General features: G+C 69.3%; 99 protein-coding genes, 2 tRNA genes, 1 pseudogene and 1 riboswitch (1 of these 103 only partly in view). Of the genes and pseudogenes, 56 read left to right on the forward strand and 46 right to left on the reverse strand.

Annotation, left to right across the window (positions count from 1 at the left end; all coding sequences use genetic code 11):
• From ACFWBB_RS03095 to ACFWBB_RS03105, 3 genes are all read left to right on the forward strand, one after another.
• Positions 1-266: the 3' portion of an aminopeptidase P family protein gene (locus tag ACFWBB_RS03095; RefSeq protein ID WP_385266176.1), read on the forward strand. 1228 nt of this gene lie to the left of the window's left edge; 266 of the gene's 1494 nt are visible here — the last part of the coding sequence; its start codon lies off the left edge, out of view; it ends in the stop codon at positions 264-266.
• 136 nt (positions 267-402) lie between these two features.
• On the forward strand, positions 403-1779 hold the full coding sequence (locus tag ACFWBB_RS03100) for a PLP-dependent aminotransferase family protein (protein WP_385266179.1): 1377 nt from the start codon (positions 403-405) through the stop codon (positions 1777-1779).
• 134 nt (positions 1780-1913) lie between these two features.
• Positions 1914-3179: an MFS transporter gene (locus ACFWBB_RS03105; RefSeq protein ID WP_385266182.1), complete on the forward strand. Its 1266-nt coding sequence runs from the start codon at positions 1914-1916 to the stop codon at positions 3177-3179.
• A gap of 439 nt (positions 3180-3618) precedes the next feature.
• Here the strand turns inward: ACFWBB_RS03105 and ACFWBB_RS03110 are convergent, their stop codons facing one another.
• The 3 genes from ACFWBB_RS03110 to ACFWBB_RS03120 all read right to left on the reverse strand — a co-directional run bounded on the left by ACFWBB_RS03110 (position 3619) and on the right by ACFWBB_RS03120 (position 6037).
• Positions 3619-4452 (reverse strand): triphosphoribosyl-dephospho-CoA synthase, encoded by an 834-nt coding sequence (locus ACFWBB_RS03110; protein ID WP_385266185.1) that lies wholly within the window; start codon positions 4450-4452, stop codon positions 3619-3621.
• A gap of 9 nt (positions 4453-4461) precedes the next feature.
• Positions 4462-5406, reverse strand: a complete 945-nt coding sequence (locus tag ACFWBB_RS03115) for an intradiol ring-cleavage dioxygenase (protein ID WP_385266188.1) — start codon at positions 5404-5406, stop codon at positions 4462-4464.
• 169 nt (positions 5407-5575) lie between these two features.
• Positions 5576-6037: an ATP-binding protein gene (locus ACFWBB_RS03120; protein ID WP_385266191.1), complete on the reverse strand. Its 462-nt coding sequence runs from the start codon at positions 6035-6037 to the stop codon at positions 5576-5578.
• Between the two features lie 244 nt (positions 6038-6281).
• On the opposite strand from ACFWBB_RS03120, the gene ACFWBB_RS03125 reads away from it, so the two are divergent.
• From ACFWBB_RS03125 to ACFWBB_RS03165, 9 genes are all read left to right on the forward strand, one after another.
• Positions 6282-7148, forward strand: a complete 867-nt coding sequence (locus ACFWBB_RS03125; RefSeq protein ID WP_385266193.1) for a hypothetical protein — start codon at positions 6282-6284, stop codon at positions 7146-7148.
• Between the two features lie 122 nt (positions 7149-7270).
• Entirely contained in the window at positions 7271-8029 is a 759-nt protein-coding gene (locus ACFWBB_RS03130; RefSeq protein WP_385266196.1) for a YcnI family protein, read from the forward strand.
• Positions 8030-8170: 141 nt separating this feature from the next.
• Positions 8171-8821, forward strand: a complete 651-nt coding sequence (locus ACFWBB_RS03135) for an SCO family protein (RefSeq protein WP_385266198.1) — start codon at positions 8171-8173, stop codon at positions 8819-8821.
• 5 nt (positions 8822-8826) lie between these two features.
• Positions 8827-9297, forward strand: coding sequence for a copper chaperone PCu(A)C (locus ACFWBB_RS03140; protein WP_385266438.1), 471 nt, complete (start codon positions 8827-8829; stop codon positions 9295-9297).
• A gap of 13 nt (positions 9298-9310) precedes the next feature.
• Positions 9311-11299 (forward strand): copper resistance CopC/CopD family protein, encoded by a 1989-nt coding sequence (locus ACFWBB_RS03145; RefSeq protein WP_385266200.1) that lies wholly within the window; start codon positions 9311-9313, stop codon positions 11297-11299.
• 8 nt (positions 11300-11307) lie between these two features.
• The gene (gene efeB, locus ACFWBB_RS03150; RefSeq protein WP_385266203.1) at positions 11308-12615 is read left to right on the forward strand and encodes an iron uptake transporter deferrochelatase/peroxidase subunit; all 1308 of its coding nucleotides are present in this window, start codon (positions 11308-11310) and stop codon (positions 12613-12615) included.
• 90 nt (positions 12616-12705) lie between these two features.
• On the forward strand, positions 12706-13638 hold the full coding sequence (gene pheA / locus ACFWBB_RS03155; RefSeq protein WP_385266205.1) for a prephenate dehydratase: 933 nt from the start codon (positions 12706-12708) through the stop codon (positions 13636-13638).
• 573 nt (positions 13639-14211) lie between these two features.
• Positions 14212-15489 (forward strand): serine--tRNA ligase, encoded by a 1278-nt coding sequence (serS, locus tag ACFWBB_RS03160; RefSeq protein ID WP_385266207.1) that lies wholly within the window; start codon positions 14212-14214, stop codon positions 15487-15489.
• The gene (locus tag ACFWBB_RS03165) at positions 15486-16292 is read left to right on the forward strand and encodes an HAD family hydrolase (RefSeq protein ID WP_385266210.1); all 807 of its coding nucleotides are present in this window, start codon (positions 15486-15488) and stop codon (positions 16290-16292) included. Before serS ends, ACFWBB_RS03165 begins: the two co-directional genes overlap by 4 nt.
• A gap of 697 nt (positions 16293-16989) precedes the next feature.
• Here the strand turns inward: ACFWBB_RS03165 and ACFWBB_RS03170 are convergent.
• The 6 genes from ACFWBB_RS03170 to ACFWBB_RS03195 all read right to left on the reverse strand — a co-directional run bounded on the left by ACFWBB_RS03170 (position 16990) and on the right by ACFWBB_RS03195 (position 21208).
• Positions 16990-17074 (reverse strand) — tRNA-Ser (locus ACFWBB_RS03170).
• A 281-nt stretch (positions 17075-17355) separates the two neighbouring features.
• Positions 17356-17598, reverse strand: a complete 243-nt coding sequence (locus tag ACFWBB_RS03175) for a hypothetical protein (RefSeq protein WP_385266212.1) — start codon at positions 17596-17598, stop codon at positions 17356-17358.
• A 95-nt stretch (positions 17599-17693) separates the two neighbouring features.
• Positions 17694-18413 (reverse strand): ABC transporter permease subunit, encoded by a 720-nt coding sequence (locus ACFWBB_RS03180; RefSeq protein WP_385266215.1) that lies wholly within the window; start codon positions 18411-18413, stop codon positions 17694-17696.
• Positions 18414-18424: 11 nt separating this feature from the next.
• Positions 18425-19336, reverse strand: a complete 912-nt coding sequence (locus ACFWBB_RS03185) for an ABC transporter ATP-binding protein (RefSeq protein WP_385266217.1) — start codon at positions 19334-19336, stop codon at positions 18425-18427.
• Positions 19333-20241, reverse strand: coding sequence for an ABC transporter permease (locus tag ACFWBB_RS03190; protein ID WP_385266220.1), 909 nt, complete (start codon positions 20239-20241; stop codon positions 19333-19335). Before ACFWBB_RS03190 ends, ACFWBB_RS03185 begins: the two co-directional genes overlap by 4 nt.
• Positions 20231-21208, reverse strand: a complete 978-nt coding sequence (locus tag ACFWBB_RS03195; protein ID WP_385266441.1) for an ABC transporter ATP-binding protein — start codon at positions 21206-21208, stop codon at positions 20231-20233. The genes ACFWBB_RS03190 and ACFWBB_RS03195 overlap by 11 nt, the downstream gene beginning before the upstream one ends.
• Before the next feature lie 324 nt (positions 21209-21532).
• Between ACFWBB_RS03195 and ACFWBB_RS03200 the strand changes: the two genes are divergently transcribed.
• The 5 genes from ACFWBB_RS03200 (at position 21533) to ACFWBB_RS03220 (ending at position 26559) form a co-directional block, all read left to right on the forward strand.
• A complete protein-coding gene (locus tag ACFWBB_RS03200) occupies positions 21533-23350 on the forward strand; it encodes an SDR family oxidoreductase (RefSeq protein ID WP_385266223.1) in 1818 nt (605 codons plus the stop codon).
• 248 nt (positions 23351-23598) lie between these two features.
• A complete protein-coding gene (locus ACFWBB_RS03205) occupies positions 23599-24162 on the forward strand; it encodes an RNA 2'-phosphotransferase (protein WP_385266226.1) in 564 nt (187 codons plus the stop codon).
• A gap of 50 nt (positions 24163-24212) precedes the next feature.
• Positions 24213-24656, forward strand: coding sequence for a hypothetical protein (locus tag ACFWBB_RS03210; protein WP_385266228.1), 444 nt, complete (start codon positions 24213-24215; stop codon positions 24654-24656).
• 41 nt (positions 24657-24697) lie between these two features.
• Entirely contained in the window at positions 24698-25600 is a 903-nt protein-coding gene (locus tag ACFWBB_RS03215) for an LLM class flavin-dependent oxidoreductase (protein ID WP_385266231.1), read from the forward strand.
• A gap of 71 nt (positions 25601-25671) precedes the next feature.
• Positions 25672-26559: an HAD hydrolase family protein gene (locus ACFWBB_RS03220; RefSeq protein ID WP_385266233.1), complete on the forward strand. Its 888-nt coding sequence runs from the start codon at positions 25672-25674 to the stop codon at positions 26557-26559.
• A 19-nt stretch (positions 26560-26578) separates the two neighbouring features.
• Here ACFWBB_RS03220 and ACFWBB_RS03225 read toward each other — a convergent pair.
• From ACFWBB_RS03225 to hisC, 5 genes and pseudogenes are all read right to left on the reverse strand, one after another.
• A pseudogene (locus ACFWBB_RS03225) lies at positions 26579-27441 on the reverse strand (GyrI-like domain-containing protein).
• A gap of 197 nt (positions 27442-27638) precedes the next feature.
• On the reverse strand, positions 27639-31130 hold the full coding sequence (gene cydD, locus ACFWBB_RS03230) for a thiol reductant ABC exporter subunit CydD (RefSeq protein ID WP_385266236.1): 3492 nt from the start codon (positions 31128-31130) through the stop codon (positions 27639-27641).
• Between the two features lie 93 nt (positions 31131-31223).
• Positions 31224-32228, reverse strand: a complete 1005-nt coding sequence (gene cydB / locus ACFWBB_RS03235; protein ID WP_385266238.1) for a cytochrome d ubiquinol oxidase subunit II — start codon at positions 32226-32228, stop codon at positions 31224-31226.
• 20 nt (positions 32229-32248) lie between these two features.
• A complete protein-coding gene (locus tag ACFWBB_RS03240; protein WP_385266240.1) occupies positions 32249-33757 on the reverse strand; it encodes a cytochrome ubiquinol oxidase subunit I in 1509 nt (502 codons plus the stop codon).
• Positions 33758-33922: 165 nt separating this feature from the next.
• On the reverse strand, positions 33923-35002 hold the full coding sequence (gene hisC / locus ACFWBB_RS03245) for a histidinol-phosphate transaminase (RefSeq protein ID WP_385266242.1): 1080 nt from the start codon (positions 35000-35002) through the stop codon (positions 33923-33925).
• A 414-nt stretch (positions 35003-35416) separates the two neighbouring features.
• On the opposite strand from hisC, the gene ACFWBB_RS03250 reads away from it, so the two are divergent.
• The 3 genes from ACFWBB_RS03250 (at position 35417) to ACFWBB_RS03260 (ending at position 39332) form a co-directional block, all read left to right on the forward strand.
• Complete coding sequence (locus ACFWBB_RS03250) at positions 35417-36529, forward strand: LacI family DNA-binding transcriptional regulator (protein ID WP_385266245.1); 1113 nt, start codon at positions 35417-35419, stop codon at positions 36527-36529.
• Positions 36530-37175: 646 nt separating this feature from the next.
• Positions 37176-38264, forward strand: a complete 1089-nt coding sequence (locus tag ACFWBB_RS03255; RefSeq protein WP_385266247.1) for a metallophosphoesterase — start codon at positions 37176-37178, stop codon at positions 38262-38264.
• A 192-nt stretch (positions 38265-38456) separates the two neighbouring features.
• On the forward strand, positions 38457-39332 hold the full coding sequence (locus tag ACFWBB_RS03260) for a hypothetical protein (protein WP_385266249.1): 876 nt from the start codon (positions 38457-38459) through the stop codon (positions 39330-39332).
• A gap of 176 nt (positions 39333-39508) precedes the next feature.
• Here ACFWBB_RS03260 and ACFWBB_RS03265 read toward each other — a convergent pair whose 3' ends face one another.
• Both ACFWBB_RS03265 and thiC read right to left on the reverse strand, forming a co-directional pair.
• A complete protein-coding gene (locus tag ACFWBB_RS03265; RefSeq protein WP_385266251.1) occupies positions 39509-40990 on the reverse strand; it encodes a VWA domain-containing protein in 1482 nt (493 codons plus the stop codon).
• 185 nt (positions 40991-41175) lie between these two features.
• Positions 41176-43002 (reverse strand): phosphomethylpyrimidine synthase ThiC, encoded by a 1827-nt coding sequence (thiC, locus tag ACFWBB_RS03270; RefSeq protein WP_385266253.1) that lies wholly within the window; start codon positions 43000-43002, stop codon positions 41176-41178.
• Positions 42995-43184: riboswitch (TPP riboswitch) on the reverse strand. It overlaps the preceding gene by 8 nt.
• A 783-nt stretch (positions 43185-43967) precedes the next feature.
• Between thiC and ACFWBB_RS03275 the strand changes: the two genes are divergently transcribed.
• Positions 43968-45344: a YibE/F family protein gene (locus tag ACFWBB_RS03275; protein ID WP_385266256.1), complete on the forward strand. Its 1377-nt coding sequence runs from the start codon at positions 43968-43970 to the stop codon at positions 45342-45344.
• 160 nt (positions 45345-45504) lie between these two features.
• On the opposite strand, the gene ACFWBB_RS03280 is transcribed toward ACFWBB_RS03275, so the two are convergent.
• The 4 genes from ACFWBB_RS03280 to ACFWBB_RS03295 form a co-directional block, all read right to left on the reverse strand.
• The gene (locus tag ACFWBB_RS03280; protein WP_385266258.1) at positions 45505-45951 is read right to left on the reverse strand and encodes an SsgA family sporulation/cell division regulator; all 447 of its coding nucleotides are present in this window, start codon (positions 45949-45951) and stop codon (positions 45505-45507) included.
• A gap of 100 nt (positions 45952-46051) precedes the next feature.
• Entirely contained in the window at positions 46052-46909 is an 858-nt protein-coding gene (locus tag ACFWBB_RS03285; RefSeq protein WP_385266261.1) for an IclR family transcriptional regulator, read from the reverse strand.
• A 204-nt stretch (positions 46910-47113) separates the two neighbouring features.
• Positions 47114-47326 (reverse strand): DUF5326 family protein, encoded by a 213-nt coding sequence (locus ACFWBB_RS03290; protein WP_385266264.1) that lies wholly within the window; start codon positions 47324-47326, stop codon positions 47114-47116.
• Positions 47327-47539: 213 nt separating this feature from the next.
• Positions 47540-47857 carry a cupin domain-containing protein gene (locus tag ACFWBB_RS03295; RefSeq protein ID WP_385266266.1) on the reverse strand — a complete coding sequence of 106 codons (318 nt, stop codon included), beginning with the start codon at positions 47855-47857 and terminating at the stop codon, positions 47540-47542.
• Positions 47858-47915: 58 nt separating this feature from the next.
• On the opposite strand from ACFWBB_RS03295, the gene ACFWBB_RS03300 reads away from it, so the two are divergent.
• The 5 genes from ACFWBB_RS03300 (at position 47916) to ACFWBB_RS03320 (ending at position 51701) form a co-directional block, all read left to right on the forward strand.
• A complete protein-coding gene (locus tag ACFWBB_RS03300; RefSeq protein WP_385266269.1) occupies positions 47916-48293 on the forward strand; it encodes a phage holin family protein in 378 nt (125 codons plus the stop codon).
• A 7-nt stretch (positions 48294-48300) separates the two neighbouring features.
• Positions 48301-48843, forward strand: coding sequence for a low molecular weight protein-tyrosine-phosphatase (locus ACFWBB_RS03305; protein ID WP_385266271.1), 543 nt, complete (start codon positions 48301-48303; stop codon positions 48841-48843).
• Positions 48840-49994, forward strand: a complete 1155-nt coding sequence (locus ACFWBB_RS03310; protein WP_385266273.1) for a cystathionine gamma-lyase — start codon at positions 48840-48842, stop codon at positions 49992-49994. The genes ACFWBB_RS03305 and ACFWBB_RS03310 overlap by 4 nt, the downstream gene beginning before the upstream one ends.
• 229 nt (positions 49995-50223) lie before the next feature.
• Positions 50224-51129, forward strand: a complete 906-nt coding sequence (locus ACFWBB_RS03315) for a LysR family transcriptional regulator (protein WP_385266275.1) — start codon at positions 50224-50226, stop codon at positions 51127-51129.
• Positions 51130-51218: 89 nt separating this feature from the next.
• Positions 51219-51701, forward strand: a complete 483-nt coding sequence (locus ACFWBB_RS03320) for an NUDIX domain-containing protein (RefSeq protein WP_385266277.1) — start codon at positions 51219-51221, stop codon at positions 51699-51701.
• A gap of 69 nt (positions 51702-51770) precedes the next feature.
• Here ACFWBB_RS03320 and ACFWBB_RS03325 read toward each other — a convergent pair whose 3' ends face one another.
• Both ACFWBB_RS03325 and ACFWBB_RS03330 read right to left on the reverse strand, forming a co-directional pair.
• On the reverse strand, positions 51771-53477 hold the full coding sequence (locus ACFWBB_RS03325) for a globin domain-containing protein (RefSeq protein WP_385266279.1): 1707 nt from the start codon (positions 53475-53477) through the stop codon (positions 51771-51773).
• Positions 53478-53899: 422 nt separating this feature from the next.
• Positions 53900-54538, reverse strand: a complete 639-nt coding sequence (locus tag ACFWBB_RS03330) for an HAD family hydrolase (protein ID WP_385266283.1) — start codon at positions 54536-54538, stop codon at positions 53900-53902.
• Between the two features lie 195 nt (positions 54539-54733).
• Here ACFWBB_RS03330 and ACFWBB_RS03335 point away from each other — a divergent pair, with 195 nt between their 5' ends.
• Positions 54734-55600, forward strand: a complete 867-nt coding sequence (locus tag ACFWBB_RS03335; RefSeq protein WP_385266285.1) for a GNAT family N-acetyltransferase — start codon at positions 54734-54736, stop codon at positions 55598-55600.
• A gap of 117 nt (positions 55601-55717) precedes the next feature.
• On the opposite strand, the gene ACFWBB_RS03340 is transcribed toward ACFWBB_RS03335, so the two are convergent.
• Positions 55718-56137: a heme-binding protein gene (locus ACFWBB_RS03340; RefSeq protein ID WP_385266288.1), complete on the reverse strand. Its 420-nt coding sequence runs from the start codon at positions 56135-56137 to the stop codon at positions 55718-55720.
• A gap of 149 nt (positions 56138-56286) precedes the next feature.
• Positions 56287-57513, reverse strand: a complete 1227-nt coding sequence (locus ACFWBB_RS03345) for an MFS transporter (protein ID WP_385266290.1) — start codon at positions 57511-57513, stop codon at positions 56287-56289.
• A 145-nt stretch (positions 57514-57658) separates the two neighbouring features.
• On the opposite strand from ACFWBB_RS03345, the gene ACFWBB_RS03350 reads away from it, so the two are divergent.
• Entirely contained in the window at positions 57659-58132 is a 474-nt protein-coding gene (locus ACFWBB_RS03350) for a MarR family winged helix-turn-helix transcriptional regulator (RefSeq protein WP_385266293.1), read from the forward strand.
• A gap of 10 nt (positions 58133-58142) precedes the next feature.
• A complete protein-coding gene (locus ACFWBB_RS03355; protein WP_385266297.1) occupies positions 58143-58595 on the forward strand; it encodes a GNAT family N-acetyltransferase in 453 nt (150 codons plus the stop codon).
• 60 nt (positions 58596-58655) lie between these two features.
• Here the strand turns inward: ACFWBB_RS03355 and ACFWBB_RS03360 are convergent, their stop codons facing one another.
• The gene (locus ACFWBB_RS03360; RefSeq protein WP_385266300.1) at positions 58656-60041 is read right to left on the reverse strand and encodes a serine hydrolase domain-containing protein; all 1386 of its coding nucleotides are present in this window, start codon (positions 60039-60041) and stop codon (positions 58656-58658) included.
• A 56-nt stretch (positions 60042-60097) separates the two neighbouring features.
• Positions 60098-61576 carry a replicative DNA helicase gene (dnaB, locus tag ACFWBB_RS03365; RefSeq protein WP_328480943.1) on the reverse strand — a complete coding sequence of 493 codons (1479 nt, stop codon included), beginning with the start codon at positions 61574-61576 and terminating at the stop codon, positions 60098-60100.
• Positions 61577-62025: 449 nt separating this feature from the next.
• On the opposite strand from dnaB, the gene ACFWBB_RS03370 reads away from it, so the two are divergent.
• Entirely contained in the window at positions 62026-63372 is a 1347-nt protein-coding gene (locus ACFWBB_RS03370) for an MATE family efflux transporter (protein ID WP_385266303.1), read from the forward strand.
• Between the two features lie 141 nt (positions 63373-63513).
• Here ACFWBB_RS03370 and rplI read toward each other — a convergent pair whose 3' ends face one another.
• The 4 genes from rplI to rpsF form a co-directional block, all read right to left on the reverse strand.
• The gene (rplI, locus tag ACFWBB_RS03375; RefSeq protein WP_189923697.1) at positions 63514-63960 is read right to left on the reverse strand and encodes a 50S ribosomal protein L9; all 447 of its coding nucleotides are present in this window, start codon (positions 63958-63960) and stop codon (positions 63514-63516) included.
• Positions 63961-63978: 18 nt separating this feature from the next.
• Positions 63979-64215: a 30S ribosomal protein S18 gene (rpsR, locus tag ACFWBB_RS03380; protein WP_020130672.1), complete on the reverse strand. Its 237-nt coding sequence runs from the start codon at positions 64213-64215 to the stop codon at positions 63979-63981.
• 82 nt (positions 64216-64297) lie between these two features.
• Positions 64298-64936, reverse strand: a complete 639-nt coding sequence (locus ACFWBB_RS03385; protein ID WP_385266307.1) for a single-stranded DNA-binding protein — start codon at positions 64934-64936, stop codon at positions 64298-64300.
• A gap of 78 nt (positions 64937-65014) precedes the next feature.
• Positions 65015-65305, reverse strand: a complete 291-nt coding sequence (gene rpsF, locus ACFWBB_RS03390) for a 30S ribosomal protein S6 (RefSeq protein ID WP_006604399.1) — start codon at positions 65303-65305, stop codon at positions 65015-65017.
• A 287-nt stretch (positions 65306-65592) separates the two neighbouring features.
• Here rpsF and ACFWBB_RS03395 point away from each other — a divergent pair, with 287 nt between their 5' ends.
• The 3 genes from ACFWBB_RS03395 (at position 65593) to ACFWBB_RS03405 (ending at position 68375) form a co-directional block, all read left to right on the forward strand.
• Entirely contained in the window at positions 65593-65904 is a 312-nt protein-coding gene (locus ACFWBB_RS03395) for a hypothetical protein (RefSeq protein WP_385266309.1), read from the forward strand.
• A gap of 213 nt (positions 65905-66117) precedes the next feature.
• Positions 66118-67239 (forward strand): peptidoglycan bridge formation glycyltransferase FemX, encoded by a 1122-nt coding sequence (gene femX, locus ACFWBB_RS03400; RefSeq protein WP_385266311.1) that lies wholly within the window; start codon positions 66118-66120, stop codon positions 67237-67239.
• Positions 67240-67343: 104 nt separating this feature from the next.
• Positions 67344-68375: an alanine racemase gene (locus tag ACFWBB_RS03405; RefSeq protein ID WP_385266314.1), complete on the forward strand. Its 1032-nt coding sequence runs from the start codon at positions 67344-67346 to the stop codon at positions 68373-68375.
• 116 nt (positions 68376-68491) lie between these two features.
• Here ACFWBB_RS03405 and ACFWBB_RS03410 read toward each other — a convergent pair whose 3' ends face one another.
• Together ACFWBB_RS03410 and ACFWBB_RS03415 are read right to left on the reverse strand one after the other, a co-directional pair.
• Positions 68492-69991 carry a glycosyltransferase family 87 protein gene (locus ACFWBB_RS03410; RefSeq protein ID WP_385266316.1) on the reverse strand — a complete coding sequence of 500 codons (1500 nt, stop codon included), beginning with the start codon at positions 69989-69991 and terminating at the stop codon, positions 68492-68494.
• Between the two features lie 131 nt (positions 69992-70122).
• On the reverse strand, positions 70123-72810 hold the full coding sequence (locus ACFWBB_RS03415) for a transglycosylase domain-containing protein (RefSeq protein WP_385266319.1): 2688 nt from the start codon (positions 72808-72810) through the stop codon (positions 70123-70125).
• Positions 72811-73161: 351 nt separating this feature from the next.
• On the opposite strand from ACFWBB_RS03415, the gene ACFWBB_RS03420 reads away from it, so the two are divergent.
• The 4 genes from ACFWBB_RS03420 (at position 73162) to ACFWBB_RS03435 (ending at position 76978) form a co-directional block, all read left to right on the forward strand.
• Positions 73162-73845 (forward strand): helix-turn-helix transcriptional regulator, encoded by a 684-nt coding sequence (locus tag ACFWBB_RS03420; RefSeq protein ID WP_385266322.1) that lies wholly within the window; start codon positions 73162-73164, stop codon positions 73843-73845.
• A 44-nt stretch (positions 73846-73889) separates the two neighbouring features.
• Positions 73890-74972 (forward strand): inositol-3-phosphate synthase, encoded by a 1083-nt coding sequence (locus ACFWBB_RS03425; RefSeq protein ID WP_385266324.1) that lies wholly within the window; start codon positions 73890-73892, stop codon positions 74970-74972.
• Positions 74973-75068: 96 nt separating this feature from the next.
• Positions 75069-76331 carry an MFS transporter gene (locus ACFWBB_RS03430; RefSeq protein WP_385266327.1) on the forward strand — a complete coding sequence of 421 codons (1263 nt, stop codon included), beginning with the start codon at positions 75069-75071 and terminating at the stop codon, positions 76329-76331.
• Positions 76332-76459: 128 nt separating this feature from the next.
• Positions 76460-76978 carry a hypothetical protein gene (locus ACFWBB_RS03435; RefSeq protein ID WP_385266330.1) on the forward strand — a complete coding sequence of 173 codons (519 nt, stop codon included), beginning with the start codon at positions 76460-76462 and terminating at the stop codon, positions 76976-76978.
• 110 nt (positions 76979-77088) lie between these two features.
• Here the strand turns inward: ACFWBB_RS03435 and ACFWBB_RS03440 are convergent, their stop codons facing one another.
• Positions 77089-78555, reverse strand: coding sequence for a CCA tRNA nucleotidyltransferase (locus tag ACFWBB_RS03440; RefSeq protein ID WP_385266332.1), 1467 nt, complete (start codon positions 78553-78555; stop codon positions 77089-77091).
• A gap of 258 nt (positions 78556-78813) precedes the next feature.
• Between ACFWBB_RS03440 and ACFWBB_RS03445 the strand changes: the two genes are divergently transcribed.
• The 7 genes from ACFWBB_RS03445 (at position 78814) to trxA (ending at position 88595) form a co-directional block, all read left to right on the forward strand.
• Positions 78814-81246, forward strand: a complete 2433-nt coding sequence (locus ACFWBB_RS03445) for a DUF6049 family protein (protein WP_385266335.1) — start codon at positions 78814-78816, stop codon at positions 81244-81246.
• A 44-nt stretch (positions 81247-81290) separates the two neighbouring features.
• Complete coding sequence (gene murJ, locus ACFWBB_RS03450; RefSeq protein ID WP_385266338.1) at positions 81291-83582, forward strand: murein biosynthesis integral membrane protein MurJ; 2292 nt, start codon at positions 81291-81293, stop codon at positions 83580-83582.
• A gap of 138 nt (positions 83583-83720) precedes the next feature.
• Positions 83721-85409 (forward strand): protein kinase family protein, encoded by a 1689-nt coding sequence (locus ACFWBB_RS03455; protein ID WP_385266340.1) that lies wholly within the window; start codon positions 83721-83723, stop codon positions 85407-85409.
• A gap of 20 nt (positions 85410-85429) precedes the next feature.
• Positions 85430-86155 carry an RNA polymerase sigma factor SigM gene (sigM, locus tag ACFWBB_RS03460; RefSeq protein WP_385266343.1) on the forward strand — a complete coding sequence of 242 codons (726 nt, stop codon included), beginning with the start codon at positions 85430-85432 and terminating at the stop codon, positions 86153-86155.
• On the forward strand, positions 86152-87066 hold the full coding sequence (locus tag ACFWBB_RS03465; protein ID WP_385266346.1) for an anti-sigma factor family protein: 915 nt from the start codon (positions 86152-86154) through the stop codon (positions 87064-87066). The genes sigM and ACFWBB_RS03465 overlap by 4 nt, the downstream gene beginning before the upstream one ends.
• A 187-nt stretch (positions 87067-87253) precedes the next feature.
• Positions 87254-88222, forward strand: a complete 969-nt coding sequence (trxB, locus tag ACFWBB_RS03470; protein ID WP_385266349.1) for a thioredoxin-disulfide reductase — start codon at positions 87254-87256, stop codon at positions 88220-88222.
• A gap of 40 nt (positions 88223-88262) precedes the next feature.
• On the forward strand, positions 88263-88595 hold the full coding sequence (gene trxA, locus ACFWBB_RS03475) for a thioredoxin (RefSeq protein WP_385266352.1): 333 nt from the start codon (positions 88263-88265) through the stop codon (positions 88593-88595).
• Positions 88596-88684: 89 nt separating this feature from the next.
• Here the strand turns inward: trxA and ACFWBB_RS03480 are convergent, their stop codons facing one another.
• The 9 genes from ACFWBB_RS03480 to rpmH all read right to left on the reverse strand — a co-directional run bounded on the left by ACFWBB_RS03480 (position 88685) and on the right by rpmH (position 95590).
• Positions 88685-89302 (reverse strand): GNAT family N-acetyltransferase, encoded by a 618-nt coding sequence (locus tag ACFWBB_RS03480; RefSeq protein WP_385266355.1) that lies wholly within the window; start codon positions 89300-89302, stop codon positions 88685-88687.
• 327 nt (positions 89303-89629) lie between these two features.
• Positions 89630-90730: a ParB/RepB/Spo0J family partition protein gene (locus ACFWBB_RS03485; protein WP_385266358.1), complete on the reverse strand. Its 1101-nt coding sequence runs from the start codon at positions 90728-90730 to the stop codon at positions 89630-89632.
• Entirely contained in the window at positions 90727-91800 is a 1074-nt protein-coding gene (locus tag ACFWBB_RS03490) for an AAA family ATPase (RefSeq protein WP_385266444.1), read from the reverse strand. The genes ACFWBB_RS03485 and ACFWBB_RS03490 overlap by 4 nt, the downstream gene beginning before the upstream one ends.
• Before the next feature lie 250 nt (positions 91801-92050).
• Positions 92051-92767, reverse strand: coding sequence for a 16S rRNA (guanine(527)-N(7))-methyltransferase RsmG (gene rsmG / locus ACFWBB_RS03495; protein ID WP_385266360.1), 717 nt, complete (start codon positions 92765-92767; stop codon positions 92051-92053).
• Positions 92768-92885: 118 nt separating this feature from the next.
• Entirely contained in the window at positions 92886-93398 is a 513-nt protein-coding gene (locus ACFWBB_RS03500; protein ID WP_020130649.1) for a R3H domain-containing nucleic acid-binding protein, read from the reverse strand.
• A gap of 15 nt (positions 93399-93413) precedes the next feature.
• On the reverse strand, positions 93414-94700 hold the full coding sequence (yidC, locus tag ACFWBB_RS03505; protein ID WP_385266363.1) for a membrane protein insertase YidC: 1287 nt from the start codon (positions 94698-94700) through the stop codon (positions 93414-93416).
• A gap of 3 nt (positions 94701-94703) precedes the next feature.
• A complete protein-coding gene (gene yidD, locus ACFWBB_RS03510; protein ID WP_385266366.1) occupies positions 94704-95063 on the reverse strand; it encodes a membrane protein insertion efficiency factor YidD in 360 nt (119 codons plus the stop codon).
• A complete protein-coding gene (rnpA, locus tag ACFWBB_RS03515) occupies positions 95060-95431 on the reverse strand; it encodes a ribonuclease P protein component (RefSeq protein ID WP_171398266.1) in 372 nt (123 codons plus the stop codon). The genes yidD and rnpA overlap by 4 nt, the downstream gene beginning before the upstream one ends.
• Positions 95432-95452: 21 nt before the next feature.
• Positions 95453-95590: a 50S ribosomal protein L34 gene (gene rpmH / locus ACFWBB_RS03520; RefSeq protein ID WP_014047156.1), complete on the reverse strand. Its 138-nt coding sequence runs from the start codon at positions 95588-95590 to the stop codon at positions 95453-95455.
• A 377-nt stretch (positions 95591-95967) separates the two neighbouring features.
• On the opposite strand from rpmH, the gene dnaA reads away from it, so the two are divergent.
• The 9 genes from dnaA to ACFWBB_RS03565 all read left to right on the forward strand — a co-directional run bounded on the left by dnaA (position 95968) and on the right by ACFWBB_RS03565 (position 109152).
• On the forward strand, positions 95968-98034 hold the full coding sequence (gene dnaA / locus ACFWBB_RS03525) for a chromosomal replication initiator protein DnaA (RefSeq protein ID WP_385266369.1): 2067 nt from the start codon (positions 95968-95970) through the stop codon (positions 98032-98034).
• A gap of 1101 nt (positions 98035-99135) precedes the next feature.
• A complete protein-coding gene (gene dnaN / locus ACFWBB_RS03530; RefSeq protein ID WP_356260508.1) occupies positions 99136-100266 on the forward strand; it encodes a DNA polymerase III subunit beta in 1131 nt (376 codons plus the stop codon).
• 201 nt (positions 100267-100467) lie between these two features.
• Positions 100468-101343: a phosphogluconate dehydrogenase (NAD(+)-dependent, decarboxylating) gene (gene gnd, locus ACFWBB_RS03535; protein ID WP_385266372.1), complete on the forward strand. Its 876-nt coding sequence runs from the start codon at positions 100468-100470 to the stop codon at positions 101341-101343.
• A 53-nt stretch (positions 101344-101396) separates the two neighbouring features.
• Positions 101397-102518: a DNA replication/repair protein RecF gene (gene recF, locus ACFWBB_RS03540; protein WP_385266374.1), complete on the forward strand. Its 1122-nt coding sequence runs from the start codon at positions 101397-101399 to the stop codon at positions 102516-102518.
• A complete protein-coding gene (locus ACFWBB_RS03545) occupies positions 102515-103051 on the forward strand; it encodes a DUF721 domain-containing protein (protein ID WP_385266376.1) in 537 nt (178 codons plus the stop codon). Before recF ends, ACFWBB_RS03545 begins: the two co-directional genes overlap by 4 nt.
• Positions 103052-103425: 374 nt before the next feature.
• The gene (gene gyrB, locus ACFWBB_RS03550) at positions 103426-105510 is read left to right on the forward strand and encodes a DNA topoisomerase (ATP-hydrolyzing) subunit B (protein ID WP_385266379.1); all 2085 of its coding nucleotides are present in this window, start codon (positions 103426-103428) and stop codon (positions 105508-105510) included.
• A gap of 42 nt (positions 105511-105552) precedes the next feature.
• A complete protein-coding gene (gene gyrA, locus ACFWBB_RS03555) occupies positions 105553-108147 on the forward strand; it encodes a DNA gyrase subunit A (protein ID WP_385266381.1) in 2595 nt (864 codons plus the stop codon).
• A gap of 16 nt (positions 108148-108163) precedes the next feature.
• The gene (locus ACFWBB_RS03560; protein WP_385266384.1) at positions 108164-108952 is read left to right on the forward strand and encodes a DUF3566 domain-containing protein; all 789 of its coding nucleotides are present in this window, start codon (positions 108164-108166) and stop codon (positions 108950-108952) included.
• A 123-nt stretch (positions 108953-109075) separates the two neighbouring features.
• Positions 109076-109152 (forward strand) — tRNA-Ile (locus ACFWBB_RS03565).
• Between the two features lie 333 nt (positions 109153-109485).
• Here ACFWBB_RS03565 and ACFWBB_RS03570 read toward each other — a convergent pair.
• Both ACFWBB_RS03570 and ACFWBB_RS03575 read right to left on the reverse strand, forming a co-directional pair.
• Positions 109486-109971, reverse strand: coding sequence for a hypothetical protein (locus ACFWBB_RS03570; protein WP_385266386.1), 486 nt, complete (start codon positions 109969-109971; stop codon positions 109486-109488).
• 520 nt (positions 109972-110491) lie between these two features.
• Positions 110492-111376, reverse strand: coding sequence for a PepSY domain-containing protein (locus tag ACFWBB_RS03575; RefSeq protein WP_385266446.1), 885 nt, complete (start codon positions 111374-111376; stop codon positions 110492-110494).
• Here ACFWBB_RS03575 and ACFWBB_RS03580 point away from each other — a divergent pair.
• Both ACFWBB_RS03580 and ACFWBB_RS03585 read left to right on the forward strand, forming a co-directional pair.
• Positions 111284-111961 (forward strand): response regulator transcription factor, encoded by a 678-nt coding sequence (locus ACFWBB_RS03580; RefSeq protein ID WP_385266388.1) that lies wholly within the window; start codon positions 111284-111286, stop codon positions 111959-111961. The genes ACFWBB_RS03575 and ACFWBB_RS03580 overlap by 93 nt on opposite strands.
• Before the next feature lie 61 nt (positions 111962-112022).
• Positions 112023-113393: an ATP-binding protein gene (locus ACFWBB_RS03585; protein ID WP_385266391.1), complete on the forward strand. Its 1371-nt coding sequence runs from the start codon at positions 112023-112025 to the stop codon at positions 113391-113393.
• 79 nt (positions 113394-113472) lie between these two features.
• On the opposite strand, the gene ACFWBB_RS03590 is transcribed toward ACFWBB_RS03585, so the two are convergent.
• Together ACFWBB_RS03590 and ACFWBB_RS03595 are read right to left on the reverse strand one after the other, a co-directional pair.
• On the reverse strand, positions 113473-113697 hold the full coding sequence (locus ACFWBB_RS03590) for a hypothetical protein (RefSeq protein WP_385266394.1): 225 nt from the start codon (positions 113695-113697) through the stop codon (positions 113473-113475).
• A gap of 609 nt (positions 113698-114306) precedes the next feature.
• Positions 114307-114678, reverse strand: a complete 372-nt coding sequence (locus ACFWBB_RS03595; RefSeq protein ID WP_385266397.1) for a DUF6344 domain-containing protein — start codon at positions 114676-114678, stop codon at positions 114307-114309.
• A gap of 349 nt (positions 114679-115027) precedes the next feature.
• Here ACFWBB_RS03595 and ACFWBB_RS03600 point away from each other — a divergent pair, with 349 nt between their 5' ends.
• Entirely contained in the window at positions 115028-115156 is a 129-nt protein-coding gene (locus ACFWBB_RS03600) for a DLW-39 family protein (protein WP_365601999.1), read from the forward strand.
• The last annotated feature ends 187 nt before the right edge of the window (positions 115157-115343 follow it).

The following is a 115343-nucleotide window of genomic DNA, read 5'->3' on the forward strand; positions in this document are numbered from 1 at the left end:
TGCTCGGCATGGACGTCCACGACTGCGCCGCCGCGCGCGTGGAGTCGTACGTCGACGGGACGCTGGAGCCGGGCATGGTGCTGACGGTCGAGCCCGGCCTCTACTTCCAGGCCGACGACCTGACGGTGCCCGAGGAGTACCGGGGGATCGGCGTCCGGATCGAGGACGACATCCTCGTCACGCAGGACGGCAACCGGAACCTGTCGGACGGCCTGCCGCGCCGCTCCGACGAGGTCGAGGCCTGGATGGCTTCGCTGAAGGACTGACAACGCCGATCGATGGCCGGGTACCGATGGGTGCCCGGCCATTCACCTGTCCGGGCGGCTCCCGCGCTCCCGCCCCGGAACGACGGCTGTCCAGGTGGGACTCGTATCCAGGGGAAATCATGTCCAGGGGGACCGCGTGAACGACTTCTGGTCCGGTGTCGGCGTCGACCTGCATCTGGAGCCCGACGCCGGCGAGGGGCGGCGGGCCGGGCTGGAGCGGGCTCTGCGGGACGCCGTACGGGAGGGGCGGCTCGCGCCCGGGAGCCGGCTGCCGGCCACCCGGAGGCTCGCGGCCGAGACCGGCATCTCGCGCAACACGGTGAAGGCCGCCTACGACCAGTTGGTCGCCGAGGGCTATCTGACGGCGCGGCAGGGCTCGGGCACCCGGGTCGCGGCGCTGCCGTCCCCCGCCGCCGAACCGCCGGGCACCGCCGCACGCGCGCGTGAGCCGCGTTTCGACCTGCGGCCCGGCAGCCCGGACGTCGGGGCGTTCCCGGCCGCGGCCTGGCTGCGCGCGCTGCGCCGGGCCATCGCGACGGCGCCCTCACTGGCGTACGACTACGGCGACCCGCGCGGCCGCATCGAGCTGCGCACCGCTCTGTCGGGGTATCTGGGACGGGCGCGGGGTGTCATCGCACCGCCGGAGCGGATCGTGATCACCTCCGGGTACGTGCAGGGTCTCGCGCTCCTCACGCGCGTGCTGGGCGGCGCCGGGATCGCGATGGAGGACCCGGGGCTGCCCTTCCACCGCGAGGTCGTACGACGCAACGGCGGGACCGTGACGCCGGTGCCGGTCGACGGGCGTGGGGTGCGCGTCGGGGAACTGGGCGACGCCGGAGCCGTGGTCGTCACGGCCGCGCACCAGTACCCGACCGGAGTGACCCTGCACCCGGGGCGGCGACGGGCGCTGACGGAGTGGGCACGCGCGCGTGACGGGCTGATCGTCGAGGACGACTACGACGGGGAGTTCCGCTACGACCGGCAGCCGGTCGGCGCGCTCCAGGGGATGGCGCCGGAGCAGGTCGTCTACCTGGGCACCGCCTCCAAGACGCTCGGGCCGGCGCTGCGGCTCGGCTGGATGGTGCTGCCGCCGCGGCTGGTGGACGCGGTCGCCGACGCCAAACTGCACAGCGACCACCACACCGAGTCCATCGGGCAGCTCGCGCTCACCGAGCTGATCGACAGCCATGCCTACGACCGTCACGTACGCGCGTGCCGGCTGCGCTACCGCCGCCGCAGGGACCTGCTCCTCGACCGGGTGGGAGCGCAGCGGGGCGTGCGCGGGATCGCGGCCGGGCTGCACGCGCTCGTGGAGGTCGGCGACGAGGCGGAGGTGCTGGCGCGCGCGGAGGCCGAGGGGCTGGCGGTGGGCCGTCTCGGCGAGCACTGGCACGCCACCGGCGACGGCCTCGAAGGACGGTCGCAGGGGCTGGTCGTGGGTTACGGGACACCCCGGGAGCGGGTGTATCCGGAGGCGCTGGAGACGCTGGTGCAGGTGCTGGACGGCAACTGAGCCGCCGGCTCGACCGCCTGCCGGATCCTCCTGGTGGTTACACCGCCTGTGGATTGGACCTGGTGGATTGGGCCACTGAAAAGCTGTCGAAGTGGTTCTGCCGAGCGGTCCACCCGGTCTCTAGCGTCGTGGGTATGACGACGAAGACTCTCCCGAGCAGGACTCCCCCGAGGCAGGGTCCCTCGCGGCGGACTTCACCTCAGCGCCTGCTCGCTCTCGCCCAGTTGGGCAACTCGGTCGGGGACGGCGCGTACTACACGACGTCGGCCCTGTACTTCACCCAGGTGATCGGTCTCGCCCCCGCGCGCGTGGGGCTCGGGCTCACCCTGGGGTGGGCGGTCGGCTCGCTGGCCGGGGTGCCGCTGGGGCGACTGGCCGACCGGCGCGGGGCGCGTGGGACGGCGGTGCTGCTGGCGCTCGCTACCGGGCTCGCGGTGGCGTCCTTCACGCTCGTGCGCGGATTCGTGCCGTTCGTCCTCGTGGCGTGCGGGTACGCCGCCGCGCAGTCGGGGCTCGCGGCGTCCCGCCAGGCCCTGCTGGCCGCGCTGGTGCCCGCCGGGGAGCGGACGGGGCTGCTCGCCCGGCTCCAGGCGACGCTGAACGCGGGTCTGGCGGTCGGCGCCGGGCTCGGCGGGCTCGCGCTGCACTCCGGGACGCGGGCGGCGTATCTCGGGGTGTTCGTGGTCGACGCGGTGAGTTTCCTGGTGTGCGCGCTGCTGCTCGCCGGGCTGCCCCGGGTGGCTCCCGGGGACGTACGCCCGCGCGGGAGCGGCCTGGGGGTGCTGCGGGACCGGCCGTACGCCCTGGTGGCGCTCCTGAACACCGTGCTGCTGTTGCGGATGCCGCTGCTGAGTCTCGTGCTGCCGCTGTGGATCACCGAGCGGACCGGGGCGCCCGCCTGGCTGGTCTCCGCGCTGTTCGTGCTCAACACCGCCGCGGTGACGGTGTTCCAGGTGCGGGCGGCGCGTGGCGTGACGGGACTGGCGAGCGCCACGCGCGCGGTGCGTCGTGCGGGCTGGGTGATGTGCGCCGCGTGCGCGGTGTTCGCACTGTCCGAGGGCGCCTCGCCGTGGGTGGCGGCGGGCGTGCTGGTGCTCGGGTCGGTGCTTCAGGTGGCTGCGGAGATGGGGCAGTCCGCGGGCTCCTGGCAGCTCTCCTTCGACCTGGCCCCGGCCGACCGCGTCGGCGAGTACCAGGGGTTGTTCGGCACCGGCGTCACGGTGGCCCGCACCCTCGGCCCCCTGGTCCTGACCTGGCTGCTGGTCGAATGGGGCACACCGGGCTGGCTGCTGCTCGGCGCGGCGATGGTCGGGGCGTCGTACGCGATGGGTCCGGCGGCCCGGCGTGCCGCGGCCGCCCGGAAGACGGAGCCGGCCGCGCGGTTGATCCCGATCGGCTGACGGCGCCCGTCGCGAAGCGGTGCCGACGAGGGGCCGGGGCACCGCGACGGGGCGCCTCGGCATCCCGCGGAGGCACCACGGCACCGCGGCATCGCGCTTGGGCCGCCGCCCGGCTGACGACGCGGAGGGCATGCTGCGCCCGGGCCGACGTGGCGCCGCGCCGTCCTGGACGTCGCTCCGCGCGCGGACCGCGACGGGCCGGCCGGGTGCCGGGGCCGCCGGGTGCCCGGCCGGGTCCGCCGGGGCGCTGTCGGCCGCCGGCGGGCGAAGCCCGCACCCGGGCGCGAGGGGCGAGGGGCGATGACAACCGTCGGCCTTCGAACACCGCGCACCGGCCGTCGGCCTGCGGGCACCGCACCGCACCGAGGACGCGCGGACCGTGCCGTGCCGTCCGCCCCGGCCCACCGACCGCCCCGGCTCGCCGGCCGCCGCCGTCCCGTCAAGCCGCCCGGGTGAGGACGGCGACCGGCAGGGAGTCCACGAAGAGCGCGCCCGCGAGCAGGCCCGCGCTGCCGCGGGGGCTCCACGCGCGCGCGTGCAGGTCGGTGTCGAGGTCGGCGAGGGCAGCGCGGCCCGCCGGGGTCGCCGTGCCGCCCGCCTCCAGGATGCCGCGGGCGCCGGCCTGCACATGGCGCAGTCCAAGGGGGCCCGCGGTGTGCAGGAGTTCGGTGTCCTGGAGGGTGGACATGACGGTGAGCAGGGCGTCGAGCCGGGCCTCGGGTTCGTCGGCGCCGGCCGAGCGGGCCGTGGCGAGCGCGTCCAGGGCCCGTCGTACGTGCGGGAATCCGGCGCGTGCCTCGCCGCGGGCGCCGGCCGCGCCGTACTTCGCCGAGACCGTGGCGCCCCGCGAGGGCCTTCGTGGGGCGGCCCGGTCGGGGTGGGCAGCGATCCGCTTGGCGGTCGCGGCGACCTCGACGCCCCGCGCGCGGGTGTCGAGGGCAGCCGCCGCGACCAGCAGGCCGAGCGTCCACAGCGCACCCCGGTGCCCGCCGCCGGTGAGGCCCACCGAGTGCTCGGTGCACCTCCCGATCGCGCCCAGCTCCGCGCGGAGGCGGGGCGTGGGTTCGCCGGTGCGGCGGGCGGCCGCGGCCATCGCCGCGAGGCCGGGTGCGAGCGCCTTGGCCGACCAGCGCAGCCCGCAGTGGTCCCTGCGGGTGACGCGGGCCGCCAGGTCACGTGGGTCGGGCAGGCCCGGCTTGGGAGCCAGGGCCAGTTGCCCCGTCAGCGCGGCCACCGCGGCCCGCGCGAGCGCCTCGTCCTCACGGCTTGTCATGTACCGACCTTATGAGGACGCGGCGGTCGACGGGGCGTCACTTGGCGGAGTGCCCGTCGGGGCGTCGCCGGGCGCACCGCTCGGGGGCGTGCCGCCGCCGCTTCCGCCGCCCGCGCCGGTGTTCTCGGCGTCGGGGTCGACACCCAGGGTGATGGACCCCTTGTAGCCCTTGGAGGGGTCCGCCTTGTGCACGGCCTTCAGGGTCAGCAGGCCGCTGGAGGTGCCACCGCCGTCGTAGACCATGTCGTTGTCGAGGGCGGTGTAGCTGCCGGAGTGCTTGGAGTAGGGCTCCAGGGTGAAGATCTCCTCGGCGATGTCGTCGGGGAAGAAGAGCTGGCCGGTGTAGTTGACCTTGCCGCCCTCGTAGGTGCCGTCCTCCTTCTGGCCGCCGGTGTGCACCTTGAGGTGGATGTGGCAGGTGCGCGGGGTGTACCAGCCCGGGAAGATCGTCTCGAACTTGACGACCCCGTTGGCGTTGGCGATCTGGTAGCCGCGCAGGTAGGTGCTGTCGTTGGCGGTGGAGCCGTCCTCGCTCTCCGCCGGGGCCGAACCGCCGGGGTTGGCCGTGGTGTAGCCGGAGTAGTAGCCCCAGGCGTCACAGTGCCAGATCTCGACGGCGGCGCCGGAGACCGGCGTGCAGCCGTCGGTGGCGTCCACGACGGTGAGGCGCAGGGTCAGCGGCACGCCGCTCTTGCCCTCGGTGATGTCCTTGCGCACCAAGGCACCATCGAGGTAGTAGGGCCCTTCCGTGACGCTCGTCATCAGCGTCATGCAGCTGCTGCTCGTCGAGGCGGAGGTCGCGGACGCCGACGCGCTCGCCCCGTCGTCCGTGGCCGTATCGGCGAAGGCCGACTGGTAACCGGCGACGGCGAGGCCGCCGGCCGCGACCGTGCCGCCGGTCACCGCGAGGGCGCGGCGCCGGGTGAGGGTGGTGTCTTTGTGGTTTCCCGTCATGAACATGAACGTAGGAACGCCACCCGTCAGCGGCATGGGGGAAGGCTGAGAGGAACCTGTGAGTGCTGAGAAAGCTGAACTCCCGCTCCGCGAAGGGTTCCTGCCCGTCCTGACCGGCCAGGATCCGCTCCCGCGGGACCGACCGGAGCCGATCCGGGCTGACGGGTGGTCAGACAGTCATGAGAGGAGCGTCCTTGCGCCACTTGAGGATCTTGTCGAAGCTCACCACCGCGCCGCTGCGTCCCGGCTTGTTGCCGATATGGACGTGATCGGCGAGTTCCTGGATGAGGTAGAGGCCGCGGCCGTGCTCGGCATAGGTGTCGGAGTGGACGGAGCGGCCGGCACGGGTTGTGCGCCCGCCCGTGAACCCCGGCCCCGAGTCGGCCACCTCGATGCGGCACTTCTCGCCGTCGAGGTACGCGGTGACGCGGTACGCCTCCGAACAGCCGCCGTGCGCGATGTCCCCGCCGTGCTCAACGGCGTTGGCGCAGGCCTCACTCAGGGCCACGGAGAGGTCGTAACAGACGTCCGGATCGACGCCCGCCGTCTCCATGGTGCCGAGCAGCAGGCGGCGGGCGAGCGGCACGCTCGCGGCGTCGCGCCGCAGATGGAGTGACCACCAGATGCTCATGCTCCAGCCTCCAGGCCGCGGCTCGACATACCGATACGTATTGCCCCTGGAAGCCCCGCGTAAGCGTGAATTCCACGTGATGCCGCCCATATGGGGGATGCGCGCAGCCCTGAAATCGGTGTATGTAGGACTCAGGGGTCATCAGTCGTACCAGTCATCACAGAAGGTGATCTTCCGCATCGTACGCAAACCTTGTGGACCTGCCGTATGACCGCGGTGAAGCCAGTGCGATGATGAGCCCGCCATGACTGCCCCCCACAGCGAGCGCTCTGGTCGCGATCTACGGCTGCTGCGGGCCTCGGTGTTCGCCGCGGTCTGCGTCGTGCTGGCCGCGGCCGGGCACACCATGGCCTCCTGCGCCACGGTTCCGCTGTGGACGCTGGGCGCGGGATTTTTGGGGGTCGTCGCGGTCGTGATGCCGCTCGCCGGACGCGAGCGGTCGCTGCCGGGCATCGCGGTACTGCTCGCGACCGGGCAGACCGTGCTGCACACGCTGTTCGGGCTCGGTCAGCACACCGCTTCCGTCTCCACTTCCTCCCCCTCCGTCTTCACCGCGTCGTCGGCCGTGTCCGACGCCACGCTCGTCGAACGGGCGGCCCGGCTGGTGTGCGGGGCCACGGCGGCGGCGATCAGCCCCGCCCGGGCCCAGAAGATCCTCATCGATGCGCGGCTCTACCCGAGTGGCGGCGCCACCGGTGACGGCACGGACATGAGCGGCATGAGCGGGATGAGTTCCGCGCACCAGCCCGCGGACGCCCTGACCACCGCCGGCTCGTCGATGTCCCTGCTGCCGTCCTTGCCCATGCTGCTCGGCCACGTGCTCGCCGCCGTCGCCGCCGGGTGGCTGCTGCGACGCGGCGACACGGCCCTGCTGCGGCTGCTCGCCCTGTCGGCTCATGGGGTCGCCGAGGGGGCGCTCGTGCGCTCTCTGCGCGGGGCGCTCGCGCTGGTGCGCGCCCTGCTCGCCGGGCTGCCCACCGCCCCCGCGGCGGGACCGCGCGTCCCGCGCACCGCCCTGCTCGCGGCGCGCCCACCCCGCACCACCGCCCTCCAGCACTCGGTGATCAGACGCGGCCCGCCGGACGTGACCGTTCTCGTCCTCGCTGCCTGACACGACACGACCAGCACTCCACCACTGGGGGGCGGCCGCCGTCGTGCGGCACGCGCGCGTGCGCACGTCCGTGCCCACGCCTCCTCACCCGCAGATTCACTCAGAGTGGAGTGCTCGCTGTCATGAAGGCCTCTCGTATCGCCTCCCGCGTCGCCGCCGCCGCTGCCGTCGCCGGTTCCGCCGTTCTCGTCCTGTCCTCGCCCGCCTTCGCGCACGTCAGCGTCGCCGCCGAGGGCAGCGCCGCCAAGGGCGGCTACGCGGTCGTCGACTTCAAGGTGCCCAACGAGCGGGACGACGCCTCGACCACCAAGCTCGAGGTCACCTTCCCGACCGACCACCCGCTGTCCTCCGCGATGCCCGAGCCGATCAACGGCTGGAAGATCGACGTCACCAAGTCGAAGCTCGCCAAGCCCATCGAGGTGCACGGCAAGCAGATCTCCGAGGCCGTCTCCAGGATCACCTGGACCGCCACCGGCAAGGGCATCGAGGCCGGTTACTTCCAGAAGTTCCCCGTTTCCGTCGGCGCGCTCCCGGAGGACGCCGACGAGCTCGTCTTCAAGGCGATCCAGACGTACTCCAACAAGGAGGTCGTCCGCTGGATCGAGGTCCAGGAGGACGGCGCGGAGGAGCCGGAGAACCCGGCCCCGGTGCTCGCCCTCACCGCCGCCTCGGAGGACGGCCACCACGGCGCGAGCGCCGAGGACGCCTCCGACAAGTCCGACGACGCCGAGGCGACCGCCCCCACCACCGAGGCGGCCTCCGACTCCGACAGCAGCGACACCACCGCCCGGGTCCTCGGCGTGGTCGGCATCGTCGTCGGCGCCGCCGGTGTGGCGTACGGCGTGCTCGCCGGCCGCCGTCGGACCACGACCGACGCCTGAGCCCACCCCCGCGCCGGGCGGCCACGCCGCCCGGCGCATGCTCCTCGACGGTACGCACCGGGAGCCGTACGCCCTGTCGTACACCCCTCCCTCCGTACACCCCGGTGCGTACCGGAGTTCACACATCTGGGACATTTTTCTATGCGCAAGAAGACATTCGCCGTGGTCGCGCTGCTGGCCGCCGCCACCCTCACCCTCTCCGCCTGCGGCAGCGACGACAGTGGCAGCAACCCTGTCGCCGTCGTCTCCGAGGACGGCAAGCGGCAGGCCGCGACCGTGCTCGACCAGCCCTTCACCAAGCCCGACCTGGTCCTCACGGACACCCAGGGCAAGAGTTACGACCTGCGCAAGGAGACCGCGGGCCACCCGACGCTGATCTACTTCGGCTACACCAACTGCCCGGACGTCTGCCCGTTGACGATGAGCAACATCGCCGTCGCCAAGAAGCAGCTGTCCAAGGCCGAGCAGGACGAACTGCGCGTCGTGTTCGTCACCACCGACCCGGACCGCGACACCCCGGCCGCCCTCGGTAAGTGGCTCAAGGGCATCGATCCGCAGGTCGTGGGCCTGAGCGGGAAGTTCGCGACCATCCAGGCCGCCGCACGCACCGTCGGCATCAGCGTCGAGGCACCGCACAAGGACAAGAACGGCAAGATCGTCTCCACCCACGGCACCCAGGTCGTCGCCTTCTCCCCGAAGACGGACGGGGGGTATCTCCTCTACGGCGAGGACGCCACCGTCGACGACTACACCAAGGACCTCCCCAAGATCATCAAGGGTGCGAACCCGTGAGGCGTGTGAAACCCCTGAGGCCCGTGCGGCTGCTCACCCTGCCCACCGCGGTGATCACCGGCGCGCTGCTGCTCGCCGGGTGCGGATCGGACTCCGGCGGACGGGCCGAGCTGTCCGTCCGGGCCGCCTACATCCCGCAGCCCGTCTCCGACACCATGGCCGCCGGTTTCCTGACCATCGTCAACAAGGGCGGCGCGAAGGACGAGCTGACCTCCGTCACGACGACCGCGGCGGGCAGCGTCACCCTCCACGAGACCGTCGGGTCGTCGATGGAGCAGGTCACGTCCCTGGACGTGCCCGCACACGGTCAACTCGTGTTCAAGAGCGGCGGAAACCACCTGATGTTCGAGAAGCTGAAGAGCCGGCCGGTGCGGGGCGAGAAAGTGACCGTCGAACTCCACTTCGCCGAATCCGACCCCGTCGAGGTCGAGCTTCCGGTGGAGTCCGCCACGTACAACCCGACAACCGGCCACTGAGGGAGGGACCACCTTGACGCAGACCATCGCCCCCCGCGTCCGGATGCTCGTACTGCTGTTCCTGGCGGTCACCGGCGCACTCCTCGTCGGCGCCGGGCCCGCATCCGCGCACGCCGCGCTGACCGGCAGCGACCCCGCGCAGGGGGTGGTGGTCGACAAGGCGCCCACGCAGGTCTCGCTGACCTTCTCCGAGACCGTCTCGATGAACGACGACTCGCTGCGCGTCCTGGACCCCAAGGGCACCCGGGTCGACACCGGCAAGCCGTCCGGGATCAGCGGCACGACCTACGCCGTGCAACTGCACTCGGGGCTGCCCGACGGCACCTACACGGTGACCTACCAGGTGGTGTCCGCCGACAGCCATCCCGTCGCCGGCGCGTACACCTTCTCCATCGGCTCCCCCTCCCAGACCAGCGTCTCGGTGTCCGACCAGACGGCCGGCGGTGGAGTGGTCGGCTGGCTCTACGGCTTCGGCCGGTACATGTCGTACGCCGGTTTCATCGTGCTGGCCGGCGGGGCGGCCTTCGTGCTGGCCTGCTGGCAGCGCGGCACCGGCGTACGCGCCCTTCAGCGGCTCATCGTCTCCGGCTGGGTCGTGATGACCGCGGCCACCCTGTTCCTGCTTCTCCTGCGCGGCTCCTACACCAGCTCCGGAAAGGTCGGCGACGTCTTCGACCTCGACCTCCTCGGGGAGGTCCTGCAGACCAAGACGGGCGCGGCGCTGGTGTCCCGGCTGCTGCTGCTCGCCGCTGCCGCGCTGTTCATCGCCGTGCTCTTCGGCGCGTACGACAAGCGCGAGGGCGACGAGAAGCGCGATCTGACCTTCGGACTCGCCATCGGCGGAACGGTCGTGGCCGCCGGGCTCGCGGCCAGCTGGGCCATGGCCGAGCACGCCTCGACCGGGCTGCAGCCGGGCATCGCGATGCCGGTCGACGTACTGCACCTGCTGGCGGTCGCGACCTGGCTCGGCGGACTCACCGCCCTCCTCGTCGCGCTGTACCGGGCGCCCGCCGACCGGCCCGTCGACACCGCCGCCGCGCACCGCTTCTCCCGGGCGGCCTTCACCAGCGTTCTCGTGTTGGTCGCCACCGGCACCTACCAGTCCTGGCGCCAGCTCGGCTCCTGGTCGGCCTTCACCGACACCCGCTACGGTCAGCTGCTGCTCGTCAAGATCGGACTCGTGGCGACGCTCGTCGGCATCGCGTGGATCTCGCGGCGGTGGACGGCACGGCTGACTGACACGACGACCGAAGAAGCGGTGACGACCGAAGAAGCGGTACGGAAGCCCGCACCCGAGAAGGAGCACGTCACGGCGTCGGCCGGGGCCGGCGACTCCGCCAAGCAGGCGTCCGGCGACACCGAGCCGGGTTCCGCGAGCACTTCCGCGAACGCCGGGACGGGCTCGGGAAGCGCCAAGCGGGACACGCAGCTGGCCCGGCAGCAGGCCGCTGTGGACGCCACCCGGCAGAAGCGGCTGCGGGACTCCGACGCCCACCGCTTCGGCCTGCGCCGCTCGGTGCTCGCCGAGGCCGGAATCGCCGTCGTGGTGCTCGCCGTGACCACCGTCCTGACGTCGACCGAACCCGGCCGTACGGAGCAGGACGCCGCCGAGGCCACCCGGTCCGCGTCCTCTTCCTCCTCCGCGGCCGACTCCGCGTCGGGCGCCCTGACGCTCGACATGTCATTCGACACCGGCGTCACGGACGGCAAGGGCGTGGTCAGCGTCGACCTCGACCCGGCACGTACCGGCCCCAACGAGATGCACGTCTACGTGACCCGGCCCAACGGCCGCGCCTTCGACGTGCCCGAGGTCAAGGTCGCCTTCACCCTCGAAGCCAAGGGCATCGGGCCGCTGCCCGTCGCCCCCGACCACATCGCCACCGGCCACTGGTCGGCGAACGGCGTGCAGATCCCCATGGCCGGCGAGTGGGAGATCGCCGTCACCGTGCGGACCTCCGACATCGACCAGGTGACCGTCTCCAAGAACGCGCAGATCGGCTGAACCGCACCATGCCCGACCAGTCCATTCCGCAGTCCTTTCCCGAGGCCCGTACACCCCTGGAAGCAGAAGAGGGCGTCCCCGCGGAGACCCCTTCCCCCGAAGGTCTGACGCGGCGCAGGCTGCTCGGCACCGCCGGTGCCACCGGGCTCGCGCTCGGCGCGGTCGGCGGCGCCGTCGGCTATACGGCCGCGCCTTCACAGGCGACGCCGCTGTCCTCGATCGGCGCCGACGAGGCGATGTTCCACGTGAAACATCAGCCCGGGATCACCCAGGGCCTCCAGGCCCGCGGCCATCTCGTCGCCTTCGACCTCGCGGCCGGCGCGGGCCGCAAGGAGGCCGCCGCACTGCTGCGTCGCTGGTCGGAGACGGCCCGGCGGCTGATGGCGGGCGAGGCCGCCGCGAACGACGACACCGACGTGGCCCGGGACGCCGGGCCTTCCTCGCTGACGGTCACCTTCGGTTTCGGCAACAGCTTCTTCGCCCGCACCGGCCTGGAGAAGCAGCGCCCGGTCGCTCTCGACCCACTGCCCGACTTCTCCTCCGACCACCTGGACAGGTCGCGCAGCAACGGCGACCTGTGGGTGCAGATCGGCGCGAACGACGCCCTGGTCGCCTTTCACGCCCTGCGCGCGATCCAGAAGGACGCGGGCAGCGCGGCGAAGGTCCGCTGGCAGATGAACGGCTTCAACCGGACGCCGGGCGCCACCTCCCACCCCATGACGGCCCGCAACCTGATGGGCCAACTGGACGGCACCCGCAATCCCAAGCCGGCCGAGTCCGACTTCGACCAGCGCATCTTCGTCCCGGCCGACAGCACGAAGGACCCGGCGTGGATGGCCGACGGCTCCTATGCCGTCGTACGCCGTATCCGCATGCTCCTCGACGACTGGGAGAAGCTGTCGGTCAAGGCGCAGGAGCAGGTCATCGGGCGCCGCAAGTCCGACGGGGCGGCGCTGTCCGGCGGCACCGAGACGACCGACATGGACCTGGAGAAGACCGACGCGAACGGCGATCTGGTCGTCCCGATCAACGCGCACGCCCGCATCACCCGCCCCGACCGGAACGGCGGAGCGGCGATGCTGCGGCGGCCCTTCTCCTACCACGACGGCATCGATCCGGACGGCACTCCGGACGCGGGTCTGCTGTTCGTCTGCTGGCAGGCGGACCCACTGCGCGGCTTCGTCACCGTGCAGCGCAAGCTGGACCGCGGTGACGCCCTGTCGAAGTACATCCGCCACGAGTCGAGCGGCCTGTTCGCGGTGCCGGGCGGGGCGGCGGAGGGGGAGTACGTGGGGCAGCGGCTGCTGGAGGCGTGAAAGTTACGCCCCGCTGTGCGGATTCATTCCTGCGAGGGGCGGTCACAAGACACGTAGGCCTGTTTCGGCAAGGGCCATTAGGGTGAGGTCATGCCAGCGAGCTATGCGTATCTCGGTCCCGAGGGCACCTTCACGGAGGTCGCCCTGCGGACGCTTCCGGAGGCGGCCACCCGGCAGCTGATGCCGTACGTGTCGGTGCAGTCCGCGCTCGACGCGGTGCGCACCGGCGAGGCCGAGGCCGCGTTCGTGCCCATCGAGAACTCCGTCGAGGGCGGGATCACCACCACCCTGGACGAGCTGGTCGCGGGCACACCGCTGATGATCTACCGAGAGGTGCTGCTGTCGATCACCTTCGCGCTGCTGGTCCGGCCCGGCACGAGGCTCTCGGACATCAAGACGGTCTCCGCGCATCCGGCCGCGCAGCCGCAGGTGCGCAACTGGCTGAAGGCGAACCTGCCGGAAGCCGTCTGGGAGTCGGCCGCCTCGAACGCGGACGCCGCCCGGCTGGTCCAGGAGGGCCGTTACGACGCGGCCTTCGCGGGCGAGTTCGCGGCCACCCGGTACGGGCTGACCGCCCTGGAGACCGGGATCCACGACGCCGAGAACGCCCAGACCCGGTTCGTGCTGGTGGGCAGGCCCGCCCGGCCCGCGGCTCCGACCGGCGCGGACAAGACGTCCGTCGTGCTGTGGCAGCGCGACGACCATCCCGGCGGCCTGCGCGATCTGCTGGGCGAGTTCGCCACCCGGGGCGTCAACCTCATGCTGCTCCAGTCGCGCCCGACCGGCGCCGGTATCGGCAACTACTGCTTCTGTATCGACGCCGAGGGACACATCTCCGACCGCCGGATGGCCGAGGCGCTCATGGGGCTGAAGCGGATCTGCCGCGAGGTCCGCTTCCTGGGCTCGTACCCGCGTGCGGAAGTGAGCGTGGCGGATGTGGCGGCTCCGCTGGCCGGAACCTCGGACGTGGAGTTCGTGGCGGCGTCGGACTGGGTGGCTCGCTGCCAGGACGGCCGGTTCTAGAAGCCGTACCGGCCGGTTCTCGCTGCGGCGGCGACCGGTCCTGTCTGCGCATCTACGTTATCCACAGAAGTTATCCACAGGGCCGGGTCTCGACCTGGGGACAAGTCGACAACGAAGTGTCACGCAGTCGACAAATCGCCCTACAGCACCCCTCCGCGACCCCTGCCCTCCAGGTCACCCTTCGTCCACCTGTTTCCTTCGATCAATCCTTTGGGGCGACCCATTTCCACCCGAAAGTGGGTCCGAAGGGGGTTTGGGCAAGGAATTACCCACCCCGCACAGCAGTATCGGAATGATCAATTCCAATGTCCACAGATCTTTCGCACACCCTGTGGATAACTGCTCCGGGGGTGCGGGCGCCTGTGGACAACGGCTGCCCCAAGTCCCCTCTCCCGCAAGGGAATCGAGTCAACGAGGCGCCCGCCCCATGCCCCGTCCCAGGGAGTGAGACACTTTTTATTGACACGCTGGGCAATTCACACATAACACATCGTAAGCCGTGATTCGGGACGGTCGCCGTCCGGTTCGGAATGGAGTCGTGAGCCGCAACCCGGCACGGGTAGCCTTGGCCGCGTGATTGACCTTCGCCTGCTTCGTGAGGACCCCGACCGTGTGCGCGCGTCCCAGCGCGCCCGTGGAGAGGACGTCGCGCTCGTCGACTCCCTCCTCTCCGCCGACCAGCGGCGCAGGTCGTCCGGCGTCCGCTTCGACGAGCTGCGTGCCGAGCAGAGGTCGCTCGGCAAGCTCATCCCCAAGGCCTCCGCGGACGAGAAGGCCGAGCTCCTGAAGAAGGCGAGCCAGCTCGCCGCCGACGTCAAGGTGGCCGACGCCGAGCGCGACGCCGCCGACACCGAGACCCAGGAGCTCCTCCAGCGGCTCGGCAACCTGGTGCACCCCGATGTGCCCGTGGGCGGCGAAGAGGACTTCGTCACCCTCGAGACGCACGGCACGATCCGCGACTTCGGCGCCGAGGGCTTCGACCCCAAGGACCACCTGGAGCTCGGCCAGATCCTCGGCGCGATCGACGTCGAGCGCGGTGCGAAGGTCTCCGGCTCCCGCTTCTACTTCCTCACCGGCGTCGGCGCCCTGCTGGAGCTCGCCCTGGTCAACGCGGCGATCGCCCAGGCCACGGCCGCCGGCTTCACGCCGATGCTGACCCCGGCGCTGGTCCGCCCCCAGTCCATGGCGGGCACCGGCTTCCTCGGACAGGCGGCCCAGGACGTCTACCACCTCGACAAGGACGACCTCTACCTGGTCGGCACCTCCGAGGTCGCCCTCGCCGCGTACCACATGGACGAGATCATCGACGCGGACAAGCTCCCACTGCGCTACGCGGGCTTCTCGCCCTGCTTCCGCCGCGAGGCCGGCTCGCACGGCAAGGACACCAAGGGCATCTTCCGCGTCCACCAGTTCGACAAGGTCGAGATGTTCTCGTACGTCCTGCCCGAGGACTCGCAGGCCGAGCACCAGCGCCTGCTGGCGTGGGAGAAGCAGTGGCTGTCCGCGCTGGAGCTGCCGTTCCGCGTCATCGACGTCGCCTCCGGTGACCTCGGCTCCTCTGCCGCCCGCAAGTTCGACTGCGAGGCGTGGATCCCGACGCAGGGCAAGTACCGCGAGCTGACCTCGACCTCGGACTGCACCGAGTTCCAGTCGCGCCGGCTGTCGATCCGCGTCCGTGAGGGAAAGCAGGTCCGCCCGCTGGCCACGCTCAACGGCACGCTGTGCGCCGTCCCGCGCACGATCGTCGCGATCCTCGAGAACCACCAGCAGGCCGACGGTTCCGTGTACGTGCCCGAGGTGCTGCGCCCGTACCTCGGCGGCCGGGAGATCCTGGAGCCGATGGCCAAGTGACCGCCGCTTTCCCCTACCGCCTGATCGCGACCGACCTCGACGGGACGCTGCTGCGCTCCGACGGGTCGGTCTCGCAGCGCACCCGTGACGCCCTCGCCGCGGCCACCGCGGCGGGCGCCGCGCACATCGTGGTCACGGGTCGCGGGGTCCCGTGGACCCGGCACATCCTCGACGACCTCGGCTACGACGGCCTCGCGGTCTGCGGCCAGGGCGCCCAGGTATACGACGCCGGGTCGCACCGCCTGCTGACCTCGGTGACCCTGGACCGGCAGCTGGCCGGGGTGGCGCTGGCCAAGATCGAGGCGGAGGTCGGCCCGCTGTACCTGGCGGCGAGCCGTGACGGCCTGGACGGGGACGTGCTGGTCGGCCCCGGTTACGCGCTCACCGGCAAGCTGCCGTCGACGCCGTTCACCGATGCGTCCGACCTCTGGTCCGCCCCGCTGGGCAAGATCTACATACAGCATCCGGAACTGTCCGACGACGCGCTGGCCGAGGCGGCCCGGCGGGCCGCGGGTGGTTTCGTGACGGTCGCGATGGCCGGCGCGGGCATCGTGGAACTGCTCCCCCTGGGCCTCTCCAAGGCCACCGGCCTCTCCCTGGCGGCCCGCCGCCTGGGCCTGAAGGCAGCCGACACGATCGCCTTCGGCGACATGCCCAACGACATCCCCATGTTCGCCTGGGCGTCCCGGAGCGTAGCCATGGCCAACGCCCACGAGGACCTGAAGGCCGTGGCCGACGAGGTGACAGCCTCCAACGAGGCCGACGGCGTAGCCGCAAAACTGGAAACCCTGCTACCGACTTAGACACCTCCCGGAGCACGGGCTCGGCGAACTGCGAAGCGCGGGCCGCGGGCTCGGCGAGCTGCAGGGCACGGGCGCTACTACCCGGCCCGGCGAACTGCGGAGCACGGGCCACCCGGCCCGGGGCGAGCCGCGGGGCACGGGCCACCCGGCCCGGGGTGAACTGCGGGGCACGGGCCACCCGGCTCGGGGCGAGCCGTGGGGCACGGGCCACCGGCTAGACCAGGGGCTTGACCGCAGGCTGCCGGCTCACGCTAGCTTCGGGGCACGGACTACGAGGGCAAGCTGCAGACCGCGGCCCACCGGCTAAGGCGACTTCTGGAGCGCAGGCTGCCGGCTCACGCGAGTTGCGTGGCACGGACTACGGCCGAGGGCGGAGCGCAGGCTGCCGACTCACGCTAGCTTCGGGGCGGGGGCGGGGGCTACCGGCTAAGGCGAGTTCCGGGGCGCGGGCTGCGGGCTGCGGGCTGCGGGCTGCGGGCTGCGGGCTGCGGGCTGCGGGCTGCGGGCTGCGGGCTGCGGGCTGCGGGCTGCGGGCTGCGCAGGGTACGGGGCGGCCGATCGCCGTAGGCGATCAGGGGCGCGGGGAACTGCGCGCCCAGCCACGACGCACCGGCACCCGCATCCACACCCAACCCCCACCGCCCAGCGGCGCCCCCACGGGCACAACTCACCGCCAAGTCCCAGTGACAACGCCTCGCGGAGGATGCACGGATCGAACGTGCGCGGGGATAACCCCGACCACGGCTTAGCAAGCCGGTGCCTTGCCTCTCGGCCAATCCTCCGGGTGGGCGGCCCACGCGAGAGCGACATCGCGTGCTCGAAGCGGCCGCCCCGGGCAACTCCCCTGTGCGGAACGGGTTTGACGGAAGCTAACTACTCCGCGACCCGCCGCCGGCTGCCCCGCAGGGAACTCGACGGACGCCGTGCATGGACATCGTCGAGCTCCTCTCCCAGTCTGTGGCACCGGATCTCCTCCGGCCCATCGGGTACAACCACTGTGCCCGGAGGACGAGTTGGATGCCACCGAATAAAACAACCGTACGAGCGCCGGGACCTGGCGGCGCTACCGGCGGCGCCACCTGCGGCGCCGTGCCTTGCTGAAGAACCAGCCCGCAGGCGGTTCGTCGGACCGCCAGGGCTGCGGCTCGGGCTCCTCCGCGCGCCAGCGTGCGGCCAGCATCCGGGACCGGGCGGACGGTTCGGCCGTCCCGGCGGCCCGTATGAAGTCCTCGTCCAGGACGAGGCCGTTCCAGACCTCGTCCTCGGACCGCTCGCGACCCCCGCTCACCGGATCGTCCTCCGCCATCGCGCCCTCCCAGCCCTGTCCGCTTCGCCCAGTGTTGCCGAGGCCCGGGTGAAGCCGCCGTCAAGAGCGACCGGCCCACCGCCCGGCGGGGCCGCTCACTCCTCGCCCGCGAGCTTCAGCGCCCGCAGCTTCTGTCCCGCGTACCAGGTGGCCAGCACGGTCACCACGACCAGCAGCACCGTCGCCGTGGTCAGTCCGACGTCGGAGGTGACGAGGTCGCCGCCGGCCACCTTGTGGGCGACGGCCAGCGACCACTGCTGGACGCTGAGCGTGCGCGCGCCCGGCACCAGGGAGCCGAACAGGGCCTCCCAGACGAGGGCGTAGACGAGGCCGAAGACCACCGCGTGCCGGGACACCGTGCCCAGCAGCAGGAAGACCGCCGCGTAGGCGATGGAGGAGACCAGCGCGGCCACGGTGTAGGCGACGGCGATCTGCTGGCCGTTGCCGTTGAGGATGAAACCGGCGATGAGCGTGGGCAGCGCGGAGAACACCATCGTCACCGCGATCGCCACGATCAACTTGGTGAAGATGATCGTCGGCCGCTTCAGCGGCTTGGACAGCAGGTACACCACGGAGCCGTCGTCGATCTCCGGGCCGATCGCGCCCGTGCCCGCGATGACGCCGATGATCGGCACCATGGTGGCGAGCGCGAGCCCGCCGAGCAGGTCGGACGCCGTCTGGTCGTCGGCGCCTGCGAGGCCGCGCACCACCACTGAGATGGCGATCAGCAGCAGGGGCAGGGCGCTCAGGATGAGGGCCCGGCGGCGGCCGAGCAGGGCTCGGTAGGTGAGCCGGGCGACTGTGGGGTCGTACATCTTTCGGCCTCCTACGCCGCGACGAGATACGAGAAGACGGACTCGAGGGACTCGTCGGACGGCGAGACCGTCAGCAACCGGATGCCGTGGTCCCTCGCGACCCTCGGCAACAGAGCGGTGAAGCGGCCGAAGTCGACGGCCTGGACACGCAACGCGCCCTCGGCGAGGTCGACTTCGATGCCGGATGTCGACGGGTCGGCGATCAGCGCGGCCGCGAGGGCGCGGTCGTCGCTGGAGCGCACGAGGTAGCGGTGCGGGCGGTCGGTCATCAGACGGCGGATCCTGCGGAAGTCACCGCTGGCCGCGTGCCGGCCCGCGACGACGACCTCGATGTGCCAGGCGAGTTGCTCGACCTCTTCGAGGATGTGCGAGGAGAACAGCACGGTGCGGCCCTCGTCGCCCATGCGGCGCAGCAGGTCCATGAGCTGCATGCGCTGGCGTGGGTCCATGCCGTTGAACGGCTCGTCGAGCAGGAGCAGCGACGGCTCGTGGACGAGGGCGCTGGCCATCTTCACGCGCTGCCGCATGCCCTTGGAGTACGTGGAGATCTTGCGGTCCTGCGCGTACTCCATCTCGACCGTGGTGAGCGCCTTCTGCGCGGCCTTGGCGCCCAGGCCGTGCAACTCGGCGTTTGCGACGACGAATTCGCGGCCGGTGAGGAAGTCGTACATCGCCTCGCGTTCGGGGACGATGCCGATGTGCTTGTAGATGGCCTCGTTGCGCCAGACCGGCTGTCCGTCGAGGGTGACCGTGCCGGTGGAAGGGGCCAGGAAGCCGCCCATCATGTTGATGAGGGTGGACTTCCCGGCGCCGTTGGGGCCGAGCAGGCCGGTGACGCCGGGGCCGATGGTCATGGTGATGTCGTTGACGGCGACCACGTTGCCGAACCAGCGGGAGACGTGGTCGATGCTGAGCGTGGTCACAGTCCGATCCTTCGGTAGCGGCGCAGCAGGAGGCCGTAGCTCGCGGCGATGAGGCCGAGGACGACGAGGACGTAGACGGCGCCCTCCCCGTGGGACGGGCCGATCGCGCCCGGGAAGGCGGAGGCGGCGCCCAGGAACGCGGACTGCACGCCGTCGATGAGGGTGACCGGCGAGAACAGGCCGATCCAGGGAATCGAGCCGGTGCTGTTCTGCGCGTCGGCGATGGCCTGGAGGGTGGAGACGGCGCCGTAGGAGATGGTCAGTACGGCGATGACGGCGGCGATGCCGAAGCCGCGCCGCGGGGTGACCGAGGCGATGACCAGGCCGAGGCCGGCGAAGAGCAGCGAGAGCAGTGCCACGGAGACGATTCCCTGAGCGAATCCCTTGGTCTGGTCGGCGAAGTCGAGCTTGGCCAGCAGCGCGCCGATGTACAGCACCAGCAGCGGGGCGGCGGTGAGCACGAAGAGCGCCGAGGCCAGCGCCGCGAACTTCGCGCGCACGTAGTCCGCGGTCTCGATGGGCCGCGAGAAGTACAGCGGCACGGTCTTGAAGCGCAGGTCGCGCGAGACGGACTGGGGCGCCTGCGAGGCGACGTAGAGGCTGATGACGGCCTGCATGATGATCGCGTAGCGCGTGTAGCCGACGGGTAGTTCGTTGGCCTTCGTGGCGACGGCGACGGCGACCATGATGGCCGCGGGCACACACATGACCACGAACAGCAGCATCGGCAGCACCTTGGACTTCACCGAGCGGCCGAGGCCGTAGGCGCCGCGCAGGGACTGCGAGTAGAGGGAGCGGCGGGCGTAGGCGCGGCCCAGGCGGGGTCCGTCGTAGCTGCGGTAGCCGATGTTGTGGATGCGGGTCTGGTCACCCGAGGGGGCGGTGACCGGGTGCTCAACTGCCATGGCCGACTGTCTCCTTCCGCTGCTGGTCGTTGCTGGTGTCGTTGTCCGTGAAGACCTCGGAGATGTGGTGCCTGCGCTGTTCCATGCGCACCAGGCCGAGGCCGAGGTCGGCGACCACGTCCCGGACGACGTCGTACGTGTCCTCGCTCTGCGCGGTCAGCAGCAGGACGTGGCCGGCGCCCGGCAGGCCGCTGTTCGCGTCCAGGACCTCCACCCCGCGCGCGTGCAGCGCCTCGCGGACCGCGCGGGTGCCGTCCGGGTGGGTGTCGGTGTCGGTGACCTCGATCGCGAGGGTGGCCGTGGTCTGGGTGAAGTCGGTGGTGGAGCTGGAGCGCAGGAGCTTGCCGCCGTCGACGACGACGACGTGGTCGCAGGTGCGCTCCAGTTCGCCCAGCAGATGAGAGGTGACCAGGACCGAGATGCCGAAGTCGGTGTGGATGCGGCGGATGAGCCCCAGCATCTCGTCCCGGCCGACCGGGTCGAGGCCGTTGGTCGGTTCGTCCAGGAAGACCAGCTGCGGGTCGTGGACGAGCGCCTGGGCGAGCTTCACGCGCTGCTTCATGCCGGTGGAGTAGCCGCCGATGGGGCGGTAGCGCTCTTCGTACAGACCGACGTGGCGCAGGGTGTCCGCGGTGCGCTCGCGTGCGGCGGTGGGCGGCAGGCCGGACATACGGGCCATGTGCACGACGAACTCGGTGGCCGAGACGTCGGGCGGCAGGCAGTCGTGCTCCGGCATGTAGCCGACCCGCTCGCGGATGGCGGCGCCCTTGCTCGCGACGTCGAGGCCGAGTACCTCGGCTCGGCCCTCCGTGGCGGGCGACAGACCCAGCAGGATCTTGATCAGTGTGGACTTGCCGGCCCCGTTGGCTCCGACGAGCCCGGTCACACCGGGCCCGACGTCCACGGAGAGCCGGTCAAGAGCGGTCACCCGGGGGAACCGCTTGCTCAGGCTTTCGGTCGCGATCACAGTCACGACATCGAAAGTAGTGACGCACGCCATGAAAATCGTCAGACCTCAGAGCCGTCTTCACCTCAACCCTCAGATGTACGGGACCGTAGGGGATGCCATGCCTGAGAGCTACGGGGTGCCGTCGGCGTGTTTCCACGGGAGCGAACCCGCCTATTGACGCTTCCTCTAACAACTGTCACATTCGGCGATGGACAGGTTACGGGCAGGTAGCTACCGACCGCAGGCCGAGCGGAGCGCCTTCCGGCAGGCTGGACGACGACCTGCCGCCGTCCGGCCCTGGGCGGAAGCTGGAACCGAAGCGGAAGGGAAGGCGGCCGGGTGGTGACGTTGCCGGAGGGCGTGCGTGAGCGGTGGGTACGGACCGGCGGGATCGAGCTGTGCGTGGCCGAACTGGGGGACCCCGGGCAACCGACGGTCGTCCTGGTGCACGGCTATCCGGACAGCAAGGAGGTGTGGTCCGAGGTCGTGTCCCGGCTGGCGGACCGCCACGGGCTGCATGTGGTGCTGTACGACGTCCGGGGGCACGGGCGTTCCGGCGCGCCGAAGCCACTGCGGGGCGGGTTCACCCTGGAGAAGCTCACGGACGACTTCCTGGCGGTCGTGGACGCGGTCAGCCCCGACCGGCCGGTGCATCTCGTGGGGCACGACTGGGGCTCCGTGCAGTCCTGGGAGTTCGTGACGGTCGAGCGCACCAGGGGCCGCATCGCGTCCTTCACCTCGATGTCCGGGCCGTCCCTCGACCACTTCGGCCACTGGATCAACAAGCGTCTGGCGAGGCCCACTCCGCGCCGGGTCGGCCAACTCCTGGGCCAGGGCGCCAGGTCCTGGTACGTGTACCTGCTGCACACCCCGGCTCTGCCCGAACTGGCTTGGCGCGGCCCGCTCGGCAGGCGCTGGCCGGGCATCCTGCGGCGGATCGAGAAGGTTCCCGCCGGCGACTACCCGACGCCGTCGCTGCCGTCGGACGCGGCCCACGGAGCCTGGCTGTACCGGGACAACGTACGGACCAGGCTGCGCCACCCGCGCCCCGACGCGCACGCGCACGCGCACGTGCCCGTGCAGCTCGTCACGCCTTCGGGGGACCGCTTCCTGTCCGAGCGTCTGTATGACGAACTGGAGCACTGGGTAACGCAGTTGACCCGGCGCACCCTTCCGGCCGGGCACTGGATCCCGCGCACCCGGCCCGACCGACTGGCCACCTGGATCGACGACTTCGTCGCGTCGGTCGAGAGCGAGCGGGCCGACGAGCCGGCGGGAACGAGCCGGGAGAGCAGCAGGGTCGAGCCGGTACGCGGGGCTGCCCGCAGCCGTTACGCCGAGCGCTTCGGTGGTCAACTGGTGCTGGTCACCGGGGCCGGGAGCGGCATCGGACGGGCCACGGCGTTCGCGTTCGCCGAGGCGGGTGCCCGTGTGATCGCCGTCGACCGGGACGCCGAGAGTGCGGCCCGCACCGCCGGGACGTCCCTCCTGAGGGGCGCGCCCGAAGCCTGGGCGGAGACGGTCGACGTCTCCGACGAGCAGGCGATGGAGAAGCTCGCGGCGAAGGTCCACGCGGAACACGGCGTGGTGGACGTGCTGGTGAACAACGCGGGCATCGGGTTGTCGGGCTCCTTCTTCGACACGACGCCGGAGGACTGGCGCAGGGTCCTGGACGTCAACCTGTGGGGTGTCATCCACGGTTGCCGTCTCTTCGGCCGGCAGATGGCCGACCGCGGACAGGGCGGCCACATCGTCAACACCGCCTCTGCTGCGGCCTACTTGCCGTCCAGGGCGCTGCCCGCGTACAGCACCTCCAAGGCGGCGGTCCTGATGCTGAGCGAGTGCCTGCGCGCGGAGCTGGCCGGCCAGGACATCGGCGTCACGGCGATATGCCCCGGCCTGGTGAACACCAACATCACCGCCACCGCGACCTTCGTGGGAGTGGACGCGCAGGAGGAGCGACGCCGCCAGAAGCGCTCCACGCGCGCGTACCGGATGCGCAACTACCCGCCGGAGAAGGTCGCGGACGCGATCCTGCGGGCGGTGGAGCGCAACGATGCGGTGGTCCGGGTCACCGCCGAGGCGCGCGCCGCGTATGCGCTTTCGCGTTACGTGCCAAGGGCGTTGAGGGCGCTGGCACGGGTGACACCGCCTCTGTGATCCGCCGTAGCCGTCGAACTGGCCTCCACTTATGCGTCTGTTATGGAACTGGGTTTTCAGGCAGGGGCGTTCAGTCTCCCTGCCGCAAGTCATCTGGATGTAGGCGATTTTGACGAAGAGGCCGAGGAGAGCGGCCAGTTGTCCACAGAAACGCCAACTGGCTTGTGGATAACCACAGTTGGCTGTGGATCAAACCTCCGTCGCAAAACAAAATGCGTGATACGCGTCTCTCGCGTCATGCTGAGCGGATGAACGAAATGGACAGGGACGAGAGACGCACCGTGAAGGTGTCGAAGTACCTCTCGAAGCACCTGCGGCACCAGCCCGAGCGCATCGGCCTCACTCTCGACGAGGCCGGCTGGGTGGAGATCGAAGAGCTGATCGCGGCGTCCGCCGAGCACGGCTTCCGCTTCACCCGGGACGAACTGGACCACGTAGTCGCCGCCAACGACAAGAAGCGCTTCGCGATCGACGGCACCCGGATCCGCGCCAGCCAGGGCCACAGCGTCGAGGTCGACCTCGGACTGCCCCCGGCGATCCCGCCGTCGTACCTCTACCACGGGACCGTGGCCCGCTACCTGGACGCGATCCGGACCGAGGGGCTGCGCCCCATGAACCGCCATGACGTGCACCTCTCATCCGACCGGGAGACCGCGAACAGGGTCGGAGCGCGCCGCGGCCGCCCAGTGGTCCTCGCCGTCGACGCGGAGGCCATGCACCGTGACGGCCACGTCTTCCACGTCAGCGCGAACGGGGTCTGGCTGACAAAGGCCGTACCGCCGCCGTACCTGCGCTTCCCGGAACGCCACTGAGGCGCGCCTTCGGCTGCCGCGTCCCGCCTCTGTTCGGCATGATCACAGGTATGGACCACCTCCACTCCACTGAGGCTGCCGTCAGCGCCCTCCGCGAGATCGCCGCCCATTACGGCCTCGAGATCGAGGTAACCCACGACATCGGCGCCGACCAGACCTCCCGCCGCACCTCGGCCGGTGTGGGCGTCACCACCGACCCGGACGGTTCGCTGCCGCACGAGGCCTATGTCGAACTCGGCGGCCGCCCCAGCGTGAACGTGCGGCTCTACCCCGACGACGACGCCCTGATCAGCGTCGACGGCGTCGAGTGCCCCGACATCGACCGCGACGACGTCCCTGCCTTTCTCCGCTCTCTCTACGACGGCCACGCCTGGGTGAAGGTCCGGCGCTTCCCGCCCGGCAACTTCCTGATGGTGCCGCTGCCGCAGGACCGAGTGCACAAGGAATTCATCCTCGTGGGCCTCAGCCCGTGGCTGGGCGGCCGCGCACGGTGACGGTTTCACGTGAACACGCTCGGCCGCATACGCTCGACGACATGAGCCTGCGCCTGAGCACCGTGATCCTCCCGTACCAGCGTTGGAACGAGGGAGGCCGTTCCGCCTGGACGCGGGCCGAGCAGCTCGGTTTCCACAGTGCGTACACCTATGACCACCTGTCCTGGCGCACGTTCCGCGACGGCCCGTGGTTCGGTGCGGTCCCGACGCTGACCGCTGCCGCGGCCGTCACCGACCGCCTGCGGTTGGGCACGCTGGTGACCTCGCCGAACTTCCGGCACCCGGTGACGCTCGCCAAGGAACTGATCTCCCTGGACGATGTCTCCGGTGGCCGGGTGACTCTGGGGATCGGCGCGGGCGGCACCGGCTTCGACGCCACCGCCCTCGGCCAGGAACCGTGGACCCCGCGCGAGCGGGCCGACCGCCTCGCCGAGTTCGTGCCGCTGCTGGACCGGCTGCTCACCGAGGACTGCGTGTCGTACGAGGGTGACTACTACTCGGCGCACGAGGCGCGGAACATCCCCGGCTGCGTCCAGCGCCCGCGGCTGCCGTTCGCGATCGCCGCGACCGGACCCCGCGGCCTGCGGCTCGCGGCACAGTACGGACAGGCGTGGGTGACCACGGGCGACCCCAAGCTGTACGAGGACGGCACCCCCGAGCAGTCGGATCAGGCCATTCGCGGCCAGGCCGAGAAGCTCGCCGACGCCTGCGCCGCGCGTGGGCGGGACGTGCAGGAGCTGGACAAGATCCTGCTCACCGGGTTCACCCCGGACCGCGGCCGTCCGCTGGAGTCCCTCGACGCCTTCGTCGACTTCGCAGGCCGGCACCGGGAGCTCGGCTTCACGGAGATCGTGGTCCACTGGCCCATCGCCGACTCCGTCTTCGCCGCGGACGAGAAGGTCTTCGAGCAGATCGCCATGGAGGCCCCGGCGCAACTGCGCTGACCTCGGCATCAGGTCATTCGCACCCTGCCGGTACCTCATGTGTACGGGCTGGCCCACGAGCGCGCGGGCATATGCAGGAGAATGGCCCGGTGACCTCAGCGACTCGACAGCCCGAGACCCCGGCCGCCGCCCTCCCGCCGCGGCTGATCGCCACCGATCTCGACGGCACTCTGCTGCGCGACGACAAGTCGGTGTCCCCGCGCACGGTCGCCGCCCTCGCCGCCGCCGAGGAGGCGGGCATCGAGGTCTTCTTCGTCACCGGCCGCCCGGCCCGCTGGATGGACGTGGTCAGTGACCACGTCCACGGACACGGCCTGGCGATCTGCGGCAACGGTGCCGCCGTGGTCGACCTGCACGGCGGCCCGGGCGCCCACCGGTTCGTGAAGGTGCGCGAGCTGGCGCGGGAGAACGCGCTGGACGCCGTACGGCTGCTGCGGGAGGCGGCGCCCGGGACCATGTACGCCATAGAGCAGACCTACGGCTTCTACCAGGAGCCGGAGTATCCCAAGATGCACTTGGAGATCCCCGACACCCTCGCACCGGCCGAGCGACTGCTGGCTCCGGACGCACCCGGAGCCGGCGAACCGGTACTGAAGATCCTCGCGTTCCACCCCACGATCGACCCGGACGCCTTCCTCACCCTCGCCCGGCTGGCCATCGGCGACCGCGCCAACGTCACTCGCTCCAGCCCCAGCGCCCTGTTGGAGATCAGCGGCCCCGAAGTCTCCAAGGCCAGCACACTCGCCCTGTGCTGCGCGGAACGCGGCATCTCCCACGAGGAGGTCGTCGCGTTCGGGGACATGCCGAACGACGTCGAGATGCTCACCTGGGCCGGCCGGTCGTACGCGATGGGCAACGCGCACCCGGACGTGCTCGCGGCGGCCTCGGGACAGACCGTCGCCAACAACGAGGACGGGGTCGCCGTCGTCATTGAGCGACTGCTCACCGAACGGCGGTAGCCCGCCGTCCGGAGAGGCGTCAGCCCTGGTCCCGCTCCACCGGCAGCCAGAGCTCGGCATCGGCCTCGGTCCCGTCCGCCGACGGGCGGGTGCGCAGAATCTCCGGACCGGGGCGTCCGCGGTACGGATTGGACGGGAACCACTGCGTGAACACGTCCCGCCACAGTTCCTGGATGGCCTGGGGCGCCGGCCCCGAGGTGGTGAAGACGGCCCAGGTGCCCGCCGGGACGGCCAGGGCGGTCGTGCCCTCGGGGGCGGTCGCGGACGTGATCACCCCTTGGTAGTAGTCGAGTTCGGTGCCCTCGGCCCGGCTCGGATCCAGGTCGTCGCAGACCGCCACGATGCCCTGCGGCTCCTGGTCCGACAGCTTCTCCAGGCGCTCCAGGGTCCGCGGGTCGATCCCGCGTACGAAGTCGATGATCGCCTGGTTCGGTCCCAAGTGCACCAAGGGCACCCGGGCCTTGAGGCCGGCGACGGTGAAGGCCGGCCGGTCCACTACGCGGTAGCGCATGCTGCTCCCTTCGACGGTGAGGCGGAAGGTCAACCGGGCTGTGAGACGAGCGCGGCGCCGGTGCGGCGGGCCTCGCCGGGCCCGACACCGTGCACGGCGCGGAAGGCCCGCGCGAACGCCTCGCCCGATCCATAGCCGTAGCGCACCGCGATCTCCAGCAGCGAGTCGGCCCCGGCGAGCACCTCGGCACCCGCGACGGTGAGCCGCCTGCGCCGGATGTACTCCGACAGGGGCATGCCCGCGAGCGCGGAGAACATCCGGCGCAGGTGGTACTCCGAGGTGGCCGCGCCGCGCGCCAGGACCGCCACGTCGATCGACCCGTCGAGGTGGCCCTCGATGTGATCCATGGCCTGGTTGAGCCGCTCCAGCACTCCGGGTCTCCTTCCGCTGTTGCGATCACCACGCTAGGCGGCAGCCATCCGGCGGACCCGACATCCTGTGCCCGATGAGGTCGGGTGGACGCGCAGAGCTTCAGCCGGCGGCTGCTCCGCATGCCGGGAGGCGTGGGGCAGGGCCTTCCGAAGGGCCGCGGCGAGGTCTATGACGCGGGTCGGATCGGGCTCGGCGGTCACCGCGCCCCCACCAGCAGCTCCGCGGCCTGCTCCCGCTCGGCCATCTCCCGCAACGGCCCCTCCTCGGCCACCAACGCCGCGTACGAACCCCGCTGCACGACCCGTCCCCCGTCCAGCACGACCACCTCGTCGACGGCCTCGAGACCGGCCAGCCGATGGGTGATGAGCAAGGTCGTACGGCCCTCGGTGGCGGCGAGCAGGTCCTCGGTGAGGGCGTCGGCGGTAGGGAGGTCCAGATGCTCGGCCGGCTCGTCGAGCACCAGGACGGGGAAGTCGGCGAGCAGTGCCCTGGCCAGCGCGAGCCGCTGCCGCTGTCCGCCGGACAGCCGGGCCCCGTGCTCGCCCACGAGCGTGTCGAGCCCGTCCGGCAGTCCGTCGGCCCACTCCAGCAGCCGCGCTCGCGCCAGCGCGTCCCGCAGCTCCTCCTCGCTCGCCCCCTTCTTCGCGAGCAGCAGGTTCTCGCGGACCGAGCTGTCGAAGAGGTGCGCGTCCTGCGCGCACAGCCCGACGAGCCGGCGTACGTCGTCACCGTCCAGGGCGTACGCGTCCACCCCGCCGACCGTGTACGAGCCCGCACCGGCGTCCAGGAAGCGCAACAGCACCTGCGCGAGCGTGGTCTTGCCGGAGCCGGAGGGTCCGACGACGGCGATCCGGCGGCCCTGCGTCAGGGTGAGGCCGACTCCGGTCAGTGCGTCCCTGTCCTGCCCGGCGTGCCGTGCGGCCAGCCCGCTCAGGACCAGCGGGAAGGGTGACGTGGGTGCCTGGCGCGGCTTCTCCGGCTCACGGACGGGCGCGGGGGAGTCCAGGACCTCGTACACCCGCTCCGCGCTCCTGCGCACCCGCTGGCGGTACTGCACGGCCAGGGGAAGACCCAGGACAGCCTCGAAGGCGGCCAGCGGGGTGAGCACGACCACCGCCATGGTCACGCCGCCCAGCCGTCCGCCGGCGACCGCCTGGGCGCCCACAAGGGCGGCTGCCGTCACGGTCAGTCCGGAGACGAGCGCGGTCAGCCCGTCCCCCAGGGCGGTGGCGGTCGCGGCGCGCGAGGCGATCCGGGTGAGTACGGAGTCGGCCGCCCGCACCCCCGCGGTACGGGCGGGCAGCGCTCCCGCGACGGTCAGTTCGGCGGTACCGCCGAGCAGGTCGGCCGTGCGGGTGGCCAGCACTCCCCGGGCCGGCGCGAGCCGGTGCTCGGCCCGGCGCGCCACGGCACCGGTGACCAGGGGAACGCCCACCCCGGCCGCCAGCAGCCCGGCGGCGAGCACCGCGCCGGCCTCGGGCAGCAGCCACGCCGTGAAGGCGACGGACCCGGCAGAGACGACGACGGCGGAACCTGCGGGCAGCAGCCAGCGCAGCCAGTAGTCCTGGAGGGCGTCCACGTCGGCGACCAACCGCGTCAACAGGTCGCCCCGACGGGCCGAGCGCAGTCCGGCGGGCGCCAGCCGCTCCAGCCGCCGGTAGACGGCGACCCGGGTGTCGGCCAGCATCCGCAGCACGACGTCGTGCGACACGAGCCGCTCCGCGTAACGGAAGACCGCCCGCCCGATACCGAAGGCGCGGGTCGCCGTCACGGCCACCATCAGGTACAGCACCGGCGGCTGCTGGGAGGCCCGCGAGATGAGCCATCCGGAGGTGGCCATGAGACCCACGGCACTGCCGAGCGCGAGGCTGCCGAGCAGCAGCGCGAGGGCGAGCCGGCCGCGTCGGGGACCGGCCATGGCGCGCACCCGGGCGAGGACGCCGCCGTCGGCCGCGACGGACCCCGTCCCGGACTCCCCGGCGGAGGGCAGGGCCGCCGCCGTCTCTTCCGGCGGGGCGGGAGCCTCCCTGGGCGTGGACTCCACGGGTGGGTGCGCCTCGGCCTCGGTCAGCCGCACCACGCGGTCCGCCACGGCCAGCAGGGCCGGCCGGTGCACGACCAACAGGACCGTCCGACCGGCCGCGAGGCGCCGCACGGCCGCCACCACCTCCGCCTCGGTCTCACCGTCGAGGGCTGCCGTCGGCTCGTCCAGCAGCAGCACGGGGCGGTCCGCCAGAAACGCCCTGGCCAGCGCCAGCCGCTGCCGCTGCCCTGCGGACAGCCCGGCACCGTCCTCGCCGAGCACGGTGTCGGCCCCGGCGGGCAGTGCCTCGACGAACTCCAGCGCCCCCGCGTCCGCCAGCGCCCGGCGTACGGCCGCGTCGTCGGCGCCGGGGCGCGCCAGCCGTACGTTTTCGTCGATCGTCCCTGCGTACAGGTGCGGGCGCTGCGGCACCCACGCGACCCGGGACCGCCACTGCTCCAGGTCAGCCGCCATGAGGTCGACTCCCCCGGCCAGCACCCGGCCATCGACCGGCCGCACGAACCCCAGCAGTGCGTTCAGCAGGGTCGACTTGCCCGCGCCGCTCGGTCCGACGAGCGCGACCGTCTCACCGGCTTCGACGGTGAACGACACGTTCCTGACGGCGTCGGCGGACCGTCCGGGGTAGCGCACGGTCACGTCCTCGAAGGTCAGCCCTCCCTCGGCCACCGGGACCCTGCCCGACTGCGGTGCCGGCGTCTCCAGCACCTCGAAGATCTCCTCGGCGGCGGCCAGCCCTTCGGCGGCCGCGTGATACTGCGCCCCGACCTGCCGCAGTGGGAGATACGCCTCGGGCGCGAGCACGAGAATCACCAGGCCGACGTACAGGTCCATCTCGCCGTGCACGAGCCGCATGCCGATCGTCACGGCCACCAGGGCAACCGAGAGCGTCGACAGCAACTCCAGCGCGAACGACGAGATGAAGGCGATCCGCAGTGTGCGCATGGTCGCCTGCCGGTACTCGCCGGTGATGCGCCGGATCGACTCGGCCTGCGCCTTGGCCCGGCCGAACACCTTGAGCGTGGGCAGCCCGGCGACGACGTCGAGGAAGTGTCCGGACAGCCGGGACAGCAGCCGCCACTGCCGGTCCATGCGCGACTGCGTGGCCCAGCCGATCAGCACCATGAAGACCGGGATCAGGGGCAGGGTGCCGACGATGATCGCGGCGGACACCCAGTCCTCGGTCACGATCCGCGCGAGCACCGCGACCGGTACGACCACCGCCAGCCCCAACTGCGGCAGGTAGCGGGAGAAGTAGTCGTCGAGGGCGTCCACGCCCCGCGTGGCGAGAGCGACCAGCGAACCGGTGCGCCGACCACTGAGCCAGTTCGGCCCCAGAGCGGTGGCCCGCTCCACCAGCCGCCGCCGCAGCTCCGACTTCACCGCGGCACTCGCGCGGTGCGCGGCGAGTTCGGTGAGCCAGGCGACCAGCGCACGGCCGACCGCCACGGCCACCAACAGAAGCAGCGGGGTGCGTAGTTCGGCGATGGACAGGCCGTCCTGGAAGGCGCCCACCACGGCCTCGGCGATGAGCATCGCCTGCGCGATGACCAGGACCGCTCCGACGACACCCAGGCCGACGATCGCCACCAGGAAGAGGCGGGTGGCGCGGGCGTACCGGAGGAGGCGCGGGTCGATCGGTTTCACGTGAAACACCCTCTTCTCAAAGAGCATGTTTCACGTGAAACACGCTCTCTCCTCAGGGGGTGTGTTTCACGTGAAACACACCCCGCATCGGACTCAGTGCGCGGCCTCGGCAATGTGCTGTGTACCGATCCGCTTGCGGAACACCCAGTACGTCCAACTCTGGTAGAGCAGCACGAGCGGCGTGGCGATCCCCGCACACCAGGTCATGATCTTCAGGGTGTACGGGCTCGACGAGGCGTTGGCGACCGTGAGGCTCCAGTTCTCGTTCAGCGTGGACGGCATGACGTTCGGAAAGAGCGTCAGGAAGAGCATCGCCACGGCGGCCACGATGGTGACGCCGGAGAGCGCGAACGACCATCCCTCACGCCCCGCCTGGTTCGCCACGAGCGCCGCGATCAGGGCCCCGACCGCCACGACCAGCGCGACCAGACTCTTGGCATCACCGCTGTCGATCTGCGTCCACAGCAGGAAGACCAGGGCGAGCACGGCGGTCACGAGCCCCACCTTCAGTGCCAGTTTCCGCGCCCGCTGCCGGATCTCACCGACGGTCTTGAGAGCCGTGAACACCGCTCCGTGGAAGGTGAACAGCGTCAGGGTCACCAGACCGCCGAGCAGCGCGTACGGGTTGAGCAGGTCCCAGACGTTGCCCACGTACTCGAAGTTCTGGTCGATCTTGACGCCCCCGACGATGTTGCCGAAGGCGACGCCCCAGAGGAACGCGGGAAGGAGCGAGGTCCAGAAGATCGCGGTCTCCCAGTTGCGCTGCCAGTTCTCCTCGGGCCGCTTCACCCGGTACTCGAAGGCGACGCCCCGCACGATCAGGCAGACCAGGATGAGCAGCAGGGGCAGATAGAAGCCGGAGAAGAGCGTGGCATACCACTCGGGGAAGGCGGCGAAGGTCGCACCGCCCGCCGTCAGCAGCCACACCTCGTTGCCGTCCCAGACGGGCCCGATGGTGTTGATGAGCACTCGCCGTTCGGGCCTGTCGCGGGCGAGCAGCCTGGTGAGGATGCCGACCCCGAAGTCGAAGCCCTCCAGGAAGAAGTAGCCGGTCCACAGGACGGCGATCAGGACGAACCAGACGTCGTGAAGTTCCATGACTGTGCAGCTCCCTCGGCCTAGTAGGAGAAGGCCATCGGCTTGTCGGCGTCCCGGGAGTCGCCGCCGATCTTCGTGGGCGGGTTGAGATCGGCCTCGGTGAGCTCGGGCGGGCCGGCCTTCACGTACTTGACCATCAGCTTGACCTCGATGACGGCGAGGATCGCGTAGAGCGCCGTAAAGACGATCATCGACGTGAGGATCTCGCCCTGGGAGACCCCGGGGGAGACCGCGTCACGGGTCTGGAGGACGCCGTAGACGGCCCAGGGCTGACGGCCCATCTCGGTGAATATCCAGCCCCAGGAGTTGGCGATCAGCGGGAAGCCCAGGGTCCAGATCGCCGCCAGCCAGTAGAGCTTGGTGAGCTTGGGGCTGAGCGCCTTGTTCCGGAACAGCACCACGTGCGGGACCTCGTCCTCGCCGACCCTCAGGTGCTGCGGCAGCAGGAACTTCTTGCGGGTGAGCCACAGGCCGGCCAGGCCGAGAGCGAAGGACGACATCCCGAAGCCGATCATCCAGCGGAAGCCCCAGTAGGCGACGGGGATGTTGGGCCGGTAGTCACCGGGACCGTACTTGTCCTGTTCGGCCTTGTTCACGTCGTTGATGCCCGGGACGTAGGAGCTGAAGTCGTCGTTCGCGAGGAAGGACAGCAGGCCCGGGATCTCGATGGCAACCTTGTTGTGCCCCTTCTCGACGTCTCCGTAGGCGAAGACCGAGAACGGCGCGGGCGCCTCGCCGTCCCACAGAGCCTCGGCGGCGGCCATCTTCATCGGCTGCTGCTTGAACATGACCTTGCCGAGGGTGTCACCGCTGATGGCGGTGAGCAGGCCGGCGATGACCACGGTGATCAGGCCCAGCCGCAGCGAGGTCTTCATCACCGGTATGTGCTTCTTGCGGTAGAGATGGAAGGCGGCGATGCCGACCATGAAGGCGCCACCGGTGAGGAAGGCCGCGGACATGGTGTGGAAGACCTGGCTGAGCGCGGTGTTCTGGGTCAGCACAGCCCAGAAGTCGGTGAGCTCGGCCCGGCCCTTCTCCTTGTTGATCCGGTAGCCGACGGGGTGCTGCATCCACGAGTTGGCCGCGAGGATGAAGTAGGCCGACAGGATGGTGCCGATCGAGACCATCCAGATGCAGGCCAGGTGGATCTTCTTCGGCAGCTTGTCCCAGCCGAAGATCCACAGGCCGATGAAGGTGGACTCGAAGAAGAAGGCGATCAGGGCCTCGAAGGCCAGCGGGGCACCGAAGACGTCACCGACGAAGCGTGAGTAGTCGGACCAGTTCATGCCGAACTGGAACTCCTGCACGATGCCGGTGACCACACCCATCGCGATGTTGATCAGGAAGAGCTTGCCCCAGAACTTCGTCGCCCTGAGGTACTTCTCGTTCTCCGTGCGCACCCAGGCGGTCTGCAGCCCGGCGGTGAGGGCCGCGAGGGAGATCGTCAGGGGCACGAAGAGGAAGTGGTAGACGGTGGTGATGCCGAACTGCCAGCGCGCCAGTGTCTCCGGCGCCAGAGCCAGGTCCACGTCGTCACTCCTTACCTCACGCTCGTGGATCACGCTTGTGAAAGCGTTCACATTCACAAGCAAGTATGCCGCACCGATTTTCGACAGGCGAAGGGGGGTCCCCGCTACCCGCGGGAACCCCCCTTTGACCGCCCTCGACCAGCGCAAACCGGTGCCGGCGCCTGGCTACAGCTCCTTGTGGAACCCTTCCGCGACCTTCAGGAAGATGTCGTTGGCCTCGTTCTCCCCGACCGTCACCCGCACGCCCTCGCCCGGGAACGGCCGCACCACGACGCCGGCCTGCTCGCACGCTGCGGCGAAGGAGACCGTGTGCTCGCCCAGCCGCAGCCATACGAAGTTGGCCTGGGTCTCGGGCACCGTCCAGCCCTGCGCACGCAGCCCCTCGACCACCCGGAGGCGCTCGCACACCAGGGAACCGACCCGGCCGAGCAGCGCGTCCTCGGCGCGCAGCGAGGCGATCGCGGCCTCCTGCGCGAGCTGGCTCACGCCGAACGGCACCGCCGTCTTGCGCAGCGCCTCCGCCACCGGCTCATGGGCGATGGCGAAGCCGACGCGCAAGCCGGCGAGGCCGTAGGCCTTGGAGAAGGTCCGCAGGACACAGACGTTGCGCCGCTTCCGGTACAGCTCCACGCCGTCCGGCACCTCGGGATCGCGGATGAACTCCCGGTACGCCTCGTCGAGCACGACCAGCACGTCACGCGGCACCCGGTCGAGGAACTGCTCGAGCTCCGCCCGCTTCACCACGGTGCCCGTGGGGTTGTTGGGGTTGCAGACGAAGATCAGCCGGGTCCGCTCGGTGATCGCGTCGGCCATCGCGTCAAGGTCGTGCACATCCCCCGCCGTGAGCGGCACCTGCACGGCCTTCGCGCCGTTGATCTGCGTGATGATCGGATAGGCCTCGAAGGACCGCCAGGCGTAGATCACCTCGTCGCCGGGGCCCGCCGTCGCCTGGACGAGCTGCTGGGCGACACCGACCGAACCGGTGCCCGTGGCCAGGTGGGAGGCGGGGACGCCGAACCGCTCGGACAGCTCGTTGATCAGAAGCGTGCAGGCCAGGTCCGGATAGCGGTTGAAGGACGCGGCCGCCGCCGTCACCGTCTCCATCACGCCGGGCAGCGGCGGATAGGGGTTCTCGTTGGAGGACAGCTTGTAGGCCACCGGACCACCGCCCGCGGCCGGCTTGCCCGGCTTGTAGGTGGGGATCCCCTCCAGCTCGGCGCGCAGCTTGGGGCTCGTCTCGCTCACCGCAGTCCTCCTCGTGACCACCACCGGCTTCAATACTGCTCACCTTATGAGGATTCGGCGCGGCTGCGTACAGGCGAGCAGGGGCCGCCGCTCCGAAACGGCGGGAGCTCCCCGACTTCTGCGGACGAAGCCGCACGAAGGCGTACGCGCCAGGGGGCGCGCTGCACATATATCTACGCGCCGGTAGTGCACTCCGTGGCGCGCATCGCTCGTGCAGGTGAGTTGAGACCTCTTCGAAACATCGGTGTCGCGACAGGCTCATCCGTGCCGACACGCCACGTCCTGGCATGAAAACCATCAACTGCCTTTACTTCCAAGGTAATTGACCCCTTTCAACCTTGCAGAAACGTGCCTGTCAACGCGTGCATATGCGTCCGCCCTACCCCACCTAATGAGCCCTACTATCGGCTCGCCATGACAGCAGCAGGGAAGCACCAGGTGAGCCGCGCGGAAACCTCACGCCGAGGCAGCCGGCCGGGCCGGGCGGGTATCAGGGACGTGGCCGCCGCCGCCGGAGTCTCCATCACGACCGTCTCCGACGCCCTCAACGGCAAGGGCAGGCTTCCGGACGCCACCCGCCGCCATGTCCGCGAGGTCGCCGACCGACTCGGCTACCGCCCCTCGGCGGCGGCCCGAACCCTCCGTACCGGCAAGTCGGGCCTCATCGGCCTGACCGTGACGACCTACGGGGATGAACCTTTCACCTTCACCGAATTCGCGTACTTCGCGGAGATGGCGCGCGCCGCCACGTCGGCCGCGCTGGCCCGCGGCTACGCGCTCGTGATCCTCCCCGCGACCTCACGCCACGACGTGTGGTCCAACGTCGCCCTGGACGGCACGGTCGTCATCGACCCCTCCGACCAGGATCCGGTGGTCAGCGAGCTCGTCCGGCAGGGTTTACCGGTCGTCTCCGACGGCCGCCCGGCCGGCTCGCTCCCGGTCACCGCGTGGGTGGACAACGACCATGAGGCCGCCGTCCTCGACATCCTCGACCACCTGGCCGACGCCGGCGCCCGCCGTATCGGCCTGCTCACAGGCACCACCACCGACACCTACACACACCTGTCGACCAGCGCGTACCTGCGGTGGTGCGAGCGGGTCGGCCAGGACCCGGTCTACGAGGCCTACCCCGCGCACGACCCGTGTGCGGGCGCCGTGGCCGCCGACCGGCTGCTGGCCCGCCCCGACCGCCCGGACGCCGTCTACGGACTGTTCGACCCCAACGGCACCGACCTGCTCGCCGCGGCCCGCCGCTACGGGCTGCGCGTCCCCGAGGACCTCCTGGTCGTGTGCTGCAGCGAGTCCGCGGTGTACGCCAACACCGAGCCGCCCGTCACGACCCTCTCGCTGAAGCCGCGCCGCATCGGCACGGCGGTGATCCAACTCCTCATCGACGCGATCGAGGGCGAAGAAACGGACCGTCCGGTCGAGCAGGTCATACCGACCGAGCTTTTCGTACGAACCTCTTCCCAACGACGCCCCCCTCGGACCACGGTCAGCCCGCCACGGGCGCCGGAGGAGAAGTAACCCGAGCCGCCGCTCGCCACGACCCCCGCCCATGCCATGGCGCGGATCGTCGGGAGCGGCGGCTCGCGGCTTGTGGCTCGCGCGGCTTTGCGCCTTGTGGCTCGCGCGGCTTGTGGCCACGGCTTGGGCGGCTTGCCCTGTCGTAGTTGCGGAGGGGGAGGATGCGATCCCCTCGTGGCGGCTGGGGCGGCCTGAAGGGGCGTGGGCGTCAACGCGAGTCGGCGGGAGTCACGTACGGGCGGTTTCCGGCGGCGCTGGGAGGCATCTGCCATCACCTTGAGACCAATCACCCCAGCGGACCCGGTCGCCCCGCTGGCCCCACGCGCTCCAGCCGTCTCGTCATCCTCCCGCGGCCCACCGAAATCACCCTTTCCGCGGTCGATGTCGTGGCCCGGCCCATCCGGCCGAGCAGACGACGGGGGCAGTGTGCGGGTGTCGCCAGGGCGTGCGCGGGGTGAGAGCGGACTGCCGAAGCCCGGCCCAATCGGGGCGAAAGCCGCGATGAACTGGAGCCTTGCTCCGATTCACCACCCCTGGGTCGTCACACGGCACGATCCGCATTCCTATGATGGGCGCACGGCACCGCGGGCCGCTGCGACCAGGCAGCCCGAAGGGTGCAGATGCGGCGCGATGGTGGAGGGGTCTGATGACTCAGGGGGCCGGTCAGGGACCCGAAGTGGAGCGTACGGCGACGTTGCGCGACTTCCGGGTGCCCGCGTACGTCAACGAGACCGGTCCGTACGACCACGGCACAGACCCCGGCAATGCCGTGCCGCCCCTCGTGGAGGAGCCGCTGGAGCATCCGGACGGCTACACGCCCACCCAGCGCGACCTGCCCGTCATCAACCGGCGCGGCGACACCCTTCAGGTGGCCGTGGACCCGGCGACCGCCCAGGCCCCGCTGCCCGCGGCCGGCCCGGGACCCCTGTTCGTCGTCGGTGACGTACACGGCTACCTCGACGAACTGGTGGCCGCACTCCAGGAGAAGGGCCTGGTCGACTCCGCCGCCAACTGGTGCGCGGGCACGGCCCGGCTGTGGTTCCTCGGCGACTTCACCGACCGTGGCCCGGACGGCATCGGGGTCATCGACCTCGTCATGCGGCTGTCCGCCGAAGCCGCCGCGGCCGGCGGATACTGCAAGGCCCTCATGGGCAACCACGAACTGCTGCTGCTCGGCGCCAAGCGCTTCGGTGACACGCCCGTCAACTCCGGCGCGGGCACCGCCACCTTCCAGGCGGCCTGGCTGCTGAACGGCGGCCAGAAGTACGACATGGACCGTCTCCAGGACCACCACCTGCAGTGGATGGCCCGCCTCGACGCCGTCGAGGAGGTCGACGGCCATCTGCTCGTCCACTCCGACACCACCGCCTACCTCGACTACGGCGACTCGATCGAGGCGGTCAACGACACCGTCCGCGAGACGATCACGCGCAACGACGCGGACGAGGTGTGGGACCTGTTCCGCAAGTTCACCAAGCGCTTCTCCTTCCGCGACGAGGGCGGCGCCGACGCCGTGCGCTCCCTGCTCGATACGTACGGCGGCACCCGTATCGTTCACGGCCACAGCCCGATTCCCTACCTGCTGGGCGAAGTCGGCTCCGAAGAGGGCGAAGACAGTGGCGGTCCGCACGTCGAGGGACCGCACCTCTACGCGGACGGGCTGGCCATCGCGATGGACGGCGGCGTGACGATGGCCGGAAAGCTGCTGGTCCAGCAACTGCCCCTGGAAGTCTGAGCGTTCCCGGGGCAGAAGTTCCCCACTTCGGACCGGTCGGCGACACCGCAGGCCAGGGGCCAATTTCGGCAAACCCCCTGTCACCCCATGCCGTCGCCGCTCTACCATCGGGTTATCCGTAGCAGGCTCCCCTCCGTTTCTGCCCGACGGCTCGTTGGCATGCGAGCCCCAAGCCCTACGGAGCATCGGGGGATGCAGATGAACAGCGTTCCGCAGCACCTGAACAGCGAGGACCGCCAGGAGTACGAGCGGATCCTCGACGAGGCGCTGCGCTCCGCCCCACACCACCCGGAACTGGCTGCTGTCGGACAGCGGCTCAACCCCGAACAACTGCGCACCATGGCGCTCAACGCCTCCGCGCTCATCACGGTGGCCGCGGCGGCCGAGTACCAGCACTACGTCAAGGTCCGCGAGGAACTGCGCCACCCCGCGCCGTCCACGCCTTCGTCCACGTCCGAGACGGGCTCCGCGGAGCCCGGCGCGGCCGCGCTGGGGCTCGCCACCACCGTGGGGGAGGCGGCCCAGGCCGCCGAAGCCGCCGGGGCGGGCGCCGTCGCCGCCGTCCTCACCCCCGTTCTCGCCGGGACCGCCGCGATGATCTTCCTGCTCGTCGGCTACATACTCAGGGTGCTCGACCCCGAGCAGGCGTTCGCCCGGACCATGCTCGCCGCCGGCTGGACGTTCGGGGCCGTGGCCGTGGCCGCGATCCTTGTCGCCACCGTCGCGCTGCTGCTCACCGCCCTGCGCAACCGGCCCTCCCTGGAGGCCGGACCGTACAGCGAACTGAGCGAGGAGGTCGACCAGGCCAGGGAAGCCTGGCGAGAAGCCCTGCTGGAACGCGGCATCCTGCCGTTCCTCCGGGAGGCCCTCGCCGATCCCGGCACGGCGACCGCCCTGCACACCGACCCCACCCCACCGGCTCCCACCGGCCGCCTCCCGAAGATCGGCTATGACCGTCCGGGCTTCAGCAGCCCGGACGACGGCCGCTCGACAGGCCCGCGCCCGAGCTTCAGCAGTCCGGACTACACCAGCCCGGACTTCGGCGGCCCGGAGCACCAGCCGGAATAGGCACTCGGCTTGCGCCCCCGTCGACCCCGCCGGGACAGCGCAAGCCGTACGCCGTACGGCCTCGCTGTACGGCGTACGCCCACGCCGGGTGGCCTGGGTGCCAGTGCTGCGCTGTGCTGCTCGGAGTCACGGGATGGGTCGTGGTGGGCCGCCGTGCGGCTGTGGTTGTACGCCGGTCAGAGGATTCCTGCCCGGCCCGCTGCAGTGATCCAACTGGGGAACTCCGACAGCAGCCGGTCGTAGAGCTCCTGGTCCGGGACGGTGGTGATGTCGTCCACGGAGAAGAACCCCACGTTGTCGACGCGGCGCCCAGGAAGCGTGTCGAACCGTTCCAGGACTCCGTAGTCGGACCGGCCGAGCCCCACGAACTGCCAGAAGATCGGCTCCTCGACCGCCGCCCGCAGCTCCCGCTCGATCGCCGCGTCGCGGTGGACCCCTCCGTCGGAGAAGAACAGCACCAGCGTGGGAGCGGCCGTCGGATTCTCCCTCACATATGTTCTGACCTGGGCAATCGCCTTCTGCTCCTCGTTCTGGATGCCGACCGTGCGCATGTCGACCTGCCCGGGTTCCATCCCCTTGCGGGGCTTCCTGCTGCGCCGGAACAGACTGATCTCGCCCACCCGCACATGCAGCCGCAGCCAATCGGGGAGCTCGCCCAGCCGCAGGTCGGGGAGGCGCGCGGCCTCGCTGGCGAACGTCCAGGCCTGCATCTCTCCGTCGTCGTCGAGTTGGGCCGCCACCGCCGCCATACGCTCCACGACGTCCGCCACCACTCCGCGCGAGTACAGGAACGACATGGACCCGGAGGCGTCGAGGACGAGCACCACGCGCGCGCTGATCCCCACCGCTCCGCGCTTGCTCAGGCTGACGGCCACCTGCTCCTTGCGCAGAGACAGCCGCTTGCGCATGTCGACAGGCAGCTGCTCCTCCCCCTTGGACGGACGGGGACCGGACGGTCGGCTGATCGCAGGTGGGGTGACGGGCGGTGGAGTGATCGGGGGTGGGGCGATGGTGGGCCGGGTGGGTGGCGGTGGCGCCGATGGGGCGCGCGTGGATGTGTACGGTGGGGTGCCCGGCGGCGGGGTGAGAGGCGGTTGGTTCCGTGGCACGGTCGCCTCCTCCGGCCCTTCGTCGACCGTGATCCCGAAATCCGTGGCGACCCCGGCCAGCCCTGAGGCGTATCCCTGCCCGACGGCCCGGAACTTCCAGCGCCCCTCGCGCAGGTACAGCTCACCGGCGATGAACGCCGTCTCCGTATCGGCCCGCATCTCGAAGCGCGCCACTTCGGAGCGTCCGCCCGTGCCGAGCAGTCTCAGCGTCAGACCCCTCACCTGACCGAAGGTGCCGCCGTCGGCCGACGCGCACACCACCACACGCGTGATCGCGCCTTCCAGCGAGCGGAGGTCCACCTGGACCGTGTCGGTCGCGACGCCGGCATCGCTCCGCTTGCCGAGGTGTCGCACGGCGCCGGACGCGTGCAGCGGCTGGTTGTAGAAGACGAAGTCCCCGTCGTCACGAACCCGTCCGTCCTGGGCCAGCAGCAGCGCCGAGGCATCGATGTCCGGTCCGTCGACCTCCTCGGCCCAGCTGAGTTCGACCAGTACGCCCGGCACGTCGACCGGCAGATTGGCACCCTTGCTCATGGATCGCGCTGTCATGGAGGCAAGTCTGCCGAGCCGACGCCCGAGGGCAACCGAACGAGCACGACACTCCGCCTGATCGCGATACCGCTGTGTCTTACCCTCGCTGACGGGCCGCCCAGGGCGCTGTCCCCAGGTGTCGAACCTGGTGGGACAGCACCGATGGGAACAGCACCGATGGGAACAGCGCCGATCCGGACTCGTCAGTCGGCCAGCGGCAGGTACACCCGGTTTCCGCTCGCCGCGAACTCCTTCGACTTCTCCAACATGCCCTCGGCGATCTCCTCCGCCGAGGCCCCGGCGGCCGCCCCGCTGCCGAACCGCTCGTTGATGCTCTGGCTGATCTTCATCGAGCAGAACTTCGGCCCGCACATCGAGCAGAAGTGTGCCGTCTTCGCCGGCTCCGCCGGGAGGGTCTCGTCGTGGAACTCCCGTGCCGTGTCCGGATCGAGAGCGAGGTTGAACTGGTCCTCCCAGCGGAACTCGAAACGGGCGTCGGACAGCGCGTCGTCCCAATCCTGCGCACCGGGATGCCCCTTGGCGAGGTCGGCTGCGTGGGCGGCGATCTTGTAGGTGATGACGCCGGTCTTGACGTCATCCCGGTTGGGCAGGCCCAGATGCTCCTTGGGCGTGACGTAGCAGAGCATGGCCGTGCCCCACCAGGCGATCATCGCGGCACCGATACCGGAGGTGATGTGGTCGTACGCCGGCGCGACGTCCGTCGTCAGCGGGCCGAGCGTATAGAACGGAGCTTCATCACAGATCTCCTGCTGAAGGTCGATGTTCTCCTTGATCTTGTGCATCGGGACATGTCCCGGGCCTTCGATCATCGTCTGAACATGGAAACGCTTCGCGATCCGGTTGAGTTCCCCGAGTGTCCTCAACTCCGCGAACTGCGCTGCGTCGTTGGCGTCCGAGATGGACCCCGGCCGCAAGCCGTCGCCCAGCGAGTACGTCACGTCGTAGGCGGCGAGGATCTCGCAGAGCTCCTCGAAGTTCTCGTAGAGGAACGACTCCTTGTGGTGCGCGAGGCACCAGGCCGCCATGATCGAACCACCGCGCGACACGATGCCGGTCTTACGGTTCGCGGTGAGCGGGACGTACGCGAGGCGGACACCGGCGTGCACCGTCATGTAGTCCACGCCCTGCTCGGCCTGCTCGATGACGGTGTCCTTGTAGATTTCCCAGGTCAGTTCCTCGGCGCGGCCGTCGACCTTCTCCAGCGCCTGGTAAAGCGGTACCGTGCCGATGGGAACGGGGGAGTTGCGCAGCACCCATTCACGGGTGGTGTGGATGTTGCGGCCGGTCGACAGGTCCATGACCGTGTCGGCGCCCCATCGGGTGGCCCAGGTCATCTTCTCGACCTCCTCCTCGATGGAGGACGTCACCGCCGAGTTGCCGATGTTGGCGTTGACCTTCACCAGGAACCGCTTGCCGATGATCATCGGCTCGATCTCCGGGTGGTTGACGTTGGCCGGCAACACGGCGCGGCCTGCCGCGATCTCCTCGCGAACCACCTCAGGAGAAACATTCTCCCGGAGGGCCACGAATTCCATCTCGGGTGTGATCTCCCCCCGGCGCGCATACGCGAGTTGGGTCACCGCCCCGCCGTCCCGACTGCGGCGCGGCAGACGCGGCCGACCCGGAAAGACCGCGTCGAGGTTGCGCAGACCACCGCGCGGTGAGGTGTGCTTGACGCCGTCGTCCTCGGGACGGACGGGACGGCCCGCGTACTCCTCCGTGTCTCCGCGGGCGATGATCCAGTTCTCACGCAGCGGCGACAGGCCCCTGCGGACGTCGGTGCTGGCGAGTGGATCGGTATACGGGCCGGAGGTGTCGTACAGGGTGACCGACTGCCCGTTGGTGAGATGCACCTGACGGACCGGCACCCGCACGTCGGGACGAGCGCCCTCGACGTACCCCTTGTGCCAGCCGACGGACTTCCTGGCCCCCGATTCGTTCACGTCGACCGCGCTTTCGCTGGTCGCGTTCTGCGTGAAGGCAGGCGTGCGTGCGTCCTTGTTGGTCATGAGACCTACTCCCTACGCCGGCATTACCCGGTAACAGGTTCGGCGGTCGACGCAGCGGCTACCGTCTGCCGATGTTTCATGTGAAACATCACTCCATAGGAGAGACGTTCCACGTGAAACATCGCGAAGACGAAGGTCAGCGCCCTCTCAGCCCGGTGCTCCGAGCTCCCGCGTGTGCAAAGGTTGCCTCCACGCTAGCGCCAATTCTGGCGCGGTGAACAGAGGGCTCGTGTCGTTCTTGCGATGATCGGTCGGTGACCACCACACACCAGCCCCCGTACCCACCTCCCGAGCCGCCCCGTCGCCTTGGCGCCAACAACGGCAGTGGCGACGGCAATGGCAATGGCGACGGACCCGGCAACGGCCCCGGAGGCGACCGCGACTTCGGCAACGGTCACGACCACCAGCGGGGCCCCGGCCACGGACCTGGATACGCCGGTGGTCTCGGCGGCCTGAGGCGCGCCGGAACTCCCAGCGGGCAGCGTGCCCGCTCCGGTGACGGGGCGGGGCCGATGTCGGCGTCAGGGCCGGGGACCGGGCCAGCGCCAGCGCCAGCGCCAGGGAACAGCGGAGGTTACGGACGCGGGCAAGGGCCTGCGAACGATCCGGGATACGGGACCGGGCAAGGATCCGGAAATGACCAGGGATACGGGACCGGGCAGGTGTACGGAACCGGGCCCGCGCGCGGGCGGGGCTACGGCGGCTCTGGCCCCCGTCATGGAGCTGAGCCTGGCCTTGCTCCTGGTGTCGGCGCCCGTCCTGGCCCCAACCCTGACCCCAATTCTGGCCCTGGCGACGGATATGGCTTTGACCGCAAAGTCGGTCATGGGCAGAACCTCGACGGTGGTCATGGTGGCGGCCCCGGTGAGAGGCGCGGGAAGGGGCACGCCGGCGGTCACGGCGAGGATCACGGCGACGGTCACAGCGGCGGCGGTCACGGCGGTCACGGCGATGGCCCGGGGGACATGCACGGCGCAGGTTCAGGTAGCGGGCACGGACCTTCACACGGTCACAGCCACAGTCACGGCCCGGCCGCCCCCGTCTCCCGGCACCTGCGCAAGGTCATCGCGGCCATCCTCATCCCGTTCGGTGCCGCGGTGCTGGTGGGCCTCGTGGTGCTGTGGCCCGGTGGAGCGCCGGCGCACGAGCGCACCGGAGTCGGGTTCGACCGGCAGACCCAGCAGGCCACGGTCACCAAGGTCGTGAGCGTGAACTGTGCGTCGGTGAACGCCTCGGGCGACGCTCCCACCGGCGACACCTCCACGGCCGAGGGGTCCTCCGCACAGCAGCAGGCGAGCGGCACCTGCAAGCGGGCCACGATCCGCGTGGACACCGGCAGCGACAAGGGCCGTACGTTCACCGAGATCGTCCAGCCGGACCAGTCACGGCAGTTGGAGCAGGACGAGAAGGTCGTGGTCGCCTACGAGCCCTCCGCGCCGAAGGACCTCCAGTACTCGGTCACCGACGTGAACCGTCGGATCCCCATGACGGTCCTGGCCCTCATCTTCGCGGTCGCCGTCGTGGTCGTCGGGCGGCTTCGGGGCGTCATGGCGCTGGTCGCGCTGGCCATCAGCTTCATGGTGCTGAACTTCTTCGTCCTGCCCGCGATCCTCCAGGGGTCGAACCCTCTGGTCGTGGCAGTGGTGGGGTCGAGCGCCATCATGCTGATCGCCCTCTATCTCTGTCACGGCCTCTCGGCCCGCACCTCCGTCGCGGTGCTCGGCACCCTGATCTCGCTGCTGCTGATCGGCATCCTCGGCTCGCTGTTCATCGACTGGGCCGCGCTGACCGGCAACACGGACGACAACACCGGCCTGATCCATGGCCTGTACCCGTCGATCGACATGAGCGGTCTGCTGCTCGCCGGGATCATCATCGGCTCGCTCGGCGTCCTCGACGACGTGACGGTCACGCAGACCTCGGCGGTCTGGGAACTGCACGAGGCCAACCCCGCGATGGGTTGGCGCGGCCTGTACCGGGCCGGCATCCGCATCGGGCGCGACCACATCGCCTCCGTGGTCAACACACTCGTCCTCGCCTACGCCGGTGCCGCACTGCCGCTGCTACTGCTCTTCTCGATCGCGCAGAGCAGCGTGGGTGCCGTCGCCAACAGCGAGCTGGTCGCCGAGGAGATCGTGCGCACGCTGGTGGGCTCGATCGGCCTGGTCGCCTCCGTACCCGTCACCACGGTTCTGGCGGCCCTGGTGGTGTCCGCCGACCGGCCGAGCTCCGGTAAGGCACCCGCGACGGCCCCGGAAGTGATTCCCGCTGCTTCGGTGGGAACGACGGCCTCGGGCACCGCCCAGGCACGGGGCGGCCGTGGGAAGCGGCGCAAGCGCTGAGCTGGCGCAAGCGCGGAGGCGAGGGGGCGCCCGAGTGCCGAGAACACCGGCCGACTCGGGCGTGTCCCTCACTTCTCCCGGTAGGGAAGAAGCGTTCCTGCACAATGCCCACCGTGGCGAAGCGTTCCGCCACCGATCGCCTCCACTCACCGCAGTCACGTCAGCCGGCGCTCTGCTCCTCGGCCAGGATCCGGTCCAGCGCCTCGTCCAAGTACGCGTCGAAGTCGGCGAGAGCACCCTCCTGGCCCAGCGGAACCAGCTTGTCGGTGCGATCGAGGAAGGCCACCAGCGGAGCCGCCGAGGAGCGGAACAGCGCCTGGTCACCGCCGACCTGAAGCCGGATCAGGACCTCCCCCAGCACGTCGGGATCCACCGGCGAGACGCGGACGTCCCCTTCGCCGCACGGCCTGCCCACCCCGTCGATGAGCAGCTCGCGCCCGAAGGTCCAGGTCACCGGGGCATCACCGGGCAGATGGAAGGTGAGTCGCACGGCGTACGGATCGCACGACTCGTAACCCAGCTCCACCGGGATGCGGAACGAGAGCTCCTCGGACACGAGGAAGCTCATCATGACCTCTGCCTGTACTGCCTGTACGGACTCGCGCATCGCCTTACCTCGTCATTTGCCGCCGACTGGCCGGGAATGGACCGTCTGACACTGCACGCATCTTGCTGAACGTACACAACAGATCACAAGGAGTGAGTTTTCAGATACTGATAGAGATCGCCAACGATCCCAGGAGCCGTCCGACCTCGCTCTGCAGTTGCCGGGCCGCGGGCAGCAGCCGATGGGCGTGATGGGCGGGGAGGGAGATCGCCATCGTGGCCGCTGTGGTCCCCACGGTGATCGGGATGGCCGCGCACACCGTGCCCACCGCATACTCCTGGCGCTCGACCACCGGTTCCATACGCGGCATCCGCTCCAGGCGCCGCAGCAGAAGGTGGTTGTCACGCACGGTGTACGGAGTGATCGACTGCACCGGGTAGCGGTCCAGGTGGTCGCGACGGGCGTCCTCGTCCAGCTGGGAGAGCAGGCACTGGCCGATGGCGTGCGCGTGTCCGGTCTCCCGGAAGTCGGCCCACTCCTCGACCGCCGGATTACCGGGAGTGTCGGAGACGCACATGATCTCGATCTCGCCGTCGCGGTATCTGGCGTAGTACACGGGGACACCGATGGAATCGCGCCATTGGGCGAGGGTGTCGGCAACCGTGCTGCGACGTTTCTGCGCCGCTCCACTCGTGCCGAGCCGCTCCGCCGCCTCACCGAGGAAGAACAGCCCTTTGTCCCGTCGCAGATAGCCCTCGTGTACGAGGGTGCGCAGCAGGTGGTAGGCCGTGGGCAGCGCGAGACCGGTCTCGCGGGCGAGTTGTTTGGCCGGAGCCCCGTACTCGTGCTCCGCGACGGATTCCAGCAGGCGCATGGCGCGCTGGACCGAGCCGATCAGAGTGGCCGCGGGGTGCGGATGCTCGGGGGTGGTCGTGTTCGGCGGGCGTTGCAGCGGAGGTGTGGAGGTAGGCGGCCGGGTGGGGGGTGCGTACGGTTCTGCGGATGCGGTGTCAACCATGACCAAGGGTCACTCCGAAGCGCGAGGGGGGCGGTCCGTGCGGGGAACACGGGAGGGGGGAGTACGCCACTCGCGGGGGTCGTCCCCGCGACGAGTTCCGGACTTTAACCGCCTGCCACCGCTTGCAGACGGACTGTCAGGGAAACTTCCCCCGGCCGAGGGAACCGGCGACTGCTGTTACCGATCACCGGCCGCCCGCACCGCTCACCAGTCGCTGCGCGACGAGGAACTCGACGTGAACTTCCTTACGACGTAGACCAGTCCGCCGACAAGCGCCACGAAGACCAGCAACTTGAAGAGCAGCCCGATCACGAACCCGACGACGCTGGCTATCAGGCCGCCGAACACGACCAGCGCGATGACCGGCACCGCGACCCACTTCACCCACCACGGCAGTCCCGCGAAGATCTCTTGCATCGCCCTTGTCCTCATCCTCTTCGGTCGATGTCCGGCGCCGTTGTCGGGCCGGAGCGTTTCGATGTCCTGCCGTCGATGCTAGGGCCGAAGGGGGTGCCAACGGGGGCCTCTGATCCCTTGTCCTCCCCTGACCGATCCCCTAGGGAACCCCGAGACTCCTGGTCAACCGGCAGTCGGAGAAGCTACGCACGGAGACGCGCCGCACGGAGCGGTTCAGCCCTCGGGCGGCGAGAACACGACCAGCACCCGCAGGTCCTCGCTGATGTGATGGAACTTGTGAGCGACCCCGGCCGGGACGTAGACCACGCTGCCGCGCGCCACCTGCGTGGTCTCCAGGCCGACGGTGATCGAGGCGCGCCCGCTCACGACGAAGTACACCTCGTCCTGGTTGTGCGGGTTCTGTGGATCATGGGCGCCCGCGTCCAGCGCGTACAGCCCGACCGACATGTTCCGCTCACGCAGGAACTGCAGGTAGGCACCGTCGTTGGCGGCTCGCTCCGCCTCCAGTTCATCCAATCGGAATGCCTTCATCGACCTTGTCCGCCCTCGTCCGGTGCTCGTTCGCGATCTCTCTGCCACGATCAGACACATGAAGAATTTCGTAGTCAAGACGATCGCCAACGCAGGCGCCCTGGCGGTCGCCGTCTGGCTGCTCGACAAGATCACCCTGACCGGTGACAGCACGGGCAAGAAGGTCGGCACCCTCATAGTCGTCGCACTGCTTTTCGGCGTGGTGAACTTCATGGTCAAGCCGATCGTGAAGGTGCTGACCTTTCCCCTGTTCATCCTCACGCTGGGACTGATCACCCTGGTGGTCAACGCCCTGATGCTGCTGCTGACCTCGTGGCTGGCCGACAAACTCGACCTGAGCTTCCACGTGGAGGGCTTCTGGACCGCGGTGCTGGGCGGTCTGATCATCTCCGTCGTCTCCTGGGCACTCAACGTCGTCATGCCCGACGGCGACTGAGCCCTCGATGACCTACCGCGTCTGCTTCGTCTGCACGGGCAACATCTGCCGCTCGCCGATGGCCGAGTCGGTCTTCCGTGCGCGCGTGGACGACGCCGGCCTCGACGGGCTGATCAAGGTCGACAGCGCCGGCACGGGCGACTGGCACGAGGGCGAGAACGCCGATCCGCGCGCACTCTCCGTCCTGGAGGAGCACGGATACACCCTCGACCACACGGCCCGGCGCTTCGAGCCGTCCTGGTTCGCCCGCCTCGACCTCGTCATAGCCCTCGACTCCGGCCATCTCGAGGCCCTGCGCCTCCTCGCACCCACCGAGGAGGACGCGGCGAAGGTACGGCTGCTGCGTTCGTACGCCCGCTCCTCGCCCTCCCACCGCTCCTCGACGAGTGCGCCGCCGGTCCCTTCCAGTCCGGACTGCGGCGACCTGGACGTACCCGACCCCTACTACGGGGGCCGGATCGGCTTCGAGGAGTGCCTTGAGATGGTGGAGGAGGCGAGCGCCGGTCTGCTCGCCGCCGTACGTGACGACGTGGAAGGACGAGCGACATGAACGAATTCACCGAGGGAGAGCTTCCCGGAGGCCCCGGCGAGGGCACGCGCGCGGTGCGGGCGGGGTTGCCCGAGCCGGTGAAGCACGAGCCGACCCTCCCCGGGCCGGTGTTCGCTGCGCACTTCCACCTGCCGGGCGAGCCGACCGGCCCGTACACCTACGGCCGCGACGAGAACCCGACCTGGACCCACCTCGAGCGGGCCATCGGCGAGCTCGAGGCGCCGGGCCGGGAAGGCGTCGAGACGCTTGTCTTCGCCTCCGGCATGGCCGCGATCTCGTCAGTGCTGTTCTCGCAGCTGCGGGCCGGGGACACCGTCGTGCTGCCCGACGACGGCTACCAGGCACTGCCCCTGGTGCGTGCGCAGTTGGAGGCGTACGGCATCGAGGTACGCACCGCGCCGACCGGCGGCGACGCCCAACTGGACGTCCTGGACGGCGCGAAGCTGCTGTGGATCGAGTCGCCCTCGAATCCCGGGCTCGATGTGTGCGACATCAGGCGGCTCGTCGAGGCGGCACACACGCGTGGCGCCCTGGTGGCCGTGGACAACACGCTCGCCACCCCGCTCGGACAGCGTCCGCTGGACCTCGGCGCCGACTTCTCGGTGGCCAGCGGTACCAAGCAGCTCACGGGCCACGGTGACGTCCTCCTCGGCTACGTCACCGGGCGGGCCGGCGAACCGATGACAGCCGTACGGCGCTGGCGCAAGATCGTCGGGGCGATTCCCGGCCCCATGGAGGCCTGGCTCGCGCACCGGTCGATCGCCACGCTCCAGATGCGTGTCGACCGCCAGAACGCCACCGCCATGGCGCTCGCCGAGGCACTGCGGGGGAGGCCCGAGGTGACCGGGCTGCGGTACCCGGGGCTGCCGGACGATCCCTCGCACAAGGTGGCCTCACGGCAGATGCGTCGCTACGGCTGCGTGCTCTCCTTCACGCTGTCCACGCGTGCGCGTGCCGAGCGTTTCCTCGAGAAACTGCGGCTCGTGGAGGACGCGACGAGTTTCGGCGGAGTGCGCTCCACCGCGGAGCGGCGCGGGCGCTGGGGCGGGGACGCGGTGCCGGAGGGCTTCATCCGGCTGTCCGTCGGTGCCGAGGATCCCGAGGATCTGGTGGCGGATGTGCTGCACGCGCTGAAGGAGTCGGCGCGGTGACCGCCTCAGGGAACCCCGGCAGGGGTCCCGTCACCTACAACGGACGGTCCGAGCCTCCCCCCTCGTGGCTCGGACCGTCCTCGGTTCTGCACACGAAGAACCGCGCGCACAAGGCTAGTTGACTCTGTGTCAGTGTCCAATCACAGTAGCGACAGAGACCTATCGACTTATTTATAGTTGGGCCCTGCCTCGGAGCTGGAAGAAAGGCAGGGAAACGGGAGGACGCTCCATGGATCTGGCCTTGCTGCGCACCTTCGTGACCGTGCACCGGGCCGGCTCCTTCACTCGCGCCGCCGCCCTGCTGGGACTGTCCCAGCCGGCCGTCACCTCGCAGATCCGCACGCTGGAGCGGCAGCTGGGCCGACCACTGTTCCTTCGGCAGGCCCGTGGCGTGACACCGACGAGCATCGGCGACGAACTCGCGCACAAGGCCGCACCCCATCTCGACGCCCTGGTGGAGATCGCCGAGACCGGCCTCGACGACGAGTCCGCCGTGCGGACGCTGCACGTCGCCGGTCCCCCCGAATTCACCGCCGAGCGGGCCCTTCCCGCGCTCACTCGGCTGTCCGACGGCGGCGGACAGGGATTCACCCTGCGTGCCTCCTTCGGAACCGCCGAGGAGGTCCTGGAGGGCCTGGCCGCCGGCCACCACGACCTGGCCATCAGCACGGCTCGGCCGCGCGGGGCACTGCTCACCGCCACTCCGCTGTGCGACGAGGAACACGTCCTGGTAGCCGCCCCTCATTGGGACGAGCGGATCGACTCCGGGAAACCGTGCCGCAGGGGCGCGTCCGCGCTGGAGAACCTCCCGGTCGTCGAGGTCCACGAGTCGCTGCCCCTGGTCTCCCGCTACTGGGCCTCCGTCTTCGACTCCCGCCCCGCCGCCTCGGGCACCGTCATCGTTCCCGACCTGCGCGCGGTCCTCGCCTGTGCCGTCGCGGGCGCCGGTCTGGCGGTCCTGCCGCGCTATCTGTGCGCTGCCGCTCTCGAGCGCGGTGACGTTGTCGCACTGCACGAGCCGGCCGTGCCGCCGCTACGGACCTACGTCCTGGTGGTGCGCACCGGGACGCTGGCGATGCCGCATGTCGCGCGAGCGCACGAGTGGCTGTTGGCGTCGGCCGGCGCTTGGTACTGACACGTATTTTGGAGCATTGTCACGCGATGAGCCCGCCCGGTGACAATTCGCGATGTTTCACGTGGAACCAACCGGGCCACATTTCTCCCATGACCGTCCGACCCGTGGTCAAGCGCACCGCACGAGCCGTTCTGCTGGACGGCGACCATCTGATCCTGATCAAGCGCACCAAGCCCGGTGTGGATCCCTACTGGGTCACGCCCGGTGGTGGGGTCGAACCGGATGACACGACCGTCGTGGACGCCCTGCACCGCGAGGTGTACGAGGAACTGGGCGCCAAGATCGCCGATGTGGTGCCCTGCTTCGTCGACACCGTCGAGCACATCGGTGAGGACGGGGGTGCGACCGGGGTGAAGGTGCAGCACTTCTTCGTCTGCCGCCTGGAATCCATGGACCCGGCCCTGCGGCACGGCCCCGAGATCGAGGAACCCGCCGGCGAGTACGAGATCGTCCGCGTGCCGTTCACCCGGGTCGGGATCGCGTCCGTCCACCTCGTACCGCTGTCGCTGCGGCACTACCTCGACGGCAACATCGAGGGCGTCCGCGCCATGCACGCACCCGACCTCGGCTGAGGTCCGGAGCCCGGTCCTTCGGAGCCCAGCCCCTCCGGGCCCGCTCCGGAATGTTCTAGGAGGGCCGGATCAGCTGTAGGCGGCGACGAGTTCCTCGACCGAGTCGTGACGTATGCGCTTTGAGGGGATTCCGGCACCCCGCAGGGCGTCCACCCCACTGCGGATCATGCCGGGCGGACCGGAGACATACGCGTCGTACTCGGCCCAGGGCCCGAAGGCGCGTATCGCATAAGGCAGCTGGAGGTGACCGTGCCGGTCGACCACCGGACGGACCTCCAGCCAGGGGTGGGACCGCTGGAGCCGGAGCATCGTGTCGATGTCGTACAGATCGTGGTCGCTGCGCGCGCCGTAGAACACCTCGACCGGGCGTCGCGTGCCGTGCTCGGCGACGTCCTCGACCAGCGCCTTGATGGGGGCTATGCCGGTGCCGCCGCCCAGGCAGAGCAGTCCGCTGTCTCTGGTGTGGTCGACGGTCATCGAACCGGCCGGCGGCCCGAGCCGGACGACGTCTCCCGGCCGGGCGCGGTGCACCAGGGCGTTGGAGACCCAGCCCGCGGGCACGGCCTTCACGTGGAACACCAGCAGACCGTCGGACCGCGGAGTGGAGGCGAAGGAGTAGTGCCGCCAGATCCGCGGCCACCACGGCGTCTCCAGGCTCGCGTACTGCCCGGCGAGGAAGGGGTAGGGCTGGTTGGGGCGGACGGTGAGGATCGCCACGTCCGGCCTTCTGCGGTCGTGTGTGACGACCTCCGCGTACCACCAGGCCGGTGCGCGCAGCTCGTCCGCGGCCGCCGCGTCGATCATGACCTGGGAGATCGTGGTGTAAGTCCGGACCCAGGCTGCTTCCGTCTCGGCGCTCCACATGGTGTCCGCGTACTTGCTCAGCGCGCCGATGAGGCACTCCCCGACGGCCGGATAGTGCTCGGCGCGCGTGCCGTACTTGCGGTGACCGCGGCCGAGGTTTCGGAGGTATGCGACAAGGACCGCGCGGTTGTCGATGTGTTCGGCGGCCGTGAGCAGTGCCTTGAGGAGCCGGTCCCGTTGGGCGTCCATCGCGGGCGGGAAGAGCGAACGCAGGTCGGGGTGGCGGACGAAGAGCAGCGCGTAGAAGTACGACGTGACCTTGTCGGCCACCGGGGCCACCTCGGCCATGGTGCGCCGGACGAGGACGGCGTCGGGAGACGCGTCCCTGAGGGGCGCGGACCACTGAACGGGCACGTGGGAGTCGACGGGCGCGGCTGCGAACCGCTGCACGGACGAGCTGGGCGCTGCTGGTGCCTGCCGGGCGGTTGTGCCGAGCTCGGCAGATGCCTGCCGCTGAGCAGGTACCTGAGGTTCCGGGTGGCTCCGAAGGGCGTCGGGTGCCTCGGAAGGGGCCTGCCCTCCGGACAGGGCCGGTGGTTCGGGTGGGGCGGGTCGTTCGGATGAGGCCGGTGTCCGGGGCTGCCCGGAGGCGGGTGTCTCGACGGAGGGCGGGACCTCGTCGAGGGATCCCGGCCAGGTCGGCGACTGGGGCGGTGCGCTCGCAGGAACTGCCGACGCATCGCGGGCCGACAGGTCCGGCTCTGTGCGGCGCCGGGCGTCCGTGCTGCCACCATGGGGCGGGCCTTCGTGGGCGTCGACCGTCTTCCGGCCCACCGGGCGCAGCGCGGCCAGACGACGGCCCTCGGAAGCCCCCTGCCCACCAGCCGGCTCCGGCTGCTTGTGCGGTGTGAACCATCCGTCCCCGCCGCCGGACGTGCCGTTGTCGGCCGACCTGCTGGTCGGAGCGTCCATGGTGTGCCTCGCCTCGAACATCTTTCGGTAGGTCTGCGCACTTCCCGGATCGGAAGGTGCCTGCTTCCTCCGCAGACGGCTTGTTTTCCGTTCGGTTCCACGACCGGCACAGGCGCGGTCCGTCCGCAGTCGGCCCTCGCAGGTATATACAAAAGGGCGCTTGGCCGGGGTGATGTGGCGCTCCCACCGCAGCGTCCCACCCTGAACGGGCACCTCGGTCGGATCACCGGAAATGCGGGTCTTCGACACCTCCGTCCCGTTAGGCTGCATTGCCTAGTTCCCGGCCGTGCGAAATGCGCGCACCGCGTCTCGCGACTTCGTCCCGGAAGCGAACCGGAGTCGACCATACCGGCCGCCGCCCACCGCTTGGGTACCCCTCTCGCACCCCCGGAACGCGCTCGGCATTCGACCTGGGGTTTTCCTCAACCAGTCGTCGTAGCACACACCAATTCATAGGCACCCCATAGATCCTTCCCCACGTAGGAGTGGGTCGCGAGGCCCGACAGATGGCGGTCCGCGTTGACCGCCACGGAGACCGGAACAGCCCCGAACAGATCCTTGTCGGAGAGCGAATCGCCGTACGCCACGCAGTCTTCCCGGGTCACTCCGAACTCAGTGCACAGCCGGTCGGCGATCAGCACCTTCGCTGCCGCGCTCAACACTCCCGCCGGGTCCACGGGCTCGGCGAAAGGGAGCGCCGGGAAACGGGATCCATAGGCCGCGTGGGCGCCCCAGCCCGTGAGTCTTTCCACGAAGAAGGAAGGCGAGAGCGAGACGACGGCGCAGTACTCTCCTCTGCGTCTGATCTCCGCCCAGACATCGCGGATGCGTGCCAGCCACGGCGCCTCTTCGAACGCCGCCGTCACATGTTCCTCCGTGAGCGGTGCCCAGAGGTCACACACCTGTGTCGCGTACTCCGGCGGCCCTATCAACCCCGCTGAGATCGACTGCTCAAGCACCACCGTCGCGGCCTCCACGCCGAGTTGCCGTGAAATCTCCAAAGGCGCGGAAGTGCCGTGCAGCAGCGTGCCGTCAAGGTCGAAGAGGTGAAGTCTCGCCATGGCCCGAGGCTAGTGGGGAGTCCTGTCACCTCTCTGAGAATGCTTCTCCAGAGGCACCATTCGCCGCTGTTTCACGTGAAACACTCTCCCTCGCTGCCGACGCATTGCGCGGTGGGCCGCGACATGGCCAAAAGCACGTCCGTCCCAGGGGAAACGGGTGGACGCCGAGGGTACTGGTCGGACAGCCTGACCTGCGTGCCGACTCCTTCCCTCACCGCGCTGCCCATTCGCCGTCTGACGCACCGTGATCTCACCGCCTGCGCCGACTTGTCCGAGGACCGGGGGTGGCCGCGCGAGGAGCACAAGTGGGGCTTCCTCCTCTCGGCCGGAACGGGGTACGGCATCGACGACCCCGACGGGGGGCTCGTCAGCGCCTGCGTCGTCACCGAGTACGGCCCGCACGGCCGTCCTGCCCTCGGCGCCATCGGCATGGTGCTGGTCGCCGAGCGGCACGCCCGGCAGGGCATCGGTCGACGGCTGATGCGGCACGTTGCCTCGCTGATGGGCACCACCCCGCTGACCCTGCACGCCACACCGAACGGCCGCCCGCTCTACGAGAAGTTGGGCTTCAAGATCACAGGCCGGGCGGAAATGGTGCAGGGGCGCTTCACGCCGGGCGGACCGGCTTCGGACGTCGTCACCCGTGCGGCCACGGCCGAGGACCTCATCGCGATCCTCCGGATCGACGAGGAGGTCTTCGGGACCGAACGCACCCATGTGATCACCCGTCTTCCCGCCTTCGCCGACCAGTTGCGGGTTGCCGAGGACGAGGGCCGCATCATCGGCTACGCGGCCGCCTGGCCCAACATGGACACCCAGGTCGTGGGTCCGCTCATCGCCAGGGACACGGCGACCGCGAAAGCACTGCTGGCCTCCCTCGCCGCCCGCACCGACCGGCCGCTGCGCACCGATATCGACGTACGGCACGAGGAACTGCTGACGTGGGTGAAGGCACGGGGCCTGGAATCCGTCGCCTTCAACGCCGTGATGGCCCAGGGGATCGCGGAGTTGCCGGGCGACTGGCGCCGCCGGTTCGCGCCGCTGACCGTGGCGGCCGGCTGAAGCCGGAGGACACGAAGGCGGGAGATACGAAGGCGGGAGATACGAAGGCGGAAGACGCGAAGGAATGCCGGTTCCCCGTGAGGGGCGGGAACCGGCGTTCTTCGTGGCCACGCCAGGTCAGACGAGCGACTCCACGGCGGCTGCCGCGAAGCCGTGGTCCTGCTCCGGCGCCCCGCCCCCGACCCCGACCGCGCCGATCAGACGGCCGTCGCGACGCACCGGCACACCACCGGCGATGAACAGCAGTGGCCGGTCGAGCGCGGTGGGCAGGGTGTGGAAGGGGCCGCCGGGCTGCACGGCGTCGACGAGGTCGGCGGTGGGGGCGTTCAGCTGAAGCGCCGTGTACGCCTTGCGCGTGCTCGTCTCCCCGGAGATCAGTACGGCCCGGTCATCACGCCGGAAGGCCAGCAGATGGCCGCCCGCGTCCAGAACGGTGACGCTGACCGTGGCCCCGGCGGCCTCGGCGGCACGACGGGCGGCGGTGACGAGGGCTTCGGCGTCGTGGATGGTCAGGGGAGCGACGATGGTGGTGCTCATGAGGACTTCTCCTTGCGGTGTGGACGGGAGTCCGGCATTGCCGGTGATTTCGGTGCTGCCGCGATCGGTGCGGTCGAGCACCGCCGCGGATGACGGCCGGGCGTCGGTCCGCCGGGACGGCCCCCGCTCGGTGGGGTGGCCGGCGGACTTCACCGCTGGACGGCCGTCTGCCGCTCGCCGGGCGTTCCCCCGGTGACGACGGCACCGGGGGCACCGGCATCGCCACGGGTGTTGTCGCGGCGCTCAAGCGCGGCCGAGACGACGGCGAGGAGCAGGGCACCTGCGGCGAGGGCGGAACCGACCCAGTTCGGGGCGGTGTAGCCCCGTCCGGCGGCGATGACGAGGCCGCCGAGCCAGGCGGACAGTGCGTTGCCGAGGTTGAAGGCGCCGATGTTGACCGCGGACGCCAGCGTCGGCGCGCCGTGGGCCTGGTCCAGGACCCGCTTCTGCAGCGGCGGGACGGTGGCGAAGCCCAGGGCGCCGATCAGGGCGATCGTGACGGCCGCCAAGACCTTGTTGTGGGCGGTCAGCGTGAAGAGCGCGAGGACGACCGCCAGGGCGCCCAGGGAGACGTACAGCATCGGCATCAGCGCGCGGTCGGCGTACTTGCCGCCGACGAGGTTGCCGCCGACCATGCCGAGCCCGAAGAGGACCAGCAGCCAGGTGACCGATTCGTCGGCGAATCCGGCCACGTGGGTCATCATCGGCGCGATGTAGGTGATGGCCGCGAAGACACCGCCGAAGCCGAGGACGGTCATCGCCATGGCGAGCAGCACCTGGGCGTTCTTGAAGGCGGCCAGTTCGTGCCGCAGGCGCACGCCGTCGGCCCGCGGCATCTCGGGCACGAGCCTGGCGATGCCGGCCAGGCCCACGACGCCGAGTACGGCGACAATGGCGAAGGTGACGCGCCAGCCGACGTTCTGTCCGACGAGAGTGCCCAGCGGTACCCCCACGACGTTGGCGACGGTGAGGCCGGTGAACATCATCGCGATGGCCCGGGCCTTCTTGTCCGGTGCGACGAGGTCCGCGGCAACGACCGAGCCGATACCGAAGAACGCACCATGGGCGAGCGAGGCGACCACTCGGCCGATCAGCATCACGGCGAACGACGGGGCGACGGCGGAGAGCAGGTTGCCGACGATGAACAGGCCCATCAGCAGCATCAGCATCCGCTTGCGGGAAACCTTGGTGCCGAGGACGGTCATCAGCGGGGCGCCGAACATGACACCGAGCGCGTAGCCGGTCACGAGGAAGCCGGCCGTGGGGATGGAGACACCGAAGTCGCCCGCGACCTCGGGCAGCAGCCCCATGATCACGAACTCGGTCGTCCCGATTCCGAAGGCCCCGATCGCGAGAGCCAGAAGCGCGAGAGGCATAGGGGGTAACACCTTCCCAGACGATTGCAGATGCGCTTAACGTGCGCCCACAATACTTGCAGACGCGGGTTACATGCAAACGCCGTCTATTGCGGGATTGCTCTATCCTGGGGACAGCCCCGCTCCGGGACGGAGGAGAACCCCCATGACTGCGACGGACCCCGCACTCACCGCTCTCGCCCAGGGCTGGTGCGCCCTCTCCCTGCTGCACGGGAGGATCGAGGCTCACATCGAGCGCGCGCTCCAGACCCGGCACGACCTGAGCGTGCGCGAGTACTCCCTGCTCGATGTGCTCAGCCGGCAGCACGACGGCGACGGAGGGCATCTCCAGATGAAGCAGGTGGCCGACGCGGTCGTCCTCAGTCAGAGTGCGACCACGCGGCTCGTGACCCGGCTCGAGGACCGCGGGCTCCTCGAGCGCTACCTGTGCCCCACCGACCGCCGTGGCATCTACACCAACGTCACCGAAACCGGGCTGAAGCTGCTCGCCGAAGCCCGTCCCACCAATGACGCGGCTCTGCGCGAGGCACTCGACGAAGCCGCGAGGAACCCTGAACTGGCACCCCTGGTCCAGGTCGTGGAGTCCCTGAAGGCGCCCGTCGCCCCCATCGGCGCATAGGGTTGCGGGCATGGGAGATCTTGAAATACGGGCCGCCGTCGCCGAGGACGTCCCCGCGATCGTGGCCATGCTGGCGGACGACCCCCTGGGTGCGCAGCGCGAGACGCCGGACGATCTCAGCCCCTATCTGACGGCCCTGGAACGGCTGAGCGCCGACCCGAACCAGCGTCTCGTCGTCGCCGTCCGCGAGGGACGCGTCGTCGGAACCCTTCAGCTGACGATCGTCCCCGGCCTCTCCCGCCGCGGTTCGACCAGGTCGATCATCGAAGGCGTGCGGGTGCATGCCGACGAGCGCGGCAGCGGACTGGGCACCCTGTTCATCGAGTGGGCGATCGAGGAATCCCGCCGCGCGAACTGCCAGTTGGTGCAGCTGACCTCCGACAACGCACGTACCGACGCCCACCGCTTCTACGAGCGCCTCGGCTTCGTCGCCTCCCACGTGGGCTTCAAACTGCAACTCTGAAACCAGCAGAAGGAAGCGCCCTGTTTCACGTGAAACAGGGCGCTTCCTTCTGATCGGCGGTCAGCCGATACCCCGCCACCCCTCCGCGTCGACGCCGCCGGGCACGGCAGCCCGCTCGTCGTACGGCTGACGCGTGAACACGAACGACCCGAGGTCCAGGTGGTCCACGCTCCCGTCCGGCCGCCGTACGGCCCGCAGAAGCTCGCCGGCGTAGTAGCCCTCCAAGCCGGTCCAGGTGCCGTCCCCGTTCGGCCTGAACCGGGAGCGCCTGCCCGCGCCGGACAGCGGCTCCAGGGAGACCAGCCCGTCGGCCGCCACCCGCAGGGCGAAGGGGCTGGTCCCCCAGTGCCACTGGCCCGCCAACTCCAGGACGGTGGGATCCACCTCCCGCAGCGGACGCCAAGGCTCGGGAATCCGTGGCTCGGCCTCGGCGACGATACGTACGAGATCGGCGGCCACCTGGGACGTCAGGAGCCCGGACGTGCAGTTGGCGAGCACCACAGCGGCCACGTCGTCCGCCACACCGACGGTGAGGGTGGCCAGAAAGCCCGGCACCGAGCCGGAGTGGCCCACGAGCAACCGGCCGTCCCGGTGCTGGATCTGCAGCCCGAGCCCGTACGTGGCACCCTCCGCCACATCCGCCGGCCCGGCCGGAGCCGCAGGCGTCCACATCTCGCACAGGGTTTCCGCGCTCAGTACGCGGTCGTCGCCCCGGGCCAGAAAGGCGGCGAATCGCGCGAGGTCCCCGCTCGTGGACCAGAGCTGGCCGGCCGGGGCCATCCGTCCGAAGTCCTCGGCGGGCTCGGGGAGCAGCACGTCGGCCCAGGGATGCACCGCCCAGCCGCCCGCAGCCGGGGTCTGCGGGCGGACAGTCGTACGGTCGAGGCCCAGAGGTTCGAGCACTTCACGCCGCAAAACCTCTTCCCAGGGTGCGCCACGGAGCCCTTCCACCAGGGCGCCCAGGAGTGAGTAGCCGGGGTTCGAGTAGTGGTGACGGCGGCCGACGGGATGCGGGGCGGTCTGGTCGCCCAGGACGTCGGCGAGCTCGGGCCGCAGCGAACCCGGGGTCCGCTCCCACCACGGCCCGGGCGATTCGGCCGCCAGCCCACCGGTGTGGGCGAGCAGTTCGGCCACCGTGGCCTCCCCCGCCCCGGTCCCCGGCAGGTGCTTCTCCAGCGGGTCCGCGAGGTCGAGCACTCCCTCGTCGCGCAGCCGCAGTACGAGCACTGCGGTGAAGGTCTTCGTGATCGAGCCGATCCGGTACTGCACGTTCTCGTCCGGTGCGTGCCCGTCGACCGAGGTCCGCGCCCCGTGCCACACGGCCCGCCCGTCGCGTACGACCGCGGCGACGAGGGACGGAGCCCGTCCTTCGGCCTGAGCCACGGCGATCCGGTGCAGCAGGGCTCGTTGGGTTCCGGGAAGCAACTCTTCCTGAGATCTCGTCATGGGCTCAGTCCACCCGTCCACGCGACCGGCGTCGAGCACATTCCGCACAGAGAGGATCAGGTCTGCGCCATGTCCACGAAGCGCGAGTAGTGGCCCTGGAAGGCGACGGTGATCGTGGCGGTCGGGCCGTTACGGTGCTTGCCCACGATGATGTCCGCCTCGCCGGCGCGCGGAGACTCCTTCTCGTAGGCGTCCTCACGGTGCAGCAGGATGACCATGTCGGCGTCCTGCTCGATGGAGCCGGACTCACGCAGGTCGGACACCATCGGTTTCTTGTCCGTGCGCTGCTCGGGACCACGGTTGAGCTGCGAGAGCGCGATCACCGGGACCTCCAGCTCCTTGGCCAGCAGCTTGAGGTTACGGGACATGTCCGAGACTTCCTGCTGGCGGCTCTCGGAGCGCTTGGAACCACCGGCCTGCATCAGCTGGAGATAGTCGATGATCACGAGCTTGATGTCGTTGCGCTGCTTCAGCCGGCGGCACTTGGCGCGGATCTCCATCATCGACAGGTTCGGGGAGTCGTCGATGTACAGCGGTGCTGAGGAGACCTCGGGCATCCGGCGCGCCAGGCGGGTCCAGTCCTCGTCCGTCATGGTGCCGGAACGCATGTGGTGCAGGGCGACGCGGGCTTCGGCTGACAGCAGACGCATCGCGATCTCGTTGCGCCCCATTTCCAGGGAGAAGATGACGCTCGGCAGGTTGTGCTTGATCGAAGCCGCGCGCGCGAAGTCCAGCGCGAGCGTCGACTTGCCCATGGCGGGACGGGCAGCGATGACGATCATCTGGCCCGGGTGCAGACCGTTGGTGAGCGAGTCGAGGTCCGTGAAACCGGTGGGCACACCGGTCATCTCGCCGCTGCGCGAGCCGATCGCCTCGATCTCGTCGAGGGCGCCCTCCATGATGTCGCCGAGCGGGAGATAGTCCTCACTGGTGCGCTGCTCGGTGACCGCGTAGATCTCGGCCTGGGCACGGTTGACGATCTCGTCGACGTCGTCGTCGCCCGCGTATCCCATCTGGGTGATACGGGTTCCGGCCTCGACTAGGCGGCGCAGTACGGCACGCTCGTGGACGATCTCCGCGTAGTACTCGGCGTTGGCGGCCGTCGGCACCGTCTGAACAAGGGTGTGCAGATAGGACGCGCCACCGACCTTGTTGATCTCGCCGCGCTTGGTGAGTTCGGCGGCGATCGTGATGGGGTCGGCCGGTTCGCCCTTGGCATAGACGTCAAGGACCGCCTGGTAGATCGTCTCGTGCGCGGGCTTGTAGAAGTCGTGGCCCTTGAGGACCTCCACCACGTCGGCGATGGCGTCCTTGGACAGGAGCATGCCACCGAGGACGGACTGTTCGGCGTCGAGGTCCTGCGGCGGTACCCGCTCGAAGGCGGTGCCTCCGCCTTCCCACTCACCACTGTCCCGGCCGCGATCGTGCTGTTCATCACGGCCGCGCCCGCCGTCGCCACGCCGCCGGGCAGGAGGCAGACGATCACTGGGCCCGCTGTCGGCCCACGGGTCGTCCAAGGGCTCGGAAATGCTCACCGAGCAACCTCCTCCCGTCCGCCGAGCGGACCTCGCCATGCCTTCTGTCTACGGCACGGCACTGACAATTGAGAGCGCTAACTCCGTTTAGTACGCGCCGGTTTTACGAGGGTTTCGTCGGCCGACGGACGGAGCACACGCCGGACCACGGTAGGCCCGCAGGCACCGTCAGCCAATCTGGTTATCCACAGGCCATGTGGACGACGGCCCGGATGCTGTGGAGAACTCCGCAAAACCTGTGCACGACCCGGTGGACAGCCATGTGAACAAGCCCTCGACTTTTCTAACGAAGCGTCTCTGACCTGCACCTTCCCCATCCACTGGCTGTGCAGAAGAAAAAGTTGCCCGGTCGGGCCAAGATCTCTTCGAACGGCGCACCAAAGGAGGCGCCAGTCCAGAGGCGGTAAGGGTCATAAGGCAATTGCATCTCTTACCTGTGGACGATTAGATTGGCGGTCATGACACAGGCTCCCGCGCCCCCCAGGGCCACTCGGCGACAGTACGATCGAGAGATCGTCGCGCTGGCCGTCCCGGCCTTCGGCGCGCTCGTCGCCGAGCCGCTCTTCGTCATGGCCGACAGCGCCATCGTCGGCCATCTGGGCACCGCCCAACTGGCCGGACTCGGAGTCGCCTCAGCCCTTCTCATGACGGCCGTCAGCGTCTTCGTCTTTCTCGCCTACGCGACCACTGCCGCCGTCGCGCGTCGCGTGGGTGCCGGCGACCTTCCGGAAGCCATCCGCCAGGGCATGGACGGCATCTGGCTGGCTCTGCTGCTCGGCGCCGGCGTGATCGCGGCCGTCCTGCCCGCCGCCCCTGCGCTGGTGCAACTCTTCGGCGCCTCGGACGCTGCCGCTCCCTACGCGATCACCTATCTACGCATCTCCGCGCTCGGCATCCCTGCCATGCTCGTCGTCATGGCCGCGACCGGTGTCCTGCGTGGGCTCCAGGACACGAGGACTCCGCTCTACGTCGCCGTCGCGGGCTTCGTCACCAACGCCGCCTTGAACACCGGCCTCGTCTATGGCGCGGGCCTCGGCATCGCCGGCTCTGCCTGGGGCACCGTGATCGCCCAGTGGGGCATGGCCTTGGTCTACCTCGCGGTGGTGGTCCGGGGAGCCCGGCGCCATGGCGCGTCACTGCGGCCCGACGCTGTCGGCATCAGGGCCTCCGCCCAGGCCGGGGTTCCGCTGCTGGTCCGCACCCTCTCACTGAGGGCGATTCTGATGATCGCCACCGCCGTGGCCGCCCGTCTCGGGGACAACGACATCGCGGCGCACCAGATCGCTCTGAGCCTGTGGAGTCTGCTGGCCTTCGCTCTCGACGCCATCGCCATCGCCGGGCAGGCCATCATCGGACGCTATCTCGGTGCGGACGACGCCCAGGGCGCCCGTGACGTCTGCCGACGCATGGTCGAGTGGGGCATCGCCGTAGGTATCGCGCTCGGCCTGTTGGTCGTCATGGCCCGACCGTTGTTCCTGCCGCTCTTCACCAGCGACCCGGCGGTGAAGGACGCAGCACTGCCCGCTCTTCTCGTGGTGGCGCTCTCCCAGCCCATCTGCGGCGTCGTCTTCATACTGGACGGAGTGCTGATGGGTGCTGGGGACGGCCCCTATCTCGCCTGGGCCATGGTGCTCACCCTGGCGGTCTTCGCTCCGGTGGCTCTGCTGGTGCCGGTTCTGGGTGGTGGCCTCACCGCAGTATGGGGAGCGATGACACTGATGATGGCGGTCCGGATGCTCACCCTCTGGTTGCGAGCCCGCTCCGGCCGCTGGGTCATCACCGGCGCTACCCGCTGACCGTTTCACGTGAAACAGCCAGTCCTGCGAAGTGCCCGATCGCGTGGAACCGAGCGTTTCACGTGAAACAAGCAGACGAAGAAGGGGGCCGCACCCATTGGGTGCGGCCCCCTTCTCAGCTCTGCAAGCCGAGCGCAGCGATCAGGCCGCGACGACCTCGATGTTGACCTTGGCGGCAACCTCGGGGTGCAGACGCACGGACGTCTCGTGAGCGCCCAGAGTCTTGATCGCCGAGCCGAGCTCGATGCGGCGCTTGTCGACCTCGGGGCCACCGGCAGCCTTGATCGCAGAAGCGATGTCGGCCGGGGTGACGGAACCGAAGAGACGACCGGCGTCGCCGGAGCGCACGGCCAGACGGACCTTCACGCCCTCGAGCTGGGCCTTCACAGCGTTGGCCTGCTCGATGGTCTGGATCTCGTGGATCTTGCGAGCGCGACGGATCTGCTCGACGTCCTTCTCGCCGCCCTTGGTCCAGCGGATAGCGAAGTTCCGCGGGATCAGGTAGTTGCGAGCGTAGCCGTCCTTGACGTCGACGACTTCGCCGGCGGCACCGAGGCCGGAGACCTCGTGGGTGAGGATGATCTTCATTTGTCGGTCACCCTTCCCTTATCGCGCCTGGGCGGTGTACGGCAGCAGCGCCATCTCACGGCTGTTCTTGACGGCCGTGGCGACGTCACGCTGGTGCTGCGTGCAGTTGCCGGTCACGCGGCGGGCACGGATCTTGCCACGGTCGGAAATGAACTTCCGCAGCATGTTCGTGTCCTTGTAGTCCACGTACGTGACCTTGTCCTTGCAGAAAGCGCAGACCTTCTTCTTAGGCTTGCGCACAGGCGGCTTCGCCATGGTGTTTCTCCTGTGTGATCAAGAAGTTGGGATACGACCCGCCTTCGATCCGTTCGGGCCCGGAAACCCGGGCCTCAACGGCCTAGAAGGGGGGTTCGTCCGAGTAGCCGCCGCCGGCACTGCCGCCGGCACCGCCGCCGGAGCCGGAGCCGGAGCCGGAGCTTCCACCCCAGCCACCGCCACCGCCGCCACCGCTGCCGCCCTGGTTGCCACCGGCGGGAGCGCCGGTCGCCCACGGGTCGTCGGCGGGAGCTCCGCCGCCCTGCTGGCCGCCGCCGGAGTTTCCACCCCAGCCGCCGCCGGCCTGACCGCCGCCACCGCCGCCGTAACCAGCCTGGCCGCCCTGGCCACCGCGGCCGGAGGCCTTGGTGACCTTGGCCGTGGCACTGCGCAGGCTGGCGCCGACTTCCTCGACGTCCAGTTCGTAGACCGTGCGCTTGACGCCCTCACGGTCCTCGTAGGACCGCTGCTTCAGCCGACCCTGCACGATGACGCGCATGCCTCGCTGGAGCGACTCCGCGACGTTCTCCGCCGCCTGACGCCAGACCGAGCAGGTCAGGAACAGGCTCTCGCCGTCCTTCCACTCGTTCGTCTGACGGTCGAAGGTGCGGGGAGTGGACGCGACACGGAACTTCGCGACCGCCGCACCGGAGGGGGTGAAGCGCAGCTCGGGGTCGTCGACAAGATTGCCGACGACCGTGATGACGGTCTCGCCTGCCATGGAAAAACCTCTCGGCGGGTTTGCTGCTGGCTGCTTGTGCTGCTACTCAGAATCCCGAGATCAGCTGAGCTGGAGAGCTCAGTGGGTCTCGGGACGGAGGACCTTGGTCCGGAGGACCGACTCGTTCAGGTTCATCTGGCGGTCGAGCTCCTTGACGACCGCAGGCTCGGCCTGCAGGTCGATGACCGAGTAGATGCCCTCGGGCTTCTTCTTGATCTCGTACGAGAGACGACGACGGCCCCAGGTGTCGACCTTCTCCACCTTGCCGTTGCCCTCACGGACGACGGAGAGGAAGTTCTCGATCAGCGGGGAGACAGCGCGCTCCTCGAGATCGGGGTCGAGGATGACCATCACTTCGTAGTGACGCATGTGGAACCCACCTCCTTTGGACTCAGCGGCCACGGTCGATCCGTGGCAGGAGGGTTGTGATGCGTACGCAACGGTATCGGCCGCCACTGACAATCGGGGGTCGGCTGGCGACTTCCCTGCTGTGAGCTGGACGGACACCCTGGCTATGCCTGGGCAGACACCGGTGCAGACGGTACAGACTACCTGCACACACGCTTCCGGTTGAAATCCGGCGTGGATGACCGTCAGTCTGTACACGTCGGGTGTGTATGGCGCTACGATGCGCCGCCTTCCGCAGGAGGTGCCACATGGCACAGGCATTGCGACCCAATACCGCCGGTTCTCTCTTCGCCACCGACGGCAAAGCCCATCCGCTCCAGGACACTCTGCTCGCGGTGACGCTGGTGCTCGGCCTGACGGCCTTCATCACGTCGTTCTTCCACAGCATCCATCTGCTCAGCTCCTGGGCGGGCCTGGTGGGAATCCTGACCGGCGCGTACGGACAGTGGATCTCCGAGACCACCCGTGAGCGCTTCGGTCTGATCCTGGGTCTCGGTGCCGCGGGCGTCGGCTTCTTCATCGGCATGGCCCACGGCGGCCTCTTCGGCGGACTCTGGTGACCGCGGCGGCGCCGGTGCCCGCACCACGGACCCCGTTCGCTCCGAAAGACACGTAGGAAACCTACGAATCAGGACGGAACGCCCCGGCCGCGCACAGGCCGGGGCGCAGGTTCCATGCGCCCAGTCAGGCCGCTCGCCAGGCGCAGTAGGCTTCGGCGCGAGAGCCGGAGCCCCTGTACCCATGGGGACACCCCAGCCCGAGGAGCGCCCCGAATGAGCCTGACCCTGAGGACGATCAGCCGTGAGCAGCATCTGGCATACATCCAGAGCCTGCCGTCGGCGAGCCACATGCAGGTTCCGGCCTGGGCCGATGTCAAGGCCGAGTGGCGTTCGGAGAGCCTCGGCTGGTTCGACGAGCGGACCGGCGAACTGGTCGGCGCGGGTCTCGTCCTCTACCGCCAGCTGCCCAAGATCAAGCGCTACCTCGCCTACCTTCCCGAGGGCCCGGTCATCAACTGGTATGCGCCGAATCTGACCGAGTGGCTGGAACCGATGCTCGCGCACCTCAAGCAGCAGGGCGCCTTCTCGGTGAAGATGGGCCCGCCGGTGATCATCCGCCGCTGGGAGGCCGTCTCCATCAAGGCCGGCATCCAGAACCCCGACGTGAAGCGACTGCGCGACATCGAGGCCGACTTCATCGAGCCGCGCGCCTTCGAGGTGGCCGACAAGCTGCGCCGCATGGGCTGGCAGCAGGGCGAGGACGGCGGCGCCGGCTTCGGCGACGTCCAGCCGCGCTACGTCTACCAGGTGCCGCTGGCGAACCGTTCCCTTGAAGAGGTCCACAAGAACTTCAACCAGCTGTGGCGCCGCAACATCAAGAAGGCCGAGAAGGCCGGCGTCGAGGTCGTCCAGGGCGGTTACCACGACCTCGAGGAGTGGCAGCGGCTGTACGAGATCACGGCTCTGCGGGACCACTTCCGGCCGCGCCCGCTCTCCTACTTCCAGCGCATGTGGTCGGCCCTCAACACCGAGGACCCCAACCGCATGCGGCTGTACTTCGCCCGCCACAACGGCGTGAACCTGTCGGCGGCGACGATGCTGATCGTCGGCGGGCACGTCTGGTACTCCTACGGCGCCTCCGACAACATCGGCCGGGAGTTCCGTCCCTCGAACGCCATGCAGTGGCGGATGCTGCGCGATGCCTACGCGCTCGGCGCGACCGTCTACGACCTGCGGGGCATCTCAGACTCGCTGGACGAGTCCGACCATCTCTTCGGCCTGATCCAGTTCAAGGTCGGCACCGGCGGACAGGCCGCGGAGTACCTCGGCGAGTGGGACTTCCCGCTGAACAAGCTGCTCCACAAGGCCCTGGACATCTACATGTCGCGCCGCTGACGTCACGTTCAGTGATTCCATATCTCTGAACACCCTCTGACACCTCCGACACTCTGACGCGTTTCCCCCACACCGCAGCCACGAGAAAGGTCCCAGGTCCGGCCATGGCGCTCACCCTCTACGTCGACACCGCGCGCTGGCGGGCGCATCACAAGAACGTGCAGGAGCAGTTCCCGGGACTCGTCCCGGTCTGCAAGGGCAACGGCTATGGCTTCGGGCACGACCGGCTGGCGGAGGAGGCCACGCGGCTGGGCTCGGACGTCCTCGCCGTCGGCACGACGTACGAGGCCGCCCGCATCAAGGACTTCTTCGGTGGCGACCTGCTGGTACTGACGCCGTACCGGCGTGGCGAGGAGCCCGTCCCGCTGCCCGACCGGGTCGTGCGCTCGGTGTCGTCGGTGGACGGCGTGTACGGCCTCGTGGGGGCACGGGTGGTCATCGAGGTGATGTCGTCGATGAAGCGGCACGGCATCAGCGAGCAGGACCTGCCGCAGCTGCACGCCGCCATCGAGAACGTCAGGCTCGAGGGCTTCGCCATTCACCTGCCCCTGGACCGCACCGACGGCTCCGACGCCGTCGAGGAGGTCATCGGCTGGATGGACCGGCTGCGCGCGGCCCGGCTGCCGCTGCACACGATGTTCGTCAGCCACCTCAAGGCCGATGAACTCGCCCGGCTGCGGCAGCAGTTCCCGCAGACCCGCTTCCGCGCCCGTATCGGCACGCGGTTGTGGCTGGGGGACCACGAGGCCACCGAGTACCGCGGTGCCGTCCTCGACGTCACGCGGGTCGCCAAGGGCGATCGCTTCGGCTACCGGCAGCAGAAGGCGGCCTCGGACGGCTTCCTGGTGGTCGTGGCGGGCGGAACGTCGCACGGGGTGGGTCTGGAGGCCCCCAAGGCCCTGCACGGCGTCATGCCGCGCGCCAAGGGCGTCGCCCGGGCCGGCCTCGCCACGGTGAACCGGAACCTTTCGCCGTTCGTCTGGGGCGGCAAGCAGCGCTGGTTCGCCGAGCCGCCGCACATGCAGGTGTCCATCCTGTTCGTGCCCTCGGACGCGCCGGAGCCGCACGTCGGCGACGAACTAGTGGCCCATCTGCGGCACACCACCACCCAGTTCGACCGCATCGTGGACCGCTGAAGCGCGAGCGCCGAGCGAACGCGTCAACGGCAAAAGGCCGTACACGGAGTCTCCGTGTACGGCCTTTTGCCATGGTTGATTGCCGGGTCCGCAGGCCTCGGTCCCGGCCTGTTCGCTCAGGGCGAACTGTCGATGGTGTCCGGCTTACCCCAGTCCACCTGCGGTCCGTCGAAGTGGGAGGCGTGCCGCGGCGGATGTGCCGCGGCGCCGAGGACGAAGACGTCCTCCGCACCGTCGAGCACCCCGCCCGAGGGATCGTCGTCCCCCGCCTGCCGCACCACGTCCCGCTCCGGCATCAGGATGTCGCGCACGACCACACCGCACAGGTAGAGCGTCCCCAGCAGGTGCACGCCGATGGCCCAGTGGTAGCCGTCGGTCGGCAGGCCCTTGTGGGAGTCCCCGCTCATCGTGTACGCGAGGTACATCCAGATGCCCACGAAGTAGGCGACCTCGCACGCCTGCCAGATCAGGAAGTCCCGCCACTTCGGCCTGGCCAGCACCGCCAGCGGCACCAGCCACAGGACGTACTGCGGCGAGTAGACCTTGTTGGTGAGGATGAAGGCCGCAACGATCAGGAAGGCCAGCTGGGCGAAGCGAGGACGGCGGGGCGCGGTGAGCGCCAGCACGGCGATCCCCACCGCGCACACCACGACGAGAAGCGTGGCGAGCGTGTTGACGCTGTCGGTGGTGAGGGGATCACTGGAGTTCTGCGCCATGATCAGCCAGAAGGAGCCGAAGTCGACACCCCGCTCCTGGCTGAACCGGTAGAACTTCGACCACCCCTCGAAGGCGAAGAGCATGACGGGCAGGTTCACCACCAGCCAGGCGACGGCCGCACCGCCCAGAGCCTTGCCGAAGTCCCGCCACTTCCCTGCCCGCCAGCACAGCACGAACAGGGGGCCGAGCAGGAAGACGGGATAGAGCTTGGCGGCCGTGGCGAGCCCCAGCAGGACACCGAAGGCAACGGACCGGCCCCGTGACCACATGAGCATCGCCGCGGCCGTCAGAGCGACCGCCAGGAGGTCCCAGTTGATGGTCGCGGTCAACGCGAAGGCGGGCGCCAACGCGATCAGCAGCCCGTCCCAGGGACGCCGGGCGTGCGTCCGGGCCACGCAGACGGCGATGACGGCCGCGCACGCCATCAGCATCCCCGCGTTGACCATCCAGTACCACTGCTCCTGGTCCTGGATGCTGCCGCTGCCCGGTGTCAGCCAGCTGGCCACCTCCATGAACACGCCGGTGAGCACCGGGTACTCGAGGTAGTCCATGTCGCCGGGCAGCTTGTCGAAGTACGGCACGAGCCCGTCGGCGAAGCCTCGCCCCTGGTAGAGGTGCGGGATGTCCGAGTAGCAGGCATGCGTGTACTGGGAGGTGGCCCCGAAGAACCAGCCGCCGTTGTAGCAAGGCGCCTTCTGGATCAGTCCTAGGGCGAACATCCCGATCGCCACTAGCGCGACGACCCGTACGGGAGTCCACCAGGACGTCCCCAGCAGGGCGCGTCGGCCGAGAGGACCACCGATCAGCTCACTGCCGGCCGCGGCCACCGGGTCATCGCTGGTCGGCCTTACCGGATCCGGCTCGGGCACGCGCGTCGGCGTGGATTCTGCACTGGGCATGGGCGACATCCTGCCGTACAGACCTAGGAAAACGCCGAGGACCGCCCCACCTGGTTCGGTGGAGCGGCCCTCGTTTCACGTGAAACATCCGCATGTTTCACGTGAAACACCCAAGACGGACGACAGCGCGGCTAGCCGCCGCCGCCTCCTCCTCCGAAGAAGCCGCCGTTACTGGTATTTCCTCTGGTGTCGCTGTTCGACTCCGAGGTGGTCGGTGACGGGCTGTTCTCCCCTGAGCCACCGTTCGCGTTCCCGTTGGACGTGCCGGCCGTGTCGTCGGCGCAGTCGAAGAAGTTGGAGCAGCTCTCACTCACCGAGGGCGAGGGCTCGACCTGCGACTCACTGGGAGACGGGGACGGCGAAGGAGACTCCTCCTCGGTCTCGATGGCCGAAGGAGTCGGCGTCGGAGAGGGCTCCGCGTTGACGACCTCACCGATGGGCTGGGGCTCGGGGAAGTCCTTCGGCTGCGTGCCCTTCAGCGCCTCGGCCATGTAGTCGTGCCAGATCTGCGCCGGGAACGAGGCGCCGTGAATCTTCTCCTGGCCACCCGTCCCGAACATCTTCAAGAACGTACGGTTCTTGTTCGACTCGTCGTCGTCGTAGCGGAACATGGTGACCGCAGTCGACAGCTGCGGGGTGTAGCCCACGAACCAGGCCGACTTGTTGCCGTCGGTGGTGCCGGTCTTGCCGGCCACCTCGCGGCCGGGCAGCTGGGCGTTGGTACCGGTGCCCTTCTCGACCACGGTCTTCAGGACGTCCGTGACATTGTCGGCGACCTTCGAGGTGAACGCCTGCTTCGTCTCGGCCTCGTGCGTGAAGATCTGGCCCTTCTCGCTCGTGACCCTCTCCACGGAGTAGGGATCACGCTGCTTGCCGCTCGCGGCGAAGGTACCGTACGCGCCCGCCATCCGGATGGCGCTCGGGTCGGAGATGCCGATCGAGAACGACGGGAAGCCGCTGTTGGTGAGGCTGGACTCCTTCAGGCCCGCACTGACGGCGGACTCCTTCACCTTGTCCAGGCCGACGTCCATGCCGAGCTGCACGAAGGCGGAGTTCACCGATTCACGCATCGCCTCACGCAGGTCGATCTTGTAGTTGGGCGGAGATCCGAGAGAGACGTTGCCGTCATTGGTCTGCAGCCACTCCTCGCCCTTCTCGTTCTTCCAGACCGAACCGTCGTAGTTCTTGATCTTGAGCTTGTTCTTGCCGCTGAACAGACTCTCGGGCGAGACGATGGTGCGCTCGTCCTGCGCCTGCGACGATCCCAGATCCTTGTCGCGCACACCCCAGGTCATCGCTGCCGCCAGCACGAACGGCTTGAACGTCGAACCGACCTGGGCACCGGTCTGGTCGGCGTTGTCGGTGAAGTGCTTGGTGGCGTCCTCACCGCCGTAGATGGCCCGGATGGCACCGGTGTCCGGTTCCACGGACGCTCCGCCGAACTGGACGTGCGTATCCGTGTCCGGTCGTTGCTTCGGCTTGATGTTGGCCTTCTGGACCTTGGTGACCGACGCCTCGAGTTCCTTGACCTTGTTCTTGTCGAAGGTCGTGTAGATCGAGTAGCCGCCCTGCTGCAGCAGATCCTGAGTGATCCCGGTCGCCTTGCTGTTGGTGACCAGGTAACCGTTGGCGAGGTCGACGAGGTAGCCGATCTGGCCCTTGAGGTCGGTGTTCGACCGGGGGTTCTGCCAGGCGGGGAGCTTCATGTACTTGGCCCGCACCGAGGCATTCAGATGGCCGTACTCGACCATCTTGTCGAGGGTGTCCTGCATCTGGAGCAGGGCCCGCTTGCTGTTGGCGGTGGCCGTGGCGCCGACGGGGTCGACGGAGCTCGCGCCTGCGGGGTCGTAGTACGTGGCGCCCTTCAGCATGGCGGCCAGGAAGGCACACTCGCCCGGGTCGAGCTTGATCGCGTCCTTGTTGAAGTAGGCGCGGGCGGCGGCCTGGATTCCGTAGGCGTTACGCCCGTAGTACGCGGAGTTCAGGTAGCCGGCCATGATCTGGTCCTTGTCGACCTCCGCGCCCACCTTGATGGACACGAAGATCTCCTTGAACTTGCGGGAGATCGTCTGCGACTGGTCGTTCAGCATGGCGTTCTTGACGTACTGCTGGGTGATCGTCGATCCACCCTGCGTCTGTCCGCCCCGGGCCATGTTGAACACGGCACGAGCGATGCCCTTGGGGTCGATGCCACTGTCGTCGTAGAAGGTCTTGTTCTCCTGCGAGATCACCGCCCAGCGCATCTCCTCGGGGATCTGCGAGAGGTCGATGTTCTGACGGTTCGTCTCACCACCGGTGGCAACCATCTGGCTGCCGTCCTTCCAGTAGTAGACGTTGTTCTGCGCCGTCGCCGTCTTGGCTACATCGGGGATGCCCACCATCGCGTACCCGATGCCCGCCACGGCCACCAGGCTGCCCACGAAGCCGACGCACAGGCCCGCGACAAGCTTCCACGACGGCATCCAGCGCTGCCAGCCGTACTTGCCGGCGCGCGGGTAGTCGATCAGTCGCTTGCTGTCGGGCGCCGGATGCCCTCTGCCCCGGCCGGGACCGGTCGGGGCGCCGCGACGGCCTGCTGCGGGCTCGGCCGCTCTGCGCCGCCCGCCCGAGTCTCTCTGGGGCCCGCGCCGGGCATCGGCGCGGCTGCCGTGCGACTGCTCCTCGCCGCCGGCCCCGATGCCCAACCCGTAGTCGGCAGGAGATCCGGTGGCGCCTCGCGGTGCCGCGCGGCGGCCGGAGGACGGACCGGACTGGCCGCGTCGGGCCGCGGCACGTCCGCCTTCCTGCGGCTGCGGCGGTTTGCGACGGTGCTCGCTCATCGAACGATTACTCCTCGGGCAGGCGCATCCGTGCGCGCCTGGAAAGGGCGGCTGGTTTCCTGTCCCCCCGAAGTACGGATGCGGTCGGTCGCGCATTCACCCGTACTGCACCGAGGACCTCGACGCCCCCCGGCATCTCATGGGTCCCGGTGGTGTGCATGGCGCACAGACTACGCACCGTCAAAACCCGCCCAGCCCCGAGGTTCACCCCAAATCAGGCAACTCGCCTCCAACGAATCGGTGATGTGATCCCGTTCACCATCCCCCCTCTTGTCCCATCCGGAAGGTCGTTCTATCGTCTTGATGTATCGAGTCGATACATCAGCGCGACATAGCCGAGAGGAGGCGACGATGAGCCGGCGTGCAGGGATCCTCGAGTTCGCCGTCCTGGGCCTTCTCCGCGAGTCTCCGATGCACGGCTATGAGCTGCGCAAACGACTCAATACGTCACTGGGCGTGTTCCGTGCGTTCAGCTACGGCACGCTCTATCCCTGCCTCAAGACGCTGGTCACCAACGGCTGGTTGATCGAGGAGCCGGGAAACACCCATGAAGACGCCCTCGCCGCTCCACTCGCAGGGCGCCGCGCCAAGATCGTCTACCGGTTGACGGCGGAGGGTAAGGAGCACTTCGAGGAACTGCTCTCACAGACGGGTCCCGACGCGTACGAGGACGAACACTTCGCCGCTCGTTTCGCCTTCTTCGGGCAGACGTCGCGCGATGTTCGCATGCGCGTACTGGAGGGCCGCCGCAGCCGGCTGGAGGAGCGCCTGGAGAAGATGCGCGCCTCCCTGGTGCGCACCCGAGAGCGCCTCGACGACTACACGCTCGAGCTTCAGCGCCACGGTATGGAGTCCGTGGAGCGCGAAGTGCGCTGGCTGAACGAGCTCATCGAGAGCGAGCGGGCCGGACGGGACCTGAAGGGTCCTGCCTCCGGGGGGTCCGCTCAACAGAACACCACATCTGGATCGACGGGCGGCCTGCCCCGTCCCGGGGACACCCCCGGGGCGGATCTGCCCGACGAAACCGCCACGTGAGCGCCCACTCAGGGCCTCACTCATACACACAGGGAGCAACCGGAATGGGTTCGGTTCGCGTAGCCATCGTCGGCGTGGGCAACTGCGCCGCCTCGCTGGTTCAGGGCGTCGAGTACTACAGGGACGCCGACCCGGCGTCCAAGGTCCCGGGTCTGATGCACGTGCAGTTCGGCGACTACCACGTCGGTGACGTCGAGTTCGTCGCCGCCTTCGACGTCGACGCGAAGAAGGTCGGCCTCGACCTCTCGGACGCCATCGGTGCCAGCGAGAACAACACCATCAAGATCTGCGACGTCCCGAACAAGGGCGTCACGGTTCAGCGCGGCCACACCCTGGACGGTCTCGGTAAGTACTACCGCGAGACCATCGAGGAGTCCGCCGAGGCCCCCGTCGACGTCGTCCAGATCCTCAAGGACAGGCAGGTCGACGTCCTGATCTGCTACCTGCCCGTCGGTTCCGAGGCCGCGGCGAAGTTCTACGCCCAGGCCGCCATCGACGCCAAGGTCGCGTTCGTCAACGCCCTTCCGGTCTTCATCGCCGGCACCAAGGAGTGGGCGGACAAGTTCACCGAGGCGGGTGTCCCGATCGTCGGCGACGACATCAAGTCCCAGGTCGGCGCCACCATCACGCACCGTGTGATGGCGAAGCTGTTCGAGGACCGCGGTGTCCGGCTCGAGCGCACCATGCAGCTCAACGTCGGCGGCAACATGGACTTCAAGAACATGCTGGAGCGCGACCGCCTCGAGTCCAAGAAGATCTCGAAGACGCAGGCCGTCACCTCGCAGATCCCCGACCGCGACATGGGCGAGAAGAACGTCCACATCGGTCCCTCGGACTACGTGGCCTGGCTGGACGACCGCAAGTGGGCATACGTCCGCCTCGAGGGCCGTGCCTTCGGTGACGTCCCGCTGAACCTGGAGTACAAGCTCGAGGTCTGGGACTCCCCGAACTCCGCGGGCGTCATCATCGACGCCCTGCGCGCCGCGAAGATCGCCAAGGACCGCGGCATCGGTGGCCCGATCCTGTCGGCGTCCTCGTACTTCATGAAGTCCCCGCCGGTCCAGTACTTCGACGACGAGGCGTACGACAACGTCGAGAAGTTCATCCGCGGTGAGGTCGAGCGCTAACTCGGCCCACGCACGGAAAATTCGCTCCTGCCAGGGCTGAGAGGGTCCCCGGGTCGGCTGACCCGGGGACCCTCCCCGTATGTGAGGCTGTGCCCCATGGCCGTCGTCCGTGATCTGCGCGTCCTGCTGCGCTTCGGGAACTTCCGGCGGCTGCTCGCGGTGCGGCTGCTCTCGCAGTGCGCGGACGGCGTCTACCAGGTCGCGCTCGCCACCTATGTCGTGTTCTCTCCGGAGAAACAGACCTCGGCCGGCGCGATCGCCTCAGCCATGGCGGTCCTGCTGCTGCCCTACTCTCTGGTGGGCCCCTTCGCCGGCGTCCTGCTGGACCGCTGGCGCCGTCGGCAGGTCCTCCTCTACGGCAATCTGCTGCGCGCCCTGCTGGCGTCCGCGACAGCCGTCCTGATGATCAGTCACGTTCCCGACCGGCTGTTCTACGTCTCCGCCCTGTGCGTCACCGCGGTCAACCGTTTCGTCCTCGCCGGCCTTTCCGCGGCTCTGCCACGCGTTGTCGACGGTGAGCGCCTGGTGATGGCCAACTCCCTCTCGCCTACCGCCGGAACGCTGGCCGCGGTCGCGGGAGGCGGTCTCGCGTTCGTCGTCCGGCTGGTGGTTGCCGACTCCGACGCGGCGGTGGTGCTGCTGGGATGCGTGCTGTACCTGTGCGCCGCGCTCGTCTCCCTGACCATGGCCGCGGATCTGCTCGGGCCCGACCCCGATCTGGTCCGTCCCCGGCTGACGAGCGCCCTCAGGGGCACCGCCCGAGGCCTTTTTGGAGGCCTGCTTCACCTGGCCGAGCCGAAGCGCAGGGAGGCTGCCCGGGCACTCGGCGCGATCTCACTGATGCGGTTCTCCTACGGCGCCCTGACCGTCATGGTGTTGATGCTGTGCCGGTACGCCTGGTCGACCGACCCGGAGGACGGACTGGCCCTGCTGGGGCTGGCCGTGGGGGTCTCCGGCGTGGGCTTCTTCGTCGCGGCGGTGGTCACGCCGTCGGCTGCGGGACGGCTGGGTCCGGTCCGCTGGATCGTCGCCTGCTCCGCGGCCGCGGCGGTCCTGGTGCTCGCCCTGATGCTCCCGTTCAGGCAAGTGACCACGTTCGCCGCGGCGTTCGTGCTGGGGCTGGTCACTCAGGGCTCGAAGATCGCCACCGACACCATTGTCCAGTCGTCCGTGGAGGACGGCTTCCGCGGCCGGATCTTCTCTCTCTACGACGTCCTGTTCAACGTCGCCTTCGTCGGTGCCGCCGCCGTCGCAGCCCTGATGCTGCCGCCTGACGGGCGTTCCGGCGCATTGGTGGTCACGGTCGCCGTTATTTACGGAGCAGTTGCTGCCGCTATGGCCCGCTTTGAGCAACGGTAAGTGTCACATCAATGACACAGACTCCTCCTCGGGTACAGGGTTGTCAGTGGGGGCCGGTAACTTACGTGCGTCTTACTTCGCGAGTGATTTCGCGCCACACGTCTAACGTTTTCTAGGGGGAACTCCAAGTGTCGACTCCGCCGCCCCAGGGCCAGAACCCGTACGCGCAGCAGGGCCAGCAGCCCTACGGCCAGCCCCAGGGCCAGGCGCCCTACCCGCCGCAGGGTGGATACCCCCAGCAGCCCGGCCAGCCCGGCTACCCGACCGCCCCCTACGGCGCGGTTCCGCCGGAGCAGCCCCGCCGCAAGGTCAGCTTCAAGCTGATCAAGAACATCGTCATCGTTCTCGCCGTCATCGGTGTGGGCATCGGCGGCTACATAGCGAGCCGCGACGACGCCAAGACGGCGGCTGTCGGCGACTGCATGCACCGCGGCAACAGCGACGACGACGACCCCGACCTCGAGGTCGTCAAGTGCGACTCCTCGCAGGCACAGTTCATCGTGCTGGCGAAGGTCAAGGGCACCTACACGCAGCTGACGGCCGACAGCAAGTGCGAAGAGCAGGCCAAGGACTTCCAGTACTCGTACACCGAGAGCGGTGACGGCAGCAACTTCCTGCTCTGCCTGAAGGACTACGCGAAGAAGTAGGGCAGTTGCAGACGGGGCGGTGTTTCACGTGAAACACCGCCCCTTCGCATGTGCGCCTGCCGCGTTGCCGGAGGTCATGTTTCACGTGAAACATGACCTGCTTCAGGGACTCAGCCCTGCTCCGTCCACCACTCCTTGAGCGCTGTCACCGCCGCGTCGTACTCCATCGGCCCGTTCTCCAGGCGCAGTTCGAGCAGGTGCTTGTACGCCATACCGATGGCGGGTCCGGGACCGACGCCCAGGATCTCCATGATCTGGTTGCCGTCGAGGTCGGGGCGGATGGCGTCCAACTGCTCCCGCTCCTTCAGCTGGGCGATGCGCTCCTCCAGCCCGTCGTACGCCCGTGAGAGCGCGGCCGCCCTGCGCTTGTTACGCGTCGTGCAGTCAGAGCGGGTCAGCGCGTGGAGGCGATCGAGGAGCGGTCCCGCGTCACGCACGTAGCGCCGCACCGCGGAGTCCGTCCAGTCGCCCGTGCCGTACCCGTGGAAGCGCAGGTGGAGTTCGACCAGCCGGGAGACGTCCTTCACCAGCTCGTTGGAGTACTTGAGAGCCGTCATCCGCTTCTTCGTCATCTTCGCTCCGACCACCTCGTGGTGGTGGAACGAGACCCGGCCGTCGTTCTCGAAGCGACGGGTACGCGGCTTGCCGATGTCGTGCAGCAGCGCGGCGAGCCGCAGGGTGAGGTCCGGGCCGTCCTTCTCCAGGGCGATCGCCTGCTCGAGGACGATCAGCGTGTGCTCGTAGACGTCCTTGTGCCGGTGGTGCTCATCGCTCTCCAGCCGCAGGGCGGGCAGCTCGGGCAGCACATGGTCGGCGATGCCGGTGTCGACCAACAGCGCCAGTCCCTTGCGCGGGTGCGCGGACAGGATCAGCTTGTTCAGCTCGTCCCGTACCCGCTCGGCCGAGACGATCTCGATACGGCCCGCCATCTCCTTCATCGCCGCGACGACCTCGGAGTCGACCTCGAAGTCGAGCTGGGCGGCGAAGCGGGCAGCACGCATCATGCGCAGTGGATCGTCCGAGAAGGACTCCTCCGGCGTACCCGGGGTGCGCAGCACGCGAGACGCAAGGTCCTCGAGGCCCCCGTGCGGGTCGATGAACACATTCTCGGGAAGCGCCACAGCCATGGCGTTCACGGTGAAGTCACGCCGGACGAGGTCCTGCTCGATGGAGTCGCCGTACGACACCTCGGGCTTGCGCGAGGTCCGGTCGTACGCCTCCGAACGGTAGGTGGTCACCTCGATCTGGAAGCATCGATCGACATCTCCGACCCGGGCGTCCTTCTGGACCCCGACGGTACCGAAGGCGATCCCGACCTCCCACACGGCGTCCGCCCAGGGCCGGACGATCTTCAGAACGTCTTCGGGCCGGGCGTCCGTCGTGAAGTCCAGGTCGTTGCCGAGCCGGCCGAGCAGCGCGTCCCGGACCGAGCCGCCGACCAGGGCGAGAGAGAACCCGGCCTCCTGGAAACGGCGGGCGAGGTCGTCGGCGACAGGGGCGACCCGCAGCAGTTCACTGACCGCGCGGTGCTGCACCTGGCTCAGGACACTGAGATTGTCTTCGTTGGCGTTCGGCACAACAGAAGAGGGTACGTGGCCCGACCGACCGGGGGCGCCCCGATTTGAGGCGCGATGCCATCTGCGCCGAAAGCAGCTCAGAGCATCCTTTTGCCACCTACAGGAGCAGTACTCCTTATACACGTACATAGAGGAACATCCGATCGCCTTCCACGATCTTGTGGAGCGGTCCGCGGCACTTCCCCTCGGCGCGCATCGTTACGATGCGTGGACGCACATTCCGACGACCACTGACGACGACGAGGGACGGGCGAACGCGTGGCCGAGGCGGCAGACTTTCCGGGGATGACTCCCTCACCTGCCCGCCGGTGGCTGCGGCGCACCGGCGCACTGCTCGCCGGGGTGCCCCTGCTGGCCGGTCTCGTCCAGCTGCCCGCCGCCTCCGCGCAGGCAGCCGGCCCAGCCTCCGCCAAGGACGCCTCCGACGCGGGCACCGTGGCCGTGGCCGTCGACTCACTCAGCCCCGGCGCCCCCACCGACGGGGACACCCTGACCGTCTCCGGCACGGTCACCAACAACGGCAAACAGGCGGTCACCGGCGCCCACGTGGGTCTGCGGGTGGGTTCCGCGCTCACCACCCGCTCGGCGATCGACAGGGCCGCCAAGCACGCGGACTCCCTCCCCGGCGACGACGGCTCGGAGGTGGGCGGCAAATACGTCGCCGCCTTCGCCAAGCTCACACCGGGTGTGGCGGAGCACTTCAGCATCTCCGTCCCGGTCGACAAACTCGACCTGGGCGATGACGGGGTCTACCCGCTCGGTGTCTCCCTCTCGGGCGAGACGTCCGCGCAGCCATGGCAACAGGTGCTGGGCGTCCAGCGGACCTTCCTGCCGTGGCAGCCCGAGGAGGTGGACACCCCGACCAGGACGACGGTGCTGTGGCCGCTGGTGTCCACCGTCCACATGACGGCGGAGACTGGTTCGAACGCGCAGCAGACGCCGGTGTTCCTCAACGACGACCTGGCCAAGGAGCTCGCTCCCGGCGGCCGGCTGGACCAGCTCCTGAGCCTGGGCAAGGAGCTCGACGTCACCTGGGTGATCGACCCGGACCTGCTGGCGTCCGTCGACGCCATGACCGGCAGCTACCGGATCCGGGGCGACGGCGACACCACCACGGCCGGCACCCACCAGGCGATCGCCAAGCAGTGGCTCGACGATCTGCAGGACGCGGTGCTCGGCAAGGAAGTCGTCGCGCTGCCCTTCGCGGATCCCGACCTGGCCTCGCTCGCCCACAACGGCACCGGTGTCGCCGGTTCGCTCAGCCAGCTCAAGGAGGCCACCGACGTGGCCGCCACCACCGTGCAGACCGTGCTCCACGTGACACCGAGCACCGACTTCGCCTGGCCGGTGAACGGCGCCGTCGACCCGTCGATCGTCAAGGTGGCCACCTCGGCCGGCGCCCACAAGGTGATCGCGCGCGGTGACAGCCTGGCGGAGACCGGCGATCTCACCTACACCCCCTCCGCGGCCCGGCCCATCGGCGGCGGCACCACGGCGGTGGTCGCGGACGCGCGGCTGTCGACGGCCTTCGAGGGCGATCTGACGAAGGCCTCCACGTCCACGCTCGCCGTGCAGGAGTTCCTCGCGCAGAGCCTGTCCCTGAACCAGCAGACCGGCAAGCAGCGCAGTGTCGTCGTCGCCCCGCAGCGCATGCCGACCGCGGTCCAGGCCCGGTCGCTGGCGCAGGCCGTCACGATGCTCCAGGGCGGTACCTGGTCGCAGTCCCAGCAGCTCGCGGCGGCCGCCAAGGCCAAGCCCGACCCGGGCGCCACCACGAAGGTGCCGTCGAGGTCGGCGTACCCCTCGTCGCTGCGCAAGCAGGAGCTGCCCCGGTCGGCCTTCGAGCAGATCGCCCACACGCAGGACAGGCTCGACAACTTCAAGGTGATCCTCGCCAACGAGGCCCGGGTGGTGACACCCTTCGGGCGGGCCATGAACCGTGAGATGTCCACGACGTGGCGGGGCCGGAACACCGCCGCGAGTTCGTTCCGCCAGAGCGTGCAGGCCTATCTGGACACCCTCACCGGCCAGGTCAAGCTGATCGACAAGTCGGAGACCAAACTCTCCGGGCGAAGCGCCACGATCCCGGTGACCGTCCAGAACAACCTGGTGCAGGGCGTCGACCACCTGGTCCTGCGACTCACCTCGACAAACCCGACCCGTCTCGAGTTCTCCGAAGATGCCTACTCCGAGCAGCAGGTCACGGTCTCCGGCGGGCACACCACGACGGTGAAGTTCACCACGTCCGCCAACGTCAACGGCCAGACGAGGGTGATCGCCCAGCTGTACACCGAGGACGGCCAGAAGTACGGCAACGAGGTCGCCTTCGACGTGCGGGTCACCGAGATCACAGCCACGGTGATGCTGGTCATCGGCGGCGGTGTCCTCCTGCTCGTGCTGGCCGGCTTCCGCATGTACACCCAGCGCAAGCGCGCTGCGGCCCGAGAAGCCGAAGAGACCGAGGAACCCGCAGAGGACGGCGAACCCGCTGAGGACGGCGAGGACGGCGCCGACGAGGCGGGCGGGCACGCCGACGGCCCGGAGAAGGCCGAGCGCACCGAGAACCGTCCCGAGAAAGAGTCCGGCGCCCCAGCCGGGGCAGCCGACCCGGAGCAGCCGAGTGACGAGACCCCGGACACCGCAGAGGAAAGCGCCGACCCGTCCGGCACGGGTGAGAGAGTTGACCGTTGAGGATGTCGTGGCCGGTGGGCCCGGGACGATGAGGTGGGGTAACCATGAACGCGCCGTACGACGGTGACCGCGGCCAGGCCGCGGGCCGCTCGGGCAACCCCGAGGGCCCGCCGCCCGAGCATGGCCAGGTGCCGCCGCAGCACCCGGCGGACATGTACCTCCAGGACGCCTACGACCAGGACCCCTACCGGTCCCAGGACCTCACCGCGCAGGATCCGGTCGCCGAGGCGCTCTACGACCGTGCCGCGCACCCTCCGCCGCCCCCGGACATCCAGCAGCCGCAGCAGCCGCTGTACGGCCGGCCGCCGCAGTCCCCGTACGCCCCCGACCCGCGCATGTGGGCCCAGACCCCGGCGCCCGAGCCGGAGGGGCCCACTCAGTACCTGCCGTACGGGGACGATCCCCGTACGACCCAGTTCGTGGGCGTGGACGATCTGATGACGCACTCCGGCGAGGAGCAGCACCAGCCCGACGCCTTCGCCCACCTCTTCCGGGACCAGCAGCAGAGCGGTGCCCGCTCCGCGGAGCCCCCGTCCGTACCCGGCCCCGCGTCCGCCCCCGGCGGGCAGGGAGCGGTACCGGCGTACCAGGTTCCGGCGTACGAGCCTCCGGTGACGCCGTCGCCCGCGACGGACCAGACCATGAACCTCACCGCCACGCCGGCCGCGCCCCCTGCCCCGGCTGCCGTTCCTGCCGCCAAGAAGGGCGGACGCGCCGCGGGCCTGCTGAAGTCGAGCGCCGTGATGGCGGCGGGCACGATGGTCTCCCGCCTCACCGGATTCGTCCGCTCCGCGCTGATCGTCTCGGCGCTGGGCGTCGGCCTGCTCGGCGACACCTTCCAGGTCGCCTACCAGCTGCCCACGATGATCTACATCCTGACCGTCGGCGGCGGCCTCAACTCGGTCTTCGTGCCGCAGCTCGTGCGGGCCATGAAGGAGGACGAGGACGGCGGTGAGGCATTCGCCAACCGTCTGCTCACCCTGGTCATGGTGGCGCTCGGCCTGCTCACGGTCGCCGCGATCGCCGCGGCGCCCGTCCTGATCCGCCTCCTGTCCGACTCGGTCGCCAGCGACCCGGCGGCCAACGAGGTCGGCATCACCTTCGTCCGCTACTTCCTGCCCTCGATCTTCTTCATGGGCGTCCACGTGGTGATGGGCCAGATCCTCAACGCGCGCGGGAAGTTCGGCGCGATGATGTGGACGCCGGTCCTCAACAACATCGTCATCATCGTGACCCTCGGCATGTTCATCTGGGTCTACGGCACCGCCGCCGACTCCGGTATGAAGGTCACGACCATCCCGCCGCAGGGCGAGCGGCTCCTCGGCATCGGGGTCCTGCTCGGCCTCGTCGTACAGGCCCTCGCCATGATCCCGTATCTGCGCGAGACCGGGTTCCGGCCGCGGCTGCGCTTCGACTGGAGGGGGCACGGCCTCGGCAAGGCGGCGACCCTCGCCAAGTGGACCGTCCTGTTCGTCCTGGCCAACCAGGCCGGCGCGCTCGTCGTCACCCAGCTGTCCACCTCGGCGGGCAAGGACTCACCGGTCGACGGCACCGGCTTCTCCGCCTATGCCAACGCCCAGCTGATCTGGGGTCTGCCGCAGGCCATCATCACCGTCTCCCTGATGGCCGCCCTGCTGCCCCGCATCTCCCGCTCGGCGGCCGAGGGCGACGGCGGCGCCGTCCGTGACGACATCTCTCAGGGCCTGCGCACCACGGCCGTCGCGATCGTCCCGATCGCCTTCGGCTTCCTCGCCCTCGGTATCCCGATGTGCACGCTGATCTTCGGTTCCTCCGGCACCAGCGAGGCCACGAACATGGGCTTCATGCTGATGGCCTTCGGCCTCGGTCTGATCCCCTACTCCGTCCAGTACGTCGTCCTGCGCGCCTTCTACGCCTACGAGGACACCCGGACCCCCTTCTACAACACCGTCATCGTGGCCGCGGTCAACGCGAGCGCCTCGGCACTCTGTTACTTCGTCCTGCCCGCCCGCTGGGCCGTGGTCGGCATGGCGGCCTCCTACGGCCTGGCGTACGCGATCGGCGTCGGCGTCGCCTGGAACAGGCTGCGCAAGCGGCTCGGCGGCGACCTGGACGGCTCCCATGTCCTGCGGACCTACGCCCGGCTGTGCATCGCCTCCGTCCCGGCCGTCCTCATCAGCGGCGCGGCCTGCTACGGCATCGGCCACAGCCTGGGCCAGGGCGTCCTCGGTTCTTTCGCCGCGCTGCTGGCCGGCGGGGCCCTGTTGTTCGCCATCTTCTTCGTCGCCGCCCGCCGCATGCGCATCGAGGAGCTCAACTCGCTCGTCGGCATGGTCCGCGGACGCCTGGGGCGCTGATACAAGGGGTAGGCGCACAACCATCGTCCACCGCCGCGTGTCGTGCATAGCGGCGGACTGTGGGCACAATTGGGTTCGGCGTCGTACGGCGCGCACGAGGTCGGGCGGCGCGCATTGAATGGGGAGGCGGGAACGACGGTGGCGGAACGGAGCACAGCTGCCGTCGACGTGGCAGGCCACAGCGGTGACAAGCCGCTGACCGCACAAGCGGACCAGTCCACGGCCGACGGGGTGGTCAAGAACCAGGAGCAGGACACGGACAGCGACGAGGCACAGGGGAGTGGCGGGGCGGAGCGTCCCGGGAAGGCCTCGGCGCCGGAACTGCACAGCGGTCACAAGCTCGCCAGACGCTACCGCCTCGAAGAGTGCGTCACCCGTCTGGACGGTTTCAGCAGTTGGCGTGCGGTCGACGAGAAACTCCGGCGTGCCGTGGGCGTCCACATCCTGCCCGCGGATCACACACGGGCCCGTTCGGTGCTGGCGGCGGCCCGCTCCTCAGCCCTGCTCGGGGATCCCCGATTCGTCCAAGTACTGGACGCCGTCGAGGAGAACGACCTCGTCTACGTCGTCCATGAATGGCTGCCCGACGCCACCGAGCTGACCACGTTGCTCGCGGCCGGCCCGCTGGAGCCGCACGACGCCTACCAGATGGTGAGTCAGATCGCCTCCGCCATGGCCGCCGCCCACCGCGAAGGCCTGGCGCATCTCCGTCTGAATCCCAACGCGGTTCTGCGGACCTCCTCGGGCCAGTGGCGCATCCGCGGCCTCGCGGTGAACGCCGCCCTGCGCGGCATCACCACCGACACTCCTCAGCGCACCGACACCGAGGCGATCGGCGCCCTGCTGTACGCGGCGCTCACCCAGCGCTGGCCGTACGAGAACGACGCCTACGGCCTGTCCGGGCTGCCCAAGGACATCGGACTGATCGCCCCCGACCAGGTGCGGGCCGGTGTCCACCGGGGTCTGTCCGAGCTGACCATGCGTGCCCTCGTCAACGACGGCGCGACCGCCTCCCGGCACGAGGCCGCCTGCACGACACCGGAGGAGCTGGTGAAGGCGATCGGCGAGATGCCCCGCATCCGCCCGCCGGAGCCCACGTTCACCGCCCCGCCCGAGTACCAGCGCACGACGTACCAGCAGGGCACCTACGGCCGTCCCGCGCCGCACCCCGGCGTCACCCAGGTCGTGCCCACGCCACCGCCCCCGCTGCAGAGCCGCACCGGCAAGGCCCTGAAGTGGGCGGTCTCCGCCCTCCTCATCGCCGCGCTGGGCCTGGGCAGCTGGCAGCTCGCGGACGCCCTCATGGACCGGAACAAGTCCGACGAAACGAACGAGACACAGACGACGGACGACGGCGGGAAAGCCCCGACCAAGCCCGCCAGCAAACCGATCACCATTACCGAGGGCTGGGACTTCGACCCCGACGGGGACGGGTCCGAGAAGCCCGCTGACATAAAGAAGGCATACGACAGCAGCACCTCGACGTACTGGCAGACGGACTTCTACGCGGGTCCCGACTTCGGAAACCTGAAGCCGGGCCTCGGCATCATCCTCGATCTCGGCAAAGCTCAGCAGGTCGGGAAGGTGACCGTTACCTTCATGGGGAAGACCTCGGTCGAACTCCGTGCCGCCTCCAGCGACGCGGGCTCCAAGCCCACGTCTTTGGACGCCTACACGAAGGTTGCCGAGGGCTCCGGCACGAGCGTGACGCTCAAGCCGACGAAGTCCGTCATGACCCGCTACGTTCTGGTCTGGCTGACCCAACTGCCGCTGACCGAAGAAGGTACCTATCGTGGTCGCGTGGCGGATATCAAAGTGACCAGCTGAGGGCGGGGGGAGGGGGTCCGATGGCGGAAGGCGCCGGGTATGACGGAGCGAGCGACCAGGACCTCCTCACTCGCCACGTAGAAGGCGATCCCGACGCCTTCGGTGAGCTGGTCCGGCGGCACCGCGACCGGCTCTGGGCGGTCGCTCTGCGCACGCTGGGCGACCGCGAAGAGGCCGCTGACGCCGTCCAGGACGCGCTGGTGTCCGCCTACCGGGCCGCCCACACCTTCCGGGGCCAGTCCGCCGTCACGACCTGGCTGCACCGCATCACGGTGAACGCCTGCCTGGACCGCGCCCGCAAAGCGGCTTCCCGAAAGACCTCACCGGTCGACGACACCGAGCGACTGGAGCAGCTGCTCGAGCCGCACGAGTCGGCGTCCGCCCCCGCCGAACGCAACGATCTGCACCGCCAGCTCCTCGAAGCGCTCGGCACTCTCCCACCCGACCAGCGGGCCGCCCTCGTCCTCGTGGACATGCAGGGGTACCCGGTCGCCGAGGCCGCCCGCATGCTCGACGTGCCGACCGGCACCGTGAAGAGCCGCTGCGCCCGGGGCAGAGCCAGACTCCTGCCGCTTCTCACCCATCTGCGGCCGGCCGGTATGGGCGGCGACAGAGAAAACGGCACAGGACGGAACCGGGCGCAGGGGACATCCGTCCCACCGACAGCGGAACCTCGGGACGAGGGGCCGGGCAACGCCGGGACAGGCGATTCAGCTGCTGTGAAGGGCGGAGGTGGGCGAGCGTGACCTCGACGACGGACACGACCGGACACCCGGACGTCACGGAGATCTCCGACCTCACCGAGGGCCTGCTCGATCCCTCCCGGAGCGCCGACGTGCGCCGGCATCTGGACACCTGCGAACTCTGCGCGGACGTCCATGCGTCACTCGCGGAGATCCGCGGCCTGCTGGGCACTCTCCCCAGCCCGTCGCGCATGCCGGACGATGTCGCCCACCGCATCGATGCCGCACTCGCCGCCGAGGCGCTGCTGAACGCCACGGCTCCGGAGGACGCCCGCGTTTCGCAGACGACCGGTGTCACGTCCGATGCCGACGCACTTCATGTTTCACGTGAAACCACGACGGCGACGGACCGTCCCGCCGGGCGCGCCCGCCCCACCACCACCGGCCCGGGTCGCAAGGACCGCAAACGCAGCGGGCGCCGCAGGGTCGCTGTCCTCGGTGCGGTGCTCACAGCCGCAGCGCTGGGACTCGGTTCCGTCCTGGTGTCATCACTCACGGGCGGCGGGGCACCGGGCAGTTCGGCGCACCGGTCCACCGGTCCGGACACCTTCTCCGTGAGCAGACTGGAAGGCCAGGTCACCGATCTTCTCGCCAAGGCCGAGGGCTCCCGTTCCCCGCACAGCCTGAACATGCAAGGAGAATCCGACACGGCATCACCCGGTGCCGCCTCACCCAAGATCCTGCTGCAGCCCCCCACGGTTCCCCCCTGTGTACAGGAGGGCATCGGCCGCAGCGACGCGGCCCTCGCCACAGAGGACGGCACATACCAGGGAACGGATGCCCTGCTCGTCGTGCTGCCGGACGCATCCGACAGCACCCGGATCGACGCCTACCTCATGGACAAGACCTGCGTAGAGCAGTCGGCCTCGAGCCCGGCCAAGGTTTTGCTGCAGAACTCCTACACGCGTCGCTGACTGGCCGTCGCCTCCGTCTGGCTTCCACCTGGTGTCCCCCTGGCATCCCTGCCACGGCGCCCGTGCCTGTTCCGTGTGCCCGGACACAGTGGGAATGCACGCCCCTTAGGATCCGTTGGGTGGGGTGAGAGTCCAAGTAGCTCCCACCGCTCTACCGATGCAGTCCCCAGAGACGAGGAACCAAGCCGTGAGCGACGTCCGTAACGTGATCATCATCGGCTCCGGGCCCGCCGGCTACACCGCGGCGCTGTACACCGCACGCGCTTCGCTGAAGCCGCTCGTGTTCGAAGGCGCCGTCACCGCGGGCGGCGCACTGATGAACACCACCGAGGTGGAGAACTTCCCCGGCTTCCAGGACGGCATCATGGGCCCCGAGCTCATGGACAACATGCGTGCCCAGGCCGAGCGCTTCGGTGCCGAACTGATCCCCGACGACATCGTCTCCGTCGACCTAACGGGCGAGATCAAGACCGTCACGGACACCGCAGGCACCGTCCACCGGGCCAAGGCCGTCATCGTGACCACGGGCTCCCAGCACCGCAAGCTCGGCCTGCCGAACGAGGACGCCCTCTCCGGCCGCGGTGTCTCCTGGTGCGCCACGTGTGACGGCTTCTTCTTCAAGGACCAGGACATCGCCGTGATCGGCGGCGGCGACACCGCGATGGAGGAAGCGACCTTCCTCTCGCGCTTCGCCAAGTCCGTGACGATCGTCCACCGCCGGGACACCCTGCGCGCCTCCAAGGCGATGCAGGAGCGCGCCTTCGCCGACCCGAAGATCAAGTTCGTCTGGGACAGCGAGGTCGCCGAGATCGAGGGTGATCCGAAGCTGGCCGGCCTGAAGCTGCGCAACCTCAAGACGGGTGAACTGTCGGACCTCCCGGTGACGGGCCTGTTCATCGCGATCGGCCACGACCCGCGCACCGAGCTCTTCAAGGGTCAGCTCGACCTCGACGAGGAGGGCTACCTGAAGGTCGCCGCGCCCTCCACCCGGACGAACGTGACCGGTGTCTTCGCCGCCGGCGACGTGGTCGACCACACCTACCGTCAGGCGATCACCGCGGCCGGTACCGGCTGCTCCTCCGCTCTCGACGCCGAGCGCTACCTCGCCGCCCTCGCGGACGAGGAGCAGGCCGAGCCCGAGAAGACCTCCGTCTGACCCTCTCCCGCCCACCGCACAGAGAATTAAGGAGCCCCCTGTGGCCGGCACCCTGAAGAATGTGACCGACGCCGACTTCGAAGAGGTCGTCCTCAAGAGTGACAAGCCCGTCCTCGTGGACTTCTGGGCGGCGTGGTGCGGCCCCTGCCGCCAGATCGCCCCCTCGCTCGAGGCCATCGCCGCCGAGCACGGCGACAAGATCGAGGTCGTCAAGCTCAACATCGACGAGAACCCGAATACGGCCGCCAAGTACGGCGTCATGTCGATCCCGACTCTGAACGTGTACCAGGGTGGCGAGGTCGCCAAGACCATCGTCGGCGCCAAGCCGAAGGCCGCGCTCGTCCGCGATCTGGAGACCTTCATCTCCGAGTGACGTACTGAGCCGTCGTGCCGACGGCTGATGTTTCACGTGAAACACGTATGGGCCAGTCCGAGAGGGCTGGCCCATACGCTTTGCCACGTCTAGAGCGGTCGCAGTGCCGGCTCCTTCTGGACCGCCCCCAGCAACCGGTCCAGCGCCATCTCCACGTCTTCCTTCCAGGAGAGCGTGGTGCGCAGCTCCAGCCTCAGTCGAGGATGAGCGGGGTGGGGGCGGACCGTCTTGAAGCCCACTGCCAGCAGATGGTCGGCCGGGAGCACACAGGCCGGTTCCTTCCAGCGGGCGTCACCGAACGCCTCGATCGCCTTGAAGCCGCGTCGCAGCAGATCCTTGGCGACCGTCTGGACCATCACGCGGCCCAGTCCCTGCCCCTGGTAGCCCGGCATGATGAAGGCGGTCATCAACTGCACGGCGTCCGGCGACACCGGGCTTGTGGAGAACGCCGTCGAACGGGGTACGTAGGCGGGCGGTGCGTAGAGCACAAAGCCCACGGGGACGTCGTCGACATAGACGACCCGGCCGCACGACCCCCAGTCCAGCAGGACGGCGGAGATCCAGGACTCCTTCTCCAGGGCAGGCGTGCCCGCCTTTACCGCGGCCGCACCGCTGACGGGGTCCAGCTCCCAGAAGACACACGCCCGACAGCGCTTGGGAAGGTCTTGAAGGTTGTCCAGCGTGAGCGGTACGAGCCGACGCCCCATGAAGGCTGTTCCTCGCTTTCTTCGCTCGCAGCGTCGCGAGCGGCTGTCAGAGCACTCCGTTCCCTGAGCAGGCCGGCGACGAAGCCGCCGACCGCGCCCAGGCCCAACCCGGCGCTCACCAGTCCCGTCCGGCTCATCGTTCGCATGGCCCTCGCCTCCCGCTCCGAGGTACTGCCAGGTGGATGCGCCACAAACCCTCCGCATCGTATCCACGATGCGATTCCATCGATACTGCCTGAAAGCAAAGAGCGAGCCGTGTTCCGGTACACACCGGACACGGCTCGCTCACTGGTCTCTCTGGCGACATGCCCTCGGCCAAGCCGCGGCTCAGCCGTCCGACTCCTCGGAGTCGCCCTCCACGAGACCCTTCTGAAGGACGGGCCCTTCGCCGGGCGCCAGCGAGTCGAGGATGCGCTCCAAGTCCTCCATGGAGGCGAACTCGACGGTGATCTTGCCCTTCTTCTGCCCCAGGTCGACTTTCACCCGGGTTTCGAAGCGGTCCGAAAGCCGGGTCGCCAGGTCGGTCAGCGCCGGGGAGACCCGACCGCCTGCCCTCGGTCCCTTCGCTCGCTGAGCCGTCTGCGGACGCGAGCCCATGAGGGTCACGATCTCCTCGACGGCCCGTACCGAGAGTCCCTCAGCCACGATGCGGTGGGCCAGCCGGTCCTGCTCCTCCGAGTCATCGACGGAGAGCAGTGCCCGGGCATGACCGGCGGAGAGTACTCCGGCCGCGACCCTGCGTTGGACCGCCGGCGAGAGCTTGAGCAGACGCAGCGTGTTGGAGACCTGCGGGCGCGAGCGACCGATGCGGTCCGCCAACTGGTCGTGCGTGCAGTTGAAGTCCTTGAGCAGCTGGTCGTACGCGGCCGCTTCTTCCAGCGGGTTCAGCTGGGCCCGGTGGAGGTTCTCCAGGAGGGCGTCCAGGAGAAGCTTCTCGTCATCGGTGGCCCGGACGATCGCCGGGATCGCCTCCAGGCCGGCCTCGCGGCAGGCCCGGAAACGCCGCTCACCCATGATCAGCTCGTAGCGCGCGGGGCCCAGCTGGCGTACGACGACCGGCTGAAGCAGGCCCACCTCCTTGATGGAGGTGATGAGCTCGTGCAGCGCGTCCTCGTCGAAGACCTCACGGGGCTGACGCGGGTTCGGCGCGATGTGATCAAGGGGAATCTCGGCGAAATGCGCTCCGATGGGCGGCGCGGGCATCTCCACGGAGCCGTTCGCCGACAGCTCCTCTGTTTCACGTGAAACAGGCGGCAGCGTGGCCACCTTTGCCGCAGCTACCCCCCGGTCGGTCGTCAGCACCGGTACGGCTGCGGGGGACGTGGATCCTCCGCCTCCCAAGGCGGCCTGCGCCGGTGTCCTCTCTGTCGGGGCAGCAGGGATCAGTGCACCAAGACCGCGGCCCAACCCCCTCCGTCGCTCACTCACTGAATGTCCTCCACCATGTTCGCGTTGTTCTGGGCGCCGATATGGGCGTGTGTCGCGTCGTAGCTGACCCCGACACCCCTCAGCGCCAGCTCTCGTGCTGCCTCGAGGTAGGAGAGAGCGCCGCTCGATCCCGGGTCGTAGGTCAGGACCGTCTGTCCATAGCTCGGTGCCTCGGAGATGCGGACCGAGCGGGGAATGCTCGTCTTCAGCACCTCCTCCACGAAGTGGGTGCGCACCTCCTCCGCGACCTGTGACGCGAGGCGCGTCCGGCCGTCGTACATGGTGAGCAGAATGGTCGACACATGCAGGGTGGGATTGAGGTGTCCGCGCACCAGGTCGACGTTGCGCAGCAACTGCCCCAGACCTTCCAGCGCGTAGTACTCGCACTGGATCGGGATGAGGACCTCGGCACCGGCCACCATCGCGTTGACCGTCAACAGGCCGAGTGACGGCGGGCAGTCGATGAGAATGTAGTCCAACGGCTGCTCGTAGGCCTGGATCGCCCGCTGGAGGCGGCTCTCACGTGCCACCAGGGACACCAACTCGATCTCCGCGCCGGCGAGATCGATCGTGGCGGGCGCGCAGAACAGGCCCTCTACATCAGGGACAGGCTGAACGACTTCCGAGAGCGGGCGACTGTCGACCAGCACGTCATAGATGGATGGAACCTCGGCATGGTGGTCGATTCCCAGGGCCGTGGACGCGTTGCCCTGAGGGTCGAGGTCGACCACCAGAACTCGGCCACCGTGCAGGGCCAGGGAAGCGGCGAGATTGACGGTCGTCGTCGTCTTGCCCACTCCACCCTTCTGGTTGGCGACCACGATCACACGGGTCTGCTCAGGGCGTGGCAGACCCTCGCCGGCGCGGCCCAGAGCCTCCACCGCGAGTTGGGCAGCACGACCGATCGGAGTGTCGTCCATCGGGGGCGGTGTTTCACGTGAAACATCCTCCCCGAACGACTCGGTACGGGGACCGGGGACCGGATCGGTCATCGGTCCCGCGATGTTGGCGTCGGACCGCACGGATTCACTCTCCTCGACTTCAGGCTCGCAATGAACAGAGCCTCCCATGTCTTCGGGGTCATGAACCAGCGAGGCCTGTTGTTCTGTGGAGAAATCCACCTCTGTGGACAACTCCGGCCCCGCACCGAGTGAACCGAGAGGCTTACGGTCGCGGGGTTCGGCTGCGGCGCGGCCGCGGCTGATGATGCCGTGGAGCAGAGAGCGACGTTTCACGTGAAACACGATGCACAGCGCCGCTGGCCGGATCCCTCGCGACACTCCGTGATGCGTGGGTTTGGCTGCTTGTGTGGAGTACGTCTCAGCGGCGTCGGCGGGTTCGGCTGGTACGGGCCGCCTTGGCCCGCTTGGCGGCGAATCTCACGCCACCCGGGCTCTCCCCCACCTCGACCCGCACCACCGTGGACAGCGGTTCCACCACGCCCTCACCGACCTGCAGGATCGAGGTCCCCACGGCGCCGAGCTTACTCAGCGCCGTGGAGGCGCTCTTCAGCTCTTCCTCGGCGGTGTCGCCCTTGAGGGCGAGCATCTCACCGTAGGGACGCAGCAGCGGAATGCCCCAGGTGGCCAGGCGGTCCAGAGGCGCCACGGCGCGGGCGGTCACCACATGCACCGGGGGCATGGTGCCCATGACCTCCTCGGCGCGGCCGCGCGCGACCGTGACATGGTCCAGGCCGAGAAGCTCGACGACCTCGGTGAGGAAGTTGGTGCGCCGCAGGAGCGGCTCCAGCAGGGTGATCTTCAGGTCCTCCCGCACGAGCGCCAGGGGAATGCCAGGCAGGCCGGCCCCCGAGCCGACGTCGCAGACGGTCACGCCCTCGGGCACGACCTCGGAGAGCACCGCGCAGTTCAGCAGATGCCTCTCCCACAGGCGGGGCACCTCTCGTGGGCCGATGAGCCCACGCTGGACGCCTGCCTCGGCCAGAAGTTCGGCGTATCGGACCGCGTCACCGAAGCGATCACCGAATACCTCTCGTGCCACCTCAGGCGCAGGCGGGAGCTCAGCTGCCTCCGTCACGGGGACCGTCCTTCCGTACCGCATCAGCGCTTCGAGCGCCGACCACCAGAACTACCGGGCTGACAAAGATCGGCCCCGCCTGCGCAACAGACGGGGCCGGGTTCACGTACGTACCGAATCAGTTGGGCAGTACGACGACGAAGCGCTGCGGCTCTTCGCCCTCGGACTCGCTGCGCAGACCGGCGACCTTGACCGCGTCGTGGACGACCTTGCGCTCGAACGGCGTCATCGGCTTCAGCTTCACCGGCTCACCGCTGTTCTTCGCGTCGGCCGCTGCCTTGGCACCCAGCTCAGAGAGCTCGGCACGCTTCTGGGCGCGGTAGCCCGCGATGTCCAGCATCAGCCGGCTGCGGTCGCCGGTCTCCCGATGCACGGCCAGGCGCGTGAGTTCCTGGAGCGCCTCCAGCACCTCGCCGTCCCGGCCGACCAGCTTCAGCAGGTCACGGGTGCCCGCGTCGCTGATGATCGACACAGAGGCGCGGTCGGCCTCGACGTCCATGTCGATATCGCCGTCGAGATCAGCGATGTCCAGCAGACCCTCGAGGTAGTCCGCCGCGATCTCACCCTCCTGCTCCAGGCGGGTCAGGGTGTCTGCACCCTCGGCGGCAGCGGAGGTGGTGCCTTCCGTCACGGGATGGGCTCCTTCTTACTTCTTGGACGGGGACTTGGGGCGCTGCGGGCCGCCCTTGCGCTGCCCGGACTGGGCTTTGCTGCGGCCACCGCTGCCGGACTTGGGAGCGGCCTGCTTGGCCGTACCGGCGGCTCCGGAGGGCTTGGTGTCCTCGGATTCGTCGGACTTGCTCAGCGAGACGGCCTCTTCGGCGCCCTTCGCCAGGGTCGCGGACTGGCGCTGGGACTTCGACTGCCGCTTGGGCTGCTGCCGCTTGGCTGCCGCCGCGCTCGTCGTCGTGCCGTCCTCGGCCTGGATCGCGGCCTGGGCCTCGCCGCCCTTGATCACAGTGCCGTCGGCCTGGGCGGCAAAGCCCACCTTGGTCAGACCGTTGATGAACTTGCGCTCCGCGTCGTTGCGCTCGCGGCCCTTGGCCACGATGGCCTTGACGATCGCCTTCTCGCCGCGGCTGCGGGTCTTGCCGTGGTGCGTGACGTGCTTGTACAGGCGCTCCAGGTACGCGGCCTGAGCCTTGGAACCCGGGGTCGGGTTGTTGCGGATCACGTACATCTGCTGGCCCATGGTCCACACGTTGGTGGTCAGCCAGTAGACGAGGACACCGACGGGGAAGTTGATGCCGAAGACGGCGAACATGACCGGGAAGACGTACATCAGCATCTTCTGCTGCTGCATGAACGGTGTCTTCACCGAGGTGTCGACGTTCTTCGTCATGAGCTGGCGCTGCGTGAAGAACTGCGACGCCGACATCATGACGATCATGATCGCGGTCACGATGCGGACGTTGGTCAGCGAAGCGTCGAACGGCACCAGGTCCGCGGCGCTGTCCGTGAACTTCGCGGCCAACGGGGCACCGAAGATGTGCGCCTTCTGCGCGCTCGCCAGGAGGCTTTCGTTGATCACGCCAATGGTTTCACCGTTGGCGATGCCGTTGAGCACGTGGTACAGGGCGAAGAAGAACGGAGACTGCGCCAGGATGGGAAGGCACGAGGAGAGCGGGTTGGTGCCCGTCTCCTTGTACAGCTTCATCATCTCTTCGGACTGACGCTGTTTGTCGTTCTTGTAGCGCTCCTGGATCTTCTTCATCTCGGGCTGCAGCGTCTGCATGGCCCGCGTCGCCTTGATCTGCTTCACGAAGAGCGGGATCAGGCAGATTCGGATCAGAATCACCAGGGACACGATGGACAGGCCCCAGGCCCACCCGGTGTCGGGGCCGAAAATGGACCCGTACACCTTGTGGAACTGGACGATGACCCAGGAGACAGGTGTCGTGATGAAGCTGAAGAGGCTGGCAATCGTGTCCACTAATCATGCTCCTTGGGCATGGGACGGTGTCTCTGCGGCCGGGCTCGAAGGAGAAGGCGAATTCTCTTCGGTGGCCGCTTCGGCGGCGGAGGTCCCGCCCCTGCGTGCACGCCAGGCGTCACGCAACATTTCGTGCCACCGCGGGCGCTTGCGCGGCGGAACATGGTCCACGCCACCGAGCGACCACGGATTGCACCGCAGGATCCGCCAGGCGGTAAGTGCCGTTCCCTTGATCGCGCCGTGCCGGTCGATGGCCGTGTAGCCGTAATGGGAGCACGACGGGTAGTACTTGCACACCGGCCCGAGCAGTGGACTGATCGTCCACTGGTAGAGCTTGATCAGAGCCAGCAGCGGGTACTTCATCGCGCGCCCCCTCCCAGTAGCCGTTGAAGGGCGGCATCCAGGTCTTGGGCCAGCTGTGCGTGGTCGGCGTCGCCCGCCCCGGGCAGCGCCCGTACGACTACCAGGCTACCGGGGGGAAACAGGGTGACCCGGTCGCGCATCAGATGACGCAGTCTGCGTTTCACCTTGTTGCGCACGACAGCGCCGCCCACGGCTTTGCTCACGACGAAACCCGCACGCGTCGGGGGAGCGCTCTCCCCAGGCGCGTGCGGGTCCGTGGCACCGCTTCGAAGATGGACCACGAGGGTCGGGCGGCCAGCCCGACGACCCCGTCGTACCGCGGCCGCAAAGTCCTCGCGCCGCCTCAGCCGATGCTCGGTAGGCAGCACGACGTCATGACCTGATCAGGCTCAGGCGGACAGGTTGGCGCGACCCTTGCCGCGGCGGTTCGCGAGAATCGCGCGACCGGCACGGGTGCGCATCCGCAGGCGGAAGCCGTGGGTCTTGGCGCGACGACGGTTGTTCGGCTGGAAGGTGCGCTTGCTCACTCGGGGGCTCCAGAAATCAATCGGTGGTGGCGGGGTGCCGTCCTGGCTGTCACCGTGCGCCCACGAGGTAGCTCGCGGTTAAACGCCCGAGTGCACCGCTTCCCGATCACCGACGTGATCTGTGCCCATCGGAGGCAGGCGGCAGCAGCCATCGACAACTCGACCTGGGTACGGTACGCGCGGCTCCGCCATTCGGTCAAACCGGCGGTCACTGGGAGACACTATCCACAGCCTGGGGACAACAACTTGAACCGCAGCCGTCGGCCTGACTACCGTGGCTGAACTCCGATTCGTTCCTTTGTCCCTGTCCCCGCCCGATATGAATCCCGACCGTCCCGCAACCACACGTTCGTGGGACCCACGAGAGAGCGTGCCCTGTGGCTGACGTGCCTGCCGATCTTGCCGCAGTGTGGCCACGAGTACTGGAGCAGCTCCTCGGGGAGGGCCGCGGCCAGGATGTCGAGGTGAAGGACGAGCACTGGATCCGCCGCTGCCAGCCACTGGCGCTGGTCGCCGACACCGCGCTGCTCGCCGTGCCGAACGAATTCGCCAAGGGCGTCCTCGAAGGCCGCCTCGCCCCGATCGTCAGCGAGACCCTGAGCCGCGAATGCGGGCGTCCGATCCGTATCGCGATCACTGTCGACGACTCCGTCGGCGAGCCACCGGCCCCGTCGGCACCCTCCGCACAGCAGCAGTCGCGCTACGAGGAGCCCGAGCTCTCCGCCGGGTCCTACGACGGCCAGGACGGCCGGTACGACGGTCAGGACAAGCGATACGACGGTCAGGACAACCGCTACGGCACCGGGTACGACAAGTCGTACGAAAGCCAGTACGAGGGCTACGGCCGGCACCGCGCCGAACAGCTGCCCCCGACGCCCGGTGACCAGCTTCCCGGCTCGCGCCCGGACCAGCGCCCGGACCAGCGCCCGGACCAGCGGCCAGACAAGCGCCCGGACCAGTTGCCCACCGCGCGGCCCGCGTACCCGTCGGAGTACCAGCGCCCGGAGCCCGGCGCCTGGCCGCGGCCGCAGCAGGACGAGTACAGCTGGCAGCAGCAGCGGCTCGGCTTTCCGGAGCGTGACCCCTACGCGTCGCCCTCGTCGCAGGACTCGTACGGCGGGCCCGCGTCGCAGGCTCCGTACGGCGCCCCGCCGCAGCAGGACTCCTACGGTCCGCCGTCGCAGGACTACCGTCCCCAGTCGATGGATCGGCCGCCGTACGACCCCTCGCCGTACGAGCAGAAACGCTCCGACTACGACCAGCGCGACCCCGGTCGCCGTGAGCCGGCAGACCCGTCGGCCGGTCCCGGTCATCCGCACCGCGGCGGTCCGGGCGGTCCCGGCCGGCCCGGCGCCGGTGCGCCCGGACCGTCGGCCAAGCAGTCCTCGCCGACCGCCGGCCCCGGTGAGCCGACCGCCCGCCTGAATCCGAAGTACCTCTTCGACACGTTCGTCATCGGCGCCTCCAACCGGTTCGCGCACGCGGCCGCCGTCGCCGTCGCCGAGGCACCCGCGAAGGCGTACAACCCCCTGTTCATCTACGGGGAGTCGGGCCTCGGCAAGACGCACCTGCTGCACGCCATCGGGCACTACGCGCGAAGCCTCTACCCGGGCACGCGCGTGCGGTACGTGAGCTCCGAGGAGTTCACCAACGAGTTCATCAACTCCATCCGTGACGGCAAGGGCGACAGCTTCCGCAAGCGGTACCGCGAGATGGACATCCTGCTCGTCGACGACATCCAGTTCCTCGCGGACAAGGAGTCGACTCAGGAGGAGTTCTTCCACACCTTCAACACGCTCCACAACGCCAACAAGCAGATCGTGCTGTCCAGCGACCGGCCGCCGAAACAGCTGGTCACGCTGGAGGACCGGCTGCGGAACCGTTTCGAGTGGGGCCTGATCACCGATGTGCAACCGCCCGAGCTGGAGACGCGCATCGCGATTCTCCGCAAGAAGGCGGTGCAGGAGCAGCTCAACGCCCCGCCGGAGGTACTGGAGTTCATCGCGTCCCGGATCTCGCGCAACATCCGCGAGCTGGAGGGCGCGCTGATCCGGGTGACGGCGTTCGCGTCGCTCAACCGGCAGCCGGTGGACCTGGGCCTGACGGAGATCGTCCTGAAGGACCTGATCCCCGGTGGCGAGGACTCCGCCCCGGAGATCACCTCGACGGCCATCATGGCCGCGACCGCCGACTACTTCGGGCTGACGATCGAGGACCTGTGCGGCACCTCGCGCGGTCGCGCGCTGGTGACGGCCCGGCAGATCGCCATGTATCTGTGCCGTGAGCTGACGGACCTGTCGCTGCCGAAGATCGGCGCGCTGTTCGGCGGCCGCGACCACACGACGGTCATGCACGCGGACCGCAAGATCCGCAATCTGATGGCCGAGCGGCGCTCCATCTACAACCAGGTGACCGAGCTGACCAACCGCATCAAGAACGGCTGACGGCCCCGCGGAACGCGTCTCATACGTCGCCGAGGCGCCCCCGGAGGGAGATCCGGGGGCGCCTTTCGTCGTCCCGGGACCAGGCACATGGATCGGCGGACGTGGCCGGCGACGGCCGATCCCGCGCCTGCGGAAGGTCCCTCACTCGCCGGCCGATTGCCGGTCCCGCGCCGGTCCCGCGCCGGTCCCGCGCCGGTCCCGCGCCGATCCCGCGCCGGACCGGCGGCCGAATCCTCGCCGAACCGCGGCCGAATCCGCACCGGCCGCGGCCGGAACCAGGCCGGACCGCGGTTGGCAACGGTCGTCCGCTGCTCACCCGGTGTTCGATTACCGGCCGGGTTACGGCCACTGTCCACAGATTCGGCGACTTTTTCCCGTCCACACCCTGGGGACCGGGAAGTTGTCCAGACTGTGTCCACAGGCGCTCCCGGTGCGGGACGATCGGACCAGGTCACCTGGTTGTGGATTCGTGGACGAAGGTTTTCCACAGCCTGTGGACAAAGAAATGATCCACAGGCTGTGCACGAGGTTGTCCACCGGCAACCCACAGGCTGAGGCCGGTTGTCCCCAGTGATCTCCGGCTTCTCCACATGGCTGTCCACTGTTCGGCAACCCGACGCGCCTCCTCACCGGGTCGAGTGAAAGGCGTCACACGAAGGTGCCAGGTTGGCCTGTGGGAAAGGTGGGTAAACCTGGGGACGCCGCTGGGGACAACTCGCCCCAGCCTGTGCACGGTGTGTGCAGAACTTTCTGTTCTCCACAGAAGGCCCTGGTTTTCCACCGGCTCCGCCCACAGGACCAGTGGACAAAATCTCGCCTCTGAGCTGCGAAAACACGGTTATCCACCGTTTCCACAGCCCCTACTACTACTCCCAACTAGAGAGAGTGAGAAATCCGTTTAGAAGGGGGTCCTGTGCACAACTCGCTCCTCGGTGCCCGGCTGCCCCTCGTCACGACTTGACCCCGAGGGGCACCGACTGTCAGTGCGGTGCGTCAGACTGGTCCCGGTGGTCCTGCCCCACACCGGGGCCGGCCACACCGAGACAGACGACGAAGGCCAGGCAGGGCGAGAAGCGCCGGCAACAGCAGGAGGCGGCAAGAGTGAAGATCCGGGTGGAACGCGACGTACTCGCGGAGGCCGTGGCCTGGGCGGCACGCAGCCTCCCGGCCCGTCCGCCGGCGCCTGTCCTCGCCGGCCTGCTGCTGAAGGCCGAGGACGGCCAGCTGAGCCTGTCCAGCTTCGACTACGAGGTCTCCGCGCGGGTCTCCGTGGAGACCGAGGTCGAGGAGGAGGGCACGGTCCTCGTCTCCGGCCGCCTGCTCGCGGACATCTGCCGCGCCCTGCCCAACCGCCCGGTCGAGATCTCCACAGACGGTGTACGGGCGACGGTGGTCTGCGGCTCCTCGCGCTTCACGCTGCACACACTGCCTGTGGAGGAGTACCCCTCCCTGCCGCAGATGCCGAACGCGACGGGCACGGTCCCCGGCGAGGTCTTCGCCTCCGCGGCCGCCCAGGTCGCCATCGCCGCAGGCCGTGACGACACGCTGCCGGTCCTCACCGGTGTGCGCATCGAGATCGAGGGCGACACGGTCACGTTGGCCTCCACCGACCGCTACCGCTTCGCGGTCCGCGAGTTCCTGTGGAAGCCGGAGAACCCCGACGCCTCCGCGGTCGCCCTGGTGCCCGCCAAGACGCTCCTGGACACCGCCAAGGCGCTCACGAGCGGCGACAGCGTCATCCTGGCGCTCTCCGGGTCCGGCTCGGGCGAGGGGCTGATCGGCTTCGAGGGCGCGGGACGGCGTACGACGACCCGCCTCCTGGAGGGCGACCTCCCGAAGTACCGCACGCTGTTCCCCACCGAGTTCAACTCCGTCGCCGTGATCGAGACCGCCCCCTTCGTGGAGGCCGTCAAGCGCGTGGCCCTGGTCGCCGAGCGCAACACCCCGGTGCGGCTCAGCTTCGAGCAGGGCGTGCTCATCCTGGAGGCCGGTTCCAGCGACGACGCACAGGCTGTGGAGCGGGTCGACGCCCAGCTCGAGGGCGACGACATCTCGATCGCCTTCAACCCGACCTTCCTGCTTGACGGCCTGAGCGCCATCGACTCACCCGTGGCCCAGCTGTCCTTCACGACGTCCACGAAGCCCGCGCTGCTCAGCGGCAAGCCCGCGCTGGACGCGGAGGCGGACGAGGCCTACAAGTACCTGATCATGCCGGTGCGCCTCAGCGGCTGACGCCGGCGCCGCGGATCCGGCGGTCGTCCACAGCCCGTGGACGACCGGGGCGGATCCTGGGGAGAAGCCACCGATGAATCCGCAGGTGGGGTCGTACGTCTGAGCGCGTATGCCCACAGGTGTGCGTGAGCGTCCGGGTTTAGGCTCGGACATGGGTACGAGAGTGCCCCACACGCCACACAGCGACCTAAGGAACAACTGATGGAGCTCGGTCTCATCGGCCTCGGCAAGATGGGCGGCAACATGCGCGAGCGGATCCGCCGCGCGGGCCACACCGTCGTCGGATACGACCGCAACCCGGACCTCGCCGATGTCCACAGCCTCCAAGAGCTTGTGGGCAGGCTCAAGGGCCCGCGCGTGGTCTGGGTGATGGTCCCGGCCGGTGCCGCCACCCAGTCGACCGTCGACGAGCTCGCCGAGCTGCTCGAGCCGGGTGACGTCGTCGTGGACGGCGGCAACTCCCGCTGGACGGACGACGAGAAGCACGCGGAGGAGCTGGCCGCCAAGGGCATCGGGTTCGTCGACTGCGGCGTCTCCGGCGGCGTCTGGGGCCTGGAGAACGGCTACGCCCTGATGTACGGCGGCGACGCGGACCACGTGGCCAAGGTGCAGCCGGTCTTCGACGCACTCAGGCCCGAGGGCGACTTCGGCGCGGTGCACGCCGGCAAGGTCGGCGCCGGCCACTTCGCGAAGATGGTCCACAACGGCATCGAGTACGCCATGATGCAGGCCTACGCCGAGGGCTGGGAGCTGCTGGAGAAGGTCGACTCCGTCACGGACGTGCGCGAGGTCTTCCGCTCCTGGCAGGAGGGCACGGTCATCCGGTCCTGGCTGCTCGACCTGGCCGTCAACGCCCTCGACGAGGACGAGCATCTCGACAAACTGCGCGGCTTCGCGCAGGACTCCGGCGAGGGCCGGTGGACGGTCGAGGCCGCGATCGACAACGCCGTGCCGCTGCCCGCGATCACGGCCTCGCTGTTCGCGCGGTTCGCGTCCCGTCAGGACGACTCGCCGCAGATGAAGATGATCGCGGCGCTGCGCAACCAGTTCGGCGGCCACGCGGTCGAGAAGAAGTAGTCCACAGGGTCGCCCCCGCGATCCACAACCCTGGGGGAGGTCGGCGAACGACCATGCACGTCACGCATCTGTCGCTGGCCGACTTCCGCTCGTACGCCCGGGTCGAGGTTCCACTGGACCCGGGCGTCACCTCGTTCGTGGGCCCCAACGGGCAGGGCAAGACGAACCTCGTCGAGGCCGTCGGCTACCTCGCCACCCTCGGCAGTCACCGGGTCTCCTCGGACGCGCCGCTGGTGCGCATGGGCGCCGACCGCGCGATCGTCCGGGCGCAGGTCAAGCAGGGCGAGCGGCAGCAGTTGATCGAGCTGGAGCTGAACCCGGGCAAGGCCAATCGCGCCCGCATCAACAGGTCCTCGCAGGTCAGGCCCCGTGACGTACTGGGCATCGTACGGACCGTGCTGTTCGCGCCCGAGGACCTCGCGCTGATCAAGGGTGATCCCGGTGAACGGCGCCGCTTCCTCGACGAGTTGATCACCGCGCGCTCCCCGCGGATGGCCGGCGTGCGCTCCGACTACGAGCGGGTGCTCAAGCAGCGCAACACGCTCCTCAAGACGGCCGCGCTCGCCCGACGGCACGGCGGCCGCTCGATGGACCTGTCGACCCTGGACGTGTGGGACCAGCACCTCGCGCGCGTGGGTGCCGAGTTGCTCGCCCAGCGCCTCGACCTGGTCGCCGCGATCCAGCCGCTGGCCGACAAGGCGTACGAGCAGCTGGCGCCCGGAGGCGGTCCCGTGGCCCTGGAGTACAAGCCGTCCGCGCCCGGTGAGGCACACACGCGTGAGGACCTCTACGGGCAGCTGATGGGCGCGCTCGCGGACGTCCGCAAGCAGGAGATCGAGCGGGGCGTGACCCTGGTGGGCCCGCATCGGGACGACGTGACCCTCAAACTCGGTCAGCTGCCCGCCAAGGGCTACGCCTCGCACGGCGAGTCGTGGTCCTACGCGCTGGCGCTGCGGCTGGCCTCGTACGACCTGCTGCGGGCCGAGGGCAACGAGCCGGTGCTGGTCCTGGACGACGTCTTCGCCGAGCTGGACGCCCGTCGGCGGGAACGGCTGGCCGAGCTGGTGGCGCCCGGCGAGCAGGTGCTGGTGACGGCGGCGGTCGACGACGACGTACCGCATGTGCTCGCGGGCGCCCGGTACGCGGTGGCCGAGGGGACGGTGGAGCGCGTATGACCGCGGAGGAGCCTGCCGCGAAGCGGGTGCCCGAGCCCTCCGGCGTCGACCTCGCGCGGGTGGCGCTCAGGGCGGCCCGTGAGCAGGCACGCGCGCGTGGGGACGCGGCGCAGCAGAAGAAGCAGGCGCGGCGGGGCGGCGGTCTGCGCTCCGGGGCGCGCGCCGACGGCCGCGACCCCATGGCATTGGGCGCCGCGATCAACCGGCTGCTCACCGAGCGCGGCTGGGAGGCGCCGGCCGCGGTGGGCGGTGTGATGGGCCGGTGGCCGCAGATCGTCGGCGAGGACGTGGCCAAGCACTGCGAGCCGGAGAAGTACGACGAGGACGAGCGGGTGCTGATCGTGCGCTGCGACTCGACGGCCTGGGCGACGAACCTGCGCCTGCTCGCGCCGACCCTCGTCGCGCGCCTCAACGAGGATCTCGGGCACGGCGCGGTGCGGCAGATCAAGGTGCTCGGCCCGAACGGTCCCGCGCGCCGCTACGGCCCCCTGAGGGCCCCTGGAAGCACCGGTCCCGGCGATACCTACGGGTGACGTGCGTCACGCGTTCGAAGGCCGGGACGGTGCTGTGGCGACCGCCCGGCCTTCGTTCCGTGTGCCCGCGTGCGGGTGCGAATTCCGACCTGACTCCCAAGTAGCCAAGGGTTGACACCCGGAAGCGCTGAGTGCCTCCGTGAGCCTCTTGGAGCCCCCTTCCGTATATCGGGACCCGGAAGAGACCGGTTGAGGGCGGCACATGCGGACTCAGGTACCGGCAAACCCCCATCAGTGTCAGTGCTACCGGTAGACTGGAAGCCAATCCCGCCCCACACGTGGGGACCGCCCGGGAGAAGCTGAGCAACGCTGATCAAGGCTTACCAACGCAACATGCCGCAGCCGCTCCGGCAACCTGCCGACGAGCCTGGCTGGTGCTGTGCCAGAAAGGGCGCTTCGTGGCCGATTCCGGCAACCCCAACGAGAACATCCCGTCCACCGACGCCGGCGCGAGCGGCGGGGCAAGTGCCTCGAGCAGCGAGGTCACCGCCTCGTACGACGCCAGCGCCATTACCGTCCTCGAGGGTCTGGACGCGGTCCGCAAGCGACCCGGTATGTACATCGGCTCGACCGGTGAGCGCGGCCTGCACCACCTCGTGTACGAGGTCGTCGACAACTCGGTCGACGAGGCGCTGGCCGGCCACGCGGACACCATCGACGTGACGATCCTGGCCGACGGCGGCGTCCGCGTGATCGACAACGGCCGCGGTATCCCGGTGGGCATCGTCGCGTCCGAGGGCAAGCCGGCCCTCGAGGTCGTGCTGACCGTGCTGCACGCGGGCGGCAAGTTCGGCGGCGGCGGCTACGCGGTCTCCGGCGGTCTGCACGGCGTCGGCGTCTCGGTCGTGAACGCCCTGTCGAGCAAGGTGGCCGTCGAGGTCAGGACCGACGGCCACCGCTGGACGCAGGACTACAAGATGGGCGTCCCGACGGCCCCGCTCGTCAAGCACGAGGCCATGGACGAGACGGGCACGTCGGTCACCTTCTGGGCCGACGCCGACATCTTCGAGACCACGGAGTACTCCTTCGAGACGCTCTCGCGGCGCTTCCAGGAGATGGCCTTCCTCAACAAGGGCCTGACGATCAAACTCACCGACGAGCGCGAGTCGGCCAAGGCCACCGCCGGAGCGGACGAGGCGGGTGCGGACGAGAAGGACGAGGTCAAGACCGTCACGTACCACTACGAGGGCGGCATCGTCGACTTCGTGAAGTACCTCAACTCCCGCAAGGGCGAGGCGGTGCACCCGACGGTGATCGACCTCGAGGCGGAGGACAGGGACAAGAGCCTCTCCCTCGAAGTCGCCATGCAGTGGAACAGCGGTTACACCGAGGGCGTGTACTCCTTCGCCAACATCATCCACACGCATGAGGGCGGTACGCACGAGGAGGGCTTCCGCGCGGCGTTGACGAACCTGGTCAACAAGTACGCGCGCGACAAGAAGCTGCTGCGCGAGAAGGACGACAACCTCACGGGTGACGACATCCGCGAGGGTCTGACCGCGATCATCTCCGTCAAGCTGAGCGAGCCCCAGTTCGAGGGCCAGACGAAGACCAAGCTGGGCAACACGGAGGCGAAGACCTTCGTCCAGAAGGCGGTCTACGAGCACCTCAACGACTGGCTGGACCGCAACCCGGTGGAGGCGGCGGACATCGTCCGCAAGGGCATCCAGGCGGCCACCGCGCGCGTGGCGGCCCGCAAGGCCCGTGACCTGACCCGCCGCAAGGGTCTGCTGGAGTCGGCGTCGCTGCCGGGCAAGCTCTCCGACTGCCAGTCGAACGACCCCATCAAGTGCGAGATCTTCATCGTCGAGGGTGACTCCGCCGGCGGTTCGGCCAAGTCCGGCCGCAACCCGCAGTACCAGGCGATCCTCCCGATCCGGGGCAAGATCCTCAACGTCGAGAAGGCGCGGATCGACAAGATCCTGCAGAACCAGGAGATCCAGGCGCTGATCTCCGCCTTCGGCACCGGCGTGCACGAGGACTTCGACATCTCCAAGCTCCGCTATCACAAGATCATCCTGATGGCGGACGCCGACGTCGACGGCCAGCACATCAACACCCTGCTGCTGACCTTCCTGTTCCGCTTCATGCGGCCGCTGGTCGAGGCCGGGCACGTGTTCCTCTCCCGCCCCCCGCTCTACAAGATCAAGTGGGGCCGGGAGGACATCGAGTACGCGTACTCCGACCGGGAGCGCGACGCGCTCCTCGAGATGGGCCGCCAGCGCGGCAAGCGCGTGCGCGAGGACTCGATCCAGCGCTTCAAGGGCCTCGGCGAGATGAACGCCGAGGAGCTGCGCATCACGACCATGGACCAGGAGCACCGCGTCCTCGGCCAGGTCACCCTCGACGACGCCGCCCAGGCCGACGACCTGTTCTCGGTCCTCATGGGCGAGGACGTCGAAGCGCGCCGCGCCTTCATCCAGCGCAACGCCAAGGACGTCCGGTTCCTCGACATCTGAGTCGGTCTCAGCTGACCGCGCCAGAAAGGATTCTCACCAGCAATGACCGACGAGAACACTCCCGTCACCCCTGAAGAGGGCGGCGACGTCGTGATGCGCATCGAGCCCGTCGGGCTCGAGACGGAGATGCAGCGCTCGTACCTCGACTACGCGATGTCCGTCATCGTCTCCCGCGCGCTGCCGGACGTCCGGGACGGCCTCAAGCCCGTCCACCGCCGCGTCCTGTACGCCATGTACGACGGCGGCTACCGGCCCGAGAAGGGCTTCTACAAGTGTGCCCGCGTCGTCGGCGACGTCATGGGCAACTACCACCCGCACGGCGACTCCTCGATCTACGACGCGCTGGTCCGCCTTGCGCAGCCGTGGTCGATGCGGATGCCGCTGGTGGACTCCAACGGCAACTTCGGCTCTCCCGGCAACGACCCGGCGGCCGCCATGCGGTACACCGAGTGCAAGATGATGCCGCTGTCCATGGAGATGGTCCGCGACATCGACGAGGAGACCGTCGACTTCACGGACAACTACGACGGCCGCTCCCAGGAGCCGACCGTCCTGCCGGCCCGTTTCCCGAACCTGCTGATCAACGGCTCGGCCGGTATCGCGGTCGGCATGGCGACCAACATCCCCTCGCACAACCTGCGCGAGGTGGCGTCCGGCGCCCAGTGGTACCTGGAGAACCCGGAGGCCTCTCACGAGGAGCTGCTGGACGCCCTCCTCGAGCGCATCAAGGGCCCCGACTTCCCGACCGGCGCGCTCGTCGTCGGCCGCAAGGGCATCGAGGAGGCGTACCGCACGGGCCGCGGCTCCATCACGATGCGCGCGGTCGTCCAGGTCGAGGAGATCCAGAACCGCCAGTGCCTGGTGGTCACGGAGCTGCCGTTCCAGGTGAACCCGGACAACCTCGCGCAGAAGATCGCCGACCTGGTGAAGGACAGCAAGATCGGCGGCATCGCCGACGTCCGTGACGAGACGTCGTCGCGTACGGGGCAGCGCCTGGTCATCGTCCTGAAGCGGGACGCGGTCGCCAAGGTCGTCCTCAACAACCTCTACAAGCACACGGACCTCCAGTCGAACTTCGGCGCCAACATGCTGGCGCTGGTCGACGGTGTCCCGCGCACCCTCTCGCTGGACGCGTTCATCCGCCACTGGGTGACGCACCAGATCGAGGTCATCGTCCGCCGTACGCGCTTCCGGCTGCGCAAGGCCGAGGAGCGGGCGCACATCCTGCGCGGCCTGCTGAAGGCCCTGGACGCCATCGACGAGGTCATCGCGCTGATCCGGCGCAGCGACACCGTCGACATCGCGCGCACGGGCCTGATGCAGCTCCTGGAGATCGACGAGATCCAGGCCAACGCCATCCTCGAGATGCAGTTGCGCCGACTGGCCGCCCTGGAGCGTCAGAAGATCATCCAGGAGCACGACGAACTCCAGGCGAAGATCACCGAGTACAACGCGATCCTGGCCTCGCCGGTCCGCCAGCGCGGCATCGTGAGCGAGGAACTGGCCGCGATCGTCGAGAAGTACGGCGACGACCGCAAGACGACGCTGGTGCCCTACGACGGTGACATGTCCATCGAGGACCTGATCGCCGAAGAGGACATCGTCGTCACCATCTCGCGCGGTGGCTACGTCAAGCGCACGAAGGCGGACGACTACCGCTCCCAGAAGCGCGGCGGCAAGGGGGTGCGCGGGGCGAAGCTCAAGGAGGACGACATCGTCGACCACTTCTTCGTCTCCACCACGCACCACTGGCTGCTGTTCTTCACCAACAAGGGCCGGGTCTACCGCGCGAAGGCGTACGAGCTGCCCGACGCCGGCCGTGACGCGCGTGGACAGCACGTCGCGAACCTGCTGGCCTTCCAGCCGGACGAGGCGATCGCCGAGATCCTCGCGATCCGTGACTACGAGGCGGTGCCGTACCTGGTCCTGGCCACCAAGGGCGGGCTGGTGAAGAAGACGCCTCTGAAGGATTACGATTCGCCGCGTGCCGGTGGTGTCATCGCGATCAACCTCCGTGAGACGGAGGACGGTTCCGACGACGAACTGATCGGAGCCGAACTCGTCTCGGCCGACGATGATCTGCTTCTGATCAGCAAGAAGGCGCAGTCGATCAGGTTCACCGCCACGGACGAATCCCTGCGGCCCATGGGCCGTGCCACCTCGGGTGTCAAGGGCATGAGCTTCCGTGAGGGAGACCAGCTGCTCTCGATGAATGTTGTTCGACCCGGTACGTTCGTGTTCACTGCCACAGACGGCGGGTACGCGAAGCGGACCGCTGTCGACGAGTACCGCGTCCAGGGTCGCGGTGGCCTGGGTATCAAGGCTGCCAAGATCGTCGAGGACCGCGGTTCTCTCGTCGGCGCGCTGGTGGTCGAGGAGACCGACGAGATCCTCGCCATCACGCTGTCCGGCGGTGTGATTCGTACGCGAGTCAACGAGGTCAGGGAGACGGGCCGTGACACCATGGGCGTCCAACTGATCAACCTGGGCAAGCGCGATGCCGTCGTCGGTATCGCACGTAACGCCGAGGCGGGGCGGGAGGCGGAGGAGGTCGACGGCGAGGACGCCGTGGACGAGACCGCCGAGGCAGCCACGACCACCGGCACGGACGAGGGTGAGTCGCCCTCGTCCGAGTAGCGAGGAGTGAGTCAACGTGAGCGGAGCCACGGGCGCCGGTACGTCTGCCGGTACGGGTAAGAACGGCGGCGGCCGTGGCTCCGCCGCGTCGGCGGGGGACGCGCGTACGACCGACGCGCGGGGCGCCGGGGGTGCAGACGGGCGTGCGGCGGACACCCACACGACCCAGCTGAAGGCCATCAAGCCCCCCGCGGCCGACTCGCCGTCACCCTCGACCGCACAAGGATCGAAGGGATCCCAGGGGGAAACCGTGACGGAAACCCGAGGCACGCAGGCCAAGCAGGACGCATCACCGCTCCCCGGCGAGCGGCAGCCGCAGCAGCAGCCCGCCGGGCCCTACCACCCGCCGCAGGCCTACCCGGCGCAGTCACCCGCGGCGCCCGCCGCGGCCGGCGCCGTACGGCGACCGCGCACCGGCGCACGCACCACGCCCCGCGTGCGCAAGGCGCGGCTGCGCGTGGCGAAGGCCGACCCCTGGTCGGTGATGAAGGTCAGCTTCCTGCTCTCCATCGCCCTGGGCATCTGCACGATCGTCGCGGCCGCCATGTTGTGGATGGTCATGGACGCGATGGGCGTCTTCTCGACGGTCGGCGGGACGATCTCGGAGGCGACCGGCTCCAACGAGTCGAACGGCTTCGACCTCCAGTCGTTCCTGTCGCTTCCCCACGTCCTGATGTTCACGTCGGTCATCGCGGTCATCGACGTCGTCCTCGCGACCGCGCTCGCGACGCTCGGCGCGTTCATCTACAACCTCTCCGCGGGCTTCGTCGGCGGTGTCGAGCTGACGCTCGCCGAGGACGAGTGACCTTTGCCGTCGTAGCGCTTCCAAACCCTGCTGTGCGTCCCGCGACTATCGATTTTGGGACTGCCCACGTCGTGCGCTAATCTTCAGGAGTCAGCGCGCGGGACACACACCGCAAAGCGCGGCGGGGCTATAGCTCAGTTGGTTAGAGCGCATCCCTGATAAGGATGAGGCCACAGGTTCAAATCCTGTTAGCCCCACCAGCCAAAAGGCCCCCGGACCATCGGTCCGGGGGCCTTTTGACACGACCAGTTGATACGACCGGTTGGCATCAACGGCGGTGAACGGCTGCGGTCAGCCGACGAGCGGGTCTTCCAGCACCTCTGCGAGCGTCGTCACAGAAGCCCGTCGGGTCGATCATGCCGCCGTGCTCGGAGGGGAAGATCAGGTCGTGGCCGTCCTGCTGGGCCCAGTGGGCACCGGCGATCGTTGGGTTTCCCGTCCTTGTCCCTCTCACCAGCACGCTCACGCTCGTTGCCGGAGCGCTGACTTCGGACGCCCTGTTCGCGGGCCCGCCGCATGGGCACGCGCCGGACTCAAGTCCCCTGCGTGCGCAGCTGATGCCCGTAGCCGAGGATCACGGCCGTGCGCGGTCCCGCGGCGGGCGTCTGCACGGTGGCCTCGGTGAGGAACAGGCGTTCGGCGATTTCGCCGTTGGCCGGGCCGGCGGCGATGGGGTGGTGGGACCTCCTCTCGCGGGCCGTCAATTGATCGAAGAGCGCGCCCGCGGTGTCGTCGCGGGGCCAGGATGCGATCAGGGCGAAGTGGTCAGGCCGCGGAGGGTGCGCGAGGTGAGGACGGCGTCGCCCGAGGCCACGGCGCGTATCCCCTGGTGCAGCACGGCCGGCACGACGTCCTTGATCCGGCGCCGCGACCCGGGTCCTGCCATGGGCGGAATCGGCGAAGACCAACAGGCGCAGCACCAGGAAACGTCCGGTTCCGGCAAGCCCGGCGGCGCTGAGGTAGACGGCCTGCTCGGGAAAGATCCCCGGCGACGGCCGCACCGTGTGCAGAACGGCCATCGCGGCGCAGGTCACCGCGTAGGCGGCGGCGGCCGACCCCGCGGACTGCCAGTGCCGGCGCCATCCGGCGCGCCGCCCGGCCCCGAAGGTGAAGCGTGCGTGGAGCTCCGTACAGAGGAGGGTGGAGGCGGCGGTTATCAGCGCGTTCGCCACCGCCCAGGGCATCAGAGCGGCGCACAGCGACACAGCTGCGCTGGAGGCGACCCCGACACCGCCGCCGCACAGGACGAAACGGGCGAAGGCAGTGGTTGGACCGGGAACGACCGGGGTCCACCGTGCGTTGTCCTGGTCGGTCGCCATCCGCCCCGGACGCGGCGTGCCCCGTGTTCCACACCGTGTCTCGCGTGTGGTCTCCGGCTTCGACGCCGGCGGCGACTTCATGGACTTCCTCCCGGACGGGGTGACGGTGAACCTCTGGGGCGGGCTGGTCGGCCCATGCCGTTGCGCGCTCGTGGCGCCAAGGCGGTGCACCGCCGAGCCGAGGGAGGGTCGCGCCGACCTCGGGTCGGGGGCCGGGCCGTCAGCTCGCCGTGTCCGAGGTGGCCGACGCGACGGTATTGCCAGTCACCGTGCCGGTGGCACCGTCGATGGTGACCAGGTGCAGGACGCCGTCGGTGCCCAGCACCTCGACCTCCCACGCGCTTCCGCCACCCTGCTCTGCGATCACGTGCAGCGCCTCCGTCCTGCCATGGGCAACCGCCTTGTTGGCCGCCTCGATCGCCGCCCCGGCCGAAACCGCCGGCAGCGGGGCGGGTGCGAGGGTCCCTTCAGTGTTCTGACCGCTCTGACCGCTCTGACCGCTCTGGCTGCTCTGGGTGCCCTGGCTGTTGTCGCCGAGCCCGGATTCGTCGTTCTGGCCGCCGCGACCGCCTCGTGCCTGCTCGTGTGCGCCCTGCCGGCCGTCGTCGCCGTCCGCCCGCCCGTGCTCTGCCGCAAGCCGGCCGTGGTCGCCCTTTTCACCGTGGTCGTGGTCGACGACCGCGGCGGCGCCGGTCGCGGCCGCGACCGCCAGGACAACCGCGACGCCGAGGACGGTCCCACGACGTCGGCTCACCCGGGGGAGGCGTGCCCGGAAGGTCTTGGCCGACTTGGCCGACTTGGCTGACTTCGACAGCGCGACCGGTGAGTCCGGCGTCGACTCGGGCTGCTGCTGCTGCTGCGGTTCGGGTTGGGACATGCTGGGCTCCTGATCGCCTCGACCGGCCCGGTGCCGGCGGCTGCGATCAGCTTGGAATGCCGTTGCTGAAGCCAGGCTGAAGGTGGCTGAAGGCGTCTTCAGCCACCGCCCGTCCGGCGTGCGAGGCTGTATGCCGTGCGCGTACTGGTAGTCGAGGACGAAAAGCGGCTGGCCGCCACTCTGCAGCGAGGTCTCATGGCCGAGGGGTTCACCGTCGATGTCGCCCACGACGGGAACCAGGGACTGTGGCTCGCCCTGGAGCACAGCTACGACGTGGTCGTGCTCGACATCATGCTGCCCGGCCTCAACGGCTACCGGGTCTGCGCCAGGCTGCGCTCGGCCGGGAGCGACACACCGATCCTGATGCTCACGGCCAAGGGCGGGGAGTACGACGAGGCTGAGGCGCTGGACACCGGTGCCGACGACTTCCTGTCCAAGCCGTTCTCCTACGTCGTCCTGGTCGCCCGGCTCCGCGCGCTCCACCGTCGTACCGGCCACCGGGCCCCTCCGACATTCCGGCTCGGTGACCTGGTGATCGATCCGGCCGGCCGCACATGCGTCCGTGGCGGCACCGAAGTCCGTCTCACCGCGCGGGAGTTCGCCATTCTGGAGTACCTGGCCCGCCGGGCCGGCGAGGTGGTGTCCAAGCGCGAGATCCTCGAACAGGTCTGGGACTCGGCCTTCGAGGCGGACCCCAATCTCGTCGAGGTCCACGTCAGCGCCGTACGTCGCAAGATCGACACCTCCTTCGGGCGCTGCGCCCTGGAGACCGTCCGCGGCGCTGGATACCGGCTGGCGACCGACGGTGGCTAGCCGACTCGTCCCCCGCGTCGGTGAGAAACCGGCAGCGATCCGGCGCCTGCGCTTCGCCGCCGTGAGGCTCGTACGACACCCGTGGCCAGGATCGGTGCGGGCCCGGGCGACGCTCGGGGCGACCGCGGTCGTCGCCCTCGCACTCACCGCGGCCTCCTTCGCGCTGTTCGCCATTCTGCACGCCGACCTCCAGCGCAACGCCAACGACGCAGCCACCGCGCAGGCGGACACCGTGGGTCAGCTGGCCGCCCAGGGCAAGCTGCCCGACCTGCTGCCTCTCGCCCACGGCGCCGACTTCATCCAGGTCGTCGACAGCAGCGGGCGCGTGGTGGCCGCGAGCCAGAACCTCGTCGGCCGCCCGGCCGTCGCCGACCTGCGCCCCCATGAGGGCAAGCTGCGCGCCACCTGGTCCGGCGAACCGTTCGGCGAAAGACACCGGCAGCGGATCGTTGCTGTCACCGCCCAGACCCCCGGCGGCGCGGTCACCGTGTACGCGGGCACGTCGCTGCGGGACGCGGACGCGGCCGACGAGATCATCAAGGTCGCGCTGGGCATCGGCACACCGCTGCTGCTGGCCACGGTCGCCCTGGTCACCTGGTGGGTGACCGGGCGGGCCCTGCGTCCGGTGGAAGCCATCCGCTCCGAGGTCGCCGAGATCACCGGACACGCTCTGCACCGCCGCGTCCCGGTACCGGCCGCCCAGGACGAAATCGCCCGCCTCGCCCGCACCATGAACGCCACCCTCGACCGCCTGGAGGATGCCGTCGTCCGCCAGCGCCGGTTCATCGCCGACGCCTCGCACGAACTGCGCAGCCCCATCACCGTCCTGCGCACCCAGTTGGAGGTCGCCCTCGCCCATCCGGACCCGGCCCTGTGGCCCGATCTGGTCAGCGACGCCCTGGAGGACACCGTCCGGCTGCAGGACCTCGCCTCCGACCTGCTGCTCCTCGCCCGTCTGGATGCGGCCGAGCCGGTCAGCCGCCTCCCGCTGGACATGGCCGAACTCTGCCGTACGACCGTTGCGGCGCGTCACGGCGACCGGCTCCCCATCGACACCAGGCTGCAACCCGGCATCACCGTAGAGGGGAACCGCGGCTGGCTGATCAGACTCCTCACCAACCTCCTCGACAACGCCCAACGGCATGCCGATCGCCGCGTCGAACTGGCGCTGCACACAGACCTTGACGCCGGCCTGGTCGTACTGAAGGTGACCGACGACGGACCCGGCATTCCCGATGCCGACCGTGAGCGCGTCTTCGAGCGCTTCACCCGCCTTGACGACGCCCGCAGCCGGGACCTCGGCGGAGCCGGCCTCGGGCTGGCCATCGCCCGCGACATCGCCCATCAGCACCACGGCACTCTCCGCGTCGAACCCCACCCGTACGGTGCCGGCATCGTCGCGCGCCTCCCGCTGTCGCCATCCGGTCCCTGAAGCGGACCAGGCCGCCGACGGCGGACCGATCGCTGAGGCTGCCAGGGCTCGGCCTGTGCGATGCGCGTCCCTATATACGTCAGCTGCTCGGCTCGGCGCCCCAGTGCTCAGGCCCGACGCCGCGCCAGTCGATCCAGGGTGAACCCGAGATGTCTGCCGGGTCGATGTCCAGCCCTGCGCGCCGGAGGAACTCCGCGACATCGACGACGTTGTGAGCCAGGCCCAGGATCTCGCCGTCCACGCGAACGCGTCGGCCACCCCTGGGGGAGGGCGGATGCACGATCACGCGGCGCGGTCCGGACATTTCTTCAGGGTCGTCCGAGATGTGCGGCCCTGCATTCCAGCGCGTCATCCGGTGAGCCGCCGGCGCACAGCCGTTGCCGAGCCTTGGAGGTGCCGCAGTTCCCACCAGGCTGACGGGGTGGGACGCCGTTGCTGCCAATAAGGATGGAAGAACACCTGTGCAGACAGCCGATGCAGACGCCGCCGCAACTCGGTGCGCCCGGGCCTGTCAGCGAGCTGCCGGTAGGTGGCGCTCCACTCCTGCTGCGCTTGGACGAGATCGTCGGGGAACCGTCGCATGACAAAATTCAATCATGTGTTCGATTTCCTGTGCCATTCGGCACTGCCAGGGTGAAGCGGCGGTGGGAGGGGGGGTGTGCCGGTGGGAACCCGGGACGGGTGCGGTGGACGGTGGGTGGGGGCCGGCCGGAGTGGGTGCGGAGGGGGGCCGGGGGGTCCTGGGCAGGGGTAGGGGCGGTGGCTGGGCACCCTAAACGGTGGATGAGGGGTGAGGGGGCGGGCATGGCGAAGGCCCGGTTGCTCCTTGGGGGGAGCTGCCGGGCCTGCTCGTGCGGGCTGTACGCAAGTTCGCCGTTACGTCTGGGGAGGCGGCACGTGGCGTGCCGGGGGCTCAGCGCTGGAGGGGGATGGCCGGCTCGGCCGGGTCCGCGGCGGGGTCGCAGGTGGCCGTGGTGTGTTCGGCCGGCTCCGTGTCCGGGAGCCCGCGGTGGCGGCAGCTGGGGGACTTGCCGTGCGCCTCGGCGCCGATGCGCTGCTTCATCGTGGGGGGCAGTGAGCGGGCTTGGGCCCAGAGCCATGGGTACGAGGTCGTCGGCCACGCCGTCGTGTCCGCGGTGGTGGCGCTCCCGCTGTGGTGCGTCGGAACGGTCTGCGCGGCCGCCGCCGCGCCGGCGGTCGCCGTGATGAGTCCGAGCGCCGTGCACAGCGCGAGGAAGGCGGTGACGATGACGGTCCACAGCTTCATGACCCGGTTCTCGGGCATGGCCCCTCACTTTCGGGTTGGGCGATTTGCGTACTTTCCTCATGATGTGTAGGGACGGCACGAAGTGGTGGACCGACGCTCACGGCGTGGCGTTGTTCTGATGAACACCACCCGGATGGGTGCAAGGTGCTCTAAAAGCGGAGAAGAGAGGATCAGATGGGATGAGGAAGGGCAAAAGTCACCGTCCGTCAGGGTGTGATCACCCTCCGATCGGAGTGGTGTGAACCCGTCCTACTGCGCTGCCGAAGGCGGGAGTTGAGGCGCGGACGCAGGTCACCGATCGGTCTCGGTCGGTGTGTATAGTCGGGCGCCAGAGGTCCCCTACGTCAAGGAAAGACGAGGTCGCGCGGTGAAGAAGCTTCTGTTGGTCGCACTGGCCGCCATCGGCGGGCTCCTCGTGTACCGCCAGATCCAGGCGGATCGCGCCGAGCAGGATCTGTGGACGGAGGCGACTGACTCCGTGCCCACGGGTCCGTGAGTATCGATACCGAAGACTGAGCAAACCCCGGCCGCCGATCGCGGTCGGGGTTTTGTGTTGCGGATCCCCCGGCCTACGGCTAGAGGCGGGCTTTTCGGACGCTCGTACGGAATGCGGGGGTGGTACGCGCGCGTGCGGGGCAGGATGGCCCACGTTCGGTCGAAGGCGAGGGGGCGGGGTCGATGGC

Origin of the sequence: Streptomyces sp. NPDC060000, assembly GCF_042737375.1 — a bacterium.
Taxonomy (GTDB): Bacteria; Actinomycetota; Actinomycetes; order Streptomycetales; family Streptomycetaceae; genus Streptomyces.

What these genes read in the sequence shown, in the direction of transcription:
- ACFWBB_RS03105 (WP_385266182.1), top strand. Translation starts at nt 1,914, where the DNA reads ATGACGACGAAGACTCTCCCGAGCAGGACTCCCCCGAGGCAGGGTCCC.
- ACFWBB_RS03110 (WP_385266185.1), bottom strand. Translation starts at nt 4,452, where the DNA reads ATGACAAGCCGTGAGGACGAGGCGCTCGCGCGGGCCGCGGTGGCCGCG.
- ACFWBB_RS03115 (WP_385266188.1), bottom strand. Translation starts at nt 5,406, where the DNA reads ATGACGGGAAACCACAAAGACACCACCCTCACCCGGCGCCGCGCCCTC.
- ACFWBB_RS03120 (WP_385266191.1), bottom strand. Translation starts at nt 6,037, where the DNA reads ATGAGCATCTGGTGGTCACTCCATCTGCGGCGCGACGCCGCGAGCGTG.
- ACFWBB_RS03125 (WP_385266193.1), top strand. Translation starts at nt 6,282, where the DNA reads ATGACTGCCCCCCACAGCGAGCGCTCTGGTCGCGATCTACGGCTGCTG.
- ACFWBB_RS03130 (WP_385266196.1), top strand. Translation starts at nt 7,271, where the DNA reads ATGAAGGCCTCTCGTATCGCCTCCCGCGTCGCCGCCGCCGCTGCCGTC.
- ACFWBB_RS03135 (WP_385266198.1), top strand. Translation starts at nt 8,171, where the DNA reads ATGCGCAAGAAGACATTCGCCGTGGTCGCGCTGCTGGCCGCCGCCACC.
- efeB (WP_385266203.1), top strand. Translation starts at nt 11,308, where the DNA reads ATGCCCGACCAGTCCATTCCGCAGTCCTTTCCCGAGGCCCGTACACCC.
- pheA (WP_385266205.1), top strand. Translation starts at nt 12,706, where the DNA reads ATGCCAGCGAGCTATGCGTATCTCGGTCCCGAGGGCACCTTCACGGAG.
- ACFWBB_RS03175 (WP_385266212.1), bottom strand. Translation starts at nt 17,598, where the DNA reads ATGGCGGAGGACGATCCGGTGAGCGGGGGTCGCGAGCGGTCCGAGGAC.
- ACFWBB_RS03180 (WP_385266215.1), bottom strand. Translation starts at nt 18,413, where the DNA reads ATGTACGACCCCACAGTCGCCCGGCTCACCTACCGAGCCCTGCTCGGC.
- ACFWBB_RS03190 (WP_385266220.1), bottom strand. Translation starts at nt 20,241, where the DNA reads ATGGCAGTTGAGCACCCGGTCACCGCCCCCTCGGGTGACCAGACCCGC.
- ACFWBB_RS03205 (WP_385266226.1), top strand. Translation starts at nt 23,599, where the DNA reads ATGAACGAAATGGACAGGGACGAGAGACGCACCGTGAAGGTGTCGAAG.
- ACFWBB_RS03210 (WP_385266228.1), top strand. Translation starts at nt 24,213, where the DNA reads ATGGACCACCTCCACTCCACTGAGGCTGCCGTCAGCGCCCTCCGCGAG.
- ACFWBB_RS03215 (WP_385266231.1), top strand. Translation starts at nt 24,698, where the DNA reads ATGAGCCTGCGCCTGAGCACCGTGATCCTCCCGTACCAGCGTTGGAAC.
- ACFWBB_RS03220 (WP_385266233.1), top strand. Translation starts at nt 25,672, where the DNA reads ATGCAGGAGAATGGCCCGGTGACCTCAGCGACTCGACAGCCCGAGACC.
- cydB (WP_385266238.1), bottom strand. Translation starts at nt 32,228, where the DNA reads ATGGAACTTCACGACGTCTGGTTCGTCCTGATCGCCGTCCTGTGGACC.
- ACFWBB_RS03250 (WP_385266245.1), top strand. Translation starts at nt 35,417, where the DNA reads ATGACAGCAGCAGGGAAGCACCAGGTGAGCCGCGCGGAAACCTCACGC.
- ACFWBB_RS03255 (WP_385266247.1), top strand. Translation starts at nt 37,176, where the DNA reads ATGACTCAGGGGGCCGGTCAGGGACCCGAAGTGGAGCGTACGGCGACG.
- ACFWBB_RS03260 (WP_385266249.1), top strand. Translation starts at nt 38,457, where the DNA reads ATGCAGATGAACAGCGTTCCGCAGCACCTGAACAGCGAGGACCGCCAG.
- ACFWBB_RS03265 (WP_385266251.1), bottom strand. Translation starts at nt 40,990, where the DNA reads ATGACAGCGCGATCCATGAGCAAGGGTGCCAATCTGCCGGTCGACGTG.
- thiC (WP_385266253.1), bottom strand. Translation starts at nt 43,002, where the DNA reads ATGACCAACAAGGACGCACGCACGCCTGCCTTCACGCAGAACGCGACC.
- ACFWBB_RS03275 (WP_385266256.1), top strand. Translation starts at nt 43,968, where the DNA reads ATGCACGGCGCAGGTTCAGGTAGCGGGCACGGACCTTCACACGGTCAC.
- ACFWBB_RS03280 (WP_385266258.1), bottom strand. Translation starts at nt 45,951, where the DNA reads ATGCGCGAGTCCGTACAGGCAGTACAGGCAGAGGTCATGATGAGCTTC.
- ACFWBB_RS03285 (WP_385266261.1), bottom strand. Translation starts at nt 46,909, where the DNA reads ATGGTTGACACCGCATCCGCAGAACCGTACGCACCCCCCACCCGGCCG.
- ACFWBB_RS03290 (WP_385266264.1), bottom strand. Translation starts at nt 47,326, where the DNA reads ATGCAAGAGATCTTCGCGGGACTGCCGTGGTGGGTGAAGTGGGTCGCG.
- ACFWBB_RS03295 (WP_385266266.1), bottom strand. Translation starts at nt 47,857, where the DNA reads ATGAAGGCATTCCGATTGGATGAACTGGAGGCGGAGCGAGCCGCCAAC.
- ACFWBB_RS03300 (WP_385266269.1), top strand. Translation starts at nt 47,916, where the DNA reads ATGAAGAATTTCGTAGTCAAGACGATCGCCAACGCAGGCGCCCTGGCG.
- ACFWBB_RS03305 (WP_385266271.1), top strand. Translation starts at nt 48,301, where the DNA reads ATGACCTACCGCGTCTGCTTCGTCTGCACGGGCAACATCTGCCGCTCG.
- ACFWBB_RS03310 (WP_385266273.1), top strand. Translation starts at nt 48,840, where the DNA reads ATGAACGAATTCACCGAGGGAGAGCTTCCCGGAGGCCCCGGCGAGGGC.
- ACFWBB_RS03315 (WP_385266275.1), top strand. Translation starts at nt 50,224, where the DNA reads ATGGATCTGGCCTTGCTGCGCACCTTCGTGACCGTGCACCGGGCCGGC.
- ACFWBB_RS03320 (WP_385266277.1), top strand. Translation starts at nt 51,219, where the DNA reads ATGACCGTCCGACCCGTGGTCAAGCGCACCGCACGAGCCGTTCTGCTG.
- ACFWBB_RS03325 (WP_385266279.1), bottom strand. Translation starts at nt 53,477, where the DNA reads ATGGACGCTCCGACCAGCAGGTCGGCCGACAACGGCACGTCCGGCGGC.
- ACFWBB_RS03330 (WP_385266283.1), bottom strand. Translation starts at nt 54,538, where the DNA reads ATGGCGAGACTTCACCTCTTCGACCTTGACGGCACGCTGCTGCACGGC.
- ACFWBB_RS03340 (WP_385266288.1), bottom strand. Translation starts at nt 56,137, where the DNA reads ATGAGCACCACCATCGTCGCTCCCCTGACCATCCACGACGCCGAAGCC.
- ACFWBB_RS03345 (WP_385266290.1), bottom strand. Translation starts at nt 57,513, where the DNA reads ATGCCTCTCGCGCTTCTGGCTCTCGCGATCGGGGCCTTCGGAATCGGG.
- ACFWBB_RS03350 (WP_385266293.1), top strand. Translation starts at nt 57,659, where the DNA reads ATGACTGCGACGGACCCCGCACTCACCGCTCTCGCCCAGGGCTGGTGC.
- ACFWBB_RS03355 (WP_385266297.1), top strand. Translation starts at nt 58,143, where the DNA reads ATGGGAGATCTTGAAATACGGGCCGCCGTCGCCGAGGACGTCCCCGCG.
- ACFWBB_RS03360 (WP_385266300.1), bottom strand. Translation starts at nt 60,041, where the DNA reads ATGACGAGATCTCAGGAAGAGTTGCTTCCCGGAACCCAACGAGCCCTG.
- rplI (WP_189923697.1), bottom strand. Translation starts at nt 63,960, where the DNA reads ATGAAGATCATCCTCACCCACGAGGTCTCCGGCCTCGGTGCCGCCGGC.
- rpsR (WP_020130672.1), bottom strand. Translation starts at nt 64,215, where the DNA reads ATGGCGAAGCCGCCTGTGCGCAAGCCTAAGAAGAAGGTCTGCGCTTTC.
- ACFWBB_RS03385 (WP_385266307.1), bottom strand. Translation starts at nt 64,936, where the DNA reads ATGGCAGGCGAGACCGTCATCACGGTCGTCGGCAATCTTGTCGACGAC.
- rpsF (WP_006604399.1), bottom strand. Translation starts at nt 65,305, where the DNA reads ATGCGTCACTACGAAGTGATGGTCATCCTCGACCCCGATCTCGAGGAG.
- ACFWBB_RS03395 (WP_385266309.1), top strand. Translation starts at nt 65,593, where the DNA reads ATGGCACAGGCATTGCGACCCAATACCGCCGGTTCTCTCTTCGCCACC.
- femX (WP_385266311.1), top strand. Translation starts at nt 66,118, where the DNA reads ATGAGCCTGACCCTGAGGACGATCAGCCGTGAGCAGCATCTGGCATAC.
- ACFWBB_RS03405 (WP_385266314.1), top strand. Translation starts at nt 67,344, where the DNA reads ATGGCGCTCACCCTCTACGTCGACACCGCGCGCTGGCGGGCGCATCAC.
- ACFWBB_RS03410 (WP_385266316.1), bottom strand. Translation starts at nt 69,991, where the DNA reads ATGCCCAGTGCAGAATCCACGCCGACGCGCGTGCCCGAGCCGGATCCG.
- ACFWBB_RS03415 (WP_385266319.1), bottom strand. Translation starts at nt 72,810, where the DNA reads ATGAGCGAGCACCGTCGCAAACCGCCGCAGCCGCAGGAAGGCGGACGT.
- ACFWBB_RS03420 (WP_385266322.1), top strand. Translation starts at nt 73,162, where the DNA reads ATGAGCCGGCGTGCAGGGATCCTCGAGTTCGCCGTCCTGGGCCTTCTC.
- ACFWBB_RS03425 (WP_385266324.1), top strand. Translation starts at nt 73,890, where the DNA reads ATGGGTTCGGTTCGCGTAGCCATCGTCGGCGTGGGCAACTGCGCCGCC.
- ACFWBB_RS03430 (WP_385266327.1), top strand. Translation starts at nt 75,069, where the DNA reads ATGGCCGTCGTCCGTGATCTGCGCGTCCTGCTGCGCTTCGGGAACTTC.
- murJ (WP_385266338.1), top strand. Translation starts at nt 81,291, where the DNA reads ATGAACGCGCCGTACGACGGTGACCGCGGCCAGGCCGCGGGCCGCTCG.
- sigM (WP_385266343.1), top strand. Translation starts at nt 85,430, where the DNA reads ATGGCGGAAGGCGCCGGGTATGACGGAGCGAGCGACCAGGACCTCCTC.
- ACFWBB_RS03480 (WP_385266355.1), bottom strand. Translation starts at nt 89,302, where the DNA reads ATGGGGCGTCGGCTCGTACCGCTCACGCTGGACAACCTTCAAGACCTT.
- ACFWBB_RS03490 (WP_385266444.1), bottom strand. Translation starts at nt 91,800, where the DNA reads ATGGGAGGCTCTGTTCATTGCGAGCCTGAAGTCGAGGAGAGTGAATCC.
- yidD (WP_385266366.1), bottom strand. Translation starts at nt 95,063, where the DNA reads ATGAAGTACCCGCTGCTGGCTCTGATCAAGCTCTACCAGTGGACGATC.
- gnd (WP_385266372.1), top strand. Translation starts at nt 100,468, where the DNA reads ATGGAGCTCGGTCTCATCGGCCTCGGCAAGATGGGCGGCAACATGCGC.
- recF (WP_385266374.1), top strand. Translation starts at nt 101,397, where the DNA reads ATGCACGTCACGCATCTGTCGCTGGCCGACTTCCGCTCGTACGCCCGG.
- ACFWBB_RS03545 (WP_385266376.1), top strand. Translation starts at nt 102,515, where the DNA reads ATGACCGCGGAGGAGCCTGCCGCGAAGCGGGTGCCCGAGCCCTCCGGC.
- gyrA (WP_385266381.1), top strand. Translation starts at nt 105,553, where the DNA reads ATGACCGACGAGAACACTCCCGTCACCCCTGAAGAGGGCGGCGACGTC.
- ACFWBB_RS03570 (WP_385266386.1), bottom strand. Translation starts at nt 109,971, where the DNA reads ATGGCCGTTCTGCACACGGTGCGGCCGTCGCCGGGGATCTTTCCCGAG.
- ACFWBB_RS03590 (WP_385266394.1), bottom strand. Translation starts at nt 113,697, where the DNA reads ATGTCCGGACCGCGCCGCGTGATCGTGCATCCGCCCTCCCCCAGGGGT.
- ACFWBB_RS03595 (WP_385266397.1), bottom strand. Translation starts at nt 114,678, where the DNA reads ATGCCCGAGAACCGGGTCATGAAGCTGTGGACCGTCATCGTCACCGCC.